The organism is Serratia sp. TSO36, from assembly GCF_057808395.1.
Window position 1 is genome coordinate 169,091 of sequence record NZ_JBJZOU010000021.1, and the last position, 115,343, is coordinate 284,433.

Annotated in this window: 102 protein-coding genes (2 of these 102 running past the window's edge); 64 read left to right on the plus strand and 38 right to left on the minus strand. The window is 60.5% G+C overall.

The window, feature by feature from the left end; translation table 11 throughout:
- From ACK3CV_RS18345 to ACK3CV_RS18355, 3 genes are all read right to left on the minus strand, one after another.
- On the minus strand, window positions 1-1,744 hold the 5' portion of the coding sequence (locus ACK3CV_RS18345) for a S9 family peptidase (RefSeq protein ID WP_164141933.1). It extends 383 nt beyond the left edge of the window; the window shows 1,744 of its 2,127 coding nt (coding positions 1-1,744); the start codon lies at window positions 1,742-1,744; its stop codon lies off the left edge, out of view.
- 54 nt (window positions 1,745-1,798) lie between these two features.
- A complete protein-coding gene (locus tag ACK3CV_RS18350) occupies window positions 1,799-2,602 on the minus strand; it encodes a TonB family protein (RefSeq protein ID WP_060424427.1) in 804 nt (267 codons plus the stop codon).
- Between the two features lie 102 nt (window positions 2,603-2,704).
- The gene (locus ACK3CV_RS18355; RefSeq protein ID WP_164141957.1) at window positions 2,705-3,544 is read right to left on the minus strand and encodes a ChaN family lipoprotein; all 840 of its coding nucleotides are present in this window, start codon (window positions 3,542-3,544) and stop codon (window positions 2,705-2,707) included.
- 177 nt (window positions 3,545-3,721) lie between these two features.
- Between ACK3CV_RS18355 and mmuP the strand changes: the two genes are divergently transcribed.
- Together mmuP and mmuM are read left to right on the plus strand one after the other, a co-directional pair.
- Entirely contained in the window at window positions 3,722-5,131 is a 1,410-nt protein-coding gene (mmuP, locus tag ACK3CV_RS18360; RefSeq protein ID WP_033635472.1) for an S-methylmethionine permease, read from the plus strand.
- Window positions 5,121-6,059 carry a homocysteine S-methyltransferase gene (gene mmuM / locus ACK3CV_RS18365; RefSeq protein WP_049195473.1) on the plus strand — a complete coding sequence of 313 codons (939 nt, stop codon included), beginning with the start codon at window positions 5,121-5,123 and terminating at the stop codon, window positions 6,057-6,059. The genes mmuP and mmuM overlap by 11 nt, the downstream gene beginning before the upstream one ends.
- Window positions 6,060-6,109: 50 nt before the next feature.
- Here mmuM and maeB read toward each other — a convergent pair whose 3' ends face one another.
- The 5 genes from maeB to ACK3CV_RS18390 all read right to left on the minus strand — a co-directional run bounded on the left by maeB (window position 6,110) and on the right by ACK3CV_RS18390 (window position 9,850).
- Entirely contained in the window at window positions 6,110-8,389 is a 2,280-nt protein-coding gene (gene maeB, locus ACK3CV_RS18370; RefSeq protein WP_033635475.1) for an NADP-dependent oxaloacetate-decarboxylating malate dehydrogenase, read from the minus strand.
- A gap of 212 nt (window positions 8,390-8,601) precedes the next feature.
- The gene (lysC, locus tag ACK3CV_RS18375) at window positions 8,602-8,775 is read right to left on the minus strand and encodes an Rz1-like lysis system protein LysC (RefSeq protein ID WP_204280387.1); all 174 of its coding nucleotides are present in this window, start codon (window positions 8,773-8,775) and stop codon (window positions 8,602-8,604) included.
- Window positions 8,756-9,136, minus strand: a complete 381-nt coding sequence (locus ACK3CV_RS18380; RefSeq protein WP_033635477.1) for a DUF2570 family protein — start codon at window positions 9,134-9,136, stop codon at window positions 8,756-8,758. Before ACK3CV_RS18380 ends, lysC begins: the two co-directional genes overlap by 20 nt.
- A complete protein-coding gene (chiX, locus tag ACK3CV_RS18385; RefSeq protein ID WP_171893667.1) occupies window positions 9,133-9,513 on the minus strand; it encodes an L-Ala D-Glu endopeptidase ChiX in 381 nt (126 codons plus the stop codon). The genes ACK3CV_RS18380 and chiX overlap by 4 nt, the downstream gene beginning before the upstream one ends.
- Before the next feature lie 10 nt (window positions 9,514-9,523).
- The gene (locus ACK3CV_RS18390; RefSeq protein WP_004936551.1) at window positions 9,524-9,850 is read right to left on the minus strand and encodes a phage holin, lambda family; all 327 of its coding nucleotides are present in this window, start codon (window positions 9,848-9,850) and stop codon (window positions 9,524-9,526) included.
- A gap of 292 nt (window positions 9,851-10,142) precedes the next feature.
- On the opposite strand from ACK3CV_RS18390, the gene chiB reads away from it, so the two are divergent.
- The gene (gene chiB, locus ACK3CV_RS18395) at window positions 10,143-11,642 is read left to right on the plus strand and encodes a chitinase ChiB (protein ID WP_033649858.1); all 1,500 of its coding nucleotides are present in this window, start codon (window positions 10,143-10,145) and stop codon (window positions 11,640-11,642) included.
- An 85-nt stretch (window positions 11,643-11,727) separates the two neighbouring features.
- On the opposite strand, the gene ACK3CV_RS18400 is transcribed toward chiB, so the two are convergent.
- Window positions 11,728-12,669 carry a LysR family transcriptional regulator gene (locus ACK3CV_RS18400; RefSeq protein WP_033635481.1) on the minus strand — a complete coding sequence of 314 codons (942 nt, stop codon included), beginning with the start codon at window positions 12,667-12,669 and terminating at the stop codon, window positions 11,728-11,730.
- Between the two features lie 404 nt (window positions 12,670-13,073).
- On the opposite strand from ACK3CV_RS18400, the gene cbp21 reads away from it, so the two are divergent.
- The 3 genes from cbp21 (at window position 13,074) to tkt (ending at window position 16,888) form a co-directional block, all read left to right on the plus strand.
- Complete coding sequence (gene cbp21 / locus ACK3CV_RS18405; protein ID WP_033635482.1) at window positions 13,074-13,667, plus strand: chitin-binding protein/chitosanase CBP21; 594 nt, start codon at window positions 13,074-13,076, stop codon at window positions 13,665-13,667.
- A 257-nt stretch (window positions 13,668-13,924) separates the two neighbouring features.
- A complete protein-coding gene (gene tal / locus ACK3CV_RS18410; RefSeq protein WP_033635484.1) occupies window positions 13,925-14,875 on the plus strand; it encodes a transaldolase in 951 nt (316 codons plus the stop codon).
- Between the two features lie 18 nt (window positions 14,876-14,893).
- Entirely contained in the window at window positions 14,894-16,888 is a 1,995-nt protein-coding gene (tkt, locus tag ACK3CV_RS18415; protein ID WP_489009885.1) for a transketolase, read from the plus strand.
- A gap of 50 nt (window positions 16,889-16,938) precedes the next feature.
- On the opposite strand, the gene nudK is transcribed toward tkt, so the two are convergent.
- Window positions 16,939-17,514, minus strand: a complete 576-nt coding sequence (nudK, locus tag ACK3CV_RS18420) for a GDP-mannose pyrophosphatase NudK (protein WP_033635486.1) — start codon at window positions 17,512-17,514, stop codon at window positions 16,939-16,941.
- A 390-nt stretch (window positions 17,515-17,904) separates the two neighbouring features.
- On the opposite strand from nudK, the gene narQ reads away from it, so the two are divergent.
- A complete protein-coding gene (gene narQ / locus ACK3CV_RS18425; protein WP_164141461.1) occupies window positions 17,905-19,581 on the plus strand; it encodes a nitrate/nitrite two-component system sensor histidine kinase NarQ in 1,677 nt (558 codons plus the stop codon).
- 161 nt (window positions 19,582-19,742) lie between these two features.
- On the plus strand, window positions 19,743-20,375 hold the full coding sequence (locus tag ACK3CV_RS18430; protein WP_033635488.1) for a response regulator: 633 nt from the start codon (window positions 19,743-19,745) through the stop codon (window positions 20,373-20,375).
- A gap of 32 nt (window positions 20,376-20,407) precedes the next feature.
- Here ACK3CV_RS18430 and ACK3CV_RS18435 read toward each other — a convergent pair whose 3' ends face one another.
- Window positions 20,408-20,686, minus strand: coding sequence for a winged helix-turn-helix domain-containing protein (locus ACK3CV_RS18435; RefSeq protein ID WP_004941750.1), 279 nt, complete (start codon window positions 20,684-20,686; stop codon window positions 20,408-20,410).
- Window positions 20,687-20,979: 293 nt separating this feature from the next.
- On the opposite strand from ACK3CV_RS18435, the gene acrD reads away from it, so the two are divergent.
- Window positions 20,980-24,117 carry a multidrug efflux RND transporter permease AcrD gene (acrD, locus tag ACK3CV_RS18440; RefSeq protein WP_033635489.1) on the plus strand — a complete coding sequence of 1,046 codons (3,138 nt, stop codon included), beginning with the start codon at window positions 20,980-20,982 and terminating at the stop codon, window positions 24,115-24,117.
- A gap of 126 nt (window positions 24,118-24,243) precedes the next feature.
- Here the strand turns inward: acrD and ypfM are convergent, their stop codons facing one another.
- Window positions 24,244-24,303 carry a protein YpfM gene (ypfM, locus tag ACK3CV_RS18445; RefSeq protein WP_100396732.1) on the minus strand — a complete coding sequence of 20 codons (60 nt, stop codon included), beginning with the start codon at window positions 24,301-24,303 and terminating at the stop codon, window positions 24,244-24,246.
- 284 nt (window positions 24,304-24,587) lie between these two features.
- Between ypfM and ACK3CV_RS18450 the strand changes: the two genes are divergently transcribed.
- The 6 genes from ACK3CV_RS18450 to ACK3CV_RS18475 all read left to right on the plus strand — a co-directional run bounded on the left by ACK3CV_RS18450 (window position 24,588) and on the right by ACK3CV_RS18475 (window position 28,726).
- Window positions 24,588-25,019: a GNAT family N-acetyltransferase gene (locus tag ACK3CV_RS18450; protein ID WP_033635490.1), complete on the plus strand. Its 432-nt coding sequence runs from the start codon at window positions 24,588-24,590 to the stop codon at window positions 25,017-25,019.
- 531 nt (window positions 25,020-25,550) lie between these two features.
- Window positions 25,551-26,102 carry a LuxR C-terminal-related transcriptional regulator gene (locus ACK3CV_RS18455; protein WP_033648805.1) on the plus strand — a complete coding sequence of 184 codons (552 nt, stop codon included), beginning with the start codon at window positions 25,551-25,553 and terminating at the stop codon, window positions 26,100-26,102.
- A gap of 254 nt (window positions 26,103-26,356) precedes the next feature.
- Window positions 26,357-26,743 (plus strand): ArsC family reductase, encoded by a 387-nt coding sequence (locus ACK3CV_RS18460; protein ID WP_164141463.1) that lies wholly within the window; start codon window positions 26,357-26,359, stop codon window positions 26,741-26,743.
- Window positions 26,740-27,867, plus strand: a complete 1,128-nt coding sequence (dapE, locus tag ACK3CV_RS18465; protein WP_033648807.1) for a succinyl-diaminopimelate desuccinylase — start codon at window positions 26,740-26,742, stop codon at window positions 27,865-27,867. The genes ACK3CV_RS18460 and dapE overlap by 4 nt, the downstream gene beginning before the upstream one ends.
- Entirely contained in the window at window positions 27,864-28,538 is a 675-nt protein-coding gene (locus ACK3CV_RS18470; protein ID WP_033648808.1) for a M15 family metallopeptidase, read from the plus strand. Before dapE ends, ACK3CV_RS18470 begins: the two co-directional genes overlap by 4 nt.
- 2 nt (window positions 28,539-28,540) lie before the next feature.
- The gene (locus ACK3CV_RS18475; RefSeq protein WP_004941720.1) at window positions 28,541-28,726 is read left to right on the plus strand and encodes a YpfN family protein; all 186 of its coding nucleotides are present in this window, start codon (window positions 28,541-28,543) and stop codon (window positions 28,724-28,726) included.
- Between the two features lie 30 nt (window positions 28,727-28,756).
- On the opposite strand, the gene ypfH is transcribed toward ACK3CV_RS18475, so the two are convergent.
- From ypfH to dapA, 6 genes are all read right to left on the minus strand, one after another.
- The gene (gene ypfH / locus ACK3CV_RS18480) at window positions 28,757-29,446 is read right to left on the minus strand and encodes an esterase (protein ID WP_164038160.1); all 690 of its coding nucleotides are present in this window, start codon (window positions 29,444-29,446) and stop codon (window positions 28,757-28,759) included.
- A gap of 120 nt (window positions 29,447-29,566) precedes the next feature.
- Window positions 29,567-31,579, minus strand: coding sequence for a tRNA(Met) cytidine acetyltransferase TmcA (locus ACK3CV_RS18485; RefSeq protein WP_164038157.1), 2,013 nt, complete (start codon window positions 31,577-31,579; stop codon window positions 29,567-29,569).
- A 56-nt stretch (window positions 31,580-31,635) separates the two neighbouring features.
- A complete protein-coding gene (gene ypfJ, locus ACK3CV_RS18490) occupies window positions 31,636-32,499 on the minus strand; it encodes a KPN_02809 family neutral zinc metallopeptidase (RefSeq protein WP_033635497.1) in 864 nt (287 codons plus the stop codon).
- A gap of 209 nt (window positions 32,500-32,708) precedes the next feature.
- Window positions 32,709-33,422 carry a phosphoribosylaminoimidazolesuccinocarboxamide synthase gene (purC, locus tag ACK3CV_RS18495; RefSeq protein ID WP_033648811.1) on the minus strand — a complete coding sequence of 238 codons (714 nt, stop codon included), beginning with the start codon at window positions 33,420-33,422 and terminating at the stop codon, window positions 32,709-32,711.
- A gap of 170 nt (window positions 33,423-33,592) precedes the next feature.
- Window positions 33,593-34,645, minus strand: coding sequence for an outer membrane protein assembly factor BamC (gene bamC, locus ACK3CV_RS18500; protein ID WP_033648812.1), 1,053 nt, complete (start codon window positions 34,643-34,645; stop codon window positions 33,593-33,595).
- Between the two features lie 16 nt (window positions 34,646-34,661).
- Complete coding sequence (gene dapA, locus ACK3CV_RS18505; RefSeq protein WP_164038155.1) at window positions 34,662-35,543, minus strand: 4-hydroxy-tetrahydrodipicolinate synthase; 882 nt, start codon at window positions 35,541-35,543, stop codon at window positions 34,662-34,664.
- Between the two features lie 110 nt (window positions 35,544-35,653).
- Here dapA and ACK3CV_RS18510 point away from each other — a divergent pair, with 110 nt between their 5' ends.
- Together ACK3CV_RS18510 and bcp are read left to right on the plus strand one after the other, a co-directional pair.
- Window positions 35,654-36,259: a glycine cleavage system transcriptional repressor gene (locus tag ACK3CV_RS18510; protein WP_369919484.1), complete on the plus strand. Its 606-nt coding sequence runs from the start codon at window positions 35,654-35,656 to the stop codon at window positions 36,257-36,259.
- Window positions 36,260-36,261: 2 nt separating this feature from the next.
- Window positions 36,262-36,726 (plus strand): thioredoxin-dependent thiol peroxidase, encoded by a 465-nt coding sequence (gene bcp, locus ACK3CV_RS18515; RefSeq protein WP_033654587.1) that lies wholly within the window; start codon window positions 36,262-36,264, stop codon window positions 36,724-36,726.
- Between the two features lie 43 nt (window positions 36,727-36,769).
- Here the strand turns inward: bcp and ACK3CV_RS18520 are convergent, their stop codons facing one another.
- A complete protein-coding gene (locus tag ACK3CV_RS18520) occupies window positions 36,770-37,846 on the minus strand; it encodes an AI-2E family transporter (RefSeq protein ID WP_033635501.1) in 1,077 nt (358 codons plus the stop codon).
- 854 nt (window positions 37,847-38,700) lie between these two features.
- On the opposite strand from ACK3CV_RS18520, the gene ACK3CV_RS18525 reads away from it, so the two are divergent.
- A complete protein-coding gene (locus tag ACK3CV_RS18525; RefSeq protein WP_033648813.1) occupies window positions 38,701-38,913 on the plus strand; it encodes a hypothetical protein in 213 nt (70 codons plus the stop codon).
- 71 nt (window positions 38,914-38,984) lie between these two features.
- Here the strand turns inward: ACK3CV_RS18525 and ACK3CV_RS18530 are convergent, their stop codons facing one another.
- Both ACK3CV_RS18530 and ACK3CV_RS18535 read right to left on the minus strand, forming a co-directional pair.
- Window positions 38,985-41,180, minus strand: coding sequence for a TonB-dependent receptor (locus tag ACK3CV_RS18530; protein ID WP_164038152.1), 2,196 nt, complete (start codon window positions 41,178-41,180; stop codon window positions 38,985-38,987).
- Between the two features lie 56 nt (window positions 41,181-41,236).
- Window positions 41,237-42,319 carry a YncE family protein gene (locus ACK3CV_RS18535; RefSeq protein WP_164141465.1) on the minus strand — a complete coding sequence of 361 codons (1,083 nt, stop codon included), beginning with the start codon at window positions 42,317-42,319 and terminating at the stop codon, window positions 41,237-41,239.
- Window positions 42,320-42,712: 393 nt separating this feature from the next.
- Between ACK3CV_RS18535 and ACK3CV_RS18540 the strand changes: the two genes are divergently transcribed.
- Complete coding sequence (locus ACK3CV_RS18540) at window positions 42,713-43,165, plus strand: GNAT family N-acetyltransferase (protein ID WP_033635504.1); 453 nt, start codon at window positions 42,713-42,715, stop codon at window positions 43,163-43,165.
- A 20-nt stretch (window positions 43,166-43,185) separates the two neighbouring features.
- On the opposite strand, the gene ACK3CV_RS18545 is transcribed toward ACK3CV_RS18540, so the two are convergent.
- Window positions 43,186-43,803 (minus strand): LysE family translocator, encoded by a 618-nt coding sequence (locus ACK3CV_RS18545; RefSeq protein WP_164141467.1) that lies wholly within the window; start codon window positions 43,801-43,803, stop codon window positions 43,186-43,188.
- 193 nt (window positions 43,804-43,996) lie between these two features.
- Between ACK3CV_RS18545 and ACK3CV_RS18550 the strand changes: the two genes are divergently transcribed.
- Window positions 43,997-44,458, plus strand: a complete 462-nt coding sequence (locus tag ACK3CV_RS18550) for an Lrp/AsnC family transcriptional regulator (protein ID WP_033635506.1) — start codon at window positions 43,997-43,999, stop codon at window positions 44,456-44,458.
- Between the two features lie 34 nt (window positions 44,459-44,492).
- Here ACK3CV_RS18550 and ACK3CV_RS18555 read toward each other — a convergent pair whose 3' ends face one another.
- Together ACK3CV_RS18555 and ACK3CV_RS18560 are read right to left on the minus strand one after the other, a co-directional pair.
- The gene (locus tag ACK3CV_RS18555; protein WP_164141469.1) at window positions 44,493-45,701 is read right to left on the minus strand and encodes an NAD(P)/FAD-dependent oxidoreductase; all 1,209 of its coding nucleotides are present in this window, start codon (window positions 45,699-45,701) and stop codon (window positions 44,493-44,495) included.
- A 159-nt stretch (window positions 45,702-45,860) separates the two neighbouring features.
- Entirely contained in the window at window positions 45,861-46,400 is a 540-nt protein-coding gene (locus ACK3CV_RS18560; RefSeq protein WP_004941666.1) for an RrF2 family transcriptional regulator, read from the minus strand.
- 85 nt (window positions 46,401-46,485) lie between these two features.
- Between ACK3CV_RS18560 and ACK3CV_RS18565 the strand changes: the two genes are divergently transcribed.
- The 5 genes from ACK3CV_RS18565 (at window position 46,486) to ACK3CV_RS18585 (ending at window position 49,573) form a co-directional block, all read left to right on the plus strand.
- Window positions 46,486-46,710 (plus strand): hypothetical protein, encoded by a 225-nt coding sequence (locus ACK3CV_RS18565; RefSeq protein WP_164030644.1) that lies wholly within the window; start codon window positions 46,486-46,488, stop codon window positions 46,708-46,710.
- 29 nt (window positions 46,711-46,739) lie between these two features.
- A complete protein-coding gene (gene bepA / locus ACK3CV_RS18570) occupies window positions 46,740-48,209 on the plus strand; it encodes a beta-barrel assembly-enhancing protease (RefSeq protein WP_164141470.1) in 1,470 nt (489 codons plus the stop codon).
- A gap of 20 nt (window positions 48,210-48,229) precedes the next feature.
- Window positions 48,230-48,583, plus strand: a complete 354-nt coding sequence (arsC, locus tag ACK3CV_RS18575) for an arsenate reductase (glutaredoxin) (RefSeq protein WP_033648817.1) — start codon at window positions 48,230-48,232, stop codon at window positions 48,581-48,583.
- A 200-nt stretch (window positions 48,584-48,783) separates the two neighbouring features.
- Window positions 48,784-49,014 (plus strand): hypothetical protein, encoded by a 231-nt coding sequence (locus ACK3CV_RS18580; protein ID WP_033644019.1) that lies wholly within the window; start codon window positions 48,784-48,786, stop codon window positions 49,012-49,014.
- Between the two features lie 13 nt (window positions 49,015-49,027).
- The gene (locus ACK3CV_RS18585; protein WP_164141472.1) at window positions 49,028-49,573 is read left to right on the plus strand and encodes a helix-turn-helix transcriptional regulator; all 546 of its coding nucleotides are present in this window, start codon (window positions 49,028-49,030) and stop codon (window positions 49,571-49,573) included.
- 7 nt (window positions 49,574-49,580) lie between these two features.
- Here ACK3CV_RS18585 and hda read toward each other — a convergent pair whose 3' ends face one another.
- Window positions 49,581-50,282 carry a DnaA inactivator Hda gene (gene hda / locus ACK3CV_RS18590; RefSeq protein WP_025159568.1) on the minus strand — a complete coding sequence of 234 codons (702 nt, stop codon included), beginning with the start codon at window positions 50,280-50,282 and terminating at the stop codon, window positions 49,581-49,583.
- A 272-nt stretch (window positions 50,283-50,554) separates the two neighbouring features.
- Between hda and ACK3CV_RS18595 the strand changes: the two genes are divergently transcribed.
- Both ACK3CV_RS18595 and ACK3CV_RS18600 read left to right on the plus strand, forming a co-directional pair.
- Window positions 50,555-51,070 carry a hypothetical protein gene (locus ACK3CV_RS18595; RefSeq protein WP_033635512.1) on the plus strand — a complete coding sequence of 172 codons (516 nt, stop codon included), beginning with the start codon at window positions 50,555-50,557 and terminating at the stop codon, window positions 51,068-51,070.
- 31 nt (window positions 51,071-51,101) lie between these two features.
- Complete coding sequence (locus tag ACK3CV_RS18600; protein ID WP_033635514.1) at window positions 51,102-51,350, plus strand: GlsB/YeaQ/YmgE family stress response membrane protein; 249 nt, start codon at window positions 51,102-51,104, stop codon at window positions 51,348-51,350.
- 47 nt (window positions 51,351-51,397) lie between these two features.
- Here ACK3CV_RS18600 and uraA read toward each other — a convergent pair whose 3' ends face one another.
- Window positions 51,398-52,687: a uracil permease gene (uraA, locus tag ACK3CV_RS18605; RefSeq protein WP_033635515.1), complete on the minus strand. Its 1,290-nt coding sequence runs from the start codon at window positions 52,685-52,687 to the stop codon at window positions 51,398-51,400.
- A 76-nt stretch (window positions 52,688-52,763) separates the two neighbouring features.
- The gene (gene upp / locus ACK3CV_RS18610; protein WP_004941642.1) at window positions 52,764-53,390 is read right to left on the minus strand and encodes a uracil phosphoribosyltransferase; all 627 of its coding nucleotides are present in this window, start codon (window positions 53,388-53,390) and stop codon (window positions 52,764-52,766) included.
- Between the two features lie 255 nt (window positions 53,391-53,645).
- On the opposite strand from upp, the gene purM reads away from it, so the two are divergent.
- The 4 genes from purM (at window position 53,646) to ACK3CV_RS18630 (ending at window position 56,406) form a co-directional block, all read left to right on the plus strand.
- A complete protein-coding gene (gene purM, locus ACK3CV_RS18615; RefSeq protein WP_025303843.1) occupies window positions 53,646-54,683 on the plus strand; it encodes a phosphoribosylformylglycinamidine cyclo-ligase in 1,038 nt (345 codons plus the stop codon).
- A complete protein-coding gene (purN, locus tag ACK3CV_RS18620) occupies window positions 54,683-55,321 on the plus strand; it encodes a phosphoribosylglycinamide formyltransferase (RefSeq protein ID WP_164141474.1) in 639 nt (212 codons plus the stop codon). Before purM ends, purN begins: the two co-directional genes overlap by 1 nt.
- A 115-nt stretch (window positions 55,322-55,436) precedes the next feature.
- Window positions 55,437-55,988, plus strand: a complete 552-nt coding sequence (speG, locus tag ACK3CV_RS18625; protein WP_004941631.1) for a spermidine N1-acetyltransferase — start codon at window positions 55,437-55,439, stop codon at window positions 55,986-55,988.
- A gap of 202 nt (window positions 55,989-56,190) precedes the next feature.
- The gene (locus ACK3CV_RS18630) at window positions 56,191-56,406 is read left to right on the plus strand and encodes a hypothetical protein (RefSeq protein WP_060423954.1); all 216 of its coding nucleotides are present in this window, start codon (window positions 56,191-56,193) and stop codon (window positions 56,404-56,406) included.
- A gap of 40 nt (window positions 56,407-56,446) precedes the next feature.
- Here ACK3CV_RS18630 and ACK3CV_RS18635 read toward each other — a convergent pair whose 3' ends face one another.
- From ACK3CV_RS18635 to ACK3CV_RS18645, 3 genes are read right to left on the minus strand one after another with little or no spacing between them, the layout of a single operon-like run.
- Entirely contained in the window at window positions 56,447-56,809 is a 363-nt protein-coding gene (locus ACK3CV_RS18635; protein WP_047730111.1) for a DUF596 domain-containing protein, read from the minus strand.
- 5 nt (window positions 56,810-56,814) lie between these two features.
- Window positions 56,815-62,742 (minus strand): DUF637 domain-containing protein, encoded by a 5,928-nt coding sequence (locus ACK3CV_RS18640; RefSeq protein ID WP_164038144.1) that lies wholly within the window; start codon window positions 62,740-62,742, stop codon window positions 56,815-56,817.
- Window positions 62,743-62,802: 60 nt separating this feature from the next.
- Window positions 62,803-64,470, minus strand: coding sequence for a ShlB/FhaC/HecB family hemolysin secretion/activation protein (locus ACK3CV_RS18645; protein WP_164038141.1), 1,668 nt, complete (start codon window positions 64,468-64,470; stop codon window positions 62,803-62,805).
- A gap of 376 nt (window positions 64,471-64,846) precedes the next feature.
- Here ACK3CV_RS18645 and ACK3CV_RS18650 point away from each other — a divergent pair, with 376 nt between their 5' ends.
- Window positions 64,847-66,301, plus strand: coding sequence for an SIR2 family protein (locus ACK3CV_RS18650; RefSeq protein ID WP_164038138.1), 1,455 nt, complete (start codon window positions 64,847-64,849; stop codon window positions 66,299-66,301).
- A complete protein-coding gene (locus ACK3CV_RS18655; protein WP_033654571.1) occupies window positions 66,298-66,789 on the plus strand; it encodes a TIR domain-containing protein in 492 nt (163 codons plus the stop codon). The genes ACK3CV_RS18650 and ACK3CV_RS18655 overlap by 4 nt, the downstream gene beginning before the upstream one ends.
- Window positions 66,790-66,858: 69 nt before the next feature.
- Here the strand turns inward: ACK3CV_RS18655 and pstB are convergent, their stop codons facing one another.
- Genes pstB through ACK3CV_RS18670 form a run of 3 tightly spaced genes read right to left on the minus strand, consistent with a single transcriptional unit; the run spans window position 66,859 to window position 71,517 of the window.
- Window positions 66,859-67,671: a phosphate ABC transporter ATP-binding protein PstB gene (gene pstB, locus ACK3CV_RS18660; protein WP_019452422.1), complete on the minus strand. Its 813-nt coding sequence runs from the start codon at window positions 67,669-67,671 to the stop codon at window positions 66,859-66,861.
- 28 nt (window positions 67,672-67,699) lie between these two features.
- Window positions 67,700-69,349: a phosphate ABC transporter permease PstA gene (gene pstA / locus ACK3CV_RS18665; protein ID WP_164038135.1), complete on the minus strand. Its 1,650-nt coding sequence runs from the start codon at window positions 69,347-69,349 to the stop codon at window positions 67,700-67,702.
- Window positions 69,346-71,517, minus strand: coding sequence for an ABC transporter permease subunit (locus ACK3CV_RS18670; RefSeq protein ID WP_164038132.1), 2,172 nt, complete (start codon window positions 71,515-71,517; stop codon window positions 69,346-69,348). Before ACK3CV_RS18670 ends, pstA begins: the two co-directional genes overlap by 4 nt.
- A 396-nt stretch (window positions 71,518-71,913) precedes the next feature.
- Here ACK3CV_RS18670 and ppk1 point away from each other — a divergent pair, with 396 nt between their 5' ends.
- The 6 genes from ppk1 (at window position 71,914) to ACK3CV_RS18700 (ending at window position 81,497) form a co-directional block, all read left to right on the plus strand.
- Window positions 71,914-73,977, plus strand: a complete 2,064-nt coding sequence (gene ppk1 / locus ACK3CV_RS18675) for a polyphosphate kinase 1 (RefSeq protein WP_033635527.1) — start codon at window positions 71,914-71,916, stop codon at window positions 73,975-73,977.
- Between the two features lie 10 nt (window positions 73,978-73,987).
- Window positions 73,988-75,538 carry an exopolyphosphatase gene (ppx, locus tag ACK3CV_RS18680; RefSeq protein WP_041036260.1) on the plus strand — a complete coding sequence of 517 codons (1,551 nt, stop codon included), beginning with the start codon at window positions 73,988-73,990 and terminating at the stop codon, window positions 75,536-75,538.
- A gap of 181 nt (window positions 75,539-75,719) precedes the next feature.
- Entirely contained in the window at window positions 75,720-75,902 is a 183-nt protein-coding gene (locus ACK3CV_RS18685) for a YfgG family protein (RefSeq protein ID WP_004941600.1), read from the plus strand.
- A gap of 103 nt (window positions 75,903-76,005) precedes the next feature.
- Window positions 76,006-77,439, plus strand: a complete 1,434-nt coding sequence (gene mgtE / locus ACK3CV_RS18690; RefSeq protein ID WP_033635529.1) for a magnesium transporter — start codon at window positions 76,006-76,008, stop codon at window positions 77,437-77,439.
- Window positions 77,440-77,624: 185 nt separating this feature from the next.
- Window positions 77,625-80,951 carry a diguanylate cyclase gene (locus ACK3CV_RS18695; protein WP_164141476.1) on the plus strand — a complete coding sequence of 1,109 codons (3,327 nt, stop codon included), beginning with the start codon at window positions 77,625-77,627 and terminating at the stop codon, window positions 80,949-80,951.
- 192 nt (window positions 80,952-81,143) lie between these two features.
- Complete coding sequence (locus ACK3CV_RS18700; protein ID WP_033635531.1) at window positions 81,144-81,497, plus strand: DNA-binding protein; 354 nt, start codon at window positions 81,144-81,146, stop codon at window positions 81,495-81,497.
- A gap of 9 nt (window positions 81,498-81,506) precedes the next feature.
- On the opposite strand, the gene alkA is transcribed toward ACK3CV_RS18700, so the two are convergent.
- On the minus strand, window positions 81,507-82,997 hold the full coding sequence (gene alkA, locus ACK3CV_RS18705) for a DNA-3-methyladenine glycosylase 2 (protein ID WP_164038127.1): 1,491 nt from the start codon (window positions 82,995-82,997) through the stop codon (window positions 81,507-81,509).
- A 164-nt stretch (window positions 82,998-83,161) separates the two neighbouring features.
- Here alkA and yegD point away from each other — a divergent pair, with 164 nt between their 5' ends.
- Both yegD and ACK3CV_RS18715 read left to right on the plus strand, forming a co-directional pair.
- Window positions 83,162-84,514, plus strand: a complete 1,353-nt coding sequence (gene yegD, locus ACK3CV_RS18710; RefSeq protein ID WP_033648831.1) for a molecular chaperone — start codon at window positions 83,162-83,164, stop codon at window positions 84,512-84,514.
- 51 nt (window positions 84,515-84,565) lie between these two features.
- Window positions 84,566-85,132, plus strand: a complete 567-nt coding sequence (locus tag ACK3CV_RS18715) for a GNAT family N-acetyltransferase (protein ID WP_033654565.1) — start codon at window positions 84,566-84,568, stop codon at window positions 85,130-85,132.
- Here the strand turns inward: ACK3CV_RS18715 and ACK3CV_RS18720 are convergent.
- Entirely contained in the window at window positions 85,129-85,746 is a 618-nt protein-coding gene (locus ACK3CV_RS18720) for a pyridoxamine 5'-phosphate oxidase family protein (RefSeq protein WP_033654564.1), read from the minus strand. The two genes, ACK3CV_RS18715 and ACK3CV_RS18720, sit on opposite strands and share 4 nt — an antisense overlap.
- 61 nt (window positions 85,747-85,807) lie before the next feature.
- Window positions 85,808-86,761, minus strand: coding sequence for an aldo/keto reductase (locus tag ACK3CV_RS18725; protein WP_041036271.1), 954 nt, complete (start codon window positions 86,759-86,761; stop codon window positions 85,808-85,810).
- Window positions 86,762-87,033: 272 nt separating this feature from the next.
- On the opposite strand from ACK3CV_RS18725, the gene ACK3CV_RS18730 reads away from it, so the two are divergent.
- The 6 genes from ACK3CV_RS18730 to baeR are packed head-to-tail and all read left to right on the plus strand — an operon-like array spanning window position 87,034 to window position 98,019.
- Window positions 87,034-88,287 (plus strand): MdtA/MuxA family multidrug efflux RND transporter periplasmic adaptor subunit, encoded by a 1,254-nt coding sequence (locus ACK3CV_RS18730; protein ID WP_049234949.1) that lies wholly within the window; start codon window positions 87,034-87,036, stop codon window positions 88,285-88,287.
- The gene (locus ACK3CV_RS18735) at window positions 88,287-91,406 is read left to right on the plus strand and encodes an MdtB/MuxB family multidrug efflux RND transporter permease subunit (RefSeq protein WP_049194873.1); all 3,120 of its coding nucleotides are present in this window, start codon (window positions 88,287-88,289) and stop codon (window positions 91,404-91,406) included. Before ACK3CV_RS18730 ends, ACK3CV_RS18735 begins: the two co-directional genes overlap by 1 nt.
- A complete protein-coding gene (gene mdtC, locus ACK3CV_RS18740; protein WP_161764728.1) occupies window positions 91,403-94,483 on the plus strand; it encodes a multidrug efflux RND transporter permease subunit MdtC in 3,081 nt (1,026 codons plus the stop codon). Before ACK3CV_RS18735 ends, mdtC begins: the two co-directional genes overlap by 4 nt.
- Window positions 94,484-94,493: 10 nt before the next feature.
- Window positions 94,494-95,924 carry a multidrug transporter subunit MdtD gene (gene mdtD / locus ACK3CV_RS18745; RefSeq protein ID WP_164038116.1) on the plus strand — a complete coding sequence of 477 codons (1,431 nt, stop codon included), beginning with the start codon at window positions 94,494-94,496 and terminating at the stop codon, window positions 95,922-95,924.
- The gene (gene baeS / locus ACK3CV_RS18750) at window positions 95,921-97,303 is read left to right on the plus strand and encodes an envelope stress sensor histidine kinase BaeS (protein ID WP_164038113.1); all 1,383 of its coding nucleotides are present in this window, start codon (window positions 95,921-95,923) and stop codon (window positions 97,301-97,303) included. The genes mdtD and baeS overlap by 4 nt, the downstream gene beginning before the upstream one ends.
- Window positions 97,303-98,019 carry an envelope stress response regulator BaeR gene (gene baeR, locus ACK3CV_RS18755; RefSeq protein ID WP_086580299.1) on the plus strand — a complete coding sequence of 239 codons (717 nt, stop codon included), beginning with the start codon at window positions 97,303-97,305 and terminating at the stop codon, window positions 98,017-98,019. Before baeS ends, baeR begins: the two co-directional genes overlap by 1 nt.
- Window positions 98,020-98,026: 7 nt before the next feature.
- On the opposite strand, the gene ACK3CV_RS18760 is transcribed toward baeR, so the two are convergent.
- Together ACK3CV_RS18760 and ACK3CV_RS18765 are read right to left on the minus strand one after the other, a co-directional pair.
- Window positions 98,027-98,416 (minus strand): type II toxin-antitoxin system VapC family toxin, encoded by a 390-nt coding sequence (locus tag ACK3CV_RS18760; RefSeq protein WP_041036282.1) that lies wholly within the window; start codon window positions 98,414-98,416, stop codon window positions 98,027-98,029.
- Between the two features lie 3 nt (window positions 98,417-98,419).
- The gene (locus ACK3CV_RS18765; protein WP_004941563.1) at window positions 98,420-98,683 is read right to left on the minus strand and encodes an antitoxin; all 264 of its coding nucleotides are present in this window, start codon (window positions 98,681-98,683) and stop codon (window positions 98,420-98,422) included.
- A 339-nt stretch (window positions 98,684-99,022) separates the two neighbouring features.
- Here ACK3CV_RS18765 and ACK3CV_RS18770 point away from each other — a divergent pair, with 339 nt between their 5' ends.
- The 17 genes from ACK3CV_RS18770 to srlR form a co-directional block, all read left to right on the plus strand.
- A complete protein-coding gene (locus ACK3CV_RS18770) occupies window positions 99,023-99,361 on the plus strand; it encodes a YegP family protein (protein WP_164038110.1) in 339 nt (112 codons plus the stop codon).
- Window positions 99,362-99,541: 180 nt separating this feature from the next.
- Complete coding sequence (gene trhP, locus ACK3CV_RS18775) at window positions 99,542-100,894, plus strand: prephenate-dependent tRNA uridine(34) hydroxylase TrhP (RefSeq protein ID WP_033635545.1); 1,353 nt, start codon at window positions 99,542-99,544, stop codon at window positions 100,892-100,894.
- Window positions 100,895-101,360: 466 nt separating this feature from the next.
- Window positions 101,361-102,266, plus strand: coding sequence for a lipid kinase YegS (yegS, locus tag ACK3CV_RS18780; protein ID WP_033635546.1), 906 nt, complete (start codon window positions 101,361-101,363; stop codon window positions 102,264-102,266).
- A 166-nt stretch (window positions 102,267-102,432) separates the two neighbouring features.
- Entirely contained in the window at window positions 102,433-103,647 is a 1,215-nt protein-coding gene (gene manD / locus ACK3CV_RS18785) for a D-mannonate dehydratase ManD (RefSeq protein ID WP_164038108.1), read from the plus strand.
- Window positions 103,648-103,652: 5 nt separating this feature from the next.
- On the plus strand, window positions 103,653-104,669 hold the full coding sequence (locus ACK3CV_RS18790; protein WP_080353485.1) for a Zn-dependent oxidoreductase: 1,017 nt from the start codon (window positions 103,653-103,655) through the stop codon (window positions 104,667-104,669).
- A 91-nt stretch (window positions 104,670-104,760) separates the two neighbouring features.
- Window positions 104,761-106,050 (plus strand): MFS transporter, encoded by a 1,290-nt coding sequence (locus tag ACK3CV_RS18795; RefSeq protein WP_049194884.1) that lies wholly within the window; start codon window positions 104,761-104,763, stop codon window positions 106,048-106,050.
- Window positions 106,051-106,102: 52 nt separating this feature from the next.
- The gene (locus ACK3CV_RS18800; protein WP_164038104.1) at window positions 106,103-107,608 is read left to right on the plus strand and encodes a mannitol dehydrogenase family protein; all 1,506 of its coding nucleotides are present in this window, start codon (window positions 106,103-106,105) and stop codon (window positions 107,606-107,608) included.
- The gene (locus tag ACK3CV_RS18805; RefSeq protein ID WP_033654553.1) at window positions 107,589-108,920 is read left to right on the plus strand and encodes an MFS transporter; all 1,332 of its coding nucleotides are present in this window, start codon (window positions 107,589-107,591) and stop codon (window positions 108,918-108,920) included. The genes ACK3CV_RS18800 and ACK3CV_RS18805 overlap by 20 nt, the downstream gene beginning before the upstream one ends.
- A 98-nt stretch (window positions 108,921-109,018) precedes the next feature.
- Complete coding sequence (locus tag ACK3CV_RS18810) at window positions 109,019-109,705, plus strand: GntR family transcriptional regulator (RefSeq protein WP_033635552.1); 687 nt, start codon at window positions 109,019-109,021, stop codon at window positions 109,703-109,705.
- Window positions 109,706-109,911: 206 nt separating this feature from the next.
- A complete protein-coding gene (fbaB, locus tag ACK3CV_RS18815) occupies window positions 109,912-110,961 on the plus strand; it encodes a class I fructose-bisphosphate aldolase (RefSeq protein WP_033635553.1) in 1,050 nt (349 codons plus the stop codon).
- A 337-nt stretch (window positions 110,962-111,298) separates the two neighbouring features.
- Window positions 111,299-111,826: a hypothetical protein gene (locus ACK3CV_RS18820; RefSeq protein WP_033648847.1), complete on the plus strand. Its 528-nt coding sequence runs from the start codon at window positions 111,299-111,301 to the stop codon at window positions 111,824-111,826.
- Between the two features lie 258 nt (window positions 111,827-112,084).
- Window positions 112,085-112,633, plus strand: a complete 549-nt coding sequence (gene srlA, locus ACK3CV_RS18825) for a PTS glucitol/sorbitol transporter subunit IIC (protein WP_004941528.1) — start codon at window positions 112,085-112,087, stop codon at window positions 112,631-112,633.
- Window positions 112,634-112,648: 15 nt separating this feature from the next.
- Window positions 112,649-113,629, plus strand: a complete 981-nt coding sequence (gene srlE / locus ACK3CV_RS18830; protein ID WP_041036293.1) for a PTS glucitol/sorbitol transporter subunit IIB — start codon at window positions 112,649-112,651, stop codon at window positions 113,627-113,629.
- A gap of 22 nt (window positions 113,630-113,651) precedes the next feature.
- Complete coding sequence (srlB, locus tag ACK3CV_RS18835) at window positions 113,652-114,014, plus strand: PTS glucitol/sorbitol transporter subunit IIA (protein WP_004941520.1); 363 nt, start codon at window positions 113,652-113,654, stop codon at window positions 114,012-114,014.
- 10 nt (window positions 114,015-114,024) lie between these two features.
- Window positions 114,025-114,804, plus strand: coding sequence for a sorbitol-6-phosphate dehydrogenase (srlD, locus tag ACK3CV_RS18840; protein WP_033635557.1), 780 nt, complete (start codon window positions 114,025-114,027; stop codon window positions 114,802-114,804).
- A 45-nt stretch (window positions 114,805-114,849) separates the two neighbouring features.
- Window positions 114,850-115,206, plus strand: coding sequence for a transcriptional regulator GutM (gene gutM / locus ACK3CV_RS18845; RefSeq protein WP_033648849.1), 357 nt, complete (start codon window positions 114,850-114,852; stop codon window positions 115,204-115,206).
- Window positions 115,207-115,289: 83 nt separating this feature from the next.
- A protein-coding gene (srlR, locus tag ACK3CV_RS18850; protein WP_033635559.1) for a glucitol operon DNA-binding transcriptional repressor SrlR crosses the window boundary here: on the plus strand, window positions 115,290-115,343 show its beginning. Its footprint extends 720 nt past the window's final position; only the first 54 of its 774 coding nucleotides appear in the window; it begins with the start codon at window positions 115,290-115,292; its stop codon lies off the right edge, out of view.

Here is a 115,343-nt window from a genome sequence, read left to right on the forward strand (position 1 = left end):
GCGCCACCACCGCGTTGTACAGCTGCGGCGCCTGATTGATCACCGCACCCATCAGCAAGCCGCCGGCGCTGCCGCCCATGGCGTAGATGCGCCCCGGCTGGCCGTAGCCGTCTTTGATCAGCGCCTGGGTGGCGTCGATGAAGTCGTTGAAGCTGTTCGGTTTGTGCGTCAGCTTGCCCTGCTTGTACCAGCTCTGCCCCAGCTCCCCGCCGCCGCGCACGTGGATCAGCGCATAGACGAAGCCGCGATCCAGCAGGCTGATGCGGTTGGCGCTGAACGCCGGATCCATGCTCATGCCGTAAGCACCGTAGCCGTACACCAGCAGCGGGTTATGCCCGTTTTTGAACAGCGATGTGCGGTACACCAGCGAGACCGGCACCTTCACGCCGTCGCGCGCCGTGACCCAGATGCGCTCGCTGTGATACAGGCTGGGATCGACGCCTTTCACTTCCTGCTGCTTCAGCAGGGTGCGCTCGCCCTTGTTCAGATCCCACTCATAGGTGCGGGTCGGCGTGGTCATCGCCGAATAGCCGTAGCGCAACCGATCGCTGTCCGGCTCGGGGTTATAGCCCAGCCAGGCCATGTAGCTGGCGTCGTCGAACGGGATGGCGCGCTCGGTTTTGCCGTCCCAGCTGATTTGCCGCAGCTGCACCAGCCCGTTGGCGCGCTCCTGCACCACCAGCCAGTCGCGGAACAGGCTGAAGTTCTCCACCTCGTGCTGCGCCTGCGGTGCGATCAGCGTCTGCCAGGGTTTGCCCGCCGCCGCCGTGCGGTACAGGCCGAAGTTCGGATCCTGATGGTTGGAACGCAGATAGAACTCGCCGCGGTAGTGATCGAGATAGTACTCGCGGCCGTTCTGCCGGGCGGCGAACAGCTGCGGCTCGCGCTGCGGCTGGTTGGCGTCGATCAGGCGCACTTCGGAGGTGGTGTTGCCGCTGATGGTCAGAATCAGGTAATCACGCGAGGACGAGCGGCCGAGGCTGAGGTAGAACGCCGGATCGTTTTCCTGGTACACCAGCTTATCTTCCGCCGTCGGCGTCCCGTACTGATGGCGATAAACCTGGTATGGCAACAGCGTTTGCGGGTGGTTGCGCACGTAGAACAGGGTTTGGTTGTCGTTGGCCCATACCATGTTGCCGGAGGTGTTTTCCAGCGTTTCCGGCGACCAGCGTTCACTGCCTATCTCGCGCAGGGAGATGCGGTATTGGCGGCGGCCCTGCAGATCTTCGGCCACCGCTAGCCGGCGGTTGTCCTGGCTGACGTCCATCGCCCCCAGGCGATAGTAGGCGTGGCCGGCCGCGCGCTGATTGGCGTCCAGCAAGGTTTGCCACGGCGCGTCGGCGGTGAGCGCCTGGCGCTGATACCGCGCGAAATCTTTACCGGCGGCGTAGCTTTCCTGATAGCGATAGCCGTTGAGCTGATACGGCACCGAACGATCGTCAGGGTTCATGCGGCCCAGTATCTCCTGATACAGCGTGGCGCGCAGCTTTTGGTACGGCGCCATCATCTGCTCGGTGTAGCGGTTCTCCGCCTTCAGGTAGTCCAGCACCTTCTGCTCTTTTCGGCTGTCGTCGCGCAGCCAGTAGTAATCGTCGATGCGCGTCTCGCCGTGGGCGGTCAGCGCTTTCGGCGCGCGTTCCGCCAACGGCGGCTGCGGTTGCGCCAGCGCGGCGCCGGCGACGCCTAAAGAAAGCCAGAGCGCGGCCACGATGCGACGGCGCGGGGTGGATAACAGCGGATTCATAATCCCTCACGAAGTTTGAAAAGGCGGACGACGGCGATGCGGCGCCTGCGGGCATTAACGGCGGGCATTCAGCTCCGCCAGATTGAAATCGATCGGCATCGTCACCCTGACGGCCCCCTGCTGCAGCATCTCCGGCGGCGGCGGCGGCAACGGCTGAGCGCGCGACACCACCGCTACCGCTTCCCGATCCAGCGACGCAGTGCCGGAGCGCACCAGCAGCGTAACGTTCGAGACCCGCCCCTGCGCGTCGACGCTGAAACTGACCTGCGGCATGCCGCTGCGCCGGCGGCTGCGGGCATCCAAAGGGTAATCCTTGATGCGGTTCAGTTTGCCTTTCACCAGGCTCTCCCACGACAGTTTGGCCTGCGCGTTGCTGTTGGCGTCGCTGTTGATCGGTGCGGCGGTCTGGTGAGAGAGCGTCTGCGCCTGCGGCGCGGCGGCGCTGGACGCGGCGGCGTTGCGCGTCTCTTTGGCCTGTTCCTGCGGCTTAGGCTGCGGCTGCGTTTTTTGCGGGGGGCGGCGTTCGGCGCGCTTCTTCTCCGCCGTCACGATTTTCGCTTTCTCGGCGCGCGCCAGCTTGGGCAGATCCGGCTGTTGCTGCTGCTCCGCCGGCTGCGCCGCAGCGGATTCCGCCTGCTGCACACCCAGCGGCAGCGGCTTGCTTTCCGGCGCTTCAATCTGCGCCGCCCAGCTCATCATCACCGCCGGCGGTGGCAACACCACCGGCTCCAGCGCCGTCTGCGGCCAGTAAAACAGCAGCACCAACGCCGCGTGCGCCGCCAGAGCGAGCAGCAGGCCGCGCGCCCAGCGCGGCTGCGGCAGTTCAAAGGCCGGGAGGGAGTAAGACTGACTTAACATAGGGGCATTAGCTTGCTTAATTGCGAATGATTGCAGATCACATTTACTAATGATAATCATTTGCAACTATAATTAACACCCCTTTTCACTCTCTTAACGTATTCATTTCACTGATGGTGTGATCCACAGGTAGTCTGCGGTGTTCGCATCGACCTGTACGCCCGGCTCCGCCAGCATCAGCACCGTCAGCGCCGCCGCCGGTTGCAGATCCCGCACGTGCAGCGGCACCCCCACCGATTTGGCGGCGTGATAGCCACCGGCGATCAACAGCGCGGGCGTGGGCGCCGCCAGCAGGCGCTCAGCCATGCGCCGGTCGCGCTGCTGCTGGATCGCCAGCATCGCACGCAACTGGTCGGCCTCAATCTTGCCGCCGTGCGAAGTGCGGATGGTCTCTTCCAGCGCCTTGCGCACCGCCGGCTGCGCCGATAGCTGCCCCGTCGGGAATTGCGGCTGCTGATACAACGCCGTAATCTCGCTGCGATCCAGATTGGCCGACCACAGCGGGTAAGGCGCGCGCATCGCCGCCATCGTCACCCCGCCATACAGCGCCCACTTCCAGCCCGGCTGCCAGGCGATCAGCTCCGCTACGCGGCCGTCGCGCACCGTCGGATCGCTCTGCAACCACTGCTTGACCTTGTCGACCTGCGCCTGTTGGTTCGGGTTGATCATCTCCATCAGCACGCTGCCCTGCGGCCGCCGCTGCGGCAGTTGCTGCACCAGCCATTGCTCAATCTGATGGTGGTAAGGATTGTCATGTTTCTCACCCAGGATCACCCGCGGCTGCTGCGCCAATCGCGTCAACAGCTGCTCCGGCGTCAGGGTCGCGCCGCTGTGCAGATCGGTGATGCTCCCCAAACTCGCGACGTCGTTGGCCGGCGCCTTCACCGGCGCCTGGCTACAGGCGCCGAGCGCCAACGCCGCCAATAAAATCAGGTATCTCATCATGTTGCCCCATTATCGAAAATGGCGACATTATAGATAATAATTATCATTTGCATATAGATCCGGCTTAACGATTTTTTTACGCGGCGATCGCCGGCTGTGCATTGCGTTGAAAAAACATTGCGGGTATAACCAATAGCCATTCAGATATTTAGACGTCTATACGGATAGATTATTATGCAACCATCGGCACCCGCCGCAGGACAGTTCAAACGCAGCATGAAGGCCCGGCACCTGGTGATGCTGTCGCTGGGCGGCGTGATCGGCACCGGGCTGTTTTTCAACACCGGCTACATCATCTCCACCACCGGGGCGCTCGGCACGCTGCTGGCCTACCTGATCGGCGCGCTGGTGGTGTATCTGGTGATGCTGTGCCTGGGCGAGCTGTCGGTGGCGATGCCGGAAACCGGCGCTTTTCACGTCTATGCTTCGCGCTATCTGGGGCCGGCCACCGGCTATACCGTCGCCTGGCTGTATTGGCTCACCTGGACGGTGGCGCTCGGCTCCAGCCTGACCGCCGCCGGATTCTGCATGCAGTACTGGTTCCCGCAGTCGCCGGTGTGGCTGTGGTGTTTGATCTTCTGCGTGGCCATTTTCCTGCTTAACGTGGTGACCACCCGCTTTTTCGCCGAAAGCGAATTCTGGTTTTCGCTGATCAAAGTGGTTACCATTCTGGCGTTTATCATTCTGGGCGGCGCCGCCATGTTCGGCCTGCTGCCGATGAAAGACGGTACCCCGGCGCCGTTCCTGCATAACCTGACCGCTTCCGGCTGGCTGCCGCACGGCACGCTGCCGATCCTGATGACCATGGTGGCGGTGAACTTCGCCTTCTCCGGCACGGAACTGATCGGCATCGCCGCCGGCGAAACCGAGAACCCGGAAAAAGTCGTGCCGCTGGCGATCCGCACCACGGTGATCCGCCTGATGCTGTTCTTTATCGGCACGGTCTTCGTGCTGGCGGCGTTGATCCCGATGGATCAGGCGGGGATCGTCAAAAGCCCGTTCGTGCTGGTGTTTGAACGCATCGGCGTGCCTTACGCCGCCGATATCTTCAACTTCGTGATCCTGACCGCCATCCTGTCGGCGGCCAACTCCGGCCTGTACGCCTCCGGGCGCATGCTGTGGTCGCTGGCCCACCAGCGCACCCTGCCGGCCTACTTTGCGCGCGTCAATGCGCGCGGCATTCCGATCAACGCCCTGACCTTCAGCATGCTCGGCGGCGTGCTGGCGCTGCTGACCAGCGTGATCGCGCCGGACACGGTGTTTGTCGCCCTGTCGGCGATCTCCGGTTTTGCGGTGGTGGCGGTGTGGCTGAGCATCTGCGCGGCCCACTATGCTTTCCGCCGCGCCTACCTGCGCAGCGGCCAGCCGATAAGCGGCCTGAAATACCGCGCGCCCGGCTACCCATTGACGCCGATCCTCGGCTTTGCGCTGTGCCTGCTGGCCTGTATCGGGCTGGCGTTCGATCCGGAGCAGCGCATTGCGCTCTACTGTGGGCTGCCGTTCGTCGCCCTGTGCTACCTCACCTATTTCCTGACCCGGCGCGCCGGGCAAAAAACCGCTTTGGGAGAACAACATGTCGGTTAACAACCCCGTCGCCCGCCTGCTGGCCGAACATCCTACGCTGATCCTGGACGGCGCGCTGGCCACCGAGCTGGAAGCGCGCGGCTGCGATCTGACCGATCCGCTGTGGTCGGCCAAGGTGCTGATTGAAAATCCCGAGCTTATCTATCAGGTGCATCTCGATTATTTCAACGCCGGCGCCCAATGCGCCATCACCGCCAGCTATCAGGCCACGCCGCAGGGCTTCTTGCGCCGCGACCTGGATCAGGAGCAATCGCTGGCGCTGATCGCCAAAAGCGTGCAGCTGGCGCAGCGGGCGCGCCGCGATTATCTGGCCGCGCACCCGCAGGCCGCGCCGCTGCTGATCGCCGGTTCGGTGGGCCCGTACGGCGCCTATCTGGCCGACGGCTCGGAATACCGCGGCGATTACCGGCTGGCGCAGGATGACATGATGGCCTTCCACCGCCCGCGCATCGCCGCCCTGGCGGCCGCCGGCGTCGATCTGCTGGCCTGCGAAACGCTGCCGTCGTTCGCCGAACTGCAGGCGCTGCTGACGCTGCTGCAGGAATTCCCGACGCTCGGCGCCTGGTTCGCCTTTACCCTGCGCGGCAGTCAACATCTCAGCGACGGTACGCCGCTGACGGAGGTCCTGTCCGCGCTGCGCGGCAACCCGCAGGTGTTGGCCATCGGCATCAACTGCATCGCGCTGGACAAGGTCGCCCCGGCGCTGCGTCAGCTGAACGCGCTGGCCGACAAGCCGCTGCTGGTTTACCCGAACTCCGGCGAGCACTACGATGCGGTAAGCAAAACCTGGCACGCCTGCAGCGGCGAGCACGGCAGCCTGGCCGATCAGGCGGCGGAGTGGCGCGCGCTCGGCGCACAATTGATCGGCGGCTGTTGCCGCACCACCCCGCAGGATATCCGCGCCATCGCTGCGCGCTGCAAGGCATAAAAAAAGCCCCCGGCGCCAGCGGCGCAGGGGGCCAGTCACTCAACCCGGGCTTACAGCGGCTGGGTTTGGGCTTCCACCACCGCCAGCGCCACCATGTTGACGATGCGGCGCACCGAGGCGATCGGCGTCAGGATGTGCACCGGCTTGGCGACCCCCATCAGCACCGGCCCGACGGTCACCCCTTCCGAGCAGGAGACGCGCAGCAGGTTGTAGCTAATGCGCGCCGCTTCCATGTTCGGCATGATCAGCAGGTTGGCCGAGCCTTTCAGCGGGCTGTCCGGCATCAGATCGTGACGGATGCTTTCCACCAATGCGGCGTCGCCGTGCATTTCGCCGTCGATCTCCAGCTCGGGCGCCAGCTCGTTCACCAGCTCCAGCGTTTTGCGCATCTTGCGCGCCGCCGGGCAGTCGGAAGAGCCGAAGCTGGAGTGAGACAGCAGCGCCACCTTAGGTTCGATACCAAAGCGGCGCACGGTTTCCGCCGCCATCAGGGTGATCTCCGCCAGCTGTTCCGGGGTCGGATCGTCGTTGACGTAGGTGTCGGCGATAAAGGTGTTGCCGCTCGGCAGCAGCAGCGCGTTCATCGCGCCGGCGACGTGCGCGCCTTCACGGAAGCCGAACACGTTCTTCACCACGTCGTAATGCTCGTGGTAGCTGCCGATGGTGCCGCAGATCATCGCGTCCGCTTCGCCGCGGTGCAGCATGATGGCGGCGATCAGCGTCGGGTTACCGATCACCGCACGGCGCGCCTGCTCTTGCGAGACGCCGCGGCGTTTCATGATCTGGTAGTACTCGCCCCAGTATTCGTTAAAGCGCGGATCCGACTCGTTATTCACCACTTCGAAATCCTTGCCCGGCGTCAGCTGCAGACCCAATTTTTTCAGGCGCATCTCGATCACGCTCGGGCGGCCGACCAGGATCGGGAAGGCCAGCCCCTGTGACACCAGTTCCTGCGTGGCGTGCAGCACGCGCTCTTCCTCGCCTTCCGCCAGCACCACCCGCTTCACCTCTTTGCGCGCCTGCGAGAAGATCGGCTTCATGAACAGGTTGGTTTTGTAGACGAACTCCGCCAGCTTCTCGACGTAAGCGTCGAAGTCTTCGATCGGGCGCGTCGCCACGCCGGAGTCCATCGCCGCCTTGGCTACCGCCGGCGCGATCTTGACGATCAGGCGCGGATCGAACGGTTTCGGGATGATGTATTCCGGCCCGAAGGAGAGATCCTGATCGTCATAGGCGGAAGCCACCACGTCGCTCTGCTCCGCCAGCGCCAGATCGGCGATGGCGTGCACGCAGGCCAGCTTCATCTCTTCGTTGATGGTGGTGGCGCCCACGTCCAGCGCGCCGCGGAAGATGAACGGGAAGCACAGGACGTTGTTCACCTGGTTCGGGTAATCGGAACGGCCGGTACAGATGATGGCGTCCGGACGCACCGCTTTGGCCAGCGGCGGCAGAATTTCCGGTTCCGGGTTGGCCAGCGCCATGATCAGCGGATCGCGCGCCATGGTTTTCACCATATCCTGCGTCAAGACGCCCGGGCCGGAGCAGCCGAGGAAGATGTCGGCGTTCGGGATGGCGTCGCCCAGCGTGCGCTGGCCGTTATCCTCGATGGCGTAGGCGGCTTTGGTCTGCTCCATATTGGCGTCGCGGCCTTTATAGATGACGCCCTTGGAGTCGCAAACGGTGATGTTCTGTTGCCGCAGCCCCAGCGCCACCAGCAGGTTCAGGCAGGCGATGGAGGCCGCGCCGGCGCCGGACACCACCAGGCGTACGTCGGAGATATTCTTCTTCACCACGCGCAGGCCGTTGAGCACCGCCGCAGTGGTGATGATCGCCGTGCCGTGCTGGTCGTCGTGGAACACCGGGATCTTCATGCGCTCGCGCAGTTTCTGTTCGATGTAGAAACACTCCGGCGCCTTGATGTCTTCCAGGTTGATGCCGCCGAAGGTCGGTTCCAGCGCGGCGATAATGTCGATCAATTTGTCAGGGTTATGCTCATCCACTTCGATATCAAACACATCGATACCGGAAAACTTCTTGAACAAAACGCCCTTGCCTTCCATCACCGGCTTACCGGCCAACGCGCCGATATTGCCCAGACCCAGTACCGCCGTGCCGTTGGAAATCACCGCCACCAGGTTGCCGCGCGCGGTGTATTTGTAGGCTGCCAACGGATCTTCGGCGATCTCGAGGCAAGGCGCGGCGACGCCCGGTGAATAGGCCAACGCCAGATCGCGCTGGGTCGCCAACGGTTTGGTGGGGGAAACCTGGATCTTCCCTGGGACAGGAAACTGATGGAAATCAAGGGCACTCTGTTTGAGCTGTTCGTCCATTATGGATTCCTTTGTTTTTTGCTTTTATGTTGAGGTAAGGCTTTGAGGCTGCGCCCTGCCGTGGGCCGTGGCGCCCAAGTACAATGACAGGGCGCAGCCTTGAAGTATAGTGAGAGAAACATCACAAACTTTGAAGCGCGCCATAACCTTGGCCGAAAGACCGTTTTAAAAGTAAAAAAAGGATCGCGAGACGAGTCGGAGAAGCGCCGCCGTCAGCGTGGCGGCAGCGTGGCGCGCCAGGCGTTGAGCGTCTCCACCTGGCCGGCGCAAATGTGTAACGAGGTTTGTAACGCCAGGGTATAGCTTACCGCATCGCCCCAGGTATCCCCTTGCAGCCGCGGTTGCTCACAGGGCGCGAACACCGATTCAGGGGGCAACAGCGGCACGGCCTGCAGCGCCGGCGGCCGGGCGCAGGAGCTCAAGCACAGCGCCAGGCAGAGGCTGAGCGGCGCACGGATCGTTTTTAATCGCTTCACGGTATTTCCTCTGATAAGCCTCGTGTTGTTGGCGCAGCTGCCGTTCCTGCCGCTGCTGCGCCGCCATCAGCGCACGGTTTTGCGCATCCTGGGTCTGCAGGGTGGCGATCAGCCCGGCCTGCTGCGCCAGGCTTTTCTGTAGCTCCGCCGCCTGTTGGCGCGCGGACGCCAACTGGTGCGACAGCAGCGAGCTGTAGCCGCCGAGGCAGATGGCCGCCAGCAACAGCAGCAGCAACCCGCCCTGCATCAGTTTTTGCAGCCAGCCGCTCATGCCGGATAGTCCCGGAACGCCAGCTGGAAGTGCGGGCCATCCTTGAGGGTTTTCCACTCGCCGCCCCATTCGACGTTGACCCCGCATTCACGCGCCGCGCGCCGCACCGCCACCGCAATCTGCGCGTAGTAATCCCACTCCCAGGAGACCACGCCCGCCGGCATCGCCACCACGTCCACCGCGTGACCGGTCAGATGGCGGCTGCGCAGCGTTTGGCTGCTGCCGGCGCGCACCATTTCCCGTTGGCGCGCCATGCTGCGCAGCCCCTCGCTGACGGAAAACGGCACCAGCGAATAACGCAGCGCCAGACGAATAACGCGCACCAGATCCGGGTGCACGCCGCGCAGGTTCTCTTCGCTGCGGGCGGTAAAACGAATCTCTTCGATGTCATTTAACATTTTTAAACCCCGTCTTTTTGCCGATGAATTTTTTAATTAAGGCGTTGATGTAATCTGCCCCCATAAAGCCAATCAGTACGCTGGCCAAATTCGCCCACTTTAATTCCAGGCCCATCAGCGCCAGCGCATCGCGCACCGTCCAGGCCAATAACGCGCACATCGCCGCATTCAATAAACGGCGCCGAATACCCACGTTGCGGTAAGCGCCGTGCAATAGCGCCATGACGCCGGCCAAAATGGCGTTTAATACCGGCTGAAGATATTCACATACTCGCTGGACTATTAAGCCAACAGCGTCAGGCTCTATGCTGGACATAGCTCATCTCCTTTTTTATTTTTAATTAAATGCCAATCACGGCCGGTGGGACATCGGATAATCAGAATCTAGTTAAGGATGCTATTACAAAGCAAATGAATAAATACAGGCCCTATGGTCGAATTCATTCATGCTGAGCGTTGGCACAACGCATAAGCGCCAATATTGACGGCAATGAATAAAATTTCATTGTTATCGTGATTTATTTCGACTTTCGTTTTCACGAAAAATAAACATTAATGGCTGCGGGAAATATGTCCCATCTTAAAAACATCCACTCTGGAGAAATACCATGTCCACACGCAAAGCCGTTATTGGGTATTATTTTATTCCGACCAACCAAATCAATAATTACACCGAGTCCGATACGTCCGTCGTGCCGTTCCCGGTATCCAACATCACACCGGCCAAAGCCAAACAGCTGACGCACATCAACTTCTCGTTCCTGGATATCAACAGCAACCTGGAATGCGCCTGGGATCCGGCCACCAACGATGCCAAGGCGCGCGATGTGGTCAACCGCCTGACCGCGCTCAAGGCGCACAATCCCAGCCTGCGCATCATGTTCTCCATCGGCGGTTGGTACTACTCCAACGATCTGGGCGTGTCGCACGCCAACTACGTCAACGCGGTGAAAACCCCGGCCTCGCGCACCAAGTTTGCCCAATCCTGCGTGCGCATCATGAAGGATTACGGCTTCGACGGCGTGGACATCGACTGGGAGTACCCGCAGGCCTCAGAAGTGGACGGTTTCATCGCCGCGCTGCAAGAGATCCGCACCCTGTTGAATCAGCAAACCGTCGCCGACGGCCGCCAGGCGCTGCCGTATCAGTTGACTATCGCCGGCGCCGGCGGCGCCTTCTTCCTGTCGCGCTATTACAGCAAGCTGGCGCAGATCGTCGCGCCGCTCGATTACATCAACCTGATGACCTACGATCTGGCCGGCCCCTGGGAGAAGATCACCAACCACCAGGCGGCGCTGTTCGGCGACGCGGCCGGGCCGACCTTCTACAACGCGCTGCGCGAAGCCAATCTGGGCTGGAGCTGGGAAGAGCTGACCCGCGCCTTCCCCAGCCCGTTCAGCCTGACGGTCGACGCCGCGGTGCAGCAACACCTGATGATGGAAGGCGTGCCGAGCGCCAAGATCGTGATGGGCGTCCCCTTCTACGGCCGCGCCTTCAGGGGCGTCAGCGGCAGCAACGGCGGCCAGTACAGCAGCCACAGCACGCCGGGCGAAGATCCGTATCCGGGCACCGATTACTGGCTGGTGGGCTGCGAAGAGTGCGTGCGCGACAAGGATCCGCGCATCGCCTCCTATCGCCAGCTGGAGCAGATGCTGCAGGGCAACTACGGCTATCAGCGGTTGTGGAACGACAAGACGAAAACCCCTTACCTGTATCATGCGCAGAACGGGCTGTTCGTCACCTATGACGATGCCGAAAGCTTCAAATACAAAGCGAAGTACATCAAGCAGCAGCAGCTGGGCGGCGTGATGTTCTGGCATCTGGGGCAAGACAACCGCAACGGCGATCTGCTGGCCGCGCTGGATCGCTATTTCAACGCCGCGGACTACGACGACAGCCAGCTGGATATGGGCACCGGCCTGCGTTACACCGGCGTCGGCCCCGGCAACCTGCCGATCATGACCGCGCCGGCCTACGTGCCGGGCACCACTTACGCGCAGGGCGCGCTGGTGTCCTATCAGGGTTACGTCTGGCAGACCAAATGGGGTTACATCACCTCGGCGCCCGGTTCCGACAGCGCCTGGCTGAAGGTGGGCCGCGTGGCGTAAGCCATAAAAAAACCCCGTAGCCGAGCGCTGCGGGGTTTTCATTGAGTTAACCGTTTGATTTTCGCGTCCCTTCGTCTCTATTCCTTCAGTTGTGGCACCAAGGATAGCCGCCATCCCGCACCACTTCGCGGCCCATCAGGCTGTAAACATCGCTTTTGCGCGTCAGCCGCTCATGCCACCAGTTAAACCCGGCGCCCTTGCTGGCCGGATGCCACGCCAGCCAAATCATTTCGTCGCCCTTTTGCATCTCCACCGGCACCGTCACCAGTTCGCCGCTGGCCAGTTCCTTTTCGATCAGCGACGGCGGCAGAAAAGCGTGGCCGATGCCGCGTTTGAGCAACGCCAGGTTGCTTTCCACGTCGCACACCACCAGTTGGCGCTGCAAAGGCAACGTGCCGTGATTGCGTTTGGGCAGTTCATGGCTGCTGTCGGCGATCGCAACCACGATGTCGTTCAAGCGCTGCTTCTTGCACACCGGCTTTTTCTGCGCCGCGAACGGATGCGAGGGCGACACGCACAGCACAAAGTTGAGCTTGCCAAGCATCAGGGTTTTGGCCTGTACGCTGTCGGGGATTTGGCCGATGGCGATGATCAGATCCGCCCGGTTGTTCTTCAGCGCATCCCAGGTGCCGTTCAGCGCTTCTCGCTGCACCGAGATATTGGCGTTCGGGCAATGCTGAATATAGTCGCGGATATCCTGTGTCAGGGTTTCCAACGGGAAGAAGGTGTCCACCGCCAGGCGGATATTATTGTCCAGCTTGGGGATGTTTCTTACCCGGCTTTCCAGATCCTGCACCGCATTTAATATCCAGCTGCCCTCCTGCAGGAGAAATTCCCCTTCATCCGTCAGGGTAATCATGGGGCCATTGCGATGAAAAAGTTTCACGCAGAGTTTGCTTTCAATATTGGAAACCCGATAAGAGATTGCCGAAGGCGTTTTATGCAGCGCCTCCGCCGCCATAGAGAAAGAGCCGGTGCTCTTAATGGTGCTGATTATTTTAATCGCGTCCAGGGATAATCTAGTCATACAAATTCCTCTTTAAAATAAAACAAGAAAAATGACACTAAATTCCCAAGGTGGTGGCGCACAAAAATCGATCAAATCGAACAAGGATACTCAAGGCAACAAGCAATATACTTCATAAATGAGAGCGCTATCTTAAATACTATTCATCACGACCTGATATAAAATTCATCATAGCGCTCTATTTTTGCATTGTGACAGTTAAATAAATTCAGCCTAACGATCAAAGATCGTCATCATAATAATTTTCGTTAATAGCCGTTAAAACATTCCGCTCTACCGCACGACCAGAATGATAAAAATAAAACAAGCCGACAAGAAGGGTTATTTCCAATTACGTTATTAGCCTCTCATTTTGTCGGTGAAATACGCTCAACTTACAACATAATTTCAGTCAGGAGTGACTTATGAACAAAACTTCCCGTACCCTATTCTCTCTGGGCCTGCTGAGCGCAGCCATGTTCGGCGTTTCGCAACAGGCGAATGCTCACGGTTATGTCGAATCGCCGGCCAGCCGCGCTTATCAGTGCAAACTGCAGCTCAACACCCAGTGCGGCAGCGTGCAGTATGAACCGCAGAGCGTCGAAGGCCTGAAAGGTTTCCCGCAGGCCGGCCCGGCTGACGGCCACATCGCCAGCGCCGACAAGTCCACCTTCTTCGAACTGGATCAGCAAACGCCGACGCGCTGGAACAAGCTCAACCTGAAAACCGGCCCGAACTCCTTTACCTGGAAGCTGACCGCGCGTCACAGCACCACCAGCTGGCGCTATTTCATCACCAAGCCGAACTGGGACGCTTCGCAGCCGCTGACCCGCGCCTCCTTTGATCTGACGCCGTTCTGCCAGTTCAACGACGGCGGCGCCATCCCTGCCGCACAGGTTACCCACCAATGCAATATACCGGCAGATCGCAGCGGTTCGCACGTGATCCTTGCCGTGTGGGATATAGCCGACACCGCCAACGCCTTCTATCAGGCGATCGACGTCAACCTGAGCAAATAATCGGCCAAATGAGGCCATCTTTGAGGGTTCAGCCTGGCGCTGAACCCTTCTTTTTTTGGCTCTCGCGCCACCGCCCCCCTCGCCTCCCCCGCCGTAAACCGCGCCCCGCCTGGGTTTACTCGGCATTCATTGTTATTATCCATCGCAACAATCAGAAAAAGCGCATTTTCATTCCCGACCCGATGATGCAGTGTGTTCCCCCTATGATGAAAAAGGTTCTCATTTCCCTACGTTGAGCTTGGTCAAGGAGCTTATCAATGAATCAATTAGACGCACTCAAGCAGCTGACCACGGTGGTCGCCGACAGCGGCGATATCGAATCCATCCGCCAGTTCGAACCCCAGGACGCTACCACCAACCCTTCGCTGATCCTGAAAGCCGCCGCGCTGCCGCAGTACAAGGCGCTGATCACCGAAGCGCTGGACTATGCCCGCCGCCAGGGCGGCAGCAAGGAAACCCAGCTGATCAACGCCAGCGATAAGCTGGCGGTCAATATCGGCGTCGAGATCCTCAAAAGCGTGCCGGGCCGCATCTCCACCGAAGTGGACGCCCGCCTGTCGTTCGATCGCGGCATGTGCGTCGCCAAAGCGCGCAAGCTGATCGCCATGTATCAAGAACAGGGCATCGACAAATCGCGCATCCTGATCAAACTGGCTTCCACCTGGGAAGGCATCAAAGCCGCCGAGGAGCTGGAAAAAGAAGGCATCAACACCAACCTGACGCTGCTGTTCTCCTTCGCCCAGGCCCGCGCCTGCGCCGAAGCCGGCGTGTATCTGATCTCGCCGTTCGTCGGCCGCATCTATGACTGGTATCAGGCCAAACAGCCTGCCGCCGACTACGATGCCGAGCAGGATCCGGGCGTGAAATCGGTGCGCACCATCTATGAATACTACAAGCGTCATCGTTACCAGACGGTGATCATGGGCGCCAGCTTCCGCAAGGTTGAGCAGATTTTGGCGCTGGCCGGCTGCGATCGCCTGACCATCGCGCCGAACCTTTTGGAACAGCTGAAAAACAGCGACCAGCCGGTCGAGCGCAAGCTGACCCCGTCTACCGAGGGCTTCCACCAACCGGCCCCGCTGGCCGAAGCGGAATTCCGCTGGCTGCACAATCAGGACGCCATGGCGGTGGAGAAACTCGCCGAAGGCATTCGCCTGTTCGCCGTCGACCAGCAGAAGCTGGAAGACATGTTGGCCGCTCAACTGTAACCGTACTGGAGTTTCGTTATGTCTTCTCGTAAAGAGCTTGCCAACGCCATCCGCGCACTCAGCATGGACGCCGTACAAAAAGCCAATTCCGGCCACCCCGGTGCCCCTATGGGCATGGCGGACATCGCCGAAGTCCTGTGGCGTGACTACCTCAACCACAACCCGACTAACCCGCACTGGGCTGACCGCGACCGTTTCGTGCTCTCCAACGGCCACGGCTCCATGTTGATTTACAGCCTCCTGCACCTTACCGGCTACGACCTGCCGATGCGCGAGCTGGAAAACTTCCGTCAGCTGCATTCCAAAACCCCAGGGCACCCGGAGTACGGCTACACCCCGGGCGTTGAGACCACCACCGGCCCGCTGGGCCAGGGCATTGCCAACGCCGTCGGTTTCGCCATCGCCGAACGCACCCTGGCGGCGCAGTTCAACCGCCCGGGCCACGACATCGTTGACCACCACACCTACGCCTTCATGGGCGATGGCTGCATGATGGAAGGCATCTCGCACGAAGTCTGCTCTCTGGCCGGTACCCTCAAGCTCGGCAAGCTGACCGCTTTCTACGATGACAACGGCATCTCCATCGACGGCCACGTCGACGGCTGGTTCACCGACGACACCGCCCTGCGCTTCGAAGCCTACGGCTGGCACGTGGTGCGCAACGTTGACGGCCACAACCCGGACGCCATCAAGGCCGCGATTGAAGAAGCCCGCAAGGTGACCGACAAGCCGTCGCTGCTGATGTGCAAGACCGTTATCGGCTTCGGTTCGCCGAACAAGGCCGGCACCCATGACGTGCACGGCGCCGCGCTGGGCGCCGCCGAAGTGGCCGCCACCCGCGAGCGGCTTGGCTGGAAATACGCCGCCTTTGAAATCCCGCAGGACATCTACGCCCAGTGGGACGCCAGGGAAGCCGGTCAGGCCAAAGAAGCGGCCTGGAACGACAAATTCGCCGCCTACGCCAGGGCCTTCCCGGAGCTGGCCGCCGAGTTCAAGCGCCGCATGAACGGCGAGCTGCCGGCCGACTGGAAAGCCGACGCCAAGGCGTTCGTTGAAAAACTGCAGGCCAACCCGGCCAACATCGCCAGCCGCAAGGCGTCGCAGAACGCGCTGGAAGCGTTCGGCAAGGTGCTGCCGGAGTTCCTGGGCGGCTCTGCCGACCTGGCGCCGAGCAACCTGACCATGTGGTCCGGCTCGAAAGCGCTGAACGTTGACCCGGCGGGCAACTACATTCATTACGGCGTGCGCGAGTTCGGCATGACCGCCATCACCAACGGCATCGCGCTGCACGGCGGCTTCCTGCCGTACTCGGCGACCTTCCTGATGTTCGTGGAATACGCCCGCAACGCGGTGCGCATGGCGGCGCTGATGAAGCTGCGCAACGTGTTCGTCTACACCCACGACTCCATCGGTCTGGGCGAAGACGGCCCGACCCACCAGCCGGTGGAGCAGCTGGCGAGCCTGCGCGTGACCCCGAACATGAGCACCTGGCGCCCGTGTGACCAGGTGGAATCGGCAGTGGCGTGGCAGTACGGCATCGAGCGCAACGACGGCCCGACCACGCTGGTGTTCTCGCGTCAGAACCTGACCCAGCAGCCGCGCAGCGCAGAGCAGCTGGCGAACGTGTACCGCGGCGGCTACGTGCTGAAAGACTGCGCGGGCACGCCGGACGTTATCCTGATTGCCACCGGCTCCGAAGTGGGCATCACGGTGGAAGCGGCGGACAAGCTGACCGCGGCGGGCCGCAAGGTGCGCGTGGTGTCGATGCCGTCGACGGACGCGTTCGACAAGCAGGATGCGGCGTACCGCGAGTCGGTGCTGCCGGCGGCGGTAACGGCGCGCGTGGCGGTGGAAGCGGGTATCGCGGACTACTGGTACAAGTACGTGGGGCTGAACGGCGCCATCGTGGGCATGACCACCTTCGGTGAGTCGGCGCCGGCGGAGCAGCTGTTCGCCGAGTTCGGCTTCACCGTGGACAACGTGGTGGCCAAGGCGCAGGCGCTGCTGAAGTAAGCGGCCTGGCACCAGCCAATAAGAAAGCCGGTCATCGTGACCGGCTTTTTTTATGCCATCACCCGATGGATCTGCAAATACTGCAGCAGCATGATGGTCTTGCCGTCTTTAATGCGGCCGTCGGCGATCATCGCCACCGCTTCGCTGAACGGCAGTTCGATCACTTCAATATCTTCATCTTCAATGCCGCCGCCGGCCGCGCGCCGCTCATCGTCATGGTATTCGGCGATAAAGAAGTGCACGATCTCGGTCACGCCGCCCGGCGACATGTAGGCTTCGAAGATTTTCTTGACCTCGCCCACCTGAAAACCGGTCTCTTCCACCGCTTCGCGGCGCGCGCACTGCTCCGGAGAATCGGCGTCCAGCAGGCCGGCACAGGCCTCGAGCAGCATGCCGCTCTCGTTGCCGTTGACATAGGTCGGCATGCGGAACTGGTTGGTCAGCACCACCGTGCCCTTGGCGCGGTTGTACAGCAAAATGGTGGCGCCGTTGCCGCGATCGTAGACCTCGCGCATCTGTTGCACCGAACCGCCGTTTTTGCGTTTCAGATCGAACGTATACTTATGCAGCACATACCAGTTGTCCGACAGCAGCTCTTTCTTCACATTCTCAATTTTCGACGACATGACCCTTTTCCCTTGAGTTGCAACCTGAAGATCATACCGCGATTACGCCGCGCCGCGGCAGACGATTTGCAACAAAAATCACACCGTACCCCGCCGGACAAGCCAGGACTTAACATTGCTTAAAATAATGGAAAATAAGTCGCGCTCAGGCGCATGGCATTGCATAAAACCCAGTGCGATTCGCCCCCCAAAGGCAAATCTTCAGAGGAAACCGGCCCGCCGCTGAACATCGGCGGGCATTTCGCTATTCATTTGATTACACAACGACAATTGTTCCCGTTTTGTTGACAACTTGATACAAATCGCGGTGCAATTTAGTTGCAAAAGTTATAGTTTTGCTTTCGAATGAAACTGGCGAAGCGCCTCACCTGAGAGAAAAGGATTCCGTGATTGCTTGTTAAACGTTCCGTGACCGGCAGCCTGGCCAGAGCGCTGTTCGGCATCGTGATACTGTCGGTGCTCGCCACCGGGTTGGCGTTGACGACCGTCGCCGGCAGCCAGAGCGATGCCGAGGCGATCAACATTGCCGGTTCGCTGCGCATGCAAAGCTACCGCTTGGCCTTCGATCTCGAGCGGCAGAGCCCGGAGTTGGAGCTGCACCTGCAGCAGTATCGGCAATCTTTGCAGGCGCCCGCGTTGCAAAAGCTGGCGCGCTTTTACGTCCCGGCCGAGGTGCGCAACCACTATCTGGCGCTGCAACGAACATGGCAAACGATGGAGCGGCAGATCCGCGACGGGCAGGCGGCCGCCTACCGGGCTGAGGTCGCCGGCTACGTCAACCGCGTCGATCATTTCGTTTCCGCTCTGCAGCGTTATTCCGAGTTGAAACTCACCCTGGTGGCCGCCGTCAGCGTACTGGGCTACGCCGCCATCATCGGTCTGGTGCTGTTCTGCATCCGCTTTATGCGCCGCCAGGTGGTCACGCCGCTGCAGCATCTGGTCGACGCCAGCCAGCGCGTGCAACAGCGCGACTTTCGCCATCCGCAGCTGGACGTGGCGCTGCCGAACGAGCTCGGCGTGCTGTCGCAAACCTTCAGCGCCATGTCTGACGAGCTGGCCCGCCTCTATCAGTCGCTGGAGCTGAAAGTGCAGGAAAAGACCCAGCGCCTGCAGCAGGCCAACGACACGCTGGAGGTGCTCTATCGCTGCTCGCAGGCGCTGAGCGTGCGTCAGATCGATCAGCAGGCGTTCGAAAATGCGCTGCGCATCGTGCGCCAAAGTGAACGACTGCGCTGCATCCGGTTGAACGTGGCGGACGATCATGGCCAGTGGCAACTGAACGAAGGAGAGCCGGCGCCGGCGCAAACCTGGAGCGCGCTGCCGATCACCCAAGGCGATAAACTGCTGGGCGAGTTGCGATGGCAGCCCGAAGCGCAGCCGCCGCATCCTCACCTGATGCAGAGCCTGGCCAACATGCTGGGGCGCGGCGTCTACTTCAACCGGGCGCAAAAGCAGCACCAATATCTGCTGTTGATGGAAGAGCGTGGAACCATCGCACGCGAGCTGCACGATTCGCTGGCGCAGACGCTGTCGTTCCTGCGCATCCAGCTGACGCTGCTCCGGCGCGCCGCCGACGATCCGGCGGCGCAGGCGATTATCGACGATTTCGAGCGCACGCTGGCCGATGCCTATCGCCAGCTGAGAGAATTGCTGGCCACCTTCCGCCTCAACATTCAGGAGGCGGATCTGAATGCCGCGCTGGAGCAACTGTTGCAGCCATTAAAGGCGCTAACCCCCGCGCGGATTCAGTTACACTGTCGGCTGCCCTCGCAGGCGCTCAACGCCCAGCAGCAGGTGCACGCGCTGCAGATCGTGCGCGAGGCGGTGCTCAATGCCGTCAAGCACGCCGGAGCGAACGAGATCGCGGTACGTTGCGAGGTCAACGCCGCAGGCGACAACGTATTCAGCATTACCGACGACGGTTGCGGCATCGCCAGTCTGGAAGAACCGGAAGGGCATTACGGCTTGACCATCATGAGCGAACGCGCGGCGCGACTGGGAGGAACGCTGCGCATCCGGCGCAGAAGCGGCGGCGGCACGGCGGTCTGCCTGACATTCTCGCCCTGACCTTGCGGCTGTTCACTCTGCGTTACGGTTGCCGCCGGCCTGAAGGCCGCCCGGAGAGGTTTGCGGTGCAGAATGCCGCTATTTTTGAAGAGACAGTCCCACTGTGAAGCACGCCTCCGGGCGCGTTTGAGTGGCTTTACTTGCTACAGGGAGCATATTTCATGGTGATGAAGCAATACCGAGTCATGATCGTTGACGATCATCCGTTGATGCGGCGCGGCATCAAACAACTGCTGGGACTGGATGCGCGATTTGGCGTGGTGGCAGAGGCCGGCAACGGCAGCGAGGCGGTTGCGCTGGCGCTGCAGCACGCTCCGGACGTGATCTTGTTGGATCTGAACATGAAGGGCATGTCGGGGCTGGATACGCTGCGGGCCCTGCGCGACGAAGGCGTGGACGCGCGCATCATCGTGCTGACGGTCTCCGACGCGCGCAGCGATCTGTATGCGTTGATCGACGCCGGCGCCGACGGCTATCTGCTGAAAGACAGCGAACCCGAACAACTGCTGGAGCACATCAGCGCCGCCGCCGAGGGCCAGAACGTGATCAGCGACGCCATGGCCGACTATTTGCTGGCGCGCAGCGAGCAGCGCGACCCCTTCGCCGCCTTGACCGAACGCGAACTGGACGTCCTGCAAGAGGTGGCGCGCGGCCTGTCCAACAAGCAGGTGGCGGCGCAGTTGCATATCTCTGAAGAAACCGTGAAGGTGCACATCCGCAACATACTGCGCAAGCTGGACGTGCGTTCTCGCGTGGCGGCGACGGTGATGTACCTGGAGTACAAAAGCCACTGATCGCCCCGCCCCGGCCGATCCGCCGGGGCCGCTTACTCGATGGCGCTGAGCAGCGCCTGATGATGCTGGTGCACCCAGCTCTTGTTGAACGGCCCCCAGCTTTCCAACTGATAGAAACCGTCGTTGTTGCGCACGCCCTGCTGCACGAACTGCAGCTCGACGCCCATGCCGGGCAGCGCCTTCAGCACATCCTGCAACGTACGGCGCGGCCAGCCGGTCAGCGCCATCAACCGCGGCACATTGGGCCGCTCACTGTGGCTGATCAGCCAGCATAAATAAAGCCGACGGGCAAATACCGGGTTAATTCCCATGCCAAGCTCCTGCTGTAAGGTGAGGCCAGTTTTTACTTTTCGATTCCCTGCGGCGAAAAAATGCGCAAGGCCTTTGATAGTAATAAAAATGTCTTAATAGCGTACAATTACCGACGCCGATACGCCCACGCCGTTTTCCGCTACCGTTATTTACACTATCTCCTTTTTTTCTCCACGCTTTCCTCGGCTATCCCGAGTAAAGTGCAATAGCGCCGGAATCCTTCCCTGCCGCTGAAATGCATATTTCCGATGCGTTTTAAAGATAGAACAAGTCATAACGAGGTTCGCGCTGCATGGCCAATTTTTTTATTGATCGCCCGATTTTCGCCTGGGTGCTGGCAATTATTCTTTGCCTGACCGGGGCGTTGGCGATTTTTTCTTTACCGGTAGAACAATACCCGAATTTGGCGCCGCCGAACGTGCGCATCAGCGCAACTTACCCAGGTGCTTCGGCGCAAACGCTGGAAAACACCGTTACCCAAATCATTGAACAGAATATGACCGGCCTCGACAACATGATGTACATGTCGTCGCAGAGCACCAATACCGGCCAGGCGACCGTGACCTTGACGTTCGAAGCCGGCACCGATCCCAACGAGGCGATGCAGCAGGTGCAAAACCAGCTGCAGGCCGCGATCAAACGCCTGCCGCAGGCGGTGCAAAATCAGGGGGTGACGGTCTCGAAATCCGGCGACACCACGCTGATGATGGTGGCGTTCGTCTCCACCGATGGCAGCATGGACAGGCAGGACATCGCCGATTACATCGTCTCCAACCTGCAGGATCCGCTCAGCCGCATCAACGGGGTCGGCAGCATGGACGTGTACGGCTCGCAATACGCCATGCGCATCTGGCTCGATCCCAACAAGCTCAACAGCTACCAGTTGACCACCCAGGATGTGGTCAGCGCCATTCAGTCGCAGAACGCCCAGGTTGCGGTCGGCCAGTTGGGCGGCACGCCATCGGTCGATAAGCAGGCGCTGAACGCCACCATTAACGCCCAGTCGCAGCTCCAGACGCCGGAACAGTTCCGCCAAATCACCCTGCGGGTCAATCAGGACGGTTCGCTGGTGACGCTGGGCAACGTTGCCACCGTCGAACTGGGCGGCGAAAACTACAACTACCTCAGCCGCTACAACGGCATGCAGGCCGCGGGCATGAACATCAAGCTGGCCTCCGGCGCCAACGAACTGCAGACCGACCAGTTGGTGAAGGACAAGATCGCCGAGCTGTCGCAATACTTCCCGCACGGGCTGGAGGCCAAAGTGGCCTATGAAACCACCCCCTTCGTCAAAGCCTCGATCAAGGACGTGGTGAAAACGCTGCTGGAAGCCATCCTGCTGGTGTTCCTGGTGATGTATCTGTTCCTGCAGAACTTCCGCGCCACGCTGATCCCCACCATCGCCGTGCCGGTGGTGCTGCTGGGCACCTTCGCCATCCTTTCCGCCTGCGGCTTCAGCATCAATACCCTTACCATGTTCGCCATGGTGCTGGCGATCGGCCTGCTGGTGGACGACGCCATCGTGGTAGTGGAAAACGTCGAACGCGTGATGAGCGAAGAAGGCCTGCCGCCGCGTGAAGCCACGCGCAAATCCATGGGGCAAATTCAGAGCGCGCTGGTCGGCATCGCCCTGGTGCTGTCAGCGGTGTTCGTGCCGATGGCGTTCTTCGGCGGCACCACCGGCGCCATCTATCGCCAGTTCTCCATCACCATCGTTTCCGCCATGGTGTTGTCGGTGCTGGTGGCGATGATCCTGACCCCGGCCCTGTGCGCCACGCTGCTCAAACCGATCGCCAAGGGGCACCATCACGGCAAGCGCGGCTTCTTCGGCTGGTTCAACCGCATGTTCAACCGCAACGCCGAACGCTATGAGCGCGGCGTGGGGCGCATTCTGCACGCCAGCGGCCGCTACATGGTGATTTATCTGCTGTTGCTCGGCGGCATGGCGCTGCTGTTCATCAAGCTGCCGACCTCGTTCCTGCCGCAGGAAGACCGCGGCATCTTCACCGTACAGGTACAGCTGCCGGCGGGCTCGACCCTGCAGCAAACCTCTAAAGTGGTGGAAAAGGTCGAGCAGTATTTCCTCACCGAAGAGAAACAGGACGTGTTGTCGGTGTTCGCCATCATCGGCTCCGGGCCGGGGGGCAACGGCCAAAACGTGGCGCGTCTGTTCGTTCGGCTGAAAGACTGGGATCTGCGCACCTCGGGCGCCAACAGCTCGTTCGACATCATCGATCGCGCCACGCTGGCGTTCAACAAGATTAACGAAGCGCGGGTGATCGCCAGCAGCCCGCCGGCGATCACCGGCCTCGGCAACTCCTCCGGCTTCGACATGGAACTGGAAGATCACGCCGGGTTGGGGCACGCCAAACTGATGGCGGCTCGCGACCAACTGTTACAGCTGGCGGCGCAAAATCCGCTGCTGTCGCGCGTGCGCCACAACGGCCTGGACGACAGCCCGCAGCTGCAGATCGATATCGATCAGCGCAAGGCGCAGGCGCTGGGCGTATCTATCGACGACATCAACAATACCCTCTCCACCGCCTGGGGTTCGACCTACGTCAACGACTTCGTCGATCGCGGCCGGGTGAAGAGAGTTTACGTGCAGGCCGCCGCACCGTTCCGCATGCTGCCGGAAGACATCAACAAATGGTATGTGCGCAACAGCGCGGGCGGCATGGTGCCGTTCTCGGCCTTCGCCAGTTCACACTGGGAATACGGCTCGCCGCGGCTGGAACGCTATAACGGCAACTCGGCGCTGGAAATCGTCGGCGAGGCGGCCAACGGCGTCAGCACCGGCACCGCCATGGCGGAAATGGAAAAACTGGTCAGCCAGTTACCGACCGGCTTCGGGCTGGAATGGACGGCGCTCTCCTACCAGGAACGCTTGTCCGGCTCGCAGGCGCCGGCGCTGTACGCCATCTCGCTGCTGGTGGTGTTCCTGTGCCTGGCGGCGCTGTATGAAAGCTGGTCGATACCGTTCTCGGTGATGCTGGTGGTGCCGCTGGGGGTGATCGGCGCGGTCGCCGCCACCTGGCTGCGCGGCCTGGAGAACGACGTTTATTTCCAGGTCGGCCTGTTGACCATCATTGGGCTGTCGGCGAAAAACGCCATTCTGATCGTCGAATTCGCCAACGAGCTGAACCACAAAGGGCAGGATCTGATGTCCGCGACGCTCGACGCATCACGCATGCGTCTGCGGCCGATCCTGATGACTTCGCTGGCGTTCATCTTCGGCGTGCTGCCGATGGCCACCAGCAGCGGCGCCGGTTCCGGCAGCCAGCATGCGGTCGGCACCGGGGTGATGGGCGGCATGATCTCCGCCACCCTGCTGGCGATTTTCTTCGTGCCGCTGTTCTTCGTGCTGGTTCGCCGCCGCTTCCCGGGCAAAGCGCATCCGGCAGGCAATACGACGGCCGCCGGGGAGTGATAGCCTGGGCATAAATAAAGCAGCGTCGGGTTACCGATGCTGCTTTATTTCGAACGATAATCTCGTTCCCAAGGTGTTTCAGTGACTTTCCAATGACTCAACCTTGCCATCTGCTTCAACGCTGTGTCAGTTGCCCAACATCTCATCAATGAAGTCTTTCCAGTTTCCTAATTCACGATCAACCATAATACTTTACAACCTCAATTATTTGACGAAGCGGATTCTACGCCTGTTTTTTGACCATGTGAAGGGAAACGGGAACGATGCCGGGCCCGGAAACCGGGCTTAGCGCACATTTTCGTATTTATCTGATCAATACTCAGTGCTGCTATTCCCTTGTGATATCAATTTCTCCGCGGTAGCGTGTAAAAGGTATAAAAATACGACAATGGAGCGCCGACATCCGCGGGTATCAGCGCGCCATTCGGCACTATGCCGCCGACCTCAGTCTTATTGGTTAGAGGAAAACGATGGAAATTATCACCGACCCGAACCGCCGCGCCATCGACTGGCAGCGGCTGTGTGAATTGCTGGAGGCCGCCGGACTGGGCAAACGCGATCCGCACACCCTGCGGCGCGTTTACCAACACAGCCAGTTTTGCTATTGGGGGTTTATCGGCGACGAGCTGATCGCCACCGCGCACGCCATCAGCGACCTGACCTCGGTCGCCTACCTGGCCGACGTGGCGATCGATCCGCGCTTTCAGGGGCAAGGGCTGGGGCGCCGGTTGATGGATCGGGTGATGCAAGATTTGGCGCCGCTCGGCAAGATTTTCATCTATTCCGTGCCGGAAAAACTGGCCTTCTATAAAAAGTACGGCTTTCATGATTTGACCACCGGCATGGTGTATGCGGACGGCGCCTCACTGCAACGGTTGCAAAACGGCGGTTATATCCGCTGATCATCTTGATCAAAATACTTTTCTCAGCAGAATACAGCTGACGATATGCTTGAGACAGATAAAACGCTTAGCCAAAATGCCCCAGAAAAAATACACACTCTCTTTTAACTTTTTATTTTCACTATTATTCACCTCTGCAACCATGAATGAGAAAACGTTTGAACTTCCTGTCAGAGATATTTCTTAGTCATTAGACCTCTTACAAAGATATCACGAACCAAAAGATCGGTAAAAACGATCGAATATTAATTTACGATAGGAATAATCTATGATATTTCCTTTTAATTCTCCTTGATTGATAGCTGGCATCTATTTAAAAACCTCTACCCCTCTTGCGGAACTTTTTATTAATCCTATTTATCTCTTTACTATCAATCAAATAAAAAACAAACTGACTAAACCAGCGGTATAGGTAAATGTTGAGATTCATCATCGGAAATAATTCAACATTTAATTATTTCGATTATTTCTATTTTTATACTTTAAGATAACCGTCGCCACCGGGAATAAAAAATAAAGGATTATAATAATATGAAGATCGATATTTTCAGCGAATGTACCTATACCATTATCGGTATCAGACAACTGATAAATCAAACATGGTCAGAAAAAAACACGCCAGCCGACTTTAACCGCAGAAGGGTCTGTTTTATCGATGTCACCCTCGCCAATTTTGAAGCGCGTTACCGCGATGAATATGCCAACCCCAAAACCTACAAAATAGTCATTATTACCGACTGCCCGCATGAGATGGTGATTGTCGACAATAAGACCATTATATTATCAAACCTTATATCTTTAAGCCGTTTCAGCCACCTGATCGGCGATTTATATACGCGCTACAGTCACTATACCGAGCCGCCGCAGCTCTCCCGGCGCGAGTCCCTTTTCCTGTCGGAGTGGTCGACGGGAAAATCGCTGACCGATATCAGCAACGCTATGAATATAAGAAACAAAACCGCCAATCATTACAAATCGAGAATCATGAAAAAGCTTGGCGCCAGCAGAATAAAACCGCTGTTGCATATTACCCGCGTACGGTGTTTAACCGATCGTTTAAATATAAAAATTAATAAAGAATAGTTCCTCTGAGCCCAGATCCGCATTGGCGGCTGAACGCGTTCGCCGGCGTCTTTTACAAGCACCGTCGGCGAAGTCTGCCGTTCAACCACATTGCCAACTTCTCTCCCTGGTGCTCAATCGCATCTCGCGCGCATCGTTGTCTGGATCTCGCCGCCGCTTTACTGGCATTATCTCTGCTATCGCCGGGCGGCGAGAAGGCCTAAGACCGCGCCCGCCGCCCAGTATCGACTCGACGAGACAGGTAGCTTTACGCCATGGCAAACAAACCGCAACAGACAACGCTGACGATGTACGGCATCAAAAACTGCGACACCATCAAGAAAGCCCGCCGCTGGCTGGAAGATCAGGGCGTGGCCTATCATTTTCACGACTACCGCGCCGACGGCCTGACCGAACAGCAGCTGCGCGGTTTCGTCGCGCAACTGGGTTGGGAGCCGCTGCTCAATACTCGCGGCACCACCTGGCGCAAGCTGGATGAAGCGCAGCGCAACGCCTGCAATAACGCCGACGCCGCCATCGCGCTGATGCTGGCGCAGCCGGCAATCATTAAACGCCCGCTGCTGGACGACGGCAACAGCCGCGCCCTGCTCGGTTTTAACGCCGACGCTTACCAGCAATTTATCGCCGAGGTCGCCGTATGACTTGCCCGGTTATCGAACTGGCCCAGCAGCTGATCAAGCGCCCTTCCCTCAGCCCGAATGACGAAGGCTGCCAGCAGCTGATGATCGATCGTCTGCAGGCAATCGGCTTCACCGTCGAAGCGATGGACTTCGAAGACACCCAGAATTTCTGGGCCTGGCGCGGCGAAGGGCAAACCCTGGCGTTTGCCGGGCACACCGACGTGGTGCCAACCGGCGATGAAAAGCGTTGGGACAACCCGCCGTTTGAACCGGCGATCCGCGACGGCATGCTGTATGGCCGCGGCGCGGCGGACATGAAAGGTTCATTGGCCGCAATGGTGGTGGCCGCCGAGCGATTTGTCGCCGCCAACCCGGATCACCGGGGCCGCCTGGCATTCCTGATCACCTCGGATGAAGAGGCCAGCGCCACCCACGGCACGGTTAAGGTGGTCGAAGCGCTGATGGCGCGCAACGAGCGGCTGGATTACTGCCTGGTCGGCGAGCCGTCCAGCACCGAGCGCGTCGGCGACGTGGTGAAAAACGGCCGACGCGGCTCCATCACCGCCAACCTGCATATCCACGGCGTACAGGGGCACGTCGCCTATCCGCACCTGGCGGACAACCCGGTGCACCGCGCCATGCCGGCGCTGAATGAACTGGTGGCGATCGAATGGGATCGCGGCAACGAGTTCTTCCCGCCGACCAGCATGCAGATCGCCAACGTGCAGGCCGGCACCGGCAGCAACAACGTGATCCCGGGCGATCTTTATGTGCAGTTCAACTTCCGTTTCAGCACCGAGCTGACCGATGCGATGATCAAGCAGCGCGTGGAAGAGCTGCTTGAACGCCACCAGCTGAACTACAGCATCGAGTGGCGGCTGTCCGGCCAACCGTTCCTCACCTCGCGCGGCGCGCTGGTGGATGCGGTGGTCAACGCCGTCGAGCACTATTCTGAACTGACGCCGCAGTTGCTGACCACCGGCGGCACCTCCGACGGCCGCTTCATCGCGCAGATGGGCGCGCAGGTGGTGGAGCTGGGGCCGGTCAACGCCACCATCCACAAGGTCAACGAATGCGTCAACGCCGCAGATCTGCAGCTGCTGAGCCGCATGTATCAACGCATCATGGAGCAATTGGTCGCATGATCAACGCAGAGATGCTCACCGGCCGCTCAACCGAACACCTGGCGCCGCTGAGCGGGAACCATCGGCTGCAGCCGCAGGCGGTCAACGCCTTCCTGGCGATGCAGCAGGCCGCGCGTGAGGCGGGATTCGATCTCCAACCCGCCAGCACCTTCCGCGATTTCGACCGGCAGTTGGCGATCTGGAATGGCAAATTCTGCGGCCAGCGGCCAGTATTAGATAAGGACAGCCGCCCGATCGACGTCGCGCCGCTGCCCGCCGCTGAGCGCTGTGAGGCGATCCTGCGCTGGTCGGCTCTGCCGGGCGCCAGCCGCCATCACTGGGGCAGCGATCTGGATGTGTACGATCCGTCGCTGCTGCCGGAAGGGAAAAAGCTGCAGCTGGAGCCGTGGGAATATGAAGAAGGCGGTTACTTTGCGCCGCTCAACCAGTGGCTGACGGCACATATGGCCGAGTTCGGTTTCTACCGCCCCTTTACCGAAGACAGCGGTGGCGTGGCGGTAGAGCCGTGGCATCTGAGCTACCGGCCGCTGGCGCAAGAGGCCGAACGCTTGCTGACCCCGGCGCTGTTGCTGGCGGCCTGGCAAGACAAGGAGGTCGCCGGTGCCGAATGGCTCGAACGCCATCTGCCCTCGATTTTTTCGCGTTTTATACGCAGTGAAGTAAAGGAGTAGCTATGCAATGGTTAGCTGATTACTGGTGGATTATCCTGCTGGTTCTGGTGGGAATGGTCGTCAGCGGCATCAAGGAACTGCGCCGCGTCGACGTGAAAAGCTATCTGGCCAACAAGCCGGAGATACCGCCGCACCGCGACAATAATGCCCAGTGGGATGACGAAGACGACTGGCCGAAAAAGAAATGACACCAGGGCGCTTATCGGCGCCCTGAGTTTTTAGCGAAAGGCGATCAGCTCGCCGCGCTTGCCGGACAATGCCTCGTCCCAGTAGCGCTGCGGCACATAATAATGCAGCCTTTCCAGCGCGGCGTTCATCATGCCCTGGTTGATCGCGTGCCCGACGTTTTCCTCCACGTCCAGCGTGAAATCGGCGCCGCCGGCCCGAAGCGCTTCCGCCGCCGCGTGAGCGTGTTGCACCGCGATCACCGCGTCCTCTGCACCGTGGATCAAATGCACCACGCTGTCGCCGAAAGCCTGTTCAGGCAGCTGGGCGAAACGCCCGCTGAACGCCACCACGCGCCCGGCCAGCCGGGTTTCCGCTTTCAACGCTTCCAGCGCCATAATGGCCCCTTGCGAGAACCCCACCAGCGCCGTGCCGGCATAGCCCACGCCGCTCAACTGCTGCCAATGGCGCACCACCGCCACAAACTGCGGCATCACGTCTGCAATACGGGCCGCGCGGTTCCCTTCGGTCACGTCCTGCACCGAAAACCACTGGCGCCCGGCGCCGTTGCCAAACGCTTCGGGGCCACCGATGCTCACCACCTGCGCCTGAGGAAACTCTTTGGCGAAGTAGCTGCCGATCTCCCCCATCGCCACCGGGTTATCGCCGACACCGTGAAACAGCAAGATCAGCTGCGCCGCCGGGGTCGCCGGACTTTGGACAACGAAATGCTCATGTTTCATCGATGACTCCTTAATAGTAACCAAACCTGGTGCGAGGACAGTCGCCGCCGCACCGCTGACAGTGACTATACGCCGTTGAGAAAGCGGGAAAATCGGGTTTTATTGAGCGAGTTGTTCAATTTATTGCAACGACTGCGCCCAGTCGCGCCAGTAGCGGCAGTGCTGCGCATTCAGCTGTTCCAGCGCCTGCGCCGTTTCGTGCCGCCAGTGGCGCAGCAAGGCTTTCTGGCCGCTGACGCCCGCCTGCTCCGCGCAGGCCGCCGGGGATTGCCGCCGCTGCAGATGGCCGCGCAGCGCGGGCAGCGGCAAATTGCTGGCCAACAGCAAACGCTGCAATGCCCCCAGGCTGGCCTCCAGCGGCCGATGGGCGAAAGCGAACCCGGCCAGCTCGCGCCAGTCCTCTTCGCCGAGCGACGTATCGCCGTCGTCGCCCGGGATCGCCAGCGCGAGCTCGATGCGCTGCCGCAACCAGGGCCAGTCGCGCGCCAGATGCTTGTGCGCCGCGTGCCGCAGCGCCTCCCCTTGCTCGCTCAAGGGTAAAATAGCCATCGCGGTATAGCAGCCGCTGCTGGCCTCCGGCTTGCTGCCGATGCGCACCAGCTCGAAACCGCAGGATTGCCAAAAGCGCCACAGCGGCTCGGTATAGCCGAAGCTGACCGACAGGAAATCCAGCCCCTGCGCCTGGCGGCGTTGCCGTTCGATCAGCTGACGCGCGATACCCTGCCGCCGCAGCGCCGGCAGCGTCGCGATGCGGGTAATGCGCCGTGAACGCAGCGTCGGCGCCCACCATTGGCCGCCGTGCGCCGCCAGCGACTGCGCCACCAGGTTGCCGCGCGGCCGACGGCGGCCGGCCCACACATCGTGCGCCAACTCGGCGCTCAAGCCACCTTCGTCCACCAGCCACACGGCGCCGACCACCTCTGGCCCGGCCTGCGCCAGCCCGTAATGCATGCCGGGCGCATCCATCAGCCTGCGCAAGTCCAGCGGCGAGGTGCGGTAATGCGCGCTGCTCAGCAGGGCGTAGAAACGCGCCAGCCGCTGCGGATCGGCGCACAGCTCACGCTGCTCTGCCTGGCTGTAATCGATCGCCTGGCCATCCGCCGGCCAGGCGGGCAGCTCATTGAACAACAGCGCATTGTCCGTGACCCGTTCCAGCGCATCGCCCTGTGCCCAGCGCATCGGCTGTTGCAGGCTCAATGCCTGATAAGACGGCAGCCCAGCGCAAAACTTCAGCAGAAAACCGCGGCCGGTGCCCTCATACCCCTGCACCGTAGTGGTCAGCAGCACGCGCGGGAAATAACCGATCAGCTGCTGCAACAGCGGCGCGGGGATCGCCGCCGCTTCATCCACCAGCAGCCAGCCCACGGCGCTGACGTCCCCCTCCCGACACTGCGCCAGCAAGGCATCGGGCGCCCAAAACTGCGCGCGCCCCTGCGCCCATTCCCCGGCCACCTCCGTGGCGGCGCGGCTCGGTCCGGTGATCCAACAGGTCAGCGGCGACTGCGCCACCAGCATGCCGGCCAGCGTCGATTTGCCGCGGCCACGGGCGGCGGTCAGCACCCACACGCCGGATTCGGCCTGCAGCAGCGCCGTCAAGATCGCCTGTTGCTCCCCGGTCGGCCGGCCATCCGGCGGCAGCCAACCCTCGCGCGCCGGCAGCTCGGCGAGCGTCAGAGGCTCATCCTGCCGCCAGATCGTCACTTCTCGGTCGTCGGCCAGGTGCTGCTGCAGATGGTGAATGAAATGCGGGGTGGTGATCGGCTGTGGGCAATCGCTCCAGCGCAAGCTGTCGCCGTCCGGCAGCTGAGACCATTGCCGCCAGGGCGGCGTCAGCAGCAGCAGCCAGCTGCCGGCGCGCAGTGCGCCGCACAGCGCCGCCAATGCCTCCACGTCCAGCGATTGGCCGGCGTCGAACACCGCGTGCAGCCGTTCCTGCCCCAGCAGTTGGCGCACCGCGCCGCTCGCCAACGCCGTCAGGCCGGGCGGCGGGTTTTCCCCCACCCACGGCCAGTCGCCCGGCAGCGTCGCCGCCAGCCGCTGTGCCTGTTCGCGGCACCAGCCGGGTTCACCGCTGAGCACCAGCAGGCGCCGGATGCCCTGCCGCCGCATGAGTTGTTGCGCTGCCTGTAACATAAGGCTGTATCTCAATCCGAAAAAAATGCCGGAGTCAGGCTCCGGCACTTGAGGCGTTAACGGGATGCAAAGGTGTTGCAGGTATTGGGATCGCCGCTGTCGAAGCCCTGTTTAAACCAGGTGTAGCGCTGCTGCGAGGTACCGTGAGTGAAGCTGTCCGGCACGACGCGGCCCTGACTCTGCTGCTGCAACCGATCGTCGCCAATCGCCTGCGCGGCGTTCAGCGCCGCCTGCAGATCGCCCTCTTCCAGCATCTGCTGCTTCTCGGCGTATTTGCCCCACACCCCGGCGAAACAGTCCGCCTGCAGCTCCATTTTCACCGACAGACGGTTCACTTCCGCCTGGCTGGCGCCCTGCTGCATCTGGCGCACCTTGGGCTCGATGCCCAACAGGTTCTGCACGTGGTGGCCGACTTCGTGCGCCACCACATAGGCCTGAGCGAAATCACCGCCGGCGCCCAGCTTGGTTTTCATGTCCTGATAGAAAGACAGATCGATATACACCGTTCTGTCACCCGGGCAGTAGAACGGCCCCATTGCCGCCTGACCGGTGCCGCAGCTGGTGCGCGTCACGCCGCGATACATCACCAGCTTCGGCGGTTGGTAGGTTTTGCCCATGCGCTGGAAAATCTCTTTCCAGTTGTCCTCGGTCGAGGCCAGCACCACCGAGGTGAATTTGGCCAGCTCATCATCTTTCGGACTGATGTTGGCGCTCTGTTGTTGCCCCTGCGGCGCAACGTTACCGCCGTTCAATAGCGGCGACAGATCGATGCCGTAATAGCCGGCCACCAGCACCACCACCAGAATGACGATGCCGCCCTTGCCGCGCACCGGCACGCGGAAGCCGCCGCCGCCCAAACCTGAAGATTGCCCGCGACGATCCTCAACATTGTCACTTTCCCGACGCCCTTGCCAACGCATAAATATACTCCAGATATTTCCCCTGCTCGTTGAAGTTGCGCCGCGATGGTAAGCGCAAAGGCAGCTTCAAGCCTGAGTGGGATAGGTTTTAGTCATCTCGCATCCATTATTATAAATGGTCTGCCGCAGAGGAAATGTAGAAATTTTCTGGAAAAACGCAGAATAGCGGGACGATCCGGCCGGATCGCCCCGAATGGCGGTGCCGACGCTTAGTCGAGCTTCACGCCGATGCGGCGCGCCACTTCTTCATAGGCTTCGATCAGGCCGCCCAGGCTTTGACGGAAACGGTCTTTGTCCATCTTGTCCAGGGTGTTTTTGTCCCACAGGCGGCTGCCGTCCGGCGAGAACTCATCGCCCAGCACCACTTCGCCGTTGAACAGGCCGAACTCCAGCTTGAAGTCGACCAGGATCAGGCCGGCGTCGTCGAACAGCTGGGTCAACACGTCGTTGGCGCGGTAGCTCAGCTCACGCATGCGCGCCAGATGCGCTTTGCTCACCCAGCCGAAGGTTTCGCAGTAGGATTCGTTGACCATCGGATCGTGCATGGCGTCGTTTTTCAGGAACAGATCGAACAGCGGCGGGTTCAGCACCAGGCCTTCTTCGATGCCCAGACGCTTCACCAGCGAACCGGCGGCGCGGTTGCGGATCACGCATTCCACCGGCACCATGTCCAGCTTTTTCACCAGCACTTCGTTGTCGGACAGCATACGCTCCATCTGGGTCGGGATGCCGGCTTCTTCCAGTTTGCTCATGATGAAATGGTTGAACTTGTTGTTCACCATGCCTTTGCGATCGAACTGCTCAATGCGCTGACCATCCAGTGCTGACGTATCGTTGCGGAACTCCAACACCAACAGATCGGGATTCTCGGTGGTGTAAACGGTTTTTGCCTTTCCGCGATACAGCTCAGCTAGCTTTTGCATCTTACTTACTCCAGTGATGTATCCCCGATGTCTCCCGAGCGCGGCCCGAAATTAGGGGGTATAGAATTGACCTAATGAATTCTTTGGCGTGCCGGGCACTATTGTGCCAAACCTGCGACGCAAACGATACCGTATAGACAAAACAAAAAGGGGCCGCAGCCCCTTTTCGATTAGTTAACGCTGGTCTTACTGAAGGCAGACTGGAATGCCGCCACCAGTGCGTCGTTTTTCGACTGGGTCAGCGGTTTGCCTTTCGGATCGATGAATTGCAGGCTGGTGCGGTTGTTGAGATCGCCGACCTGCAGCTTGTAATCCCCTTCCGCCAGTTCAGGATCCTTGACGCCCAACGCATCCCAATCGCTGCTGCTCAGGGACTTGTAGGTCACGGCGACGGTGCCCTGCGGACGGCTGCGGTCACCCACTTTCATCCCCAGTTTTTCGAGCGCCGGCGGCAGGCGATCCCACACCACGGTGTACGGGCCGCGCACCACCAGCATCGGCAGGCCGGTGTCATCGGCGCCGCTCTGCACGTCCAGCGCGCCGAAACGGCTGGCGGTCTGGCTGCTCGCCAGGTTGTCCTGCTTGTCCAGGCCTTCGATCAGGGTGTTGATCATCATGCCGTTGTAGCGCTGGATTTCAGACTGATCGGTCACCTGTTCGGTCTTGCCCTGCTGCTGTAGGCCAACGCTTTTCACCACCAGCGCCTGCTGGTAGCCCTGTTGCTGCACGCTGATCTGATAACGGCCTTCGTACTGGTTGTCTTCGTCCAGACGGTTCCACTTCACCCAGTCGGTGGTCAGGGTCTGACCGGCGTCCTGGCGCGAAGCGATCGCGATGTTCTTCGCCTGCAGCAGGCTGACCACGCGCGACCACAGGTTCTGGTTCTGCGGGCTGTTTTCCAGCAGCAGCGTGCCGCTGTCGCCGGCGTATTGCGCGCGAGAACCGCTCAGCAGCGCCAACGGCTGCACCGGCGGACGAATGTCCAACTGCTTGCCGACGTTGCCTTGCAGCGTCGTGGCGGGAACGTCATAGTTGCCGCTCTGCACCGGCAGGATCATGCCGGACGGCGCGTTCAGCGCCTTGAGCGGAGCCGCGTCGAGGTAGGCCTCGTCGCCGCTGACCTGGCGCTTGTAGCGCTGATCGCTGCTGCAGGCCGCCAGCATCATCACCAAAGAGATGCCCACTACTTTTGCTACCGTCGACTTTTGCAATGAATAAGCCATCAAATTTCCCTTAGAGTTACAGCAAACCGACGCTTTTCAGCGCGCGCTCCACCACCGGGCGGGCGGCTTCGCTCAACGGCGTCATCGGCAGACGCAGCGTATCGGTTGCCATCAATCCCAACGCCTTACAGGCCCACTTCACCGGAATTGGGTTTGCTTCTACAAATAGATCCTGATGCAACGGCATCAAGCGCTGATTTAAGCGGCGCGCCTGCGCAAACTTGCCCTGCGCCGCCAGCACGCAAAGTTCCGCCATCTCGCGCGCGGCCACGTTGGCCGTCACGGAAATCACCCCTTTGCCGCCCAGTTGCATGAAGTCCAGCCCGCTGGCGTCGTCGCCGCTCAGCAAAATGAAGTCTTCATCGTCAACCAGCACTTGGATCTGACTAACGCGACTTAAGTTCCCCGTCGCTTCTTTTACAGCAACAATATTCTTGATTTTCGCCAGCCGAGCGATGGTCGGCGGCAGCATGTCGCAGCCGGTGCGCGAAGGCACGTTGTACAGGATCTGCGGCAGCTCGGTGCTCTCGGCGATCGCCTTGAAGTGCTGATACAGCCCTTCCTGAGTCGGCTTATTGTAGTACGGCGTCACCGTCAGGCAGCCCACCACGCCGGTGTTGGCGAAGCGGGTGGTGAGCGCGATGGCTTCGGCGGTGGCGTTGGCGCCGGTGCCGGCGATCACCGGAATGCGGCCGTCAGCCAGCTCCAGCGTCTGCAGCACCACGTCAACGTGCTCGTCATGGGCAAGCGTTGCGGACTCGCCGGTGGTCCCTACGGAAACGATCGCCGCGGTGCCACTGGCTACATGATAATCGATCAATTTTTTCAGGCTCGCGCGATCGACAGCACCTTTGTCGTCCATCGGCGTAACCAGTGCAACAATACTTCCCGTAAACATTGGCCGTCCCCTCCACAAACAAGTCACTCATGGTACTTTTGCTGCCTATCCAAAAGCAAGCGCACAACCGCGTTGTAAGCGCTTGGCAGGCGGTTTTTTTTATGTTTACCATGGTAACCCCATTAAGCACGACAGGAAGCGCTATTTTGCCTCAGTCAGACGAACACTATCTCGTGATTACCGCGCTCGGCGCCGACCGCCCCGGAATCGTCAATACCATCACCCGCCACGTCAGCAGTTGCGGATGCAATATCGAAGATAGCCGTCTGGCCATGCTGGGAGAGGAGTTCACGTTCATCATGCTGCTGTCCGGCAGCTGGAACGCCATCACCCTGATCGAATCCACCCTGCCGCAAAAAGGCGCGGAGCTGGATCTGCTGATCGTGATGAAACGCACAAACTCGCACGAAAGGCCGCCGATGCCGGCCACGGTGTGGGTGCAGGTGGAAGTGAAGGACTCGCCGCACATCATCGAACGCTTTACCGATCTGTTCGACTCCAGCCAGATGAATATCGCCGAACTGGTCTCGCGCACGCAGCCGGCGGAGGGCGACCTGCCGCCGCAGCTGTATATCCAAATCACCGCCCACAGTTCCGGCGATCGGGACGCCTCAAATATTGAGCAAGCCTTCCATCGCCTATGTACAGAATTGAACGCGCAAGGCAGTATTAGCGTGGTGAACTATCCACAGCATGACGAGAAAGATGGAGAGTAGTGATGAGCCCATTGAAAGCCGGTGACACAGCGCCGAAATTTAGTTTGCCTGACCAGGACGGTGAGGAAATTAATTTGGCCGACTTCCAGGGACAGCGAGTTTTGGTTTACTTCTATCCGAAGGCGATGACGCCGGGCTGCACCGTGCAAGCCTGCGGCCTGCGGGACAACATGGACGAATTGAAAAAGGCCGGCGTCGAAGTGCTGGGCATCAGCACCGACAAACCGGAAAAACTGTCGCGCTTCGCCGAAAAGGAGCTGCTCAACTTCACGCTGTTGTCTGATGAAGATCATCAGGTGTCGCAACAGTTTGGCGTGTGGGGCGAGAAAACCTTCATGGGCAAGACCTACGACGGTATTCACCGCATCAGTTTCCTGATCGATGGCAAAGGCAAGATTGAAAAAGTGTTTGATGATTTCAAAACCACCAATCACCACGACATCGTTTTGAACTACCTGCAGCAGTAAATCTCACGAAGCGCAGCGGCCTGCTGCGCTTCGTTATTCCCTCTCAGCCGGCCTCGTCTTCCACCTCGACCCGCAGTTCATCCGGCCAGGCGTGAATCACCGCCTTCACCAGCGTCGCCAGCGGAATGGCGAAAAACACCCCCCAAAAGCCCCACATCCCGCCGAACACGATCACAGAAAGGATAATCACCAGCGGGTGCAGGTTGACCGCTTCGGAGAACAGGATCGGCACCAGCAGGTTGCCGTCCAGCCCCTGCACCACCAGATAAGCGACGATCAGCGTCCAGAAATCGGCGCCGACGCCCCACTGGAACAGCGCCACCACCACCACCGGTATGGTGACCAGCACCGCGCCGATGTAGGGGATCAGCACCGAGAAGCCCACCAGCACCGCCAGCAGCAGCGAATAGCGCATGTCCAGCACGGCGAACACCAGGTAGGTCGCCACGCCGACAATCACCATCTCCAGCACCTTGCCGCGAATATAGTTGGTGATCTGCTGATTCATCTCGTTCCAGACCTGCCCCGCCAGGCCGCGATTGCGCGGCAGCACGCGGCGCACCGCGTTCAGCAGCTGCTCTTTGTCTTTCAGCAGGAAGAACATCATCATCGGCACCAGGATCAGGTAGATAGCCAACGTCAGCAGGCCGACCAGCGACGCCAGCGAGAATTTCACCACCGACTCGCCCATGCCGGACAGCCGGCTGCGCAGGTTTTCCGCCATCATGTCGATGATGCCGGCATCCACCAGCGCCGGGTAACGCTTCGGCAGCGTCGCGGCGAAGTTATAGAACTGGTTGAGCATGCCCGGCAGATCGCTCATCAGATTGATGCCCTGTTGCCAGGCGGTTGGCGCGACGACGAACACCAGCAGCATGGCGACGCCCGCGAACACCAGCAGCATGATGCTCGCCGCCCAGGTGCGCGAACAGCCGATGCGCTGCAGGCGCGCGGTCGGCCACTCCAGCAGATAGGCCAGCACGATGGCGACCAGCAACGGGGTCAGAATGCCGTGCAGAAAATAGAGAATGAGGAAGCCGGCAACCAGGATCACCAGCAGCGCGATAGCCTGCGGATCGGTGAAGCGGCGGCGGTACCACTGTAATAACATCTCCAGCATCAGAGCGGGCTCCTCGAGGTTTGACGGGCGGGCATGGCGATTCCTGTGATGGGCGTGATTAAAGCATAGATAGAACGGGCGCACGCGAGGTGTGCAAAGCACTCAGAGTACTCAAAGTTCGCCATACATCAACCGCAATTTGGCTGATTTTATCGCGTGGGCAGGCGATCGGCGCAAAAATCCGCAGACGCGGCGACAGGCGCGGTGAGCGGCCCCGAACGGGGCCGCGGAAGATTACAGCGAGGTACCGATAGAAAGAGGCGAACCGACCGCCAATGCGAACAACAGCACACAGCCAATCGCGATCGCCGCCGCCAGATCATTTTTCATTTTCCCATCCCCTGATGCTTAAACTGATTATCGTCACGAACTCTGTCGGTTCTTGCGTTGCGGCCTTTTCTGATGCACGTCATTAAAAACCCCCGCCGCAGCGGGGGAGAAAACGTTCTGGTGCATCAAGTGTTACAAGGAGGTCATGAGGGATTGCTAACCCTAAATGACTATTTCAAGCTAGGATTATTCCCAGAGCATGGCAAGCGATCGCGTCGAGGTTATCCGCACTTTGAGATAAACCTCATAAAAAAATCCCGCACGGCAGCGGGATGAAGGGATGATAACGTCATGAATTTTTTATGCGGACAATGAGGCGGTATTGTCGTCATTTGGCGACAATACCGCGCCGGCACGGCGGTCACAAGGGAAATTTGGCCACGGTGAGGAAATCAGAATTTCGCCACTGCACGCGATCGTGGGCCCGCCAGCATCAACGAAAAAATGAGATTTTCGTCAGACAGCCGCCGGGCAAAAACCGGTAGCATGGCCGATATCATCCCAAACGCCGTAGGGGAAAAAAGATGAACAGCAAACCGTGTGAATTTGATGAAGCCATCTGTCTGGCGATCGGGCGTGGCGTTTGCGAAGTCGTGAAGATAGGGGATGAAATCAGCGTCTTCTCCCTGCTGGAAGCCATCGAAAGCTTCATCGAACGGCAGGCGCTCAGCGAAAGCGAAATCGCGGCGGCGGACGACGCGCTGGATCTGATCAGCGTGCTCACCCATCGGTCATAGTGAAAAACGATCCCCCGGGACGAAGAAACCGACGGCCCATCACATGTGGGCCGCCGTCGTTTCTGTATCGCTTAGAAGTCGTAAGTTACCGACGCTTTCAGCGTTCTCGCCTGTCCCTGGAAGACGTAAGTGCCATTGCTTTCTACGCCGGACCAATACTTCTCGTTCGTGACGTTGTCCAACCCCACACGCCATACCAGCGTATTTTGATCCTCATTCAAACGCATGCGATAGCGAAGGCCGAGATCCAAGGTCGTGAAACTATCGAGCTTTTTGGTATTGGCGGAGTCGGCATATTGCGAACCGGTATGCCGCACTTTCGCCGTCGCCGTCAGGCCATCGACCGGCCTGATATCGTATTCCGCCCCCAGCACCGCGTAGAAGTGCGCTACGCCGATAGCGTCTTTGCCATCGTTACGGCCGCCCTGGGTTTTGGTCAGCTCGGGCGAAAGCCAGGTAGCGCTGCCGTTAAGGCGCAGGCCGAAGGCCGGTTCGCCAAATACATTCAACTCCACGCCGCGGTTACGTTGCTCGCCGTTCAACGTGTAGTAGTTGTTGCTGTCGATCATGGTGGCCGGCTTTTTGATTTCAAACAGCGCCAACGAGCCGCCCACGCGTTCGAAATCAACTTTCACGCCCACTTCATTTTGCTTGGAACGGGCGATACCGGTACTCTGCCCGAAGTTAGCCGCCTCTTTCGGCGCAATGCCGCCAGGCTGCAACGCCTCGGTATGGTTGGCATAAAGCGACACCGTTTCCCACGGCTTGTAGACCAGCCCGAACGTCGGCATCCAGCGGCTTTGCGTATAACGGGAGGCGGTATCCTCCAGGCCGGTGGCGTTGCTGTAATTACGCACCACCACTTTCTGATGGCGCGCCGCCGCCGTTAACAACACCCGGTCGCCGAAAAAGCCCAACGTATCGCTGAACAACCAGCCCTGCGTCCGGTTACGCGCCGTGGTCAGCGGATCGCTGTAGTTGCCGCCGAAATAGGCGTTGTCCGGTATTGCGACATCATGGTTATCGTAGATATTGGTCGTCGGATTGTTGGCGGACATGCGCCACGCGGTTTTGTCGCGTTTAATCTGCGCGGAATAGCCGACGTTGACCCGATGCGAAACCGCCCAGGTCGTGAACTTGCCCTCAAGCCCCGCCATGCCGCTGAAAGCGTCGATAATGCGGTTGGTGTCCAGGCGCCCAACCGTGGCGTCGCCGTTGGCGTTGATGAGCTTCGGTGCGCTGTAAACACCGGTTTCATGGCCGTGCTGCGCGCCCAAGCCGGCATAGGCCTTCCAGTCGCGGGTTAAATCATATTCCGCTTTCGCCATGCCGAATTCGTTCTCGATATCGCTGTAGCCCCACTGCTGACTGTAATTTTTACGGGTGTCAGGCACCGCGGGTATCACATCGATGCCGCTGATGTTGACCCCCATCGTTCCCCCATGGAAAGTCTTTTTCTGATAACCGAAGTCCAACGATGAACGGAAACGATCGCCGCGATAGTCCAGCCCAACCGATGCCAGCGTCGTGCGCCGCTTATCATCCTCAACCGCCGTTTCACCCTCACGGTGCACCAGGTTGACGCGAGCACCAAACTGGTTGTCGTCACCAAAACGGCGGCCCAGATCCAGCGTGCCGCCCACCTGAGAATCGGAGGTGTAGTCGAGGCCGAACTGGGTGGTCGGCGTTTCTTCCGCCCGCTTCGGTTCAAGATTGATCATGCCGCCAACGCCGCTGGAAGCCAGGCCGTTCAATAGGGCGTTCGCCCCTTTGAAGATCTCCACCCGCTCCAGCATCTGGGTATCCATTACCTGGCGCGGCACCACGCCCGGCAGCCCGCCCATCGTCATGTCGTCGCCGTCCAGTTGGAAACCGCGGATACGATAGGTTTCGGCGAAGTTACCGTACCCCTGCACCGCCTGTACACCCGCGTCGTTGCTGACCACGTCGGCGATGGTCTTCGCCTGCTGATCCTGTACCAGCTTCGCGGTATAACCTATGACGTTGAACGGAACGTCCATCGCTTTCTGTTCGCCCAACATTCCCAGGCGGCCGCCGTGGGCGACCTGTCCATCCAGATAGGCGGGAACCAAATCATTGCCGCCGGAGTTGAAATCGCCGTGTTTTTCGGCCCGGACAACCAGGGTGTCCTCCTGGTTTTTCTTGGCGTCGCCGTCTGCGGCCAGCGCCCCCTGGCTCAGCGCGCCAATAGTCAGCGCCAGCAGCGTTTTACGTAAAGGGAAATTCGTTGTACTGGTGTTGTGCATAATTCACTCATGAATGAGGATAAAAGTTAAATGGCCCGTCGCCGGGCCGATGGGGCTTATTTATTCAACGCGATGCGAACCACGCTGTCCGGCCCCTGAGTGGAATGATCTTTGTTAAACGGCTGTTTGACCGTAACGAACAATGTCTGGCCGTCTGCCGACAGCAGCAAGCTGTTTGGATTCGGCGGCAGCGGCCAGCGCTGTTTCACCGCATAGGTCGTCGCATCCAGGCTCAGCACATTGCCGGATTCACGCTGCGAGATGTAAATTTCGTTGCGCCGTGGATTGAAAACGACAGCCAAAGAGTCGCCCACATCAAGCCGCTTCAATAACTTCCCGGTGTGAATATCCAAGACCAGCGTGGTCTTCGCTTTGGAGTTGTCGGTGACGAACAAACGACCGGTAGCCTCGTCCTCCGCCATATTGAGCAGCAGTGCGGGTTGGTCTCCCAACGGTTTCCAGCGTTTTTCGATGCGGTTGGAACGCGGGTTGATCACCAGGATCTCGCCGCTGCCATTGGCGGCATACACGCGTTGGGTCTGTTCGGAGTAATGCAGGCCGGTCATCCATTTGCCGGTATTTTTAATGCGCGTTTTCAGCTTGAGCGATTCAGCGTCAACCACCCAAATTTGCGCCGGGTCGGCCACCGCCCCCAAATACAGCGTGTTGTCGTGAGCCAGAATTTGGCGCGCACCATACGGCAACCCTTTCTCATTGCGCTCGCTGAACAGCAAACGCCCTTTCACCTTACCGTCGGCGGCGCCGATTGCGCTGATACCGCCGTCCAGCGAATTGCTGACATAAAGGGTTTTCCCATCCGCAGAGGCCTGCATGGCGAAATTTTTCAGATCGGTATGCGTCGTGCCAAGGGTTTTCAGGGTCTTGGCGTCCAGCTTATAGACCACGCCACCCTGTACATCTTTAAAACTTTCGGCGCTGGCGACGTACAGCGTATCTCCCCCTGGCGTCAGCGCCATTTCATACAAGCCATAAGCCAGTTGGCGTTTGACGATGCTGTCGGATTGCGCCGCTTGCGCCAGAGGCTGCACGGCAGGGGAAGAGGAAGAGGTTTGGTGCGGCGTGCAGCCGCTGAGCGCCATCCCCGTCAGCAGGGCGAGCACAGAGGTTTTCATTTTCATCGGGGAAATCCTTGACCATTCAAAACGGTGTTTACGGCGGGCTCTGCAGTTTAGTTTTGAGCTTTCTCATCACGAGAAATGAGCGCCACCGCGCGTCTCAGTGTTTCCCTGTGAATCAACCATCACGCTAATGCAGGCTAATAACTCCTTCGTGCGCCCGCGAACAACAAAGAGAATGAGAAACATACTCATTATTATTTACGCAATCAAGCGTAATTATTTTCCTTCCTTCTCTAAAAGTCATGGCGACATCTCGTATTATCAAAACCAATACGCCAGCTATCGATCCCGGTGCCGTGCATGGTTATCTCGCCTTACACCGTCGATAAACGGCCTCACCCTGCGTACAGGCACTTAACAACGAGCGAACAGACAAACAGGAGAAGCCCCCTCATGACAACCCCTGCCCCACGGGAGTGGCAGCGTGCGGACTATCTCGTCAGCACCGATCCCGCTCTGCTGGATCTCGATGCCATCCATGCATTTCTGACCCGTTCGTCATGGGCGGAAGGCATTGATAAAGAGACCGTCCGCCAGTCCCTCGCCCACAGCCTGTGCTTCGGTTTGTATCACGGCGCCAGGCAGATCGGTTTCGCCCGGCTGGTTACCGATTACGCCACTTTCGGCTATCTGTGCGACGTGTACGTGCTGGAAACGTACCAAAAAAGCGGGCTGGGTCTGTGGCTGGCGGAATGCTGCCAGGCCCATCCGCTGATGGCGACGCTGCGCCGAGTCATGCTGGTCACCAGCACCGCCCCCTGGCTCTATGAAAAAGTGGGCTATAGCGCCATCAACCGCCCCGACTTTGTCTGGCAGATCGCCCGGCCGGACATCTACCGACGATAGGTGTTTTCGCTGACCAGGCGCTATTTCAGCGCCTGCTCGGCCAGCAGCCCGAGGGCGATGACGATCATCGCCGCGCCGGAGATGCGCCCCACCACCTTCGCGGCCTGTGGGCGCGTGCGCAGTATCGACTGCGATCCGAATCCCACCAGCAGATACACCAGGCCGCAGCTGATCAAATGCACGACGCCCAACGCCAGCATCTGCATCGGCACCGACCATTCGGCCCGGGCGTCGGTAAACTGCGGCAGCAGCGCCAAAAACAGCAGAAACACCTTGGGGTTCAGGCCGCTGACGCACACGCCCTTGCCGGCCCAGCGCAGCCAGGAATCGGAACGCTGATCTTCACCGGCGCCGGGCACCGGCGGGTGCAGCAGCATGTTGCAACCGATCCACAAGAGGTAAGCCGCTCCCAGCAAGGTAAGCGCCGTCAGCGCCAGCGGGTTGCCGACCAGCAGCGCGCCGACGCCCGCCACTACGATCGCAATCATCAACAAATGGCCAAACAGCAAGCCGGCGACGGCGGGCACCACCACCCGGCCGCGAATGCCCGCCGAGATCACATAGGCCCAATCCATACCCGGCGTGATCACCAATAAAATCGATACCGCCCAAAAAGCGGCGAACAGAGCGAGCGTCATGCCGCCGCCCTCTCAAACGCGCTGCGCCACACAGAACAGAGAACCATTGCGCTTTCCTCGTGGAAGAAGAACGGCCCCGCCTGCCGCGGCGGCCGTCAAAACCGTTCAACAGATGGCAAGAATATCCTCAAGGGATTAAAATGTGCTTTCAATTACTTGCCTGAAATCGGCATAAGTGGGGAAATTCTTCTAAATGGATAAGATTGATCGCAAGATTCTTGCTGAACTGCAGGCCGACGGCCGTTTGTCGGTGACCGAGCTGGCCGAGCGGATCGGGTTGAGCGTATCCCCCTGCCACCGCCGGGTGCGGGCGTTAGAGGAATCCGGGGTGATCAGAGGTTACCGCGCCCAGCTCGATCCCGGCAGCCTGGGCTATAACTTTTCCGCCCTGGTGTTCGTCACCATGCGCGAAGGCGATCGCCGCGCCGTTGAAACTTTCGAAAACGCCATGATGGACATTCCCCAGGTGGTGCAGGCGCAGCGGCTGTTCGGCGATCCGGACTATCTGCTGCACGTGATCGCCCGCGATCTGCCCGCCTTTCAACAGCTTTACGACGAGAAACTCTCCGCTTTGCCGGGCGTGCAGCGCCTGAGCTCCACGCTGGTGATGAAGACCGTGGTGCCGGAGCGCTCGTTCCTGCCGCTGGGAAAATGACGACGGGAGCGTTGCCGCTCCCGTTTTGACTTCTTTAAGGCACAATCACGAAATCCGGATTGGCTACGGCGAACAGCGCCTCGCGATCCGCCGCCGGTGGATAAATCCACTGCGTGTTGATCTCCTGCTTAATCTTTTTGCCTTCCTGACGGGTAAAACACACCTGGCGATCCCAGCCTTCGGTATACAGCGCGCCCCATGGCCCCAGATCCAGACAGGTCACATACTTCGGCTGGCTGTACGGGTGCGTCGGCAATCCCGCCAGCTCCGCCGCCGCATTGTGGCCGGCCACGCGGCCAAGGCTCATCGCATGCTGGCAAGTCATCAGGTTGTGGTTGCCGAGATCGTCGGTCGCCGCCTTCACCGTATCCCCGGTCACGAAAATGCCCGCCGCCGCCGGCGCGCGCAGGAAGGCATCGCCGATCACCCGGCCGTTGCCGTCGCGCTCGCCGGGGATCTGCTCGGTCAGCGGATGCGCCCGCACGCCCGCCGCCAAGATCACCGTGTTGGCGGCGATGCGCTCACCGTTCGACAGCATCACCCCCTCGGCGTCGATGGCCGAGACGCGCAGACCGGCCCGCGCTTCCACGCCGCACTCCGCCAGCGCCTGGCGTATCACCGCCCCCGGCTCCGCCCCCATCCCGGCGCCCACTTCCGGCGCGCTATCGACGATCACCACGCGCACGTTCTCGTCTTTGCCCAGCGCATCCCGCAGCCGCTGCGGCATCTCCGCCGCGCTCTCCAGCCCGGTCAGCCCCGCACCCACCACCACGGCGGTGTTGCGCGCCGGCGTCGAGGGTTTGGCCGCCAGCGCTTTGATATGGGCATCCAAACGCTGCGCGCTTTCCAGCGTATCGACGTTGAAACCGTATTCGGCAAAGCCCGGCACCGCAGGCACGGAGAGCCGACTGCCGGTGGCCCACACCAGGCGGTCGTAGGCCAGCTCAAGGGATCCCCCCGTCGCCTGCGCCACCGTGAGCGTTTTGGCGGCGGCGTCGATGCGTTCTACCGTCCCGGCCAGGTGGCGCACGCCGACGGCGGCGAGCTGCGCGGAAATGTCCGGGTTCATGTTTTCCAGCACCGCTTCATACAGGCGCGGCCGGATGGTGACCGTGGGCGTCGGCGAAACCATGAGCACCTCGATCTCGCCATGCTTACCGGCGATGTTAATGGCGCGCATGGCGGACACGGCGGCCCAAAAACCGGCAAAACCGGAACCGGCAATCACTATTTTCTGCGTCATGGGATGACTCCTTCATACAGGGTTAACCGGGCGATAAGGCTGCCCGCAAGTTTTCGGATGAACGATGCCGTTCCGCTCCCGTAACAGGGTGCAGAAGGCCCGCCCGCCCCTTCCGAAGAGGCGGGAAAAAGTGTGTTTCGCTTTAAGGAAAGGCGGTGGTTAGGTCTTGGCGCGCGCCGTTTTGCCGCTGCGCGCGGTGCGTTCCGTCATGCGCTCGTCGAGCCAGAGGTTGACCTCACCGAAGAAGCCCTGCGGCGCCTTGCGGCCAAAGCGGGCCGCGACGGCGCCGAGGGTCTGCGCCGCCAGCGCGTCGCGCATCGCCTTCTCCGCCTGCAGCATCACCGCGTGGATGGCACATTTGCCGGAAACCGCCCAATCCGGCGGGGAATCGTCGAACACCGCACAGCGCCCGCGCACCTCCTGGCAATCGAACAGCGGCTTGTGCCCTTCAATGGCGTCGATGATCTCCAGGAAGCTGATCTCGTCCGCCGGGCGCGCCAGACGATAACCGCCGCGCACCCCTTCACTGGCGGCGACGATCCCTGCCTTTTCCAGCTTGGGGAAAATCTTGGCCAGAAAGCTGGGGGAGATGCCTTGCAGCTCGGCGAGTTCGCGGCTGCTGAGCGCGCGCTGGTTATCGCCGACCAGCCACAGCAGGCAGTGGATGCCATATTCAACGCTGGTTGTGATGTACGCCATGTGTCCGTTTTCGACCGTCAATGAATCTTCAATAACGCAGACTATATGAGTCTGCGTTTCTCTTGTCAATAAAACGCAGACAAAGTTGATCCGCGTTTTATTCGAGATGCATGCCGCCAGCGACGAAAAAACGCCCTTCAAAATGAAAAATAAAACTTTTTTGCCCGATCCGCGCCCGGCTAACGTTTCCTTGTCGCCTGCGGCTGACTATGATGTGATGGGTGCCGCCGCCGCGGTTTGTGAGCCGCCGCACTTTCGCGCGGATTGCGCCGCGGGAATAAAGAACTCTTGTCTGCTGCTGACGTCTTAGAAATGATTATTTAAGGGAAACGCCTGACTATGACCAACCGGTTGACCAAAACCGCGTTAGCGGTGCTGCTGCTCGGCACGCTGAACGCCACCTCCCTGGCGCCAGCACAGGCGGAAAGCCAGGATCAGTTGCCGGATATGGGCACCTCCGCCGGCGGCACCCTGAGCATCGGACAAGAGCTGGCGATGGGCGATTTCTACGTGCGCCAACTGCGCGCCAGCGCCCCGCTGATCAACGATCCGCTGCTGAGCCAGTACATCAACCAGTTGGGCAACCGGCTGGTGGCCAGCGCCTATTCGGTGCGCACGCCGTTCCATTTCTATCTGGTGCGCAACGACGAGATCAACGCCTTCGCCTTCTTCGGCGGCAACGTGGTGCTGCACTCCGCGCTGCTGCGCGTCAGCGACAACGAAAGCCAGCTGGCTTCGGTGCTGGCACACGAAATCTCGCACGTCACCCAGCGCCACCTGGCGCGCGCAATGGAAGATCAGCAGCGCAACGCCCCGCTGACCTGGGTGGGCGCGCTCGGCTCCATCCTGCTGGCGATGGCCAACCCGACCATGGGCATGGCGGCGCTGAGCGGCACCCTGGCCGGCACCCAGCAGGGCATGATCAGCTTTACCCAGTCGAACGAACAGGAAGCCGACCGCATCGGCATTCAGGTGCTGCAGCGCGCCGGATTCGATCCGGAAGCGATGCCCGACTTCCTGCAGAAGCTCTCGGATCAGTCACGCTACGCCTCCAAACCGCCGGAAATGCTGCTGACGCACCCGTTGCCGGACAGCCGCCTTTCCGACGCGCGCAACCGCGCCAACCAGATGCCGAAACACATCGTGCAGTCTTCGCAGGATTACCTGATGGCCAAGGTGCGCGCACTGGGCATGTACAGTTCGGAGGGCTATGGCCTGAACGAAGAGCTGCTCGGCTCGCTCAGCAAGGGCAATGTGCGCGAACAGGCGGCCGCCAAATACGGCCGCGCCATCCTGTTCTATGAAGCGAAAAAATACGACGACGCACGCAACATCATTCAACCGATGCTGGCGCAGGATGCGAAAAACGTCTGGCTGATCGACCTGATGACCGACATCGATCTCGGCCAGAAACGCGCGCCGCAGGCCATCGCCCGGCTGCAGGCGGCCAACGCCGCCCAGAGCAACAACCCGGTGCTGCAGCTCAACCTGGCCAACGCCTATGTCGAAGGCAACCAGCCGGCGCAGGCCTCGAAGATCCTGAACCGCTACACCTTTGCCCATCCGGACGATCCGAACGGCTGGGATCTGCTGGCGCAGGCCAGCGCCGCCCAAGGGCTGCGCGATGAAGAACTGTCGGCCCGCGCCGAAAGCCTGGCGCTGACCGGCCGGCTCGATCAGGCCATCGGCCTGCTCAGCAATGCCAGCTCGCTGCAGAAACTCGGCAGCCTGAAACAGGCGCGCTACGATGCGCGCATCGACCAGCTGCGCCAACTGCAACAGCGCTTCCGCCAATACCAGCGCAGCTGATGCAACAAGGAATGAACGCCATGAAAAACGTCACGATTTACCACAACCCGCGCTGCTCCAAGAGCCGTGAAACCCTGGCGCTGCTGGAACAGCACGGCGTCGATCCCAAGGTGGTGCTGTACCTTGAAACGCCCCCGTCGGCCGATGAGCTGAAAAAGCTGTTGAAGGAACTGGGCTTCACATCGGCGCGCGATCTGATGCGCAAGAAAGAAGACCTGTACAAGGAATTGAAGCTGGCGGACGACAGCCTGAGCGAAGAACAGCTGCTGGCGGCGATGACGGCGAACCCGAAACTGATCGAACGCCCGATCGTGGTGAAAGGCAGCAAGGCGCGCATCGGCCGGCCGCCGGAGCAGGTGCTGGAGATTTTGTAAACGGTCAACCCGCCTCTTATTGAGCCGTAACATACCAATAGCCCTGAACAGGGCTATTTTTAATTGTTTGTTATATAAATATTTTTCATCATCCTCAACTTCTCCTGTTGCTATGCTGCACAAATGCCGAGCCTCACGGCAAGACAGGTGTTGACAATCGTCAACACCCCGCCTACCCTAATCGCATCACTGGACGAGCGATGAAAAAACACCCAGACAAGCATATCCAGGCGGCATTAGCTTACGCCCTTTCTCAGGGGTGGCATTTTCGCCCCAGCAAAGGGCACGCATTTGGACGACTGCATTGCGCCTTTGCCGGACATCAAGAACATATGATGAGCATCTGGAGCACGCCGAAAAATCCAGAGGTACATGCCAAACAGATTCGGCGCAAAGTCGATCACTGCCTGGCGCTGTCGCAGAAAAAATAACCGGAGAATCACCATGACGCTCTTTCATTTCTCATTGACGCTAGATGGAGTGACCGCGGATACCACCGGGTTGGAGGATGCGCTGCATGCAGCGGGATGCGATGACGCGCTGATCTGTTTCTACGGTAAAACCGTCTACCTGGAGTTCGATCGAGAAAGCGATAACTTTGCGCACGCGATTTGCAGCGCCATCAGTGATATTGAGTCTGCAAATATTGGCGCCAAGGTGATATCGGTAGACTCCAGCCTGGTGGGATTAAGCGATATTGCCGAGCTCACTGAACTGTCGCGTCAGGCGATCGCGATGCTAAAAGACGGGACTCGCGGCCCCGGCGGCTTCCCTTCCCCCATTCAACGGCTCGGCGGCGCCTCACCGTTATGGCGCTGGGCTGACGTGGCGGCCTGGTTGGCGCAACAAGGGAAAATCGACCCACGACTTGCAGACAATGCGCAGTGTCTGGAACATATCAATCTCGCTTTGCAACTGCGAAGCGATCGGCAACGCCAGCAGGTTGAGCACTACAGCTCCCTGCTGGAACATGCAGAAAAACAGGTTTGATGGCTCGCTACAGCCCCAGGATCTCTTTAACGAACGGGATGGTCAGCTTGCGCTGGGCGGTGATCGAGGCGCGATCGAGTTGATCGAGGGTCATAAACAGCGTGCGCATCTCGCGATCCAGCCGTTTCAACAGGAAACGGCCCACGTCTTCCGGCAGCTCGAAGCCGCGCAGTTTGCCGCGCAGCTGCAGCGCCAGCAGTTTCTCTTCGTCCGACAGCGGCTGCAGCTTGTAGATCTGCCCCCAGTCCAGGCGCGAAGCCAGATCCGGCAAACGCAGGTTCAACTGGCGCGGTGGTCGATCTCCGGTGATGAACAAACGGGTGCGGCCGGTTTCCAGAATGCGGTTGTAGAGGTTGAAGATCGCCATCTCCCACTCTTCGTCGCCAGCGATGCATTCAATATTGTCGATGCAGACCAGCGCCAGCTGTTCCATGCCGTCCAACACTTCAGGCACGAAGTAGGCGCGCTTGTCGAGCGGCACATAGCCCACCGCCTCGCCCTTCTGCGAAAGCTCGGCGCAGGCCGCATGCAGCAGATGGCTGCGCCCGCCGCCTTCACGCGACCAAAAATAGATATAGCTGCCATGTTCCTGACGGACGGCGGATTGGATCGCGGCTAATAGGGATGGGTTCTCACCCGGATAAAAACTGGCGAAAGTTTCATCATCGGGAAGATAAAGTGGCAGTGAAAGCTGTGCCGGCGTATTCAGAGAAGCACCTCAACCAAAACTGGCAGAAAAACGTGGGCAGTTTAACACAGAAAACGGGCGCTGTTGAACCGGCAGGATCTTATGCCGCAATAGTGAGCAATGCCTAAGCGCCGCTTGATCGGCTGAGGTGTCCGCCAAGGCAAGAATTGTCCGATATCATTCCCTAACTCCATGCCTGCGCAGGTTAAATTTGTAATTTAAGTAAAATCTGACCTAGTATAGGTAGGCTAAATGCAATCACCATCAACAAGGTTTCTGCAAGGATATAGACGATGAAAGTATGGAATAAAGTGCTGTTGGCCTCCTTTATCGGGTTGTTGGTTGCCGGCTGTGATGACTCGTCCAAGGTTGACGCCAACCTGGATAAAGCCAAAGACAGCGCCGAGCAGATGAAAGACGCCGCCCAGAAAAAAGCGGACGATCTGACGGACAAGGCGAAAGCAACGGCGGATGAAATCAAAAAAGAGGCCGCCACCCAGGCTGACCAGCTGAAAGACAAAGCCTCGGCGATTAAAGATGAAGCTGCCAAACAGGCGGACGCCATCACCAACGACGCCAAGGCCAAAGCCGCCGCGATCAAAGACGACGCAGGCAAACAGAGCCAGCAGTTGGTGGATCAGGCTAAAGCCATCAAGAACGACGCCATCAACGGCGCCAACGATCTGACCGAGCAGGCCAAGGCCAAGACCGAAGCCATCAAGAGCAGCGCCGAAAACAAAGCGCAAGAGTTGAAACAAGAGACCGATGCGGCGGTAAACGGCGATACGCAGCCGGCCACCCAGCAATAAGCATACTCAGCAATAAAGTAAGGAGCAGTAAATGGGGATTATTTCCTGGATTATCTTCGGCCTGATCGCCGGTATTTTGGCTAAGTGGATCATGCCCGGCAAAGACGGCGGCGGCTTTATCCTGACCATCGTGCTGGGGATCATCGGCGCCGTGGTCGGCGGCTATATCAGCACCTTCTTCGGCTACGGCAAGGTTGACGGCTTCAACTTCGGCAGCTTCGTGGTGGCGGTCATCGGCGCTATCGTGGTGCTGTTCGTGTACCGCAAAATTCGCAGCTAAGCCGCATACCCCAAGTCAAAAGGGCAGCCCCTGGGCTGCCCTTTTCGTTACTTCTGCTTCGCCGGTTCGTCCGGCGCGTCGAGCACCTCTTCTTCCTTGCGGAACAGGCTGATGACCTTGAACAGCAGGCTCAGGCCGATACCCACGATGGTCGCCAGCGCCATGCCTTTCAGCTCCGCCGCACCGATATGCACCTTGGCGCCGCTCACGCCGATGATCAGGATCACCGAGGTCAAAATCAGGTTTTGCGCTTTGTTGTAATCCACTTTGGACTCGATCAGCACGCGAATGCCCGAGGCGCCGATCACACCGTACAGCAGCAGGGAAACGCCGCCCATCACCGGCACCGGCACCGCCTGGATCGCCGCCGCCAGCTTACCGATGCAGGACAGCAGGATCGCCAACACCGCCGCGCCGCCGATCACCCAGGTGCTGTAGACCTTGGTGATGGCCATCACGCCGATGTTCTCGCCGTAGGTGGTGTTCGGCGTAGAGCCGAAGAAGCCGGAGAACACCGTCGAGATACCGTTGGCGAACATCGAGCGGTGCAGCCCTGGATCGCGGATCAGATCTTTCTTCACGATGTTGGCGGTCACCACCAGGTGGCCGACGTGCTCGGCGATCACCACTAGCGCCGCCGGCAGAATGGTGAAGATGGCGAACCACTCAAAGCGCGGAGTGTAGAAGGTCGGCAGCGCGAACCAGTGCGCCTCGCGAATCGGAGTCAAATCCACCACGCCCATGAAGAACGACAGCGCATAGCCCACCAGCACGCCGATCAGGATCGGGATAATCGCCAGGAAGCCGCGGAACAGCACCGAGCCGAGCACCGTGACCGCCAGCGTCACCAGCGAAATGGTGATGGTGGTCGAATCGGCGCTGGTGCCTTCCGCCGGCAGCAGCCCCGCCATGTTGGCCGCCACGCCCGCCAACTCCAGCCCGATGACGGCGACGATCGCCCCCATCGCCGCCGGCGGGAACATCACGTCCAGCCAGCCGGTGCCGGCCTTTTTCACGATCAGCGCCACCAGGCAAAACAGCACACCGCACATGATGAAACCACCCAACGCCACTTCGTAACCGAGCGGCAACAGCAGCAGTACCGGCGAGATAAACGCGAAGCTGGAACCGAGGTAGGCCGGGATCTTGCCTTTACAGATGAACAGATACAGCAGCGTGCCAATGCCGTTGAACAGCAGCACGGTCGCCGGGTTGATCTTGAACAGGATAGGCACCAGCACGGTGGCGCCGAACATGGCGAACAGGTGCTGGAAGCTGAGCGGAATGGTCTGGAGCAGCGGCGGGCGCTCGCTGACGCCGATGGCGCGACGGGTCATGTGTGCTTTTCCTCGGTTTATTGGTTTTATAGGTTTTAGTCAAAAAAAAGCCGACTCGTTAAGTCGGCTCAAATGTTTACTTGGTACCAAATATCTTGTCGCCCGCATCGCCCAGGCCAGGCACGATGTAGCCCTTGTCGTTCAGGCACTGATCGATGGAGGCGGTGTACAGCTCAACGTCCGGGTGCGCTTTCTCCAGCGCGGCGATGCCTTCCGGCGCCGCCACCAGAACCAGCACCTTGATGCTGTGGCAGCCGGCTTTCTTCAGCAGATCGATAGTGGCGATCATCGAACCGCCGGTGGCCAGCATCGGGTCGACGACCAGCGCCATGCGCTCTTCGATGTTGGAAACCAGCTTCTGGAAGTACGGCACCGGCTCCAGGGTTTCTTCGTCGCGGTATACGCCCACCACGCTGATGCGCGCGCTCGGCACGTGCTCCAGCACCCCTTCCATCATGCCCAGGCCTGCGCGCAGGATCGGCACTACGGTAATCTTTTTCCCTTTGATCTGATCCACTTCAACTGGCCCGCACCAGCCTTCGATGGTGACTTTTTCCGTCTCCAGATCGGCGGTCGCTTCATAGGTCAGTAAACTACCCACTTCTGAGGCCAGCTCACGGAAGCGTTTGGTGCTGATGTCATTTTCGCGCATCAGGCCAAGCTTGTGTTTTACCAGCGGGTGTTTCACCTCAACGATCTTCATCATTTTTCTCCTATTAAGGTGGTTGCGGCCAAAAAAATCGCGGGATTATACCTCCTTTTTTTCGCCGCGCCACCCACAATAGCCCGATCGGGATCAACAAAAGTTTGAATATCAGTATAGATGACGAAAAAGCGGAGCCGGTTCACAAGCCGCTCGCAAACGTTTGCCTGCGCTGTTAGAATTGCCGCGCCTTATTCCGGAATCAACATCGGAAGCACAGTTTTCAAACCGCAAACCGTCGTGGGGAATCGCGCAGTGACCGACAAAACCTCTCTCAGCTATAAAGACGCAGGTGTCGATATCGATGCTGGCAACGCATTGGTAGACCGCATCAAAGGTGTAGTTAAACAGACCCGTCGCCCGGAAGTGATGGGCGGTCTGGGCGGGTTTGGCGCCCTGTGTGCGTTGCCGCAGAAATACCGCGAGCCGGTGCTGGTTTCCGGTACCGACGGCGTGGGCACCAAGCTGCGTCTGGCGATGGATCTGAAACGCCACGACACCATCGGCATCGATCTGGTGGCGATGTGCGTCAACGATCTGGTGGTTCAGGGCGCCGAGCCGCTGTTCTTCCTCGACTACTACGCGACCGGCAAGCTGGATGTGGACACCGCGGCCAGCGTGATCACCGGCATCGCCGAAGGCTGCAAACAGTCCGGCTGTGCGCTGGTGGGCGGCGAAACCGCTGAAATGCCGGGCATGTACCACGGCGAAGATTACGACGTGGCCGGTTTCTGCGTCGGCGTGGTCGAAAAATCCGAGATCATCGACGGCAGCAAAGTGCAGTCCGGCGACGCGCTGATCGCCCTGGGTGCTTCCGGCCCGCACTCCAACGGCTACTCGCTGGTGCGCAAGATCCTGGAAGTGAGCAACACCGATCCGACCGCCACCCAGCTGGAAGGCAAACCGCTGGCCGACCACCTGCTGGCGCCGACCAAGATTTACGTGAAGTCCGTGCTGGAGCTGATCGAGAAGGCGGACGTACACGCCATCGCTCACCTCACCGGCGGCGGCTTCTGGGAAAACATTCCACGCGTGCTGCCGGAAGGCATGCAGGCGGTGATCGACGAAGCCAGCTGGCAGTGGCCGGCGGTGTTCACCTGGCTGCAGCAGGCCGGCAACGTCAGCCGTCATGAAATGTACCGCACCTTCAACTGCGGCGTAGGCATGGTCATCGCCCTGCCGGAAGCCGAAGTGGAAGCGGCCATCGCGCTGCTGACCGCGGCAGGTGAAAAAGCGTGGAAAATCGGTAAACTGACCGCCTCTTCCGACGAACAACAAGTGGTCATCAACTGATGAAAAAGATCGTGGTGTTGGTCTCCGGCCAGGGGAGCAATCTCCAGGCGCTGATTGACGCCTGCCAGCAGGGCCGCATCGCCGCCGAGATCGTGGCGGTGTTCAGCAACAAGGCGCAGGCTTATGGCCTGCAACGCGCCGAGGCGGCCGGCATCGCCGCCCAGGCGCTGGATGCCAAGGCCTACGCCGATCGCTCGGCGTTTGACGCCGCGTTGGCGGACGCCATCGACCAGCACCAGCCCGATCTGGTGGTGCTGGCCGGCTACATGCGCATCCTCAGCCCGCAGTTCGTGCAGCGTTATGCCGGCCGCATGCTGAACATTCACCCTTCCCTGCTGCCGAAATACCCGGGGCTGCATACCCACCGTCAGGCCATCGACAACGGCGACAGCGAACACGGCACCTCGGTGCACTTCGTGACCGAACAGCTCGACGGCGGCCCGGTGATTTTGCAGGCCAAGGTGCCGATTTTCGCTGACGACGAAGAGGATGACGTGGTTGAACGGGTGCAAACCCAGGAACACACGATCTATCCGCTGGTGGTGAGCTGGTTCGTCGACGGCCGCCTGGCGATGCGCGATGGCGCCGCCTGGCTGGACGGCGAACGCCTGCCTGAGCAGGGTCACGCCGCCGACTGATGCGCGCAGCCTGAACCTTGCCTAAACGGCGCCCGCGCGGCGCCGTTTTTTTTTTCGCCTTCATCCATTCTGTGAAGTTATACTTTGCACAGTTTCACGGCACAGAGGAGCCCACATGTCCAGCACTGCCAGCGTCAGGTTACGCCCATTGGAACGGGACGATCTGTCGTTCGTCCACCAGATGGACAACAATGCCAGCGTTATGCGCTATTGGTTTGAAGAACCCTACGAAGCCTTTGTCGAGCTTTCCGACCTCTACGACAAACACATCCACGATCAGAGCGAGCGCCGCTTTATCATCGAGCACGAAGGCGCCAAAGTCGGCCTGGTGGAGCTGGTGGAGATCGATCACATCCACCGCCGCGCAGAGTTCCAGATCATCATCGATCCCGCCCACCAGGGCAAAGGCTACGCCAGCACCGCCGCCCGCCTGGCGATGGACTACGGCTTCTCGGTGCTGAACCTGTACAAGCTGTACCTGATCGTCGACAAAGAGAACCCGAAGGCGATCCACATCTACAGCAAGCTGGGCTTCAACGTGGAAGGCGAGCTGATCGACGAGTTCTTCGTCAACGGCGAATACCGCACCGTGCTGCGCATGTGCATCTTCCAGCCGCAATACCTGGCGAAGTTCAAAACGCCCAATGATAAGCCGCTGGTGAAGTGACGCTTAGCGAGAAAAAAGTGAAAACCCGCCCAGGCGGGTTTTTTATTGGGAAATAAGTGGCTAGTATTAATGGATGCTATTTTATCGTCAGGAAATAGCCTGATAAATACGGAAATAAATAATATTTCCCGAGATAATTAATCGAACAATAATTAATGGTGATAGTAAGAGTTACCCTCTGCCTCTACAAAGGAAAAATATAATGACGACCATCTCAAACCTGCTGCTTTTTATCGGTCTGGTCATGTTCGCCATAACCGCCGGCCTGAATACCTATAGCGGCTACACGCCTGCAGATCCCAATAGCGCCCCGCTGTTTTCCCCGCTCTGGTGGACGCGCTGGTTCCCACTCTACGCCTCGGGCGCTGCGTTGCTGTTGATAGGGCTGGTATTGCGGGTTTCGGGGCGGGGACGTTAAAAAACAGAAACGGCTCCGAAGAGCCGTTTCTGTGTGTGGGTCAGGTCCAATCTTCATAGCCGCTATCATGGATCCAGACAATTCCACCTGGGCATTCTTCTGTCAGAAACCAGAATCCGTCGAAGGCATCGGCATCCATTTCCTCCTGATTTTTGGGGAAAACATGTTTAAATAGCGATATTTGCTCACTAGTGCTGCCTCGAAGATACTTACCATGAGAAGCCAACCTAATTTTCCCATCTTCAAGTAGCATCTGTAATAGTTGAAAGAAAAATGATTTTCTTTGACTAAAACTTGGTTCCTCGCCATAACACTCTGGTAGTGTCACATGCCAGATAGCATTCATCGAATGACCTTCTAAGGCATTCTTGTATTCGAGAAACTCCTCAGCTGTAATTTTCATATGAGTTACCTAAATTTAATTTCAATAGGTTTTTTAACTTTTCCTTGTAGATTATTGAGTTGTTCATTTTTTATAATTTCAATCGTCCATCGAGCCTTTGTGCTATCCTCACTTTTGGAAAAATCTCTAAGATTGATAACCATTCCATCTTTTTTTGCAAAGTAAACCATGCCTTTCGGAGTTTTCTTCTCTTCCAATGGTACCGTTCCAGCTAGCGACTGAGCGTAGTCGATGATTTCTTGTCTTGACAGTTTTCCTGTCGCAAAAACCTTGGTTGTTCCATATTTATTGCTTCCACCTTCGCCCAGAACCTGCTCAAACTGCTGACCAAACACGTTTAGCTTACTTTCGTTCTGTTTCGGGTCAAACACCTTGACCAACTGGTTAGTGTTAGCTTTCTGCATGGCCCGCAGATAATCTGCCGTTTTAGTCGACAAATTCGCCCCGGCTACTGTTTCTCCTTTGATAAAATCGGCAACCGGATGAGTGTTGAGCGTTTTTGTTTTGTATAGTTCATCGGAAGCGTTCACCAGCTGTCGGCTCAACTTCCTCACGCTGTCTTCGGTTTTCCCCAAAATCAATGTGCTGCCGGTCGTTATGGCGCCAGTACCAATAATCGCCTCTGGAGCCACAATATCCGCCGCATAAATACCGGCTTGATTCAGACAAAGCGCGGGGTTGGTTTTACAGCCGGCAATCGCCAATCGTGCCGCCAGAACCAATTCTGGCGCAGCTCCCACCAGCGTCATTCCCCCCGCAGCAAGTACCAGACCGCCGCCACCGACGGTCGCCACTATTGCGGCAGCTTCTCGGCGAGCCACAACACGTTTTGCCGCAGCAACATCACCTTTATCAGCGGCCAAAATGTCTTTCTGATTATCCAGCGCATACTGCATCAACATATGTTCGGTCATGTTGTAGCGATAAACCGACTGCGCGCTGTCCGCAGCACTGTAGGCGCCTTCCGGCGTATGCGTTGTCAACGCCCCGGTCAAAGCCCCGATCACTCGTGCCGTTTGCTCTTTTACTTCATTGCCGTTTAGCGCTTCCTGCAAACGGTAGAGCTGGCGTTCCTTTTCGTTGAGATTGGCCGGTTCGAACAGCGTGCTCTGCATCACGACCCCGGCCAGCTCCGCTGCCAGCGCCCCGGCAGCAGCCCCTTTACCATCGCCGCGCCCGATTTCCGCGGCGATGCCCGCCACAACCGCATGGCTGACTGACTTCCCGGCCGCACCCAGAACGTCGCCGTTATCCCCGATCAGATTGGCGCCCTCGGCCTGAACCTGGCTGCCGATATTCGCCAGCAGCGCATTGGTCAGATTGTCCTTGAAGCTGCCGCCGTTGATGGCGGTATTCAGGCTGGAGCTGATGACCGATTGCCCGGCCACCCGCTGCGCCACCTTGCTCCAGTCACCGTTGCTCAGCTGCGGCAGTTTGACGTTGTTTGGATTGAGCGGTTTGCCCGCCGCGTCCTTGCTCCAGCCCATCGCGCTGTCGAAGCCGTTGAGCGCGCCGCCGATCGCCATCGCCGTAGCGGTCGCCTTGACGTTCTCATTGCTACCCAGCGCCTGCAGGGTTTTCGACAGGTTGCCCTGGTTCTCCACCAACGCCACCGCCGCCTGGGAGGCCAGCGAAGACATCCCGGCCGTGACCGCGCCGCTGGTTACCGCCCCGCCGCCCACGGCGCCGGAAACGCTGGAGGCCGCCGTGGCCGCCAGTGAACTGCCTGCGGTCACCGCCGCGGCCGCGATGGCGATCACCGCCGCCACCGCCGGGTTCAGGTGCTGGCTCTTGTAATCCCAGCTGTCGTAAGCGTCTTTGACCTTGCTCCACTGCACGTCGTTGCGCTTGTTCAGATCTTTGACCCAGATGGTGCCCGGCGTATTGCCCAGGGCGTCGATGGCGCTTTGCAGCGCCTGGCCGTTTTTCACCTTCACATCAGCGCTGACGCCCTTGGCGGCCTCTACGGTCAAGGCGCCACCGGTATGAATGCTCGGCAGCACCCACTTATTGTCTTCGTACCCTTTATTGGCCTGCTTGATAAAGAAGCCTTTCGAATTGCTGACGGTCTGTTCGAAAGAGGTGTTTTTCACCGCGCGGAAGTTAACCTGGCCACGGGAACTGGTCAGGCGCGCGTTTTGCCCGGCGGCGATTTTGCTGGCTTCATAGGTGCTGTCGTCGCGGCTCATCAGCGTGATATTGCCGGCGGCGGTAAACTCGGTGACCTTGTTGGTCACGTCATGGCGGGTCTGCTTAACCTCGGTTTTCTTGCCCCACCATTTGCGCTTGGTTTCCTTTTTCTCGTAATGGCTGGACTCTTCCATCGCCTGGGCGTAGAGATAGCCGCCCTTGGCGGCAATATCCATATTGCCGACACGCATGGCCTCTGCCTGATTGTGGGCATCGACCTGGGCTTTTTGTTTGGCCTCGTCCGCCCCTTTGCTTTTCGCCTCGTTGCGGGCGGTTGCCAGGCGTGATTGAGCGCCATCGCGATCTTGCGTGGCCTGAGTAAGGCGCTGTTGCGCGTTATTGAACGCTGATTGCTCGGCATTTATTTCATTCGGAAGGATATTCGCACGCTTCTCTTTTTCCAAGAGTTCATGGGTGATGCCGATACCCTCGGCAGCGAGGGCGGCACTTTGTTGCCATAAACCCCAATCGTTAATTTCCATTAACTTGCCATGCTTGGCGGAAAATTCCTGAGTCTTCCTTAAATTATCTGCTTGTCTTTGTCTTAGCGTATCAATGTCACGCTGCAACGTATTAAATTCATTGCTTTTACTGTTTTTCGCTTGTTCAGCCCGGCTCTTGTCCTGCAGAGCCTGATTGATACGCTGCTGTGCATTTTGAAGCTGCTGCTCTGCAATGGCTATCCGGCTTCCCCAATCCGTCACCGCCACCGACGGTTTCCAGTTCGCCCCTAATCCTTTAACCACCAGTTTGGTCGCCTGGAACAGAATGCTGCCGCCGGAAATCACCGTCATAAGGCCGCCGGCATTCAGCTCGGTGCCTTGCTGGGTGCGAGTTTCGGTGAACTCGTTGCCGCCCTCGCGGTAAGTGTGATTTTGCACCGCCTCGAAACGCATATCGCCGCCGGAGGTCAGCGTCATGTTGGCGCCGGAGGTCAGCCTGGCGCCGTAAGTCAGCAGTTGGTTATTCGCCGACGCGGTCAGGTTTTTACCCGCGCTGAGGGCTGTGACCACATGGCGGTCGTCTTTGTTGTTGTCGTTGGCGGCATCAATGGCGGAATAGGCCAGGTTCGACAACCATAGATTCTGCCCGGCCAGCAGCGTGATATTGCCGTTAGCGGAGAGCGCGCCGCCCTGGGTGCCGATGTCGCGGGCCGAGTTAATCAGCAAATTGCCGCCGGCGTGTACCCGGCTACCCAGTTCAGGCGTGCGCGACACAGGGAAAAGCGCATTGAATCGGCCGTCAAGTTCACGGTAGTTAAGATCGGCGTTATGGGCGGCTAACAGCGTCACGTCCTTGTCCGCATTAATCTTGGCGCCGCGGAGCGCCAGATAGCCACCGCTATTGAGCAGCACCGAGCCTGTAGCTCTCATCTGACCACTGGCCAACAGCCGGTTGAAGTATTCCTGCCGTTTAGCCGGAGAAACCGGCCCCCCCAATAGCGGCCCCTCCAACAACGCGCTGTTTTTGACGATTGCAATGCTGCCGTTAGCCGTCATGGCGATATTGCGACTTTGCGGCGCCAGCAGCGTATTCAGCAACGTAATGGTACTGCCAGCCGTGAGAGACAGATCGCGTGAAGCCTCAAGGCTGCCCAACCAACGGGAACCGTCAGGGCGGAAGTAGTGAGGTTTCTCGCTGGAATGTATCTTTATCTCACCGTTTTTGGCGTTTAGCGTGACGTCCTGCCCTTTCAGCTCACTTTGCCAGGCGTCGATGGCGTTGACCGCCGTCAGAGACAGCTCTTTTCCGGCGGCCAAAATGCCTTGCCCAAGAACAATCCGATCTTCGGCAATCGCGGTGATATTGCCGTCGGCACGAATCGCATCAGTACCGACGATATTTTTGGCATGCAGCAGAACATTCCGTGCCTTTAGCGACTCTGGCCTGCCGGAGGTGACCACTTCATTCAGCTGATTTTCATGAGGCGTCGGCGTACTGATCTCTATCTTATTTTTAAAATCCGCAGTGAGATTATTGCCGGCGGTAATCGATGATTTTTGCTGCCCCTTTGCTCGCCAGACGACAAGTTCCTGCTGCTTGGTATAAGGCGCTTTTTCCGTGACATACAGCAGATCCCAATCTCCGGGAGGCGCATCTTCGTCACGGGCAAACGCCCCAACGCCAAACGTGTTCGTTCCCAGACGCCAGTACCGATCTTTCTGGCCGAGTTGAATGCTCTTTACGGTAAAATCGTTCCCCGTCAGGATCAGATCTTTGGCCGCGCTGATATTCGACTGATTGTTCCATAACGTTGTCGCGTTGATATAAGCGTTGTTGCCTGAATTTATCACCCCCGGCGCCTGCGATTTCACCAGAAGATACTCGTCTTTCCCCACATTAACCTTGTCGCCTTTCGACAGGTTGATTTCGCCAAACCAACTGCCGATGCCAAAGTCCTTCAGTTCAGGCTCCAGCAGCACAATAGCGTCAACACCTTGCCGTGAGTCGTAATAACTTCCTACCAAGGATTTATTGAACGCTTTAGAGTTAGCGGGAGTATTTTTCCAAACGGCTTGAACCTCTTGCCTGACATTGTTCAAATTCTCCGTGCGTATAACCAAGTCACCGCTGTTGGTCTGAATGCGTGCAGAGCGGTTTTCTATCTGTTTGGCTTTATTCCCCTGAGCGTCTTTCTGAATCCAGAGATTATTGTTGCTATGCAATGCGGTGTTGTCGCCATCACGTAGTGCCACATTGCGTACCGTATCGGCAAACACCCGCATATCGCGATGCGCCGTAACATTGCCGTTGTTATTGAGCGTATCGGCAGCCATTGTCACATCACGTTCACCGCGCACCTTAACGCCCGATGAGATATGAATTTCCCTGGCGCTGGCGTTCAAGTCTGTCGCTGCCTGTGTATTGCCCAACTCAATCCGCCCGCTAACGCTCAGCGTAATATCCCGCTGTTTACTGGTGAGGTCTTTGAGGTTCACCCCCACCCCATTCTCGTTGGCCACCAGGCGGATTTTGTTGGCGTACATGCCGCCCAGTGCCTTGGTGTCCACCGCCAACACCGGTTTGGCGCCTTCGCCGGCGATCGGCTTGATGGTGCCGTCTTTAAAACTGATGCGGTTAGCGCCCTGGGTCAGCGACAGGTTTTGCGCGTTGATTTTGCCGTTCAGCTCGGTGGCGCGGCTGATGATGTCAACATAGTCGGCGCCGCTGCCGTCCAGCCCTTTACCGCCGATGGTGACGCCGCCTTTTTTCACCTCCAGCGCCTCCAGCGCGCCCTGCTTGTCGAACTGCGGTTTGCCGGTGGTCAGCGTCACGCCCGGCGCGTTGATAAAGCCGCAGCCGTTGCAGGTGATGCCATTCGGGTTGGCGATCATCACGTTGGCTTTGTTGCCGAATACCTCGAGCTTGCCCTGCAGCTCGGAACGACTGCCTCCGGTGACTTCGTTGATGATAAGTTCTGCTGGCTTCCCTTTCAGATTCGGGTTGCCCTTTGCATTCTCAATAGTCACGCCCAGTTGGGTCTTGCCACCCTGGATGGCATTATTCAGCACCGCACCGGGCGTACCGACGTTAAAATCCTTGTAGGTATTGTGCGAAATCCCCGCCCCGTTCGGCGTGGCAATATTCACCACCGGCACGTTGCCCGGTTTCATATGAACCTGGGTATTGCCGTTAGCGGCGGTAATACCGGCGGCGAACGCCGGGTGCAACGGCTGGAAAGCCGTCAGGTAGATCAGCAAATAGCTGGCGCCCCGCGCCAGCGGATGATTGAGCTTATCCATATTCATTCCTTCGAAAGGATGTTGTTTTGAACGCCGAGGCGCTCCTGCTGTGTGCTGGCGTTATAACGTGACGGTGGCTTGCCAGTAGGCCACCCAACGATCCGGTTGCAGGCTGCCTGGGTGCGTCAGCGGTTTACCGACGGTGACCGCCTGATTGAACCAGCGGCCGTTTAACGTCGCGCTCAGCGCCGCGCCGGCGACGCTGCCGCCGTCTATCAGACCGGCGCGCCCCTGCAACCAACCGGCGTCTAACGCGCCGGTGAAAGAAAGCTCTCCCAGCCCCGGCAACGTCCGCCATTGCCAGTTGAGTTCATTGCGCCAGTAGGCGCCGCGATTGCCGGTCAGGTACTGCTCTTTATAGCCACGCACCGAGTATTGCCCGCCAATGGAAATGCGCTCGCCGGCATACAGGTTGTCTGCGCTGGTTTGCCCATAGGCCGAGGTCAGGTAATAGAGAGAGGGGGCGAGCGGATAAAAGTAGCTGGCGCTGAGGCCAAGCTTGCGGAACTCGCTGCGCGGCGCTCCGTCGCGCTCAGGATCGTCGGCGGTGGCGCCCAGCATGCGCAGCCCGCGGCTTACCGTCGGGTTCAGCGTCATATAGCCGCCGCCCGTAGCCGCACTGTAATTGAGGCCCAGGCTGGCGACGCTGAGCGTCGGGCTGCTGACGCCCAACCGTTCCCCCGCCAGCTTATTTTCCGTGGTGCGCCGCGCCAGCCCGATATCGACGGCCAGCTTGCGTTTGCCATCCCGCAGCAACGTGCGGTTGGCGCCCAGACGCTGGGTCTGGTTGTTGCCCTGATAGCGGTAAGCCGCGCCGTTGAACGGCACCCGCTGGAAAAAATCGTTCCAGGCGTACTGGTAACTGAACAGCCAATAGCCGTAGGGTAAGGTGACGCCGCCGTTCAGGCTGCGGCTACGGTGATGCGGGCTGAAATCGTTATTGCGCGCTGCGGAAAGCGACCATTGATCGGCGAGGCGCAGCGGGTTATCCAGCGTGAAGGCGGCGTTCATCTGCCCGGTGCCGGTGCTTTTCTGGCCGCTGTTATCGGCGCCGAAAGAGAAAGAGACCGGCGCGCGCCGGGCGCCACGCAGCAAAACCACGTTGGAAAAGCCGGGTTGTTCGCCGGGTTGAATATCGATAGCCACCTGTTGCGATGGCAGGCGGTTGAGCTGCTCCATGCCCTGCTCAATATCGCGCAGATTCAATACGTCGCCAACCAGGCCGGGAAACGCCATTTTCAGCGCCAGCGCCTGCTCGCCGTTCTGCGTGATGGACTCGATTCGCCCTTCGCTGGCGCTCACGGTCAACACGCCGCGGGAGATATCCTGCTCCTGCAGCCAGGCCTGCGAAGTGACATAGCCGCGTTGCAGATAAGCATTGGTGGTTTCACGCACCAGACGGTTGATGTGATCCAGCGTCAGGCAGCGCCCTTGATACGGGCGAGCCAGGCTTTCCTTCACCGACCAGGAAAGATGTTCGGCGCCCTGAAAAACGATTTGCCGCACCGGCTGGCAAACCGCCCCTGCTGCGGCCGACACAGGCAACGGCAAGGCCGGCAACTCAACGTTATTTTGCAGCGCCTCGCGTTGCTGCTGCGCCTGTTCCAGCAACGTTTTCTGCTGCTGGGTAATGCTGTCGCGGTCAGCAGGGCTGGTGATTTCCGCACACCACGCCGGAGCGCAGAGCGCCAAGAGTGCAGGCCAAATCCCGGGCTTCCATGCACACATTTAAACACATCCATTTACGTTAGCTTACATAGTTTATCGCAGTATATACATTTTACGCCGACGATCAATGATAATGAGAATTGTTTTTGTTTGATCGGATTCACAACGTGGTTAAACATCAGGAATATATTTTGTCGAGCTTGCCGCCACATTTCCTGATGGCGGATATTATTAACACATGAATTAAAAACCCAAATAATTACCAATAATAAATTCAAGAGTCAAATAACACGCACAACATCGCTAAAAATAAAAAATAAAGTTTACAAAATTAACCCGCCGTCTTACCGTGATATTTTGTTTAATGCAATTATTCATGAAATACATAATTTACAACTAACCAATCAAGAACCTCGGATAATATCAGGATTTCCTAATGCCAGAACGTGATATAGAACTGTTTATTCGTGATTACGTTAATGATATCAAAGCCGGCAGCGCCGCGCTGTTTGCCGGCGCCGGGCTGTCCATACCCGCCGGTTTCGTCAGCTGGAAAGAGCTTATCGGTGATATCGCTTATGAATTGGGGCTGGATATAGAAAAAGAAAGCGACCTTATCTCTCTGGCTCAATATCATCTCAATGAAAAAGGCAACCGGCATAAGATAAATCAAAAAATAATTACAGAATTCGCTGAGCAAGCGGAAGAAACTGAAAATCATCGGATCATTGCCAGATTGCCGATAGCGTCACTCTGGACAACCAACTACGACGATCTGATTGAAAAAACCTATGCCCGTTATAATCGCGTCTGCGACGTTAAAACCACGCCGGAAAGTTTGACCAATAATATTCACAAGCGCGATGTTGTCTTATATAAAATGCATGGTGATTATAGAACCCCCAACCAGGCGATTATCACCCGCGAACAATACGAAACTTACTCCCGTACACACCTTCCTTTTATCAACATGCTGATGGCGGAGTTGACCGCCAAAACCTTCCTGTTTATCGGTTTCAGCTTTGAAGACCCCAACCTGCAATACGTATTGAGTCGCCTTTACGCGCAGTACGGCGAAGGGAAAAGAAACCACTACTGCATCATGCGGCGCGTTCAGCCTGGCGACAACGGCAGCGAGGATCAGGCGTCTTATGATTACAACAGCCGAAAACAAAGCCTGATGATCAACGATCTGCGCCGTTACGGCATTCAAACGCTGCTGGTGGAGGACTATCGGCAAATCACCGACCTGCTGTATGCCATCGAAACGCAATTCAAGAAAAGCACGGTGTTTATCTCCGGCAGCGCCGACAACTACCACCCCTATGCCCGTGAAGAGTCCATCCAGTTCATACACCGCCTGGCGCGCCTGCTTATCCGCAAACAGTACCGCATCGTCAACGGCTTCGGTTGGGGCGTGGGCACGGCGGTGATCAACGGCGCATTGGAAGCCATTTACGCCAGCGGGGGGAAAATCAGCGAAAGCCAGCTGGTATTGCGCCCTTTCCCCCAATTCGCCAGCGGGGGCATTACGCTGCCGGCACTTTGGCACGAATACCGCCAGAACATGATTTCGCTCAGCGGCATCGCGGTTTTTTTGTTCGGCAACAAGCGTAACGCCGAAGGCGAATGCGTGCTGGCCGACGGTTTATTGAAAGAGTTCCACATCGCTGCGGAACAAGGCTGCGTCTGCATTCCTATCGGTTGTACCGGCGGCGCATCCGCCGAGATCTACCGAAAAATCAAGGAGGAGATGAAAGACACCCTCTATCACCGCCATCCCGTCGCCATGAACCTGCTGGATCAACTTAACGAGCCGGGCAGCCTGGCGGAGAAGAAAACATGCCTGTTGGCACTTATCGATATCATTACTAAGGATAATCCTCGATGACCAGAAAATGTTTTTACAGTTTCCATTATGAGCCGGACAACTGGCGCGCTTCTCAGATACGCGAAATGGGCTCGCTGGAAGGTAACCGGCCGGCCACGGATAACGATTGGGAGGAAGTGAAAAAAGGCGGTGACGACGCCATCGCCGCTTGGATCAAAGGCCAGTTGGACAATCGGAGCTGCGCCGTGATTCTCGCGGGTAAAGATACCGCCAATCGCAAGTGGATCAACTTCGAAATCTGCGAAGCCTGGAAGAAAGGCATGGGCGTGCTGGTGGTGTATATCCATAACCTGAAAGACAGCGCCGGCGAACAAGCCCGAAAAGGCAACAACCCGTTGGATCATATCAAGCTGGGGGATAGAAAGCTTTCCGGAATCGCCAAAGCCTATGATCCGCCTTATTTGACCAGCACCAATGTCTATAATCACATCAAGGAAAATCTGGCGGAGTGGGTAGAAGAAGCGATCCGCATTCGCGAAAATTACTGACGGCCGCCCTAAAGACGAAAGGCTGCATTATCCCGCAGCCTTTCGTTCGCTAGGGGGGCGGCACGTCGCTCACCCATACCGCCCGGTAATATAATCTTCGGTGCGGCGCTGGCGCGGCGAGGTGAAGATGGCGTCGGTGTCGTTGTACTCCACCAGCCGCCCCTGATGAATAAAGGCGGTGTAGTCGGAGACGCGCGCCGCCTGCTGCATGTTGTGCGTCACCAGCACCACGCTGTAACGCTGTTTCAGCGCGGAAATCAGCTCCTCGATGGTCAGCGTGGAGATCGGATCCAGCGCCGAGGTCGGCTCGTCGAGCAGCAACACTTCCGGCTCGATGGCGATGGCGCGCGCGATCACCAGGCGCTGCTGCTGGCCGCTGGACAAGCGGAACGCATTTTCACGCAGCCGGTCCTTCACCTCATGCCACAGCGCGGCGGCGCGCAGCGAACGCTCCACCGCTTCATCCAGCAAGCGCCGGTCGCGCACGCCCTGCAGCCGCAGGCCGTACACCACGTTTTCATAGATCGATTTCGGGAACGGGTTCGGCCGCTGGAACACCATGCCCACCCGCCGCCGCAGCGCCGCCACGTCGATCTGCGCGCCGGAGATCGCCGCGCCGTTCAGCTGCAGATCGCCCTCGATGCGGCAGTTGTCCACCAGATCGTTCATGCGGTTGAAACAGCGCAGCAGCGTCGATTTGCCGCAGCCCGAAGGGCCGATCAGGGCCGTCACCCGGTGCTTCGGAATGCGCAGCGAAATGTCGTGCAGCACCTGTTTGTCACCATAAAACAGGTTCAGTCCGTTGACCGCCAGCGCGGTCTGTTCATCGTCGAGATGCTGGACATCCAGCCGGGGCAAACTGCCTGGCGTCATCAAACCCATTACGCACTCCCCAAAAATAGCGTCATTGTTACTGCGACCATGCTCGGTACCGCTCCCTCAGCGAATGGCGGATACCCATCGCCGCCAGATTCAAACTCACCACGATCGTCACCAGCAGGAAGGCGGTGGCGAACACCAGCGGCCGCGCCGCCTCTACGCTCGGGCTCTGGAATGCCATATCGTAGATCTGGAAGCTCAAATGCATAAACTTCCGTTCCAGGTGCAGATACGGGAAAATCTCGTCCACCGGCAGCACCGGCACCGATTTCACTACCCCCACCAGCATCAGCGGCGCGGTCTCCCCGGCGGCGCGCGCCACCGCCAGAATCAGGCCGGTCATCATCGCCGGCGCCGCCATCGGCAGCACGATGCGCCACAGCGTCTCGGCCCGGCTGGCGCCCAGCGCCATCGAGCCCTGCCGCAGCGAGGTGGGAATGCGCGACAGCCCTTCCTCGGTGGCGACGATCACCACCGGCAGCGTCAGCAGCGCCAGCGTCAGCGCCGCCCACAGCACGCCGGGCGTGCCGAAGGTCGGGTTGGGCAAGGATTCAGGATAGAACAGCTGGTCGAGCGTGCCGCCTATCATATAAACGAAAAAGCCGAGGCCGAAGACGCCGTAGACGATCGAGGGCACGCCGGCCAGGTTGACCACCGCGATGCGAATCACCCGCGTCAGCAGATTGTTGCCGGCATACTCGTGCAGATATACCGCCGCGATCACGCCAAACGGCATCACCACGATCGACATCAGGATCACCATCAACACCGTGCCGAAAATGGCCGGGAACACCCCGCCTTCGGTGTTCGCCTCGCGCGGGCTGTCGGTGAGGAACTTCTTAACCTGCTCGCCCCAGTGCGCCAGCTTCTCGCTGGTGTTCATGGCGTTCGGGTACCAGGCATCGCGCACCTGGCTGAGAGGAATGGTCAACGTCTGGCCATGCATATCGCGCAGCAGCAGCGCATCACGCTGGCGATCGCGGTTCAGCCCCGCCAGGCGTTCGGACAGCAGCTGGTATTGCCGCTGCAGCTCCAGCCGCTCGGCCTTGATGGCGTCCTGCGCGCGGGCGTCCAGCTTATCGTCGCGCTGCAGGCGCTTTTCCCGCAGCCGCAGCGCGTCAAACTGCTGATTGATGCGCGCCATATCGCGAAATTGAATGTCGTGCGCCTGGCGCGAGAGCGCAGCGATTTGCGGCAGCCGCTGCTGCAACGCCTGCCCCAGATTGCGGCCGGTCAGCGGTTGCCCGTCCTCCAGTAGCCCCGCCAGATAGCCGTAGGCGGTACCGTGGCTGTCGCGCTCCAGCACCAGCAGGCTGCGCGGCGTGCTTTGGCTGCCGATGTCGCTGGCCAGCAGCGTGCGGAAATCCTGCCCTTCACGCTCGCGGTTACCGACCTTGATCAGATAACGTTCGACGCTTTGCGCCTCGCCCGGCGGCGTCACGCCCGCTTCCATTAGCTGGCGGCGCGAAATGCTTTGCTGTTGATACAGCTCGCCGATCACCGTCACCGGCCCGGCGCCGTTCTGATTCAGCTCGAACTGATAAACCGGGCTCGGCCAGAAATAGCGCATCCCCTGCCCGGCCAGCAGCAACAGAATGCCGATCAGCGCCAACAGGCTGACGGCGACCGAACCGGCGGTCAGCCAAATCCACGGCGATCCGCTCTTCACCCAGTTCTTCATGGCGCCTCCTGATTCGGCGTGTAGCGCTTGCGCAGCCGCAGGCGCACCGCCTCCGCCAGCGTGTTGAACACGAAGGTGAAGACAAACAGCACCAATGCGGTCAGGAACAGCACGCGGTAATGGCTGCTGCCGGAGACCGCCTCCGGCATTTCGATGGCGATGTTGGCCGCCAGCGCCCGCAGCCCCTGGAACAGGCTGCCGTCGATAATTGGCGTATTGCCGGTGGCCATCAGCACGATCATGGTTTCCCCCACCGCGCGGCCAAAGCCGATCATCAGCGCGGAGAAAATCCCGGCGCTGGCGGAAGGCAGCACCACCTTGATCACCGTCTGCCATTGGGTGGCGCCCAGCGCCAAAGAACCCTGGCTCAGGGTAGCCGGCACGCTGAACAGCGCATCCTCCGCCAGCGAGAAGATGATCGGCACCAGCGCGAAGCCCATCGCCACGCCCACCACCAGCGCATTGCGCTGGTCGTAATTATCCCCCAGCCAGAAATGCAGCGGCTCACCGAACAGCGCCACCTCCAGCCGCGGCCCCAGGCTGAGCGCCAGCCACACCGTCAACGCCAGCAGCGGCAACAGCAACAGCAGATCGACACCCGGCCGGCAGCGCGGCATAAAGCGATGGGTCAACGCGCCGCACAGCAGCACCGCCGCCGCCAGCAGCAGCGGCAACGCCAGCACCGCCAACAGATACTGCTCGATGATCGGCGCCAGCCAAATGCCGGCCACCAGCCCGATCACCACCGTCGGCAGCGCGCCCATCACTTCGATAGCCGGTTTGATCACCCGCCGCAGCCCCGGCGTCATAAAATAAGCGGTATAGATAGCGCCGGCCAGCGCCAGGGGAATGGCGAACAGCATCGCGTAAGCCGCCGCCTTGAAGGTGCCGAAGATCACCGGCATCAAACTGAATTTGGGTTGGTAGCTGTCTTCGCCGGAGGTGGACTGCCAGACGTAGGCCGGCTGCGGGTAGTTCTCATACCACACCTTGCCCCACAGCGAACGCCAGGTGACGTCCGGATACGGGTTGTCGAGCGCGTAGCGCTGCCAGCCATGCGCGCTCTCCAGCAGCAGGCCATCGCCGCGCGGCGCGAACGCCATCTGCCGCACCTCGGCGCCCAAGCGGGCATTCAGCAGCGGCTGCGGCTGAATGGCGGAGAACAGCGAGAAACCGCCGTCGGGCCGCAGGGTGGCGAACACCCGGCGGTAAGGCTCGGCCACCGTCAGTTCCCGCCCGTCGGCGCCGTGGTCGAAATGCTGCACCGGCGTCAGGCGCCAGCGCTGCTCTTTTTCTACTTCGAACCACTCGCGCAGATTGCCGTCGGCGCCCTTGATCAGCAGCGCGCTGCCGCCGGGCAGCGCCGTCATCTGATACGGGACATGTTCGCCAAGGGTACGCGTTTCACGCAGCTGCAGCTGCGCGCCGTCGATCTGATAACGCGCCAGCCGGTTGCCGGTCAGCAGGTAAAGTTGGCGGCCATCCGGCGTCAGCACCAGTTGCTCAGCATCCTGTTCCAGCGGGCGCTCGCTGAACTGCGGCGGCCGGTCGGGGCTGAAACGGCCGAACACCAGGCGCCGATCGTCGGTCACCCCGGCCAGCAGATACTGCCCGCGATGCGCATCCGCCAGCGTCATCAGTTTCAGCGGCTTGCGCTGTGGATCCAGCGCCAACGGCTGCTGCCCGAGCGGGAACAGCCACTGCGGCCGGCCGGTCTCCGCCGTCGCGAAATCCGCGCGCGCCACCACCAAGCGGCCGTCGGCCTGCGCCAGCGCAAACAGATCGCGCTCTCCGGCGGCCTGCGCGAGCAGTGCCGGCTTGGCCAACAGCGTCTGCTGCGCCAGCGGCGCCTGGGGCTGGCCGTTCGGTGCCGGCTTCAGGCGATAAAATTGCCCCGCGCCCTGCGCGTCGATGCGGTAACCGACGCGCTGCTGCACGTCCATGCCCAGCGCCAGCGCCGGGGCCGACGCCGCGATCGGCAGCGGCTGCGCCTGCCCAAGCGAGGCCGGTTTGAACAGCGGCAGCACCGCAAACAGCAGATAAACGAAGATCAGCATCAACGTCATCAGCACCATCAGCCCGCTGGCGGTCACTGCCGCCTGCACGCCGCGGTCGATGCGCCCGCGCATGCGATCTCGGGGATGTTGATTGGCCGTCGTCTGTGTCATGTGTCTCGCTGTCGCTGATGTAATCGGGCTTGCGCCGTAAGATAACCGGGCATCTTATGTCAGTTTTATGACGTTTGCATGACAAAGTTACCCTGCTTTGCCCAGGTTTTTTACACTGCAAACAGACAATATGGCGTCGGTATATTGCTGAAAAATGACCGCAAACACGCTTAATATCACCAAAAATGAGCCGGCTAATCGTCATTTCATGCTACTCACTTCACTGCCGAGCGTCCCGGCCCGGCGAAAATTTATTGCCGCCGAAAAATGCCGCGCGCCAACGCAATGGATATGTTGGACTTTCCTGTCAATCTCTCGCAATAATGATCAAGGACACTAGAGCGGCATCCGGGCGCTGCGTCCCGGATCCTATTCTAAATTTGAACTGGAGTGGCAATGGGTCAGGAAAAGCTCTACATCGAAAAAGAACTAAGCTGGTTATCCTTTAATGAACGCGTGTTGCAGGAAGCCGCAGATAAGAGCAATCCCCTGATTGAACGTATGCGTTTTCTGGGCATTTACTCCAACAACCTCGACGAGTTCTATAAAGTCCGCTTCGCCGATCTCAAACGGCGCATCCTGATCAGCGAAGAGCAAGGCTCCGCCGGCGCCTCGCGCCACCTGCTGAAAAAGATCCAGGCCAAGGTGCTGAAAACCGATCAGGAGTTCGACGGCCTGTACAACGATCTGCTGCTGGAAATGGCGCGTAACCAGATCTTCCTGATCAACGAACGCCAGGTGTCCGAGAACCAGCAAATCTGGCTGCGGCAATATTTCAAACAGCATCTGCGCCAGCACATCACGCCGATCCTGATCAATCACGACACCAATCTGGTGCAGTTCCTGAAAGACGATTACACCTATCTGGCGGTGGAGATCATCCGCGGCGCGCGCATCGACTATGCGCTGCTGGAGATCCCGTCCGACAAGGTGCCGCGCTTCGTCAATCTGCCGCCGGAAGCGCCGCGCCGCCGCAAGCCGATGATCCTGCTGGACAACATTCTGCGTTACTGCCTGGACGATATCTTCAAGGGCTTCTTCGACTACGACGCGCTCAACGCCTACTCGATGAAAATGACCCGCGACGCGGAGTACGATCTGGTGACCGAAATGGAATCCAGCCTGCTGGAACTGATGTCCTCCAGCCTGAAACAGCGCCTGACCGCCGAGCCGGTGCGCTTCGTGTATCAGCGCGACATGCCGAACGAAATGGTGGAACTGCTGCGCGGCAAGCTGGGCATCTCCAACTACGATTCGGTGATCGCCGGCGGCCGCTACCACAACTTCAAAGATTTCATCAGCTTCCCGAACGTCGGCAAGGCCAACCTGGTCAACAAGCCGCTGCCGCGCCTGCGCCACATCTGGTTCGACGGTTTCCGCAACGGCTTCGACGCCATTCGCGAAAAAGACGTGCTGCTCTACTATCCGTACCACACCTTCGAGCACGTGCTGGAGCTGCTGCGCCAGGCGTCGTTCGATCCAAGCGTGTTGGCTATCAAGATCAACATCTACCGGGTAGCGAAAGATTCACGCATCATCGAATCGATGATCCACGCCGCGCACAACGGCAAAAAAGTCACGGTGGTGGTCGAGCTGCAGGCGCGCTTCGACGAAGAAGCCAACATTCATTGGGCGAAGCGCCTGACCGAGGCCGGCGTACACGTGATCTTCTCCGCGCCGGGCCTGAAAATCCACGCCAAACTGTTCCTGATTTCGCGCCGTGAAGGCGATGAAATTGTGCGCTATGCTCATATCGGTACCGGCAACTTTAACGAAAAAACCGCGCGCATCTACACCGACTATTCGCTGTTGACCGCCGACTCACGCATCACCAACGAGGTGCGCCGGGTATTCAACTTTATCGAGAACCCCTACCGGCCGGTCACCTTCGACAACCTGATGGTGTCGCCGCAGAACTCGCGCCTGAAGCTGTATGAGCTGATCGACAACGAAATCGCCAACGCCCAGGCCGGGGAACAGGCCGGCATTATGTTGAAAATTAATAATCTGGTGGATAAAGGGCTGGTAGATCGGTTATATACCGCGTCCGGCGCCGGCGTGAAGATCCGCCTGCTGGTGCGGGGCATGTGTTCCCTGATTCCCAACCTGCCGGGGATCAGCGACAATATTCAGGTGATCAGCATCGTCGATCGCTTTTTGGAACACGACCGGGTTTACGTTTTCGAGAATAAAGGTGACAAACGGGTGTATCTGTCCTCCGCCGACTGGATGACCCGCAACATAGATTACCGTATCGAAGTGGCGGTATCGCTGCTGGATCCGGCGCTGAAACAGCGCGTTCTGGACATTCTGGAGATCCTGTTCAGCGATACGGTCAAGGCCCGTTATGTGGATAAAGAACTGAGCAACCAGTACGTGCCGCGCGGCAACCGCCGCAAAGTGCGTGCCCAGGTGGCTATTTACGAGTATTTAAAAGCTCTGGAACAACCAGGACAGTAGGCCAGCAACTATGCCGCTAAAAAACACTGCAACGAACAAACCGCAGGAAATCGCCGCCATCGACCTCGGGTCGAACAGTTTCCACATGGTGATCGCCCGCGTCGTCAACGGCGCCTTACAGGTATTGGGCCGTTTAAAACAGCGGGTGCATCTCGCCGACGGATTGGACAGCAACAACGTACTCAGTGAAGAGGCGATAGAGCGCGGCCTGGCCTGCCTGGCGCTGTTTGCCGAACGGCTGCAGGGCTTCCCGGCGGATAACGTCACCATCGTCGGCACCCATACCCTGCGTCAGGCGGTGAACGCCGAAGTGTTCCTCAAGCGCGCCGCCAAAGTGATCCCCTACCCGATAGAAATCATCGCCGGCCAGGAAGAGGCGCGCCTGATCTTCATGGGCGTGGAGCACACTCAGCCGGAGAAAGGCCGCAAGCTGGTGATCGACATCGGCGGCGGCTCCACCGAGCTGGTGATCGGCGAAGACTTCGAGCCGCTGCTGGCGGAAAGCCGCCGCATGGGCTGCGTCAGCTTCGCCCAGCTGTTCTTCCCGGGCGGCGAGATCAGCAAAAACAACTTCCGCCGCGCGCGGCTGGCGGCGGCGCAAAAATTGGAAACGCTGGCCTGGCAGTATCGTATTCAGGGCTGGCAGTACGCGCTGGGCGCCTCGGGCACCATCAAGGCCGCCCACGAAGTGCTGGTGGCGATGGGGGAAAAAGACGGCCTCATCACCCTGGATCGCCTGGAAATGCTCGCCGAACAGGTGCTGCAGTTCAAAAGCTTCAGTTCGCTGAGCCTGCCGGGGCTGTCGGAAGATCGCCAATCGGTGTTCGTGCCGGGGCTGGCTATCCTGTGCGGCGTGTTCGACGCGCTGGCGATCCGCGATCTGCGCCTGTCCGACGGCGCGCTGCGCGAAGGCGTGCTGTATGAAATGGAAGGCCGCTTCCGCCATCAGGACATCCGCAGCCGCACCGCCAAGAGCCTGGCCGATCACTACAACATCGACCGCGAACAGGCCAAGCGGGTGCTGGAAACCACCGAGCTACTCTACTCGCAGTGGATGGCGCAAAACACCAAGCTGGCGCATCCGCAGCTGGAAGCGCTGCTGAAATGGGCCGCCATGCTGCACGAGGTGGGGCTGAGCATCAACCACAGCGGCATGCACCGCCATTCGGCCTACATTCTGCAAAACTCCAACCTGCCTGGCTTCAACCAGGAACAGCAGCTGCTGCTGGCGGCGCTGGTGCGTTTCCACCGCAAAGCGATCAAGCTCGAAGAGCTGCCGCGCCTCAACCTGTTCAAGAAGAAGCACTACCTGCCGCTGATCCAGCTGCTGCGTCTGAGCACCCTGCTCAACAACCAGCGTCAGTCGACCACCACGCCGGAAACGCTGCGCCTGAGCACCGACGACAACCACTGGACGCTGCGCTTTCCGGCCGGCTACCTGGCGCAGAACAACCTGGTGCAGCTCGATTTCGAGCGCGAACAGGCCTACTGGAACGACGTCGTCGGCTGGAAGCTGCTGATCGAAGAAGAAGGCTCGCAAAACGAACAGCGCTCCGCCTGATCCCCCGCCCCCTGCCAGACAGGGGGTTTTTCTGTCCGCCCTCGCCCCGTCAACTTAAACGAAGCCCTAATACGCCGCCCCGCACGCCGGAAAAAAATGGACAATTTTTGTCATCAGCGCCTAAAATCCGCTTACAAATTCTCGAGCGAATAACACAGGACACCGGCATACCGGGTGATATATGCGCAAGAAAACCACCGGACAGATGACGAAGATAGTGTTGTTTATCAGCTTTATCATTTTAGTCGGCCGACTGCTGTACGCCGCCGTGGTGGCGGTGCCTCATCATCAGGAAAAAAAGCAGGCCGCTGCGCAAAACGCCGCCGAAGTCAGCGCGCCGCAACAGGACGCCTCCTCTGAATAACCGCCGCACCCCGGCCGTTTCATAAAAATGACGCCGGCACCCGCTATGCTCTATCTTTTAATGAGCCTGCGTCAGGAACGCCGAGCGCCCGTAAAGGAACACCATGTCAGCCGCAACCCATAACGTCAAAAAAGTCGCTGAATACCGCCAGCGCATTCTCACTCTGCTGTTGAACAATAAGGAGTTGGTCGACGGCATTCTCGGCCGGCCAGGGGATGAACACGCCCTCAGCCAAAGCGAACTGCTGAACCAGACGGCGGAAATCACCGGTCTGTTGGACGATATGCACGCCGCCGACCTGGCGGACCTGCTGGAGGCGCTGCCGCAGGACGAACGTATGGCGCTGTGGCGGCTGGTGGGCAACAGCAAGCGCGGCCAGACGCTGGTGGAGGTCGCCGAACCGGTCTGGGACAGCCTGATCGAGGAAATGAGCGACAAAGACCTGCTCAAAGCGATCAAAACGCTGGACGTCGACGAACAGGCCTACCTGGCGCAATACCTGCCGCGTAACCTGATGGGCCGGTTGCTGACCTCGCTGGAGCCGGAGCAGCGCGCCCAGGTGCGCGAGATGAGCCAGTACGCCAAAGACAGCGTCGGCTGGATGATGGATTTCGAACTGGTGACGGTGCGGCCGGACGTCACGCTCGGCGCGGTGCATCGCTTCTTGCGCATGCGCAAAACCATTCCCGACGCCACCGATAAACTGTTCGTCACCGATCGCAAAAACACCCTGTTGGGCGAGCTGCCGCTGACCGCAGTGCTGCTGAACGATCCGGAGATCCCGGTGCGCGAAGTGATGGACAGCGATCCCGCCACCTTTCAGCCCGAAGACAAGGCCGATGAAGCGGCCGGCGCGTTCGAGCGTTACGACCTGATCAGCGCCCCGGTGGTTGACGCCAAGGGCAAACTGATGGGCCGCCTGACCATCGAAGAGATCGTCGACGCCGTCAACGAAGAGAGCGACACCAACCTGCGCCGCATGGGCGGTTTGAGCCCGGAAGAAGACGTGTTCGCCCCGGTCAGCAAGGCGGTCAAGACCCGCTGGGCCTGGCTGGCGATCAACCTCTGCACCGCATTCATCGCCTCGCGGGTGATCGGCCTGTTCGAACACACCATTTCCCAGCTGGTGGCGCTGGCGGCGCTGATGCCGATCGTCGCCGGCATCGGCGGCAACACCGGCAACCAGACCATCACCATGATCGTACGCGCGCTGGCGCTGCACCAGATCGAAGTCGGCAACATCTCGCGCCTGATGCTCAGAGAGCTGGGCGTCGCCATCATCAACGGCGTGGTGTGGGGCGGCATCATGGGCGTCATCACCTGGCTGCTGTACGGCGACGCGGCGATGGGCGGCGTGATGACGCTGGCGATGCTGCTCAATCTGCTGCTGGCGGCGCTGATGGGCGTAGTGATACCGATGACCATGCTCAAAATGGGCCGCGATCCGGCGGTCGGCTCCAGCGTGCTCATCACCGCGCTGACCGATACCGGCGGCTTTTTCATCTTCCTCGGCCTCGCCACCCTGTTCCTGCTGTAATACGCGAAAAGCCGGCCGCGCGCCGGCTTTTTCGCCATTCTGTCGCCGGGTTTGCGTTAACGCAGTAAAGTCGGCCATCCCGGTAGGTTTTCCTCTCGCGCTGTACTACCCTTTGCCAATAAATCGTCTTAATTCATCCACGTCATGAATCCAATCACTGACAGAGGCCATCGGTAAGGGTGTCTATGGAGATCAGCGCGCCGAACACGTTCGGCACCCACAAAGGCGTCGTGCTGACGCATTCCCTGTTAGTGGCGCTGGCGACGTTTCTGCTCGCCTTGCTGAGCCTGTCGCTGTCCAGCGAAGCCAGCCACTTCACCCCGCTGTGGTTTCCGACCGCCGCCGCGATCGCGGTGCTGTACCGCCACGCCCCGCGCCACTGGGGCCTGCCGCTGTTGGCCAGCGGCCTCGGCATCGTGCTCGCCAGCTTCTTGCTGTTCGGCGTCAGCGCCACGCCCATCAAGCTGGCCGCCATCAACCTGCTGGAAGCGGCGGTTTGCGCCCTGCTGCTGCGCCGCATGCTACACCCGTACGATCCGTTGAACGATCTCGCCAGTTGGCTGCGTTTTGTGGTGTGCGCAGTGATTTTTACCCCGCTGTTCAGCGCGCTGCTGGCCGCCGGCCTGGTGCCCGCGCCAGGCCAGCCTTTTTGGCAGCCGTTCGGTACCTGGTTCATTTCCGAAGCGATAGGGGTGCTGTCGCTGGCGCCGATCGGCCTCTCTTATAACCGTCGCACCCTGACGGCGCTGAACCCGTTTCCATTATTGCTGACGCTGATGGTTACGCTGGCTTTCAGCTTTGTGGCGCTGACCTACCTGCCTTTTCCGTTCACGTTCGTGATTTTGCCGCTGCTGTGGGCAGCCATCGCACTGCCGCGTTTTGAGGCGTTCACCGTTTGCTTCTGCACCCTCTTGCTGATCACCGTGATGATTTCGCTGAGGTTGCTGCATTTCCAGGCTTCCGGCAAGCACCTTGGCGATCTCGGTCTGTACTTGCCGATGCTGCTGATTTTAATCCCGGCGCACGCGATGGCGGTGGTGATGCACGCCTTTCGGGTGGAAAAACAGCACATCGTCGAGAGCGAAAGCCGCTTTCGCAGCGCGCTGGAGTATTCCGCCATCGGCATGGCGCTGGTGTCGCCGCAGGGGAAATGGCTGCAGGTCAATCAGGCGCTGTGCGCGCTGCTCGGCTATACGCCTGAGGCGCTGCATAAGCTGACCTTTCAAGAAATTACGCATCCCGACGATCTCACCGCCGATCTAAGCCAGTTGCACGACCTGCTCGATGGCCATATCAGCAGCTACACCATGGAGAAACGCTACATCCGCAGCGACGGCCAGACCGTCTGGGCGCTGCTGGCGGTCTCGCTGGTGCGCGACGCCGAAGGGCTGCCGCTGTACTTCATCTCGCAGGTGGAGGACATCAGCGATTTGAAGCGCAGCCAGGCGGAAAACAACCGACTGGTGGAGCGCATTACGCTGGCCAATCAGGTGGGCGGCGTCGGCATCTGGGAATGGGTGATGAGCCAGGAAAACTTCACCTGGGATCAGCGCATGTTCGAACTCTACGATCTCAATCCCGACCAAACGCCGACGCTGGCGCTGTGGCGCACGCTGTTGGTGCCGGAAGATCGCGACCGCACCGATCGCGAGCTGGCCGCGCTGTTGGCCGACCCCAAGCCTTTCGTCATGGAATACCGCATCGTGACCCGCCAGGGCAGCGTGCGCCATATTCGCGGCCAGGGCAACGTGATCCTCGACGATCAGGGCCGGCCGCTGCGCATGATCGGCACCAATATCGACATGACCGAGCTCAAGAGCCTCGCCGAAGCGCTGCACGAGGAGAAAGAGCGTTTGCACATCACCCTCGACGCCATCGGCGAAGGGGTGATCTCCACCGACAGCCACCTGCGCATTACCTTTATGAATCCGGTGGCCGAGCAGATGTGCGGCTGGCCGCTCGATCTGGCGATCGGTATGCCCGTCGCCGGCGTGGTGCGCCTGACCAACGGCAAAGACGGCCCGGAAATCGAAAACCTCACGCAATATCCACGGCAGTGGCCGGCGGATTACGCATTGGTGCTGCACAGCCGCGACGGGCGCTATTTCGACGTGCAGCAGTCTGTCTCACCGCTGAAAACCCTCGACGGTGAAACCATGGGCGCGGTGATGGTGCTGCAGGATGTCACCGCCTCGCGCGAACTGATGAAAAAGCTCAGCTACAGCGCCTCGCACGACGCGCTGACCGGCCTGCCGAACCGCGCCAGCTTCGAGAAGCAGCTGAAAGCGGCAATCGTCGCCGGCGGGGAACCGTCACCGCCGCATTCGCTGGTGTTCCTCGATCTGGATCGGTTCAAGGCGGTGAACGACACCGCCGGCCACGCGGCGGGCGATGCCTTGCTGCGGGACATCGCCCAGCTGATGCGGCACCAGCTGCGCAACAGCGACTGCCTGGCCCGGCTGGGCGGCGACGAATTCGGCCTGATCCTGTTCGACTGCCGGCCGGAGCAGGCCAAATCGCTGATGCAACAGGTGGTCAACCAAATCAGCCAGCATCCGTTCTACTGGGAAGGGAAAATTTATCGCGTCGGCGCCAGCGCCGGCATCACGCGCATCGGCGGCGACGCCAAAAGCAGCGAGCTGCTGGCCCAGGCCGACATCGCCTGCTACACCGCCAAGCACCACGGGCGCGGCCAGGTGTATCTGTATGAAGCGCGGCAAAAACAGCTGCTGGAGTGGCAGCATGAATTGCTGAGCCTGCAGGAAGTGCAGACGATCGTCAGCGAGGGGCAGCTGCGGCTGCTGACCCGCGCGGTCGCGCCGCCGGCGACGCCGCTGTCGGCCGCGTTCCACCAGGTGAAGCTGCAGGTGATGGCGCCGGACGATCGGCCGCTGCCGCACGAGGCATTCATCGCCGCCGCGCAGCTGTACGGCCTGATGCCGGACATCGACCGGTGGACGGTGGCGCAGCTGCTGGTGCACTGCGCCGACGACATCAAGCGCAAGGGGCTGTCGCTCGCGTTGCCGCTGGCCACCGACAGCCTGCTGAACACCGACTTCCAGCGCGAGCTGGCGGAAAGGATGCGCGCTTCCTCGCTGCCGCCGCAGGCACTGTTGTTCAGCGTCGATGAGGCCGTGGTGCTGGAACACGCCGCGCAGTGCCGGGCGTGTCTTCGCGAACTGCAGCAACTGGGCTGCCGGCTGATCGTCAATGGCTTCGGGCATAACATCAATGCCTTCGATGAGCTGGGCGATCAGAAAATCGACATCATTCGCGTCGATGAACGCTTTATCACCAACGTGCACTGCAACCAGATGGATGAACTGATGGTCTCGATGCTCAACGGCGCGGCGCATCGGATCAAAGCGCAGACGCTCGCCGGGCCGGCCCACCAGCCGGTGACGCTGCAGGCGCTGCGCGATATCGGCGTCGATCTGGCGGATGGCGATCAGGTCGCGCTGGAGCAGCCGCTGGCGGTGTTGCTCAGCGACGGCTACTTCGGCATTCGCTAACCCCTCCCCCTCACCGGCGCCGTCTCGCGGGCGGCGCCGCACTCCCGTTATTCACATTGTGTTAACCCATGCGAGATTAGTGATATAAATAACACCTGAAGCTTAAACGATTAAATAAGATGAAACTCCCATGCGAACATCAGCGTATCCGTTGATTTTCCTCGACATGTGATGGCTCAGGGATAAGGGACTATGGAAAAGAAATGGTTTTCCGCCAGGGAACTGATGGGCAAGGCGGGGTTGCCTTCAACCCCGCAAGGGGTCAATTTGATGGCCCGGCGCGAAGGCTGGCTCAGCCGCCGCCGCAGCGGCGTGCAGGGCAAAGCGCTGGAATACCATATCGACAGCCTGCCGTACGGCGCGCGCAGCCTGTCGGCCTTGCGCGAGACAGACCCTCCGGGCTACGACGTCAAACGCCAGGATCCGATACGGGTCTGGATCGAGTATTACTACCACCTGACGCCGGCCGAGCGGGAAAAGCTGCTGGCGTTCCTGATGCGCGAGGGCATGAGCCGCCTGCTGCAGCTGATCGAGCCCCCCCGCTAGCCCGAATGCTCAATCCTCCCCTTCCGGCGCCCAGCCGTCGTTGTGCCACAGATGCAGCGTGGCGTAAGAGCGCCACGGGCGCCAACGTTCGGCATAGCGTTCGATCTGGCGCGGCGTCATGCCGGGAAAACGCTGTTTGATCAGGTAGTCGCCGGCCAGAAACACGTCCGGCCAAGACCAGGCGCGCATCGCAATATAGCTGGCGGTCCAGCTGCCGATGCCCGGCAGCGCGGTCAGCTCCCTGATGCCCTGGTCGATATCCAGCACGTTGTCGAGCTGCAGCCGCCCTTCGCCCAGCGCGCGGGCGATCTCGATCAGCGCCGCCGCGCGCTTCAGCTGCACCCCGAGCGGGCGCAGTGCTTCGGGCTGCAGCTGCGCCACCCGTTCGGCGCTGGGGAAAACGTGGGTAATGCCCTCGTGCGGCGCCGCCAGCGGCTCTCCCCAGCGTTCGGCCATCCGCCCGGCGAAGGTCGCCGCCATTTTCACGCTGACCAACTGCCCCAACACCGCCCGCGCCGCCTGCTCGAAGCTGTTCACGCAGCCCGGCAGGCGCAGCCCCGGCGCATCGGCCGCCAGCAAGCCCAGCGCCTCATTGATGCGATCCGGCGCGGCGTCCAGATCAAACAGCAGGCGCACGCGGCGCAGCACCTCCGTCGTCACCAAACTGAGCGCCGGCGCGATCTCGACCCTGACCCGGTTGCGCGCTTCCTCCGGCTGCACGCTGACCCAGCCGCGATGTTCCGTGCCGCCCTGGTTGACGGCGATCGAACGCAGGTAGCGGCGTCCCTCGACCCGCTCCACGCTCTGCACGGCGCGCGCCTGCAGGAAATTCAGCATGCGATCCCAGTCATAGGGCGGCCGATAGCCCAGATGGAACACCAGCCCGCTGGCGGCGGCCCGCTCACCGCGCGCGCCGCCGCTGCGCAGCGCAGACGGGATCAGGCGATAGCGCGCCTTGAACAGCTCGTTGAAACGCCGCAGGCTGCCGAAACCGGCGGCGAACGCCACCTCGCTGAGCGGCAGATCGGTGTCCGCCAGCAGGCGTTTGGCCTGCAGCAACCGGTGCGACTGCGCGTAATCGATCGGCGAAGCGCCAAACTGTTCGGCGAAGATGCGCCGCAGGTGGCGATCGGAAATGCCGAGCCGCGCCGCCAGCGCTTCGCAGCTGTGTTCGGACAGATAGCCCTGCTCGATGAGCTGCACCGCCACCTGCGCATAGCGATTGCCCAGATCGATCAGCGCCAGGCCGGGCGCCAGCTCCGGCCGGCATTTAAGGCAGGGGCGAAAGCCCGCCAGCTCGGCCGCCGCCGCGCTCGGATAGAAGGTGCAGTTTTCCAGCTTCGGCGTGCGGGCGCTGCACACCGGGCGGCAATAGATGCCGGTGGAAGAGACGCCGACGAAAAAGCGGCCGTCGAATTTGCGGTCACGCGCGCGCAGCGCGTCGTACAACGCTTGCTGTTGAGTATTCATGGCAACGCTCGGGTTCGGTTTTTTCTGCATTATGGGGCTCGCCTGGCGCGCTGACGTGCGGAATTCGGACATTAAGTTAAGCATGCCGATGCCGCGCCCGCTAAATTTTTCGACACTCGCGCATCGGCGCATTGCCCGCCGGCCCCGTCTCGGGTAAAGTCGCCCCCCTTCATTGGCATGGGGACAAAAAAGAGATGTTTATTGGATTCGATTACGGGACAGCCAACTGTTCCGTCGCGGTGATGCGCGACCACGGCCCCGAGCTGCTGACGCTGGAAAACAACGAACCGTATCTGCCTTCGATGCTGTGCGCGCCGACCCGCGAAGCGGTGAGCGAATGCCTGCACCGCCATTGGCAGGTGCCGACCGGCAGCGAAGAAAACCAGCAGCTGCTGCGCCGCGCCATCAGTTACAACCGCGAAGAGGACATTCCGGTCAACGGCGACAGCGTGTTGTTCGGCCTGCAGGCGCTGGCGCACTACATGGAAGATCCGGAAGAGGTGTACTTCGTGCGCTCGCCGAAATCCTTCCTCGGCGCCAACGGCCTGAAACCGCAGCAGATCGCCCTGTTCGAAGACCTGGTGTGCGCCATGATGTTCCACATCAAACGCCAGGCGGAAAACGTGCTGCAGACCGGTATCGAGCAGGCGGTGATCGGCCGGCCGATCAACTTCCAGGGCATCGGCGGCGAAGAGGCCAACCGGCAGGCGCAGGGCATTTTGCAGCGCGCCGCCGAACGCGCCGGTTTCAAAGCCATTGAATTCCAGTTCGAGCCGGTGGCGGCGGGGCTGGACTTCGAGGCGACGCTGAGCGAAGAGCAAACCGTGCTGGTGGTGGACATCGGCGGCGGCACCACCGACTGCTCGGTGCTGCTGATGGGGCCGCAGTGGCGCGACCGCGCCGATCGCCAGCAAAGCCTGCTGGGGCACAGCGGCTGCCGGGTCGGCGGTAACGATCTGGACATCATGCTGGCCTTCAAACAGTTGATGCCGCTGTTCGGCCTGGGCGGCGAAACCGCGAAAGGCATCGCCCTGCCGGCGCTGCCTTACTGGAACGCGGTGGCGACCAACGACGTGCCGGCGCAAAACGACTTCTACAGCGCCGCCAACGGCCGCGTGCTGCGCGATCTGATCCTCGACGCGGCGGAGCCGGAAAAGGTCAAACGCCTGCTGAAAGTGTACCAGCAGCGCCTGAGCTACCGACTGGTGCGCGCGGCCGAAGAGAGTAAGATAGCCCTGTCCGGCCAAACCGCCATCAGCGCGCCGCTCGGCTTCGTGCAGGCCGATCTGGCGGAGAGCATCAGCCAGGCTCAGCTCGCCGACGCCATCTCGCAGCCGTTGATGCGCATCCAGGAACAGGTCAGCGCCGCGCTGGCCAGCAGCCAGACCGCGCCGCAGGTGATCTACCTGACCGGCGGCAGCGCGCGCTCCCCCCTGCTGCGCGCCGCGCTGCAACAGCAGCTGCCGGGCATTCCGATCGTCGGCGGCAACGACTTCGGCTCGGTCACCGCCGGGCTGGCGCGCTGGGCGCAAACGCTGTTCCGTTGACGGCCCAAGGGCGCGGCTCGCCGCGCCCTTGCTCATTGGAGGCTATGCATCATGTCAACCATCCTTACCCTCGACAGCGCCAGGCTGCGCCTGCGCCCCTGGCGCGACGACGATCTGCCGGCCTTCGCCGCTCTTAACGCCGATCCGCAGGTGATGCGCTATTTCCCGGCGACGATGACGGCCGAGGAAAGCCGCGCGCAGGCCGAACGCATCCGCGCCTTCATGCAACAACATGGCTGGGGGCTGTGGGCGGTGGAAGTGAAAGACGGCGCGCCCTTTATCGGGTTTGTCGGGCTGGCGCGGCCGGGCGACGATCTGCCCTGTTCCCCCTGCGTGGAGATTGGCTGGCGGCTGGCGGCGGCCCATTGGGGCAACGGCTACGCCGCTGAAGCGGCACGCGCGGCGCTGGCGTGCGCCTTCGACACGCTTCACTTGTCGGAAGTGGTGTCCTTCACCGCCGAAAACAACCAACCGTCGCGCCGGGTGATGACGCGCATCGGCATGCAGTTTGACGGCGAAACCTTCCTGCACCCACGCCTGCCGGCGGGCCATCCGCTGCAAAAGCACGTCTTGTACCGGCTGAACCGGCAAACGTGGCGCGAACGTCGCGGCGATTAATACAGCGTATCCTTCAGCCGCTGCGGCAGCGCCTGGTCGTACTCCTCACCGTCGAAGCGCGTTTGGCTCACCGCGGCCAAAATATGGCCGGGGCTGGGCAGCGCCGAACGTTCGAGGCGGCTGCCCTCTTCCCAGAGTCCCGAACGCAAGATCGCCCGGCTGCACTGGAAGAACACCGCCTCCACCCGAATGCGCAGCACCGAACGCGGCAGCTGATTGCGGTGGGCGAAGCGCTGCAGCACCGCCGGCGCCACCACGATCTCCGCCCGCCCGTTAATCCGCAGCGTTTCGCCGATGCCGGGGATCAGCAGCAGCAGCGCCACCCGGTTGTCGTGCAGGATATTGCGCAGGCTGTCGATGCGGTTATTGCCGCGCCGATCCGGCAGCAGCAGGGTTTTCTCGTCTTCGATATGGATAAAACCGGCCGGATCGCCGCGCGGGGAGACATCCATGCCGTCCGGCCCGACCGTCGAGAGGGCGGCAAACGGCGCCGCCTCGATAAACGGGCGGTACGCCGGATGGATATAGCTGACTTCTTTAAACACCGAGGGCGCGGCGGGTTTGCCGTACAGCTGTTCCAGCGTCGCGAGGTCGTTGATGGTATCGCCAGACATTGCAGTTTCCTGAATAAGTCATATTGACCCCTTCAGCATAGAGCAAAATCGCCGGCGGCTCTTACTCAGCGCTGGCGTGGTTCAGCGTCTGAATGTCGTCCGCATCCAGCGTCAGGCGGGTGGCGCTGACCAACTCATCCAACTGCGGCAACGAGGTGGCGCTGACGATCGGCGCGGTGATGCTCGGGCGCGCAATCAGCCAGGCCAGCGAGACCTGCGCCGGGGAGCTGCCGTGCTTGCCCGCCACCTGATCCAGCGCCGCCAGAATGCGGAAACCGCGCGGGTTAAGGTAGCGTTCGACGATGCGATCGCCGCGCTGGCTTTTGCCCTCGTCCGCTTTACTGCGGTATTTGCCGGTCAGGAAGCCGCTGGCCAGCGCGAAGAAGTTGATCACTCCGAGCCCGTGGCGCTGCGCCACGCCTTCCAGCTCGGCCTCATACCCTTCGCGCGCATACAGGTTATATTCCGGCTGCAGGGTTTCGTAGCGCGCCAGCCCGTTGCTTTCGCTCACCCGCAGCGCTTCTTCCAGGCGATCCGCCTGATAATTGGAGGCGCCGATCGCCCGTACCTTGCCGGCCTTGATCAGCGCATCGAACGCCGCCAGCGTCTCTTCCAACGGCGTATCGCGGTCATCGTCGTGCGACTGGTAGAGATCGATATAATCGGTTTGCAGGCGGCGCAGCGAATCCTCCACCGCCTGCTGAATATAGCGCGGCGACAGCCCCTGTTTGCCTTCGCCCATCGGTTTGCCCACCTTGGTGGCGATGATCACCTGGTCGCGCTTGCCGCTCTTCTTGAGCCATTCGCCGATGACGGTTTCCGATTCGCCGCCCCGGTTGCCCGGCGCCCAGCTGGAATAGACATCGGCGGTATCGATAAAGTTGAGCTGATTGTCCACCAACGCATCCAGCAGGCTGAAAGAGGTCGCCTGATCCGCCGTCCAGCCGAACACGTTGCCGCCGAAGGTCAACGCCGGCACCTGAATGCCCGAACGGCCCAGTTGTTTCTTGCTCATCACAAAGGCTCCATGGGTTAAATGATTTGCCTGTTAATTATTAGCGCCAAATGCAGGAAATCGTTAAAACGTATTGGCTATAAGCCGGAATAAATCACTTATAAACATAGCACGCTCAAATCACCCACTTATTAGGACAATGCTGACGGTTCCTCCATATTTCCTTCATTTTTATGCCGTCTTCGCTGGCTAAACTAGTATCCTGTAAGGAGTGTCATTTTTGTGGCAATGAGTGCCCGCACCCCTGCCTTTTGGAGAGAATTTTCGCCGCCATGAATGCAAAACCCCAACGCCGTTCCCTGATGCCGCGCCTGCTGGTTGCGGCCATCCTGGTCATCGCCGCCGTCTTCGCCTGGCGTTATTTTAACGCCGCTCAACCGCCGGCCGGCACGGCCCCGGGCGCGCAGCAGGCCGGCGGCAAAGCGGGGGCCGGTCGCGCGGCGGGCGGGCGGCGCGGCGCGCCGATGTCGCCGGTGCAGGCCGCGACGGCCACGCAACAGACGGTGCCGCGCTATCTTTCCGGCTTGGGCACCGCCACCGCCGCCAATACCGTCACCGTCACCAGCCGGGTCGACGGCCAACTGATGGCGATCCACTTTACCGAAGGCCAGCAGGTCAAAGCCGGCGATCTGCTGGCGGAGATCGATCCCCGGCCGTTCCAGGTTCAGTTGACCCAGGCTCAGGGGCAGTTAGCAAAAGATCAGGCCACGCTGGCCAACGCCCGGCGCGATCTGGCGCGCTATCAGCAGCTGGTGAAAACCAATCTGGTTTCCCGTCAGGAGCTGGATACGCAAGCCTCGCTGGTGCAGCAGACCGAAGGCGCGATCAAGGCCGATCAGGGCGCGGTCGACAGCGCCAAACTGCAGATCACCTACAGCCGCATCACCGCGCCAATCGACGGCCGCGTCGGCCTGAAACTGGTCGACGTCGGCAACTATGTCACCAGCGGCAGCACCACCGGTCTGGTGGTGATCACGCAGACGCACCCGATCGACGTGGTGTTCACGCTGCCCGAAGGCAACATCGCCGATCTGCTCAAGGCGCAAAAAGCCGGGCCGGTGGGCGTCGAAGCCTGGGATCGCACCAACCAGAACAAGCTGACGACCGGTTCGCTGCTGAGCCTGGACAACCAAATTGATACCGCCACCGGCACCATCAAGCTGAAAGCGCGCTTCACCAACGAAGATGACGCGCTGTTCCCCAACCAGTTCGTCAACGCGCGGCTGCAGGTGGATACCCTGCACGATGCGGTGGTGATCCCGACCGCCGCGCTGCAGATGGGCAACGAGGGCAACTTCGTCTGGACGCTCGGCGAAGACAACAGGGTCAGCAAACACCGGGTCACCGCCGGCGTGCAGGACAGCCGGCAGGTGGTGATCAGCGCCGGCCTCAACGCCGGCGATCGGGTGGTGACCGACGGCATCGATCGCCTGACCGAAGGCATGCAGGTGGAAGTGCTCGCGCCGAGCGAAGCGCCGGCGGCGGCCAACGCCAAGCGCGAACCTGACGTTCAGAGGAAGTCCTGATGCAGGTGATGCCTCCCAACGCCGGCGGCGGTCCGTCCCGCCTGTTTATTCTGCGTCCGGTCGCCACCACGCTGCTGATGGTGGCGATATTGCTGGCGGGGATTATCGGCTATCGCGCGCTGCCGGTGTCCGCCCTGCCGGAGGTAGATTACCCCACCATCCAGGTGGTGACGCTGTATCCCGGCGCCAGCCCGGACGTGGTAACCTCCGCCATTACCGCGCCGTTGGAACGCCAGTTCGGCCAGATGTCCGGCCTCAAACAAATGGCGTCGCAAAGCTCCGGCGGCGCCTCGGTGGTCACGCTGCAGTTCCAGCTGGCGCTGCCGCTCGACGTCGCGGAGCAGGAAGTGCAGGCGGCGATCAACTCCGCCACCAACCTGCTGCCGACCGATCTGCCCTACCCGCCGATCTACAGCAAGGTTAACCCGGCCGATCCGCCGATCCTGACGCTGGCCGTGACCTCCACCGCCATGCCGATGACGCAGGTGGAAGACATGGTGGAAACCCGCGTGGCGCAAAAAATTTCTCAGGTGACCGGCGTCGGCCTGGTGACGCTGGCCGGCGGCCAACGCCCGGCGGTGCGCGTAAAATTGAACGCCGCGGCGGTCGCCGCCTATGGCCTGAACAGTGAAACCATCCGCGCCGCCATCAGCAACGCCAACGTCAACTCGGCGAAAGGCAGCCTGGACGGCCCGACCCGCTCGGTCACCCTGTCCGCCAACGACCAAATGAAATCCGCCGACGACTATCGCCAGCTGATCGTCGCCTACCAGAACGGCGCGGCGATCCGCCTGCAGGATATCGCCACCATTGAACAAGGGGCGGAAAACACCCGGCTGGCGGCCTGGGCCAACAAGCAACAGGCGATCGTGCTGAACATCCAACGCCAGCCTGGCGTCAACGTCATCACCACCGCCGACAGCATCCGCGAAATGCTGCCGACGCTGATTAAAAGCCTGCCCAAATCGGTCGACGTCAAGGTGCTGACCGATCGCACCACCACCATCCGCGCCTCGGTCAGCGACGTGCAGTTCGAGCTGCTGCTGGCGATCGCGCTGGTGGTGATGGTGATCTACGTGTTCCTGCGCAACGTGCCGGCGACCATTATCCCCAGCGTGGCGGTGCCGCTGTCGCTGGTCGGCACCTTCGCCGCCATGTACTTCCTCGGCTTCTCCATCAACAACCTGACGCTGATGGCGCTGACCATCGCCACCGGTTTCGTGGTGGACGATGCCATCGTGGTGATCGAGAACATCTCGCGCTACATCGAGAAAGGGGAAAAACCACTCGACGCCGCGCTGAAAGGCGCCGGCGAGATCGGCTTCACCATCATCTCGCTGACCTTCTCGCTGGTGGCGGTGCTGATCCCGCTGCTGTTCATGGGCGACATCGTCGGCCGCCTGTTCCGCGAGTTCGCCGTCACGCTGGCGGTAGCGATTTTGATCTCCGCCGTGGTGTCGCTGACGCTGACGCCGATGATGTGCGCGCGCATGCTCAGCCACGAATCGCTGCGCAAGCAGAACCGGTTTTCCGCCGCCTCCGAGCGCTTTTTCGACCGGGTGATCGCGCGATACGGCCAGTGGCTGAAAACGGTGCTTAACCATCCCTGGCTGACGCTCGGCGTGGCCGTCGGCACCCTGGCGCTGACGGTATTGCTGTACCTGCTGATCCCGAAAGGCTTCTTCCCGGTGCAGGACAACGGCATCATTCAGGGCACGCTGGAAGCGCCGCAGAGCGTCTCGTTCAGCAATATGGCCGAGCGCCAGCAGCAGGTCGCGGCGCAGATCCTCAAAGATCCGGCGGTGGAAAGCCTGACCTCGTTCGTCGGCGTCGACGGCAGCAACGCCACGCTCAACAGCGGCCGGCTGCAGATCAATCTGAAGCCGCTGAGCGAACGCAGCGAGCGCATTCCGGCGATCATCAGCCGCCTGCAGCAGCAGACGGCGCAGTTCCCCGGCGTGAAGCTGTATCTGCAGCCGGTGCAGGATCTGACCATCGATACCCAGGTCAGCCGCACCCAGTACCAGTTCACCCTGCAGGCGATGTCGCTGGACGATCTCAGCCTGTGGGTGCCGCAGCTGATGGATGAGCTGAAGCAAACCCCGCAGCTGGCGGACGTCACCAGCGACTGGCAGGATCAGGGGCTGGTGGCCTACGTCAACGTCGATCGCGATTCGGCCTCCCGCCTCGGCGTCACCATGAGCGACGTGGACAATGCGCTGTACAACGCGTTCGGCCAGCGCCTGATCTCCACCATCTACACCCAGGCCAACCAATACCGCGTGGTGCTGGAGCACGACGTCAGCGCGACGCCGGGGCTGGCGGCGCTCAATGAGATCCGTCTGAGCGGCAACGACGGCGCCGTGGTGCCGCTGAGCGCCATCGCCAAAATCGAAGAGCGCTTCGGCCCGCTGTCGGTCAACCATCTCGACCAGTTCCCGTCGGCCACCGTTTCGTTCAACGTCGCCGACGGCTACTCGCTCGGCGAGGCGGTCGACGCGGTCACCCAGGCGGAAGAAAATCTCAACATGCCGAGGGACATCACCACCCAATTCCAGGGGGCGACCCTGGCCTTCCAGGCGGCGCTCGGCAGCACGCTGTGGCTGATTTTAGCGGCGGTGGTGGCGATGTACATCGTGCTGGGCGTGCTGTATGAAAGCTTCATTCATCCGGTCACCATCCTCTCCACCCTGCCGACCGCCGGGGTCGGCGCGCTGCTCGCGCTGATGATGGCCGGCAGCGAGCTGGACGTGATCGCCATCATCGGCATCATCCTGCTGATCGGCATCGTGAAGAAGAACGCCATCATGATGATCGACTTCGCGCTGGCGGCGGAACGCGAGCAGGGCTTATCGCCGCGCGACGCCATCTATCAGGCCTGCCTGCTGCGTTTTAGGCCGATCCTGATGACCACGCTGGCGGCCTTGCTCGGCGCACTGCCGCTGATGCTGAGCACCGGTGTCGGCGCGGAGCTGCGGCATCCGCTCGGCGTCTGTATGGTCGGCGGTTTGATCATGAGCCAGATCCTGACGCTGTTCACCACGCCGGTGATCTACCTGCTGTTTGACAAACTGGCGCGCAACACGCATCGCCAGCCGGATACGCAGGAGCTACAGTGAAATTCTTCGCCCTGTTCATTCACCGGCCGGTGGCCACCACCCTGCTGACGCTGGCCATCGCCATCAGCGGCGCGATCGGCTTTCGCCTGCTGCCGGTGTCGCCGCTGCCGCAGGTGGACTTTCCGGTGATTTCGATCAGCGCGTCGCTGCCGGGCGCCTCGCCGGAAACCATGGCGTCCTCGGTGGCGACGCCGCTGGAGCGCGCATTGGGCCGCATCGCCGGGGTTAACGAAATGACCTCGATGAGCTCGCTCGGCAGTACCCGGGTCATTTTGCAGTTCGATCTCGATCGCGACATCAACGGCGCCGCGCGCGACGTGCAGGCGGCGATCAACGCCGCGCAAAGCCTGCTGCCGACCGGCATGCCGAGCCGCCCCAGCTACCGCAAGGTCAACCCTTCCGACGCGCCGATCATGATCCTGACGCTGACCTCGGACACCTACAGCCAGGGGCAGCTTTACGATTTCGCCTCCACCCAGCTGGCGCAGAAGATCAGCCAGACCGAGGGCGTCGGCGACGTTTCCGTGGGCGGCAGCTCACTGCCGGCGGTGCGGGTGGAGCTGAACCCTTCGGCGCTGTTCAATCAGGGCGTGTCGCTGGACACCGTACGGCAGGCCATCGCCAACGCCAACGTGCGCCGCCCGCAGGGCGCCGTGGAAAACCCGCAGCAGCGCTGGCAGATCCAGGCCAACGACGCGCTGAAAACCGCCGAGGCCTACCGTCCGCTGATCGTTCATTACAACAACGGCTCGACGGTGCGTTTGGCCGACGTGGCCGAGGTCAACGACTCGGTGCAAGACGTGCGCAACGCCGGGATGACCGACGCCAAACCGGCGATCATTCTGGCCATCAGCCGTGCGCCGGACGCCAACATCATCGAAACCGTCGATCGCATTCGCGCCGAACTGCCCGCCCTGCAGGAGAATATCCCGGCCTCGATTAAACTCAGCGTCGCGCAGGATCGTTCGCCGACCATTCGCGCGTCGCTGGCCGAGGTGGAACAGTCGCTGGCGATCGCCATCGGGTTGGTGATCCTGGTGGTGTTCATCTTCCTGCGCTCCGGGCGCGCCACGCTGATCCCGGCGGTCGCCGTGCCGGTGTCGCTGATCGGCTCGTTCGCCGCCATGTATCTGTGCGGGTTCAGCCTCAACAACCTGTCGCTGATGGCGCTGACCATCGCCACCGGCTTTGTGGTGGACGACGCCATCGTGGTGCTGGAAAACATTTCCCGCCACGTCGAGGCCGGCATGAAACCGATCAACGCCGCGCTGCTGGGCGCGCGGGAAGTCGGTTTCACCGTGCTGTCGATGAGCGTTTCGCTGGTGGCGGTGTTTATCCCGCTGCTGCTGATGGAAGGCCTGCCGGGGCGCCTGTTCCGCGAGTTCGCCGTCACCCTGTCGGTATCGATCGGGCTGTCGCTCATCGTCTCGCTCACGCTCACGCCGATGATGTGCGCCTACCTGCTGCGCCACCAGCCGCCGCGTTCGCAGCGGCGGGCGCGCGGCTTCGGCAAAATGCTGCTGGCGCTGCAGCAGGGCTACGGACGCTCGCTGAACTGGGTGCTCGGCCACTCGCGCTGGGTGCTGGCGGTGTTCCTCGCCACCCTTGCGCTCAACGTCTGGCTGTATATCAGCATCCCGAAAACCTTCTTTCCGGAACAGGATACCGGGCGCCTGATGGGCTTTATCCAGGCCGACCAAAGCATTTCGTTCCAGGCGATGCGCGGCAAACTGGAAGACTTCATGAAAATCGTGCGCGAAGATCCGGACGTGGAAAACGTCACCGGTTTTACCGGCGGCTCGCGCACCAACAGCGGTTCGATGTTCATCTCACTGAAACCCCTGTCGGTACGCAGCGACGACGCGCAGAAAGTGATCGCCCGCCTGCGCGCTCGCCTGGCCAAAGAACCGGGCGCCAGCCTGTTTCTGATGGCGGTGCAGGATATCCGCGTCGGCGGCCGGCAGGCCAACGCCAGCTACCAATACACGCTGCTGGCGGACGATCTCGCCGCGCTGCGCGAATGGGAGCCGAAGATCCGCACCGCGCTGGCCGCATTGCCCGAGCTGGCGGACGTCAACTCGGATCAGCAGGATAAAGGCTCGGAGATGGATCTGGTCTACGATCGCGAAACCATGGCGCGCCTCGGCATTTCGGTATCCGACGCCAACAACCTGCTGAACAACGCCTTCGGCCAGCGGCAGATTTCGACCATCTATCAACCGCTCAACCAATACAAAGTCGTGATGGAAGTGGCGCCGCCCTACACCCAGGACGTGAGCTCGCTGGACAAAATGTTCATCATCAACAGCGAAGGCAAGGCAATACCGCTCTCCTACTTCGCCAGTTGGCGGCCGGCCAACGCGCCGCTGTCGGTCAACCATCAGGGGCTGTCCGCCGCCTCGACCATCTCCTTTAACCTGCCGGACGGCGGCAGCCTGTCGGACGCCACCGCCGCGGTAGAGCGCACCATGACTCAGCTCGGCGTGCCGTCTACGGTACGCGGCGCGTTCGCCGGCACCGCCCAGGTATTCCAGGACACCCTGAAGTCGCAGCTGATCCTGATCCTGGCGGCGATCGCCACGGTCTATATCGTGCTCGGCGTGCTGTATGAGAGCTATATCCATCCGCTGACCATCCTTTCTACGCTGCCTTCCGCCGGCGTGGGCGCGCTGTTGGCGCTCGAGCTGTTCGGCGCGCCGTTCAGCCTGATCGCGCTGATCGGCATCATGCTGCTGATCGGCATCGTGAAGAAAAACGCCATCATGATGGTCGACTTCGCGCTCGAGGCGCAGCGCAACGGCGGCATCAGCGCCCGCGAGGCGATTTTCCAGGCCAGCCTGCTGCGTTTCCGGCCGATCATGATGACCACGCTGGCGGCGTTGTTCGGCGCACTGCCGCTGGTGCTGACCAGCGGCGACGGCGCGGAGCTGCGCCAGCCGCTCGGCATCACCATCGCCGGCGGTCTGGTGATGAGCCAGCTGCTGACGCTGTACACCACCCCGGTGGTCTACCTTTACTTCGACCGGCTGCAGGCGAAGTTCCGCCGCAACAAGCAACTGGCCCCGCTGCCGCATTAATGGCCGACCGATGCTGATGAAACACGCCGCCACGGTACGCTGGCAACTCTGGATAGTGGCATTCGGCTTCTTTATGCAGACGCTGGATACCACTATCGTCAACACCGCCCTGCCCTCGATGGCCGCCAGCCTGGGGGAGAACCCGCTGCGCATGCAGTCGGTGATCGTCTCCTATGTGCTGACGGTGGCGGTGACGCTGCCGGCCAGCGGCTGGCTGGCGGACAAGATCGGCGTACAGCGGGTGTTTTTCAGCGCCATCCTGCTGTTCACCCTCGGCTCCCTCCTTTGCGCCCGTTCGGAAACCCTGAACGAGCTGATCGCCTCGCGCGTGCTTCAGGGCATCGGCGGCGCGATGATGGTGCCGGTCGGGCGCCTGACGGTGATGAAGATCGTGCCGCGCGAGCAGTACATGGCGGCGATGACCTTCGTGACGCTGCCGGGGCAAATCGGCCCGCTGATGGGGCCGGCGCTGGGTGGCTTTCTGGTGCAATACGCCAGCTGGCATTGGATTTTCCTGATCAACATTCCGGTGGGCATCGTTGGCGCCATCGCCACGCTGTTGCTGATGCCCAACTATCAAATGCAGACCCGCCGCTTCGATCTCAGCGGCTTTATCCTGCTGGCGATCGGCATGGCGTCGCTGACGCTGGCGCTCGACGGCCACAAGGGCATGGGGCTGTCCGGCGGCGCCATCGCCGGCCTGGTGGCGCTGGGCGTAGCGGCGCTGTTGGGGTATGTTTGGCATGCCTACGGCAATAGCCGCGCCCTGTTCTCGCTGCGGCTGCTGCGCACCCCGACTTACAAGATCGGGCTGCTGGCCAGCCTGCTGGGGCGCATCGGCAGCGGCATGCTGCCGTTCATGACGCCGCTGTTTCTGCAGGTCGGCATGGGCTTCACGCCGTTCCACGCCGGGCTGATGATGATCCCGATGATCATCGGCAGCATGGGCATGAAGCGCATCGTGGTGCAGGTGGTCAACCGCTTCGGCTACCGTAACGTGCTGGTGGCCGCCACGCTGCTGCTGGCGCTGGTCAGCCTGAGCTTCCTGCTGGCGGCGATGCTCGGCTGGCTGTGGCTGCTACCGGTGGTGCTGTTCTTCCAGGGGATGGTCAACTCGCTGCGCTTCTCGGCGATGAACACCCTGACGCTGAAAGATCTGCCGGACCGGCTGGCCAGCAGCGGCAACAGCCTGTTGTCGATGGTCATGCAGCTGTCGATGAGCCTTGGCGTCAGCGTCGCCGGCATCTTGATCGGCAGCTTCGCCCATCATCAGGTGGTGGCCGATAGCCCGGCCATTCACAGCGCATTTATTTACAGCTACTGCTGTATGGCGTTGATTATCGCTCTGCCCGCGCTGGCCTTCGCGCGCGTGCCGACCGATAGCGCGCCCAACCGCACGCTGACCAAAGAGCCGGGTACCGGCTCAACGAGGTTGCAATGAGGATAGGCATTACCGGGAAACTGTTCCTGGCCATTTTCGCTACCTGCATGCTGGTGCTGATCACCATGCATTGGGGGGTGCGCGTCAGCTTTGAGCGCGGCTTTATCGATTACATCAAGAGCAGCAACGAGCAACGCATCAACATGCTGAGCGAAGCGCTGGAGGAACAGTACAGCCACCATGGCAACTGGATATTCCTGCGCAACAACGATCAGGTGGTCTACCAAATCATGCGCTCGTTCGAGCAGAACAGCGACAGCAGCCACAATCTGCCGCCCAAGGGCTGGCGCACCCAGTTTTGGGTGGTGGACAGCCAGTTCAATCGTTTAGTCGGGCATTCTGGCCCCTTGCCGAAAGAGGGGCCGCGCCACCCGATCCGCTACAACAACCAGATCGTCGGCTGGGTGCTCACCACCCCGGTCGAGCGCCTGACGCGCAATACCGACATCAACTTCGATCGCCAGCAGCGGCGCACCAGTTGGATTATCGTCGCGCTCTCCACCCTGCTGGCGGCGGCGGTGACCTGGCTGCTGTCGCGCGGCATGCTGGCCCCGGTCAAGCGTCTGGTGGCGGGCACCCACCGCCTGGCGGCGGGCGATTTCACCACCCGCGTGGCGGTCAGCAGCCAGGATGAACTGGGCCGGCTGGCGCACGACTTCAACCAGCTGGCCACCTCGTTGGAAAAAAACGAGCAGATGCGCCGCGCCTTTATGGCCGACGTATCGCACGAGCTGCGCACGCCGCTGGCGGTGCTGCGCGGCGAACTGGAAGCGCTGCAGGACGGCGTGCGCCAGCCGACGCCGGCGTCGCTCAGCTCGCTGCAGGCCGAGGTATCCACCTTGACCAAACTGGTCGACGACCTGCACCAGCTGTCGCTCTCCGATCTCGGCGCGCTGGCCTATCGCAAATCGTCGGTGGACTGCGTGCACCTGCTGCAGATCGCCGTCGCCGCCTTTCGCGAACGCTTCCGCGCCAAAGGGCTGGAGATCGTCACCCATCTGCCGCCCCAGGCGCCGCTGTTCGGCGATCCCGATCGCCTGAACCAGCTGTTCAATAACCTGCTGGAAAACAGCCTGCGTTACACCGACGCCGGCGGCCGGCTGGAGATCGGCGCCGAGCAGCAGCCGGGGCGGCTGCTCCTCTACTGGCAGGACAGCGCGCCGGGCATCAGCGATCAGCAACTGACGCGCATTTTCGAACGTTTCTACCGGGCGGAAGGTTCACGCAACCGCGCCAGCGGCGGTTCCGGGCTGGGGCTGGCGATCTGCCACAACATCGTGGAAGCGCACGACGGGAAAATCCGCGCCGAGCATTCGCCTTTAGGCGGCGTGCGCATTACAGTAGAATTTGCTACCCCGATAAAAAATAAGGCGCCCTGATGGACATTCAGAATCACCCCGTGCAGATCATGATTGTTGAAGATGAGCCCAAGCTGGGCCAGCTGCTGGTGGATTATCTGCAGGCGGCGGGCTACGCCACCCGCTGGCTGACCAACGGCAACGAAGTGGTGCCGACCGTGCACCAGCATCCGCCGGCGCTGATCTTGCTCGACCTGATGCTGCCGGGCGCCGACGGGCTGACGGTGTGCCGCGAGCTGCGCCGCTTCAGCGACGTTCCGATCGTGATGGTGACGGCGAAAATCGAAGAGATCGACCGTCTGTTGGGGCTGGAGATCGGCGCCGACGATTACATCTGCAAACCCTACAGCCCGCGCGAAGTGGTGGCGCGGGTGAAAACCATCCTGCGCCGCAGCTATCGGCCGCAGGAGAACGCGCGGGAAGATGACCTGCTGCACATCGATGAACCGCGTTTCCAGGCCAGCTATCAGGGGCAGTTGCTGGATCTGACACCGGCGGAATTCCGCCTGCTGAAAACGCTGGCCAGCCAGCCGGGCAACGTCTTTTCACGCGAGCAACTGCTGAACAACCTGTACGACGACTACCGGGTGGTCACCGACCGCACCATCGACAGCCACATCAAAAACCTGCGCCGCAAGCTGGAACTGATCGACGGGGAAAAATCCTTTATCCGCTCGGTATACGGCGTGGGCTACCGCTGGGAAGCCGAGCCCTGCCGGCTGGTGAATGGGGTTTAGGGGGAAATCAGCGCGTCCAGTCTTCAACCGCCAACCCGGGCACCATGGCGAATGCGCGATCGTTGGTCACCAGCGTCGCGCCACGGCTCTGCGCGTGAGCGGCGATCAGTTGATCCAGCGCGCCCATGATTTTGCCCTTTTTCTCCATGTTCGCGCGCATTTCACCGTAGCAGCGGGCGGCCTCGCTATCCCATGCATAGACCGTCACCGCGGCAAGAAAGGCCTCGACCATGCTTTGCAACGCCTTGTTCCGCCGTTTAGCCACACCGTAAAGCAGTTCCGCCTCCGTGACGCTGGAAATACATACGGCAGAAGGCGGAAGCTTTTCCATGACGTTAAGCACCTGCGGATGCTGTCGAAACAAGTGGCTGACGGTGTTGGTATCAAACATGTACATCGCCTACTCTTCCTCTGAGAATGGATCGCGGTCTGCAACCCCTTGCTGACGATCTTCCGCGCCAAGAAACTCTTGCGGCACCGGCGTTTGGGCGATAATGCTCAGCAGCGGTGCCCAGCTGTCCGGCTTTGCCGGATATTTGGATAAAATCACGTTGCCCTCCCGATCGCGACGGATATAGACACGATCCGTATCAAATTCAAATTCCACCGGTAACCTCACCGCCTGATTTCTGCCGTTTTTAAACAGCTTTGCGATTCTTTCCATCTCGACAACCTCCACAGCAGGCATAGGCCAAAGCATATGCCTGTAGCGTGTCGATGCCAAGATGTATCGCTCATTTTTCATCCATATTGACGAAACGGCCAAACCGTAACGCACAATCTCACGGGGTGAAACCCTGTCCCCCTTGTTATGCGGCGCACTGCGCAATCACCGTGCCTTCCCTTAGCTTCCCGTGCGGCGCCAGGTTCACCGAATGAAAACTCCGCGCCGGCGCAAAAAAACTGCGCATTTTTTCGACTAAGCTGCTGTGAGGTTTAGCCGCCGATTTTCAAGCGATTGGCTACACTTACATCACGAATCGGAACCTACAGGAGAAGAACCATGGCAATCGGTCATTATGAGCTGAAAAAAGCAAAGAACGGGCAGTACCACTTCAACCTGAAAGCCAGTAACGGCGAGAGCATTCTGGCCAGCGAAATGTACGCCAGCAAAGCCTCGGCGGAGAACGGCATCGCTTCGGTGCAGACCAATTCACCGCACGAAGCGCAGTACGAACTGAAGCACAGCACCAGCAATCAGCCCTATTTTGTGCTGAAGGCAAAGAACCATCAGGTGATCGGCGTCAGCGAAATGTACAGCTCCGAAAGCGCCGCCAAAAACGGTATCCAATCGGTGATAAAAAACGGCCCGACCACCGATATCCGCGATTTGAGCGCCTGATCTTTCCCTTTCTCCCGCGCGGTGGCCCGCCGCCGCGCATTTTCCGTTTGACCAAGATCAATCTCCCCTGAATAAATCCGGTTAACTGCTGATTTCTTGCCGCGCTGCGGCTACAATTCCCCGCTTTTACTGCGCCATCAGGTGGCGTGGTGCTGACCTGAAATCAGACCGAGACACACTATGTTTACACCGGAACTTCTCTCCCCGGCCGGAACGCTGAAAAACATGCGTTACGCCTTCGCGTACGGCGCCGATGCGGTTTACGCCGGCCAGCCGCGCTACAGCCTGCGGGTGCGCAACAACGAGTTCAACCACGAGAATCTGGCGCAGGGCATCAATGAAGCCCATGCGCTGGGCAAAAAATTCTACGTGGTGGTAAACATCGCCCCGCACAACGCCAAGCTGAAAACCTTCCTGCGCGATCTGAAGCCGGTTATCGATATGGGCCCAGATGCGCTGATCATGTCCGATCCCGGCCTTATCATGATGGTGCGCGAAGCCTTCCCGCAGATGGACATCCACCTGTCGGTGCAGGCCAACGCCGTTAACTGGGCGACGGTGAAGTTCTGGCAGCAAATGGGCCTGACCCGCGTGATCCTCTCGCGCGAACTGTCACTGGAAGAGATCGCCGAGATCCGCGCCGAAGTGCCGGACATGGAGCTGGAGATCTTCGTCCACGGCGCGCTGTGCATGGCCTACTCCGGCCGCTGCCTGCTGTCCGGCTACATCAACAAGCGCGATCCCAACCAGGGCACCTGCACCAACGCCTGCCGCTGGCAGTACAAAGCGGAGGAAGGCAAAGAGGACGACACCGGCAATATCGTGCACCTGCACGAGCCGATCCCGGTGCAAACCGTCGAGCCGACGTTGGGCATCGGCGCGCCGACCGACAAGGTGTTCATGCTGTCTGAAGCGCAAAAGCCAGGCGAATATATGAGCGCCTTCGAAGATGAACACGGCACCTATATCATGAACTCCAAGGATCTGCGCGCCATCCAGCACGTGGAGCGTCTGACGCAGCTCGGCGTGCACTCGCTGAAGATCGAAGGCCGCACCAAATCCTTCTACTACTGCGCCCGCACCGCCCAGGTCTACCGCCGCGCCATCGACGACGCGGCCGCCGGCAAACCCTTCGATCCGACCCTGCTCACCACGTTGGAAGGCCTGGCGCACCGTGGCTACACCGAAGGCTTCCTGCGCCGCCACGTGCACGAAGCGCAGCAGAATTACGACTACGGCTCCTCGCTCTCCGAGCGCCAGCAGTTCGTCGGCGAATTCACCGGCGTGCGCCGCGATGGCTGGGCGGAAGTCGACGTGAAGAATAAGTTCGCGCTCGGCGACAGCGTCGAGATGATGACGCCGGGCGGCAACGTGGTGTTCACCCTCGAGAGCATGCAAAATAAGAAAGGCGAGCCGATTGAGGTGGCGCCGGGCAACGGCCATATCGTTTATTTGCCGATCCCGCAGGATATCGATCTCAATTATGCGTTGCTGATCCGCAATTTGGCGGAAGAAAATAGCGCCGGGGCATAAAAATGAATCGCCGTCATTCGGCGGCGATTTTTAGCAAATATTAGAATTGGATCACATCAATGTGCGCGCAGCTTGGTTACTATCACGCTGCTTAAAACGAACAACGAAAATATTTGCATAGCAATACTAGGAACCACCTCCTTAGCCGGCCCAATCTCCCTTGGGCTGGCTTTTTCTTTATGGGGGCGCCTATTTTTTTCGCCGCGCCGATTTCCATAACTTATTCCCGTTATCCGTTTTAATAATAATAATCACGTCGCCTCGATATATAAATAACGCTACAGCGATTAATCCTCTCGTCTTTAAAACCTGGCTTATTTCCGGGTAAAATTCAGATAAATTCGCCTTGTTTCTTATTCACTGAACGCCGGGAAATAACCAGAATTAGCTGAATATTCTGATGGCCTGGTGGCGGCGGCTGGTTTATCTTGAGGCATTCTTGGTTTTCCGCCGGAGGAGATCGGCAATGCCTCAACACTCACATGCGCCCGCCCTGCTTATCATCAACGGCAAAGGCGCCGGTAACGAAGAGCTGCGTCAGGCGGTCAAACGCCTGCGCGCAGAGCAAATCACGCTGCACGTGCGCGTGACCTGGGAGCACGGCGACGCCGCGCGCTATGTCGCGGAAGCCACGCAGCTCGGCGTCGGCACCGTCGTCGCCGGCGGCGGTGACGGCACCATCAACGAAGTGGCCGCCGCGCTGGTGCAACTGCCGGCGCACAACCGGCCGGCGCTGGGCATCCTGCCGCTCGGCACCGCCAACGACTTCGCCATGGCCTGCAACATCCCCCCGTCGCCGGAACAGGCGCTGCAGTTGGCGATCAAGGGCCGCTCGGTGCCGATCGATCTGGCGAAGGTCAACGGCGAGCGTTACTTCATCAATATGGCCACCGGCGGCTTCGGCACCCGCATCACCACCGAAACGCCGGAGAAGCTGAAGGCGGCTCTCGGCGGCGTGTCCTACTTCGTGCACGGCTTGCTGCGCATGGATACGCTGCAGGCCGACCGCTGTGAAATCCGCGGGCCGGACTTCCGCTGGGCCGGCGAGGCGCTGGTGATCGGCATCGGCAACGGCAAGCAGGCTGGCGGCGGCCAGGAGCTGTGCCCCAGCGCGCTGATCAACGACGGCCTGCTGCAGTTGCGCCTGCTGATCGCCGATGAGCTGCTGCCGGCGCTGGTCGCCGCCCTGTTCAACGACGAAGAGAGCAACAGCATCCTCAGCGCGGCGCTGCCGTGGCTCGAGATCGACGCGCCGCATGAGATGACCTTCAACCTCGACGGCGAACCGCTCAAGGGTCGCCATTTCCGCATCGAAGTGCTGCCGCAGGCCATCGAATGCCGCCTGCCGCCTAACTGCGCCCTGCTGGGCTGACCTTGTCGGGCGCAGCCGCTGCGCCCCGTTTCTTCCCCCGTTTACCCGCTTCCGCTCGCGATCAAATGTGATCCTCTCCGGCAAATTCATAAAATCATACTTGTATGGTAGTTAGTTCATGACGTATTTTCGCGCTATCTCTCCGCAGCTACAGGATGTGAAGGTTATGAAAATCATCAACGCCGAGGTGTTCGTCACCTGCCCGGGGCGCAATTTTGTCACGCTGAAAATCACCACCGATGACGGCATCATCGGCCTCGGTGACGCCACGCTAAATGGCCGCGAATTGCCGGTGGCCTCTTACCTGAAAGATCACCTCTGCCCGCAGCTGATCGGCCGCGACGCGCAGCGGATCGAAGACCTCTGGCAATTCTTCTACAAAGGCGCTTACTGGCGGCGCGGCCCGGTGACCATGTCGGCCATTTCCGCTGTCGACATGGCGCTGTGGGACATCAAGGCCAAGGCCGCCAACATGCCGCTGTATCAGCTGTTGGGCGGCGCCTCGCGCTCGGGTGTGATGGTGTATTGCCACACCACCGGCCACTCGATCGACGAGGTGCTCGACGACTACGCCAAACATAAAGAACAAGGCTTCAAGGCGATCCGCGTTCAATGCGGCGTGCCGGGTATGAAAACCACCTACGGCATGGCCAAGGGCAAAGGCCAGGCCTATGAGCCGGCCACCAAGGGCGACTGGCCGGAAGAGCAGCTGTGGTCGACGGAAAAATACCTCGATTTCACCCCCAAACTGTTCGACGCGGTGCGCAACAGGTTCGGCTTCAACGAACATCTGCTACACGACATGCACCACCGCCTGACGCCGATCGAAGCGGCGCGCTTCGGCAAAAGCGCCGAACCGTATCGCCTGTTCTGGATGGAAGATCCGACGCCGGCGGAAAATCAGGCCTGTTTCCGCCTGATCCGCCAGCATACCGTCACGCCGATCGCCGTCGGCGAGGTGTTCAACAGCATCTGGGACTGCAAACAGCTGATCGAAGAACAGCTGATCGACTACATCCGCACCACCCTGACGCACGCGGGTGGCATTACCGGCATGCGGCGCATCGCCGACTTCGCCTCGCTGTATCAGGTGCGCACCGGCTCCCACGGCCCTTCCGATCTGTCGCCGATCTGCATGGCGGCGGCGCTGCATTTCGATCTGTGGGTGCCGAATTTCGGCGTGCAGGAATACATGGGCTATTCCGAGCAAATGCTCGAGGTGTTCCCGCACAGTTGGACGTTCGACGACGGCTATATGCATCCGGGCGACAAGCCGGGCATCGGCATCGAGTTCGATGAGAAGCTGGCGGCCCGTTACCCGTATGAACCGGCCTACCTGCCGGTCGCGCGTCTGGAGGATGGCACCTTATGGAACTGGTAAACACCATGCGCAGCGTCGTGATCGAACAGCCCGGGCGCCTGGCGCTGCAGACGCGCGCGCTGCCGCAGCCGGCGGCCGGCGAGGTGCGGGTCAAGGTGAAATTCGCCGGCATCTGCGGCTCCGACGTCCATATCTATCACGGCCATAACCCGTTCGCCCGCTATCCGCGGGTGATCGGCCACGAGTTCTTCGGCCTGATCGATGCGCTGGGCAAAGGCGTCGATCCAGCGCGCCTCGGCGAACGCGTCTCGGTAGATCCGGTGGTGAGCTGCGGCCACTGCTATCCCTGTTCGGTCGGCCGCCCCAACGTCTGCACCTCGCTGCAGGTGATCGGCGTGCACCGCGACGGCGGCTTCAGCGACTACGCCTGCGTGCCGGCGCGCAACGCCTATCCGATTCCGCTCGCCATCAGCGATCGCCACGCCGCAATGATCGAACCCTTCAGCATCGCCGCCAACATTACCGCCCATCTGCAACCGCGCCCCGACGACATCGCGCTGATCTACGGCGCCGGGCCGATGGGGCTCACGGTGATCCAGACGCTGAAAGGCGTGTACGGCGTCAAGCAGGTGTGGGTCGTCGATCGCATCGCCGAACGGCTGGACATGGCGCGCGCCAACGGCGCCGACGAGACGTTCAACAACGCCGAGGCCGCATTGCCGCAGATGCTGCAGCAGCGCGGCATTCAGCCGACGCTGATCGTCGATGCCGCCTGCCACCCCGCCATTTTGCCGGAGGCGATCAATCTGGCCTCGCCGGCGGCGCGCATCGGCATCATGGGCTTTTCCGGCGACGCCTGCACGCTGACCCAGCAGAGCATCACCAGCAAGGAGCTGTCGATCTTCTCCTCGCGCCTGAACAGCGCGCGCTTCCCGCAGGTGATCGGCTGGATGGCGGACGGCAAGCTAGAGCCGCAGCGGCTGCTCACCCACTGCGTGCCCGCCGCCGACGTCGAACGGGCGATGCTGATGTTCGAGCGGGATCAGCGCACCTGCTGCAAGGTGCTGCTGCAGTTCGAGTAACGCCAAGGCAGCATCGGGGCACTGGGCGGTACCCGCCGCCCGTGCAAACAACGAAGCATCACGATTAAAACGACACCCAGTGGAGCGCTTTATGTTTAAAAACCTGCGTTGGACCATCGTGTTCCTGCTGTTCATGGTCTACATGATCAACTACCTCGATCGCGTGGCGCTGTCGATCACCGTGCCAATGATCGAACAGGATCTGATGCTGAACGCCGAACAGTTCGGCCTGATCTTCGGCAGCTTCTTCTTCGGCTACGCCATCTTCAACTTCGTCGGCGGGCTGGCTGTCGATCGTTTCGGCCCGACGCTGGTGCTGGGCGTGGCGGTCGGTCTGTGGTCTATCTTCTGCGGCATGACGGCGATCGCCACCGGTTTTTACTCGATGCTGATCCTGCGCGTCCTGTTCGGCATGGCCGAAGGGCCGATCTGCGCCTCGGCCAACAAGATGATCAACGGCTGGTTCCCGAAGAAGCAGGCGGCGACCGCCATGGGCCTGCTCAGCGCCGGTTCGCCTTTGGGCGGCGCGGTGGCCGGGCCGATCGTCGGCTATCTGGCGCTGGCGTTCGGCTGGCGACCGGCGTTTATGATCATCTGCGCCATCGGCATCGTCTGGATGCTGGTGTGGTTCTTCGTAGTGGCGGATAACCCGGCGAAAAGCCAGCGCGTCAGCGCCGAAGAACGGGCGCTGATCGCGCGGCTGAAACAGGAAAACCTCGGCGAGGAAAGCGCGCTGAGCGACGCCGCGCACGGGCTGGGTTACTACCTGAAGCAGCCGATCATTCTGGTCACCGCCTTCGCCTTCTTCTGCTACAACTACATTCTGTTCTTCTTCCTGAGCTGGTTCCCCTCGTATCTGGTACAGGCGCACAACCTGAACATCAAAGAGATGAGCCTGACCACGATGATCCCGTGGATCGTCGGCTTCGTCGGGCTGGCGCTCGGCGGCTATATTTCCGACAAGATCTTCAACATCACCGGCAAATTGCTGCTGTCGCGCAAGATCGTGCTGGTCACCAGCCTGCTGGCGGCGGCGGTGTGCGTGGCGCTGGCGGGCACCGTCAGCAGCGTGGTGCCGGCGGTGATGCTGATGTCGGTGTCAATCTTCTTCCTTTACATCACCGGCGCTCTCTACTGGGCGATCATCCAGGACGTGGTGCATAAATCCCGGGTCGGCGGCGCCAGCGGATTCATTCATTTGATCGGCAGCGTCTCCGGCATCATCGGGCCGATCGTCACTGGCTACATCGTGCAGAACACCGGCAAATTCGACAGCGCCTTTATGCTGGCGGGCGGCGTCGCCGCGCTGGGCGCGCTGCTGGTGCTGCTGGTGATCAAGGCGCCGCGCGCGACGGCGGGCGTGCAAATCTTAAAACCCTAACGCCAGGCGGGGCGGCTTCGCCCCTTTGCTTACCTCTCCAGGGACATTGAACATGAGACTTTCCGATCACAGCGCGCTGCCGGCCGCCGTTCTCCGGCCCGGCTACGCACGTGAGCGCGTGAAACCGCGCATGGTGCATATCGGCTTCGGCGCGTTTCACCGCGCGCACCAGGCGATGTACGCCGACAGGCTGGCCAGCGAGCACGGCAGCGACTGGGGCTACTGCGAAATCAGCATGCAGCACGGCCAGCAAAAGATCGCCGACCTGCAGCAACAGGATCTGCTGTTCTCGGTGGCAGAGATGGACGACGACGGCTTGCGGGGCCGGGTCATCGGCGTGGTGCGCCAGGCGCTGCACCTGCAAACCGACGGGCTGGCGGCGGTGCTGGCGGCCCTGACGCAGCCTGAGATCGCCATCGTCTCGCTGACCATCAGCGAAAAGGGCTATTGCCACCAGCCCGCCAGCGGCCGGCTGATGACGGAACACCCGGCGATCGCGCATGATATCGCCCACCCGGCACGGCCACAGTCGGCGCCGGGGCTGCTGCTGGCGGCGCTGCGCCTGCGCCGCGAACGCGGGCTGCCGCCGTTCGCCGTGATGTCCTGCGACAATATGCCGGCCAACGGCCGGGTCACGCGCCAGGTGCTGCTCGACCTGGCGCAGCGGCAGGATCCGGCGCTGGCCGACTGGGTGCGTCAAGCGGTCGCCTTCCCTTCCACCATGGTGGATCGCATCGTGCCGGCGATGACGCAGGAAGCCCGCGGGCAGCTGTTTGCCTGCCTGGGCGGCGTCGAGGATGAGGTCGGCGTGGCCTGCGAGCCGTTCAGCCAGTGGGTCATTGAGGATCGCTTTCCCCAGGGGCGCCCGGCCTGGGAAAAGGTCGGCGCCGAGCTGGTGAGCGACGTGCTGCCGTACGAGGAGATGAAGCTGCGCATGCTGAACGGCAGCCATTCGTTCCTCGCCTACCTCGGCTATTTGGCCGGTTATCAGCACATCGGCGACTGCATGCAGGATGCGGATTTTGTCCGCGCCGCCCGTCACCTGATGCTGGCGGAACAGGCACCGACCCTGCAGGTGCCGAACGTCGATTTGGCGCAGTATGCCGACTCGCTGCTGCGGCGTTTCCGCAACCGCGCGCTGAAGCACCGCACCGCGCAAATCGCCGTGGACGGCACGCAAAAGCTGCCGCAGCGGCTGCTGGACGCGATCCGCTGGCATCTGGCGCATGGCAGCCGCTTCGACTGCCTGGCGCTGGGCGTCGCCGGCTGGATGCGCTACGTCGGCGGCCGCGATGAGCAAGGCGCGCCGATCGACATCAACGATCCGCTGCGCGACCCCATCGCCGCGTTGGTCGCCGGCAGCGAGGAAGGCCGGCCCCGCGTCCTGGCGCTGCTGCAGCTCGACAGCGTCTTCGGCCAGGATCTGCCCGACTCGCCTGACTTCGTCCGCGCCGTCAGCCACGCTTATCATCAACTGCTGAGCCTGGGGACCAAAGCCGCCGTCGCCGCTCTGCCGCTTACCGACCGGGAGGTTTCCGATGACCGTCACCACGCATAACGCCGTCAATACCGGCAATCAACCGCTGCTGCGGCGCGTCGCCAGCGCTTCGGCCATCGGCACCGCCGCCGAGTATTATGATTTCTTCGCCTACGGCACCGCCGCGGTGCTGTTCTTCGGCCAGCTGTTTTTCCCCAGCGCCGATCCGCTGATCAGCACGCTGGCGGCCTTCGCCACCTACGCGGTCGGTTTCCTGGCGCGCCCGCTGGGCGGCATCGTGTTCGGCCACATCGGCGACAAGGTCGGCCGCAAGAAGGCGCTGGTGATCACCATCCTGATCGTCGGCCTCGGCACCTTCTGCATCGGCCTGCTGCCCACCTATGAGCAGATCGGCATCTGGGCGCCGCTCGCGCTGATCTTTATCCGCGTGCTGCAGGGCTTCGGCGTCGGCGGCGAACAGGCCGGCGCGGTGCTGATGACCGCCGAATACGCGCCGCCGCCGCGGCGCGGCTTCTACGCCAGCTGGGTACAGATCGGCGCGCCCGCCGGTTTCCTGCTGCCATCGGGGCTGTTCGCGCTGCTGACCGCCGTGCTGTCGCCGGCGCAGATGCTGGACTGGGGCTGGCGCATTCCGTTCCTGCTCAGCCTGCTGCTGGTGATCGTCGGGCTGTTTATTCGCCTGAAGATCGACGAGTCGCCGGTGTTTACCCAGATCCGTGCCACCAAGGCGGTGGAGAGCCGGCCGGTGGTGGAAGTAGCCCGCCGCTATCCCGGCCTTATCGGCAAAGGGGTGTGCGCCAAGCTGATTGAAGCCTGCGCCTTCGCCATGTTCACGGTGATCGTGCTGGCCTATGGCAAGGCCAATCATCTCAACGAAAGCATTCTGCTGGAGGCGATGATCGTGGCGGTGCTGCTGGAGATTTTCGCCATTCCGCTGATGGGCCGCCTCTCCGATCGGGTTGGGCGAAAACCGGTATACATCGCCGGCGCGCTGCTGCAGGTGGCGTGCATCGTGCCGTTCTTTATGGCGATCAACCTCGATAATTTCTGGGTGACGCAGATCGCCATGATCGTGGTGCTGACCTTCGGCCACAGTATGTGCTACGCGCCGCAGGCCTCCTACTTCCCGGAGCTGTTCCCCACCCGCGTGCGCTGCAGCGGCATCGCGCTGATCTGGCAGATCGGCTCGCTGATCGGCAGCGGCATTCTCGGGCTGTTGGCGGTGAAGATCCTGCAGGTGACCGGCGGCCACTACTACGGGCTGGCGGGTTACATGATGGTGCTGGGCGTGGTGTCGGCCATCGGCCTGAGCCTGATGCCGGAAACCGCGCCAGGGCGGCGCAAGCAGGAATATCAGGATTGGCATCACTGAGTTACCCTGCCCGGCGGGTGGATTTATCCCCCCGCCCTCAACCAATAATCTGCTAGTATGGTGGCATTCGAATTCCAGCCAGATGCCTGATTGTCGCCATGTCTGAAACGTACAGTCTCACCAACAACGTCCCGGTCAACCAACAGATCTATCGCTTCCTGCGCAAGGATATCGTCGACTGCACCATCCCCCCCGGCACCCTGTTGTCCGAGAAAGAGATTTCTACGCGCTTTTGCGTTTCGCGCCAGCCGGTGCGCGAAGCTTTCATCAAGCTGGCGGAGGCCGGCCTGGTGCAGATCCTGCCGCAGCGCGGCACTTTTGTGATGAAAATCTCCGCCAAGCGCGTGGCCGACGGGCGCTTTATCCGCCAGGCGGTGGAATGCGCCATCGTGCGCCGCGCGGCCGAGCGCGCCACCCCGGCGCAGCTGATGACGCTGGAGCATAACCTGCACCGCCAGGCGCTGGCGGCGCAGAACGGGCAAACGCGCGAGTTTCTGGCGCTGGACGACGAATTCCACCAGCTGCTGACCCAGTTCGCCGACTGCCCGCTGGCGTGGGAGACCATCGAAACCATCAAGGCCACCATGGATCGAGTGCGTTTCCTCAGCCTGAGCGAAGTCTCGCCGCCGGAGAGCCTGATCAAGCAGCACTACCGCATCTACGAGGCGCTGAAAGCGCGCGATGCCGAGGCGGCGGAGCGCGCCATCCACGATCACCTGCAGGAGATGATCTACTCCATCACCCCGATTGCCCAGCAGAACACCGAGTGGTTCGAGATCGAATAATCAATCGTTTAGCGCGCCGGGGGCGATCGTCCCCGCGTATTTGGCCTCGCAAATGGCATTTCCTCTCAATCGCATCTATTGTTTGTCCTTGCCGGATCCAGTTCGGTAGTATCGCTTTACAGCTTCAATCACCGCTTTTTTACTGCGCCGGTGGTCAAAAACCCTTGCATTGCCGGTGTATGAAGAAGCTTAATCGGGAGTGAATCATGACTGATATTGTGCAGTTGCTAGGAAAGGAAGCGGAAGATCTGCTGCAACACCGCTGTACCACTATCCCCGCCGAGAATCTCTACCTGCCGGGCGACGACTTCGTCGACCGCGTAATGATCGATAACAACCGTCCCAACAGCGTGCTGCGTTCGATGCAAACCCTGTTCAACCACGGTCGCCTGGCCGGCACCGGCTACCTGTCGATCCTGCCGGTCGATCAGGGCATCGAGCACTCCGCCGCCGCCTCGTTCGCCGCCAACCCGCTGTATTTCGATCCGAAGAACATCGTCGAGCTGGCGATTGAAGCCGGCTGTAACTGCGTCGCTTCCACCTACGGCGTGCTGGCGTCGGTATCGCGCCGCTACGCACATAAAATTCCGTTCCTGGTCAAACTCAACCACAACGAAACGCTGAGCTACCCGACCCAGTACGACCAGACCCTGTACGCCAGCGTCGAGCAGGCGTTCAACATGGGCGCGGTGGCGGTCGGCGCTACCATTTACTTCGGCTCCGAGCAATCGCGCCGCCAGATCGAAGAGATCTCGATCGCCTTCGAGCGCGCGCATGAGCTGGGCATGGTCACCGTGTTGTGGGCCTATCTGCGCAACCCGGCATTCAACAAGGACGGCGTGGACTACCACTCCAGCGCCGATCTGACCGGCCAGGCCAACCACATCGCCGCCACCATCGGCGCCGACATCGTCAAACAGAAAATGGCGGAAAACAACGGCGGCTACCGCGCGGTGAAATTCGGCTATACCGACGATCGCGTCTACACCAAGCTGACCACCGATCACCCGATCGATCTGGTGCGCTACCAGTTAGCCAACTGCTACATGGGCCGCGCCGGGCTGATCAATTCCGGCGGCGCCGCCGGTGAGAACGATCTGCAGGAATCGGTGCGCACCGCGGTGATCAACAAACGCGCCGGCGGCATGGGCCTGATCCTGGGGCGCAAGGCGTTCAAGAAATCGATGAAAGACGGCGTGGCGCTGATCAACGCCGTGCAAGACGCCTACCTGGACAAGAAGGTCACCATCGCCTGATGTGACGGACCACCTGTCCTCAAGCCCGGTTCGCCGGGCTTTTTTGTGCATCGAGGGAGGTCTTGACAAGGAAATAATGCAACCGAATGTATTTTATGAGCAAAAATAAGAGCTGGTTTTTATTTAATCTCCCTGGGCTTTTTTTATTCCAAATATGCGAAAGAGAACGACATAAATCATTAAAGATTGAAAGTTAACCTTATCAAATTTCAAATTCCCCACCTTTTCCGAAAACACAAAAACTTAGCGCATTAATAATTATTATAGTTCATTGTTATTTATGGACTTTTGACTAAATTTTACGCTAGTTAATCCACATTTTTATGGTGGTGCCATCATGAAAGTCAATATTGTAATCATCTCCCTGCTCATCCTTTCGCTATCGTCTTGCGCGCTATTTAAATCTCCGGCCTCTAGGCATGAGTTGAAACCTGGAGAAACGTATTGGTTTGACTATGACTCAACAAGAAGCAGCGCCATTTATATTCCCGCAGACTCAAATATCAAGTACTGCGTGGCTCCACCGCCTGATGTCGCGCAGTCCGTTATTGCCGCGCTGAAAGCTGAAATGAGCACGGAACAAATTCAAAAAGTCAGTGGCGATGCAGAGTTCAGCACCGCCGTAGTCGATCTGGCTCGGCGCACCACCACGGTAAATTTTATCCGCGATACGTTGTATCGCGTCTGCGAAGCCAGACTACAAGGCCCGCTCACCGCGACGGAAAAAGAAATTTTCCTGGCCGCGATAGCCGCCGCCAAAGATATGGCAATCGCTGAAAAAGACAAACAAAAGCAAGAACTGGCCCAAACGGCCGAAAGAAACGGTGCTTCCGTAGAGACAATACAAAAGATTCTCGAGCAGTAACAGAAACACGCTAACAACGGCGATTTCCGTATACCCCCTCCCCAAAGCCCGGTTCACCGGGCTTTTTTGTGCCCGCGCTCTCCCCCTCATGCCACAGACCTTCTCTTTCTTTCATTTTAAACTTTCAAAATAAAATATTTATCTTTCAAATTGTGATCTATTTAAAACAAATGGCCCAACAAAGTGACTACTGTAAGGTCCATGGCGACAGAGCCGCCGTTCGCTCCAGGCCATATCAGTCCATTACAGGAGAACATAATGATTGAGCTAATCACCCACGGCGCCGAGTGGTTTATCGGCCTGTTTCAGAAAGGCGGTGAAGTGTTTGTCGGCATGGTGACCGGCATTTTACCTTTGTTGATCAGCCTGTTGGTTATCATGAACGCGCTGATCAAATTTGTTGGCCAGGAACGTATCGAACGATTGGCGCAGCGCTGCGCGGGCAACCCCGTGTCGCGTTATCTGCTGCTGCCGCTGATCGGCACCTTTGTCTTCTGCAACCCGATGACCCTCAGCCTGGGGCGCTTCATGCCGGAGAAATACAAGCCGAGCTACTACGCGGCGGCCTCCTACAGCTGCCACTCGATGAACGGCCTGTTCCCGCACATCAATCCGGGCGAACTGTTCGTTTACCTCGGCATCGCCAGCGGCCTGACCACCCTCGGCCTGCCGCTCGGCCCGCTGGCGGTGAGCTATTTCCTGGTGGGGCTGTTCACCAACTTCTTCCGCGGCTGGGTCACCGATCTGACCACCAGCCTGTTCGAACGCAAGATGGGCATCCGTCTGGATCGCCAGGTGCAACTTTAATTCGTGGAGTGCAGCATGAGTGCTTATATCCGTATTGAAAAAGGCGCCAGCGGCTGGGGCGGCCCCCTGGAGCTGCCGATAGAGCCCGGCAAGAAAGTGGTGTACATCACCGCCGGCACCCGGCCGTCCATCGTCGATCGCCTCAGCGAATTGACCGGCTGGCCGGCCGTCGACGGCTTCAAAGAGGGCGAGCCGCCGGCGGAAGAGATCGGGGTGGCGGTGATCGACTGCGGCGGCACCCTGCGCTGCGGCCTGTATCCGAAACGCCGCATTCCGACGGTCAACATCCACGCCACCGGCCAGTCCGGCCCGCTGGCGCAGTTTATCCTCGAAGACATCTATGTCTCCGGCGTGCGCGACCACAACATCAGCCGAATCGAAGCGGCAGATAGCCAACCCGCCACCACCGTTGCAGCGCCGCCCAAGGCGCGCGACTACGACACCAGCAAGAAGATCACCGAGCAAAGCGACGGGCTGCTGGCGAAGGTCGGCATGGGCATGGGATCGGTGGTGGCGGTGTTCTTCCAGGCCGGGCGCGACACCATCGACACCGTGCTGAAGACCATCCTGCCATTTATGGCGTTCGTCTCGGCCTTGATCGGCATCATCATGGCCTCCGGCCTCGGGGACTTTATCGCTCACGGCCTGACGCCGCTCGCCAACAGCCCGATCGGCCTGGTGACGCTGGCGTTGATCTGCTCATTCCCGCTGCTGTCGCCGTTCCTCGGCCCCGGCGCGGTCATCGCCCAGGTGATCGGCGTGCTGGTCGGGGTGCAGATCGGCCTCGGCCATATTCCGCCGCAGCTGGCGCTGCCCGCGCTGTTCGCCATCAACGCGCAGGCCGCCTGCGACTTCATTCCGGTCGGCCTGTCGCTGGCGGAAGCCAAGCAGGACACCGTGCGGGTCGGCGTGCCTTCGGTGCTGGTCGGCCGCTTCCTGACCGGCGCGCCGACGGTGTTGATCGCCTGGGCCGCCTCGGCCTTCATTTATCAATAAGCTGATTTCCAGGGAGACGTTTATGCACACCATTTTTCACACCACCATCACGCAGATCGGCGGCTGCGCCCGCGACGCGTTGCTGGACAACATGCTGATCACCTTCCGTGAAGGCGCCCCGGCGGATATCGAAGAGTTCTGCTTCATCCACCGCCACGGCGCAACCGCCGGCGAGCTGCAGGTCGGCGGCGTGATGGAACTGGCGCAGCAGCGCTACGCCATCACCGCCGTCGGCAGCGTCGCCACGCAGAATCTGCGCGAGCTGGGCCATATCACCGTGCGCTTCGACGGCGAAGCCGAAGCCGAATTTCCCGGCTCGATCCACGTATCCGGCCCGACGCCGACCGATATCCCGTTGGGCAGCACGCTGTCATTTATCGCATAAGGAGTAGACCATGTCTGAAGTAGCTGTAGTGATTGGCGGCGGCCAAACGTTAGGCGCCTTTTTGAGCCACGGGCTGGCGCAGGCCGGTTATCGGGTAGCGGTGGCCGATCTGAACGCCGACAACGCCAGTCTGGTGGCACAGCAGATCAACGAAGAGTACGGCACAGGCAGCGCCTGCGGTTTTCAGGCCGACGCCACCGACGAGCAGAGCGTGATGGCGCTGGCGGCGGCGGTTGACCGGGCGTTTGGCCAGGCCAATCTGCTGGTGTACAGCGCCGGCATCGCCAAGGCGGCGCCGATTACCGATTTCCCGCTGGGCGACTTCGACCGCTCGCTGCAGGTGAACCTGGTGGGCTATTTCCTCTGCGCCCGCGAGTTCTCACGCCTGATGATCCGCGACGGCATCGCCGGGCGCATCATCCAGATCAACTCCAAATCCGGCAAGGTCGGCAGCAAGCACAACTCCGGCTACAGCGCCGCCAAGTTCGGCGGCGTGGGGCTGACGCAGTCGCTGGCACTCGATCTGGCGGAGTACGGCATCACCGTGCACTCGCTGATGCTCGGCAACCTGCTGAAGTCGCCGATGTTCCAGTCGCTGCTGCCGCAGTACGCGCAAAAACTGGGCATCGCGCCGGATCAGGTGGAGCAGTACTACATCGATAAGGTGCCGCTGAAGCGCGGCTGCGACTACCAGGACGTGCTGAACACCCTGCTGTTCTACGCCAGCGACAAGGCCTCTTACTGCACCGGCCAGTCGATCAATATCACCGGCGGCCAGGTGATGTTCTGACGCCATCGACGCCCCCTTCGGCGGAAGGGGGCTAAGGAGAACCCCATGACTCAAGCTCTGATCGCCTTCGCGCTGCTGGCCTGGCTGCTGCAAATCGCCTTTGGCTGGTGGCAACTGCAGCGCTTCAACCGCGCCTTCGACGGCCTGTGCCGGCTGGGCGCCGTCGGCGTCGGCCGTTCCGGCGGCCGCTTCCGCCCGCGAGTAGTGCTGGCGCTGGCCTTCGACGCCGATCGGCGGGTGTGCGGCAGTCTGTTGCTGCGCGGCCTGACCGTTTTCGCCCGGCCCCGCCCGCTGCCTCGATTGCACGGTTTGCATCAGCGGGATTTGCGCCCGGATGTGATCTTCCCCGAGGATCGCGCATGCCAGTCTGCACTATCGTTAGCGATTGAACCCAAATCGTGATATTTTCACATTAAAAGACATTACCTTTCATAGTGAATTATTCAGCGAGGGGAAATGCCCAACTCTTGTGAACGGGAATCGCGATGAAACCAAAGCAGCGGCAGGCCGCTATCCTTGAATATCTGCAGCGGCACGGC

Bases quoted from the DNA above. Each gene is read 5' to 3' on its own strand.
- mmuP (WP_033635472.1), top strand. From the start codon at position 3,722: ATGCAACCATCGGCACCCGCCGCAGGACAGTTCAAACGCAGCATGAAG.
- ACK3CV_RS18770 (WP_164038110.1), top strand. From the start codon at position 99,023: ATGGCAATCGGTCATTATGAGCTGAAAAAAGCAAAGAACGGGCAGTAC.
- ACK3CV_RS18760 (WP_041036282.1), bottom strand. From the start codon at position 98,416: ATGTACATGTTTGATACCAACACCGTCAGCCACTTGTTTCGACAGCAT.
- ACK3CV_RS18520 (WP_033635501.1), bottom strand. From the start codon at position 37,846: ATGCTGGAGATGTTATTACAGTGGTACCGCCGCCGCTTCACCGATCCG.
- ACK3CV_RS18580 (WP_033644019.1), top strand. From the start codon at position 48,784: ATGAAAAAACACCCAGACAAGCATATCCAGGCGGCATTAGCTTACGCC.
- ACK3CV_RS18390 (WP_004936551.1), bottom strand. From the start codon at position 9,850: ATGTCCAGCATAGAGCCTGACGCTGTTGGCTTAATAGTCCAGCGAGTA.
- ACK3CV_RS18810 (WP_033635552.1), top strand. From the start codon at position 109,019: ATGTCTGAAACGTACAGTCTCACCAACAACGTCCCGGTCAACCAACAG.
- bcp (WP_033654587.1), top strand. From the start codon at position 36,262: ATGAGCCCATTGAAAGCCGGTGACACAGCGCCGAAATTTAGTTTGCCT.
- ACK3CV_RS18510 (WP_369919484.1), top strand. From the start codon at position 35,654: ATGGTAACCCCATTAAGCACGACAGGAAGCGCTATTTTGCCTCAGTCA.
- nudK (WP_033635486.1), bottom strand. From the start codon at position 17,514: ATGTCGTCGAAAATTGAGAATGTGAAGAAAGAGCTGCTGTCGGACAAC.
- upp (WP_004941642.1), bottom strand. From the start codon at position 53,390: ATGAAGATCGTTGAGGTGAAACACCCGCTGGTAAAACACAAGCTTGGC.
- ACK3CV_RS18460 (WP_164141463.1), top strand. From the start codon at position 26,357: ATGGCAAACAAACCGCAACAGACAACGCTGACGATGTACGGCATCAAA.
- ACK3CV_RS18535 (WP_164141465.1), bottom strand. From the start codon at position 42,319: ATGAAAATGAAAACCTCTGTGCTCGCCCTGCTGACGGGGATGGCGCTC.
- ACK3CV_RS18695 (WP_164141476.1), top strand. From the start codon at position 77,625: ATGGAGATCAGCGCGCCGAACACGTTCGGCACCCACAAAGGCGTCGTG.
- tal (WP_033635484.1), top strand. From the start codon at position 13,925: ATGAATCAATTAGACGCACTCAAGCAGCTGACCACGGTGGTCGCCGAC.
- ACK3CV_RS18600 (WP_033635514.1), top strand. From the start codon at position 51,102: ATGGGGATTATTTCCTGGATTATCTTCGGCCTGATCGCCGGTATTTTG.
- ACK3CV_RS18730 (WP_049234949.1), top strand. From the start codon at position 87,034: ATGAATGCAAAACCCCAACGCCGTTCCCTGATGCCGCGCCTGCTGGTT.
- ACK3CV_RS18700 (WP_033635531.1), top strand. From the start codon at position 81,144: ATGGAAAAGAAATGGTTTTCCGCCAGGGAACTGATGGGCAAGGCGGGG.
- fbaB (WP_033635553.1), top strand. From the start codon at position 109,912: ATGACTGATATTGTGCAGTTGCTAGGAAAGGAAGCGGAAGATCTGCTG.
- ACK3CV_RS18790 (WP_080353485.1), top strand. From the start codon at position 103,653: ATGCGCAGCGTCGTGATCGAACAGCCCGGGCGCCTGGCGCTGCAGACG.
- ACK3CV_RS18670 (WP_164038132.1), bottom strand. From the start codon at position 71,517: ATGACACAGACGACGGCCAATCAACATCCCCGAGATCGCATGCGCGGG.
- arsC (WP_033648817.1), top strand. From the start codon at position 48,230: ATGAAAAACGTCACGATTTACCACAACCCGCGCTGCTCCAAGAGCCGT.
- pstB (WP_019452422.1), bottom strand. From the start codon at position 67,671: ATGGGTTTGATGACGCCAGGCAGTTTGCCCCGGCTGGATGTCCAGCAT.
- mmuM (WP_049195473.1), top strand. From the start codon at position 5,121: ATGTCGGTTAACAACCCCGTCGCCCGCCTGCTGGCCGAACATCCTACG.
- ACK3CV_RS18645 (WP_164038141.1), bottom strand. From the start codon at position 64,470: ATGTGTGCATGGAAGCCCGGGATTTGGCCTGCACTCTTGGCGCTCTGC.
- ACK3CV_RS18525 (WP_033648813.1), top strand. From the start codon at position 38,701: ATGAACAGCAAACCGTGTGAATTTGATGAAGCCATCTGTCTGGCGATC.
- pstA (WP_164038135.1), bottom strand. From the start codon at position 69,349: ATGAAGAACTGGGTGAAGAGCGGATCGCCGTGGATTTGGCTGACCGCC.
- gutM (WP_033648849.1), top strand. From the start codon at position 114,850: ATGACTCAAGCTCTGATCGCCTTCGCGCTGCTGGCCTGGCTGCTGCAA.
- ACK3CV_RS18470 (WP_033648808.1), top strand. From the start codon at position 27,864: ATGATCAACGCAGAGATGCTCACCGGCCGCTCAACCGAACACCTGGCG.
- ACK3CV_RS18450 (WP_033635490.1), top strand. From the start codon at position 24,588: ATGGAAATTATCACCGACCCGAACCGCCGCGCCATCGACTGGCAGCGG.
- ACK3CV_RS18350 (WP_060424427.1), bottom strand. From the start codon at position 2,602: ATGTTAAGTCAGTCTTACTCCCTCCCGGCCTTTGAACTGCCGCAGCCG.
- ACK3CV_RS18630 (WP_060423954.1), top strand. From the start codon at position 56,191: ATGACGACCATCTCAAACCTGCTGCTTTTTATCGGTCTGGTCATGTTC.
- ACK3CV_RS18455 (WP_033648805.1), top strand. From the start codon at position 25,551: ATGAAGATCGATATTTTCAGCGAATGTACCTATACCATTATCGGTATC.
- ACK3CV_RS18355 (WP_164141957.1), bottom strand. From the start codon at position 3,544: ATGAGATACCTGATTTTATTGGCGGCGTTGGCGCTCGGCGCCTGTAGC.
- ACK3CV_RS18715 (WP_033654565.1), top strand. From the start codon at position 84,566: ATGTCAACCATCCTTACCCTCGACAGCGCCAGGCTGCGCCTGCGCCCC.
- dapE (WP_033648807.1), top strand. From the start codon at position 26,740: ATGACTTGCCCGGTTATCGAACTGGCCCAGCAGCTGATCAAGCGCCCT.
- srlA (WP_004941528.1), top strand. From the start codon at position 112,085: ATGATTGAGCTAATCACCCACGGCGCCGAGTGGTTTATCGGCCTGTTT.
- speG (WP_004941631.1), top strand. From the start codon at position 55,437: ATGTCCAGCACTGCCAGCGTCAGGTTACGCCCATTGGAACGGGACGAT.
- mdtD (WP_164038116.1), top strand. From the start codon at position 94,494: ATGCTGATGAAACACGCCGCCACGGTACGCTGGCAACTCTGGATAGTG.
- ACK3CV_RS18475 (WP_004941720.1), top strand. From the start codon at position 28,541: ATGCAATGGTTAGCTGATTACTGGTGGATTATCCTGCTGGTTCTGGTG.
- mgtE (WP_033635529.1), top strand. From the start codon at position 76,006: ATGTCAGCCGCAACCCATAACGTCAAAAAAGTCGCTGAATACCGCCAG.
- baeS (WP_164038113.1), top strand. From the start codon at position 95,921: ATGAGGATAGGCATTACCGGGAAACTGTTCCTGGCCATTTTCGCTACC.
- ACK3CV_RS18595 (WP_033635512.1), top strand. From the start codon at position 50,555: ATGAAAGTATGGAATAAAGTGCTGTTGGCCTCCTTTATCGGGTTGTTG.
- trhP (WP_033635545.1), top strand. From the start codon at position 99,542: ATGTTTACACCGGAACTTCTCTCCCCGGCCGGAACGCTGAAAAACATG.
- acrD (WP_033635489.1), top strand. From the start codon at position 20,980: ATGGCCAATTTTTTTATTGATCGCCCGATTTTCGCCTGGGTGCTGGCA.
- ACK3CV_RS18720 (WP_033654564.1), bottom strand. From the start codon at position 85,746: ATGTCTGGCGATACCATCAACGACCTCGCGACGCTGGAACAGCTGTAC.
- purN (WP_164141474.1), top strand. From the start codon at position 54,683: ATGAAAAAGATCGTGGTGTTGGTCTCCGGCCAGGGGAGCAATCTCCAG.
- cbp21 (WP_033635482.1), top strand. From the start codon at position 13,074: ATGAACAAAACTTCCCGTACCCTATTCTCTCTGGGCCTGCTGAGCGCA.
- srlB (WP_004941520.1), top strand. From the start codon at position 113,652: ATGCACACCATTTTTCACACCACCATCACGCAGATCGGCGGCTGCGCC.
- ACK3CV_RS18640 (WP_164038144.1), bottom strand. From the start codon at position 62,742: ATGGATAAGCTCAATCATCCGCTGGCGCGGGGCGCCAGCTATTTGCTG.
- ACK3CV_RS18800 (WP_164038104.1), top strand. From the start codon at position 106,103: ATGAGACTTTCCGATCACAGCGCGCTGCCGGCCGCCGTTCTCCGGCCC.
- alkA (WP_164038127.1), bottom strand. From the start codon at position 82,997: ATGCAGAAAAAACCGAACCCGAGCGTTGCCATGAATACTCAACAGCAA.
- ACK3CV_RS18380 (WP_033635477.1), bottom strand. From the start codon at position 9,136: ATGAGCGGCTGGCTGCAAAAACTGATGCAGGGCGGGTTGCTGCTGCTG.
- yegD (WP_033648831.1), top strand. From the start codon at position 83,162: ATGTTTATTGGATTCGATTACGGGACAGCCAACTGTTCCGTCGCGGTG.
- ACK3CV_RS18430 (WP_033635488.1), top strand. From the start codon at position 19,743: ATGGTGATGAAGCAATACCGAGTCATGATCGTTGACGATCATCCGTTG.
- purC (WP_033648811.1), bottom strand. From the start codon at position 33,422: ATGCAAAAGCTAGCTGAGCTGTATCGCGGAAAGGCAAAAACCGTTTAC.
- srlE (WP_041036293.1), top strand. From the start codon at position 112,649: ATGAGTGCTTATATCCGTATTGAAAAAGGCGCCAGCGGCTGGGGCGGC.
- maeB (WP_033635475.1), bottom strand. From the start codon at position 8,389: ATGGACGAACAGCTCAAACAGAGTGCCCTTGATTTCCATCAGTTTCCT.
- ppk1 (WP_033635527.1), top strand. From the start codon at position 71,914: ATGGGTCAGGAAAAGCTCTACATCGAAAAAGAACTAAGCTGGTTATCC.
- ACK3CV_RS18560 (WP_004941666.1), bottom strand. From the start codon at position 46,400: ATGGCGTACATCACAACCAGCGTTGAATATGGCATCCACTGCCTGCTG.
- chiB (WP_033649858.1), top strand. From the start codon at position 10,143: ATGTCCACACGCAAAGCCGTTATTGGGTATTATTTTATTCCGACCAAC.
- ypfJ (WP_033635497.1), bottom strand. From the start codon at position 32,499: ATGCGTTGGCAAGGGCGTCGGGAAAGTGACAATGTTGAGGATCGTCGC.
- ACK3CV_RS18650 (WP_164038138.1), top strand. From the start codon at position 64,847: ATGCCAGAACGTGATATAGAACTGTTTATTCGTGATTACGTTAATGAT.
- ACK3CV_RS18550 (WP_033635506.1), top strand. From the start codon at position 43,997: ATGGATAAGATTGATCGCAAGATTCTTGCTGAACTGCAGGCCGACGGC.
- ACK3CV_RS18725 (WP_041036271.1), bottom strand. From the start codon at position 86,761: ATGAGCAAGAAACAACTGGGCCGTTCGGGCATTCAGGTGCCGGCGTTG.
- ACK3CV_RS18735 (WP_049194873.1), top strand. From the start codon at position 88,287: ATGCAGGTGATGCCTCCCAACGCCGGCGGCGGTCCGTCCCGCCTGTTT.
- ypfH (WP_164038160.1), bottom strand. From the start codon at position 29,446: ATGAAACATGAGCATTTCGTTGTCCAAAGTCCGGCGACCCCGGCGGCG.
- ppx (WP_041036260.1), top strand. From the start codon at position 73,988: ATGCCGCTAAAAAACACTGCAACGAACAAACCGCAGGAAATCGCCGCC.
- ACK3CV_RS18765 (WP_004941563.1), bottom strand. From the start codon at position 98,683: ATGGAAAGAATCGCAAAGCTGTTTAAAAACGGCAGAAATCAGGCGGTG.
- ACK3CV_RS18635 (WP_047730111.1), bottom strand. From the start codon at position 56,809: ATGAAAATTACAGCTGAGGAGTTTCTCGAATACAAGAATGCCTTAGAA.
- baeR (WP_086580299.1), top strand. From the start codon at position 97,303: ATGGACATTCAGAATCACCCCGTGCAGATCATGATTGTTGAAGATGAG.
- ACK3CV_RS18685 (WP_004941600.1), top strand. From the start codon at position 75,720: ATGCGCAAGAAAACCACCGGACAGATGACGAAGATAGTGTTGTTTATC.
- ACK3CV_RS18485 (WP_164038157.1), bottom strand. From the start codon at position 31,579: ATGTTACAGGCAGCGCAACAACTCATGCGGCGGCAGGGCATCCGGCGC.
- srlD (WP_033635557.1), top strand. From the start codon at position 114,025: ATGTCTGAAGTAGCTGTAGTGATTGGCGGCGGCCAAACGTTAGGCGCC.
- ACK3CV_RS18435 (WP_004941750.1), bottom strand. From the start codon at position 20,686: ATGGGAATTAACCCGGTATTTGCCCGTCGGCTTTATTTATGCTGGCTG.
- ACK3CV_RS18795 (WP_049194884.1), top strand. From the start codon at position 104,761: ATGTTTAAAAACCTGCGTTGGACCATCGTGTTCCTGCTGTTCATGGTC.
- ACK3CV_RS18540 (WP_033635504.1), top strand. From the start codon at position 42,713: ATGACAACCCCTGCCCCACGGGAGTGGCAGCGTGCGGACTATCTCGTC.
- uraA (WP_033635515.1), bottom strand. From the start codon at position 52,687: ATGACCCGTCGCGCCATCGGCGTCAGCGAGCGCCCGCCGCTGCTCCAG.
- ACK3CV_RS18555 (WP_164141469.1), bottom strand. From the start codon at position 45,701: ATGACGCAGAAAATAGTGATTGCCGGTTCCGGTTTTGCCGGTTTTTGG.
- ACK3CV_RS18545 (WP_164141467.1), bottom strand. From the start codon at position 43,803: ATGACGCTCGCTCTGTTCGCCGCTTTTTGGGCGGTATCGATTTTATTG.
- ACK3CV_RS18585 (WP_164141472.1), top strand. From the start codon at position 49,028: ATGACGCTCTTTCATTTCTCATTGACGCTAGATGGAGTGACCGCGGAT.
- tkt (WP_489009885.1), top strand. From the start codon at position 14,894: ATGTCTTCTCGTAAAGAGCTTGCCAACGCCATCCGCGCACTCAGCATG.
- ACK3CV_RS18400 (WP_033635481.1), bottom strand. From the start codon at position 12,669: ATGACTAGATTATCCCTGGACGCGATTAAAATAATCAGCACCATTAAG.
- manD (WP_164038108.1), top strand. From the start codon at position 102,433: ATGAAAATCATCAACGCCGAGGTGTTCGTCACCTGCCCGGGGCGCAAT.
- bepA (WP_164141470.1), top strand. From the start codon at position 46,740: ATGACCAACCGGTTGACCAAAACCGCGTTAGCGGTGCTGCTGCTCGGC.
- bamC (WP_033648812.1), bottom strand. From the start codon at position 34,645: ATGGCTTATTCATTGCAAAAGTCGACGGTAGCAAAAGTAGTGGGCATC.
- yegS (WP_033635546.1), top strand. From the start codon at position 101,361: ATGCCTCAACACTCACATGCGCCCGCCCTGCTTATCATCAACGGCAAA.
- ACK3CV_RS18805 (WP_033654553.1), top strand. From the start codon at position 107,589: ATGACCGTCACCACGCATAACGCCGTCAATACCGGCAATCAACCGCTG.
- ACK3CV_RS18820 (WP_033648847.1), top strand. From the start codon at position 111,299: ATGAAAGTCAATATTGTAATCATCTCCCTGCTCATCCTTTCGCTATCG.
- ACK3CV_RS18530 (WP_164038152.1), bottom strand. From the start codon at position 41,180: ATGCACAACACCAGTACAACGAATTTCCCTTTACGTAAAACGCTGCTG.
- ACK3CV_RS18655 (WP_033654571.1), top strand. From the start codon at position 66,298: ATGACCAGAAAATGTTTTTACAGTTTCCATTATGAGCCGGACAACTGG.
- dapA (WP_164038155.1), bottom strand. From the start codon at position 35,543: ATGTTTACGGGAAGTATTGTTGCACTGGTTACGCCGATGGACGACAAA.